The 115,343-nt window shown below is 60.1% G+C and carries 86 protein-coding genes and 1 pseudogene (2 of these 87 cut by a window edge); 41 read left to right on the top strand and 46 right to left on the bottom strand.

Translation table 11 applies throughout. The features are described from left to right. The 10 genes from KW837_RS05010 to KW837_RS04965 all read left to right on the top strand — a co-directional run. Positions 1-194: the end of a D-2-hydroxyacid dehydrogenase family protein gene (locus KW837_RS05010; RefSeq protein ID WP_218394736.1), read on the top strand. The gene continues 760 nt to the left of window position 1, outside the view; only the last 194 of its 954 coding nucleotides appear in the window; its start codon lies off the left edge, out of view; its stop codon occupies positions 192-194. 553 nt (positions 195-747) lie between these two features. Next, positions 748-2,334 carry a glycogen synthase GlgA gene (gene glgA, locus KW837_RS05005; RefSeq protein WP_192342903.1) on the top strand — a complete coding sequence of 529 codons (1,587 nt, stop codon included), beginning with the start codon at positions 748-750 and terminating at the stop codon, positions 2,332-2,334. A gap of 13 nt (positions 2,335-2,347) precedes the next feature. Beyond that, positions 2,348-4,144 (top strand): malto-oligosyltrehalose trehalohydrolase, encoded by a 1,797-nt coding sequence (gene treZ / locus KW837_RS05000; RefSeq protein ID WP_218394735.1) that lies wholly within the window; start codon positions 2,348-2,350, stop codon positions 4,142-4,144. Then, positions 4,141-6,219: a 4-alpha-glucanotransferase gene (malQ, locus tag KW837_RS04995; protein ID WP_218394734.1), complete on the top strand. Its 2,079-nt coding sequence runs from the start codon at positions 4,141-4,143 to the stop codon at positions 6,217-6,219. Before treZ ends, malQ begins: the two co-directional genes overlap by 4 nt. After that, complete coding sequence (locus tag KW837_RS04990; protein WP_218394733.1) at positions 6,216-9,014, top strand: malto-oligosyltrehalose synthase; 2,799 nt, start codon at positions 6,216-6,218, stop codon at positions 9,012-9,014. The genes malQ and KW837_RS04990 overlap by 4 nt, the downstream gene beginning before the upstream one ends. 21 nt (positions 9,015-9,035) lie before the next feature. Further along, positions 9,036-9,377, top strand: a complete 342-nt coding sequence (locus KW837_RS04985) for a DUF2934 domain-containing protein (RefSeq protein WP_192342899.1) — start codon at positions 9,036-9,038, stop codon at positions 9,375-9,377. 128 nt (positions 9,378-9,505) lie between these two features. Further along, on the top strand, positions 9,506-11,665 hold the full coding sequence (gene glgX, locus KW837_RS04980) for a glycogen debranching protein GlgX (RefSeq protein WP_218394732.1): 2,160 nt from the start codon (positions 9,506-9,508) through the stop codon (positions 11,663-11,665). 361 nt (positions 11,666-12,026) lie between these two features. After that, positions 12,027-12,785 (top strand): PIG-L deacetylase family protein, encoded by a 759-nt coding sequence (locus KW837_RS04975; protein WP_218394731.1) that lies wholly within the window; start codon positions 12,027-12,029, stop codon positions 12,783-12,785. Positions 12,786-12,988: 203 nt separating this feature from the next. Continuing rightward, positions 12,989-13,789, top strand: coding sequence for an endonuclease/exonuclease/phosphatase family protein (locus KW837_RS04970; protein ID WP_218394730.1), 801 nt, complete (start codon positions 12,989-12,991; stop codon positions 13,787-13,789). A 427-nt stretch (positions 13,790-14,216) separates the two neighbouring features. Then, complete coding sequence (locus tag KW837_RS04965; RefSeq protein WP_218394729.1) at positions 14,217-15,284, top strand: autotransporter outer membrane beta-barrel domain-containing protein; 1,068 nt, start codon at positions 14,217-14,219, stop codon at positions 15,282-15,284. A gap of 113 nt (positions 15,285-15,397) precedes the next feature. Here the strand turns inward: KW837_RS04965 and glgB are convergent, their stop codons facing one another. From glgB to KW837_RS04950, 3 genes are all read right to left on the bottom strand, one after another. After that, positions 15,398-17,629, bottom strand: coding sequence for a 1,4-alpha-glucan branching protein GlgB (gene glgB / locus KW837_RS04960; RefSeq protein WP_218394728.1), 2,232 nt, complete (start codon positions 17,627-17,629; stop codon positions 15,398-15,400). A gap of 2 nt (positions 17,630-17,631) precedes the next feature. Beyond that, complete coding sequence (treS, locus tag KW837_RS04955; RefSeq protein WP_218394727.1) at positions 17,632-20,973, bottom strand: maltose alpha-D-glucosyltransferase; 3,342 nt, start codon at positions 20,971-20,973, stop codon at positions 17,632-17,634. A gap of 178 nt (positions 20,974-21,151) precedes the next feature. Continuing rightward, entirely contained in the window at positions 21,152-23,149 is a 1,998-nt protein-coding gene (locus KW837_RS04950) for an alpha-1,4-glucan--maltose-1-phosphate maltosyltransferase (RefSeq protein ID WP_218394726.1), read from the bottom strand. 216 nt (positions 23,150-23,365) lie between these two features. Between KW837_RS04950 and KW837_RS04945 the strand changes: the two genes are divergently transcribed. Continuing rightward, complete coding sequence (locus KW837_RS04945) at positions 23,366-23,551, top strand: hypothetical protein (RefSeq protein ID WP_123496862.1); 186 nt, start codon at positions 23,366-23,368, stop codon at positions 23,549-23,551. Here the strand turns inward: KW837_RS04945 and KW837_RS04940 are convergent, their stop codons facing one another. Continuing rightward, positions 23,552-24,058 carry an MgtC/SapB family protein gene (locus tag KW837_RS04940; RefSeq protein ID WP_218394725.1) on the bottom strand — a complete coding sequence of 169 codons (507 nt, stop codon included), beginning with the start codon at positions 24,056-24,058 and terminating at the stop codon, positions 23,552-23,554. It lies immediately after the preceding gene. Between the two features lie 129 nt (positions 24,059-24,187). On the opposite strand from KW837_RS04940, the gene KW837_RS04935 reads away from it, so the two are divergent. From KW837_RS04935 to KW837_RS04920, 4 genes are all read left to right on the top strand, one after another. Continuing rightward, complete coding sequence (locus tag KW837_RS04935; protein ID WP_218394724.1) at positions 24,188-24,421, top strand: DUF3203 family protein; 234 nt, start codon at positions 24,188-24,190, stop codon at positions 24,419-24,421. Positions 24,422-24,616: 195 nt separating this feature from the next. Further along, on the top strand, positions 24,617-26,047 hold the full coding sequence (gene ccoG, locus KW837_RS04930; protein ID WP_218394723.1) for a cytochrome c oxidase accessory protein CcoG: 1,431 nt from the start codon (positions 24,617-24,619) through the stop codon (positions 26,045-26,047). Positions 26,048-26,186: 139 nt separating this feature from the next. Beyond that, positions 26,187-27,596 (top strand): GntR family transcriptional regulator MpaR, encoded by a 1,410-nt coding sequence (mapR, locus tag KW837_RS04925; RefSeq protein WP_218395154.1) that lies wholly within the window; start codon positions 26,187-26,189, stop codon positions 27,594-27,596. Between the two features lie 199 nt (positions 27,597-27,795). Continuing rightward, a complete protein-coding gene (locus KW837_RS04920; RefSeq protein WP_218394722.1) occupies positions 27,796-28,974 on the top strand; it encodes an integrase core domain-containing protein in 1,179 nt (392 codons plus the stop codon). A gap of 59 nt (positions 28,975-29,033) precedes the next feature. On the opposite strand, the gene KW837_RS04915 is transcribed toward KW837_RS04920, so the two are convergent. The 11 genes from KW837_RS04915 to KW837_RS04865 all read right to left on the bottom strand — a co-directional run bounded on the left by KW837_RS04915 (position 29,034) and on the right by KW837_RS04865 (position 47,223). After that, complete coding sequence (locus tag KW837_RS04915) at positions 29,034-29,780, bottom strand: SDR family oxidoreductase (protein WP_008069154.1); 747 nt, start codon at positions 29,778-29,780, stop codon at positions 29,034-29,036. 178 nt (positions 29,781-29,958) lie between these two features. After that, positions 29,959-32,040: a bifunctional diguanylate cyclase/phosphodiesterase gene (locus tag KW837_RS04910; protein WP_192342888.1), complete on the bottom strand. Its 2,082-nt coding sequence runs from the start codon at positions 32,038-32,040 to the stop codon at positions 29,959-29,961. Positions 32,041-32,302: 262 nt separating this feature from the next. Continuing rightward, on the bottom strand, positions 32,303-33,784 hold the full coding sequence (locus KW837_RS04905) for an efflux transporter outer membrane subunit (protein ID WP_218394721.1): 1,482 nt from the start codon (positions 33,782-33,784) through the stop codon (positions 32,303-32,305). Then, positions 33,781-36,888 carry an efflux RND transporter permease subunit gene (locus tag KW837_RS04900; RefSeq protein ID WP_218394720.1) on the bottom strand — a complete coding sequence of 1,036 codons (3,108 nt, stop codon included), beginning with the start codon at positions 36,886-36,888 and terminating at the stop codon, positions 33,781-33,783. The genes KW837_RS04905 and KW837_RS04900 overlap by 4 nt, the downstream gene beginning before the upstream one ends. Continuing rightward, complete coding sequence (locus KW837_RS04895; protein WP_218394719.1) at positions 36,885-39,989, bottom strand: MdtB/MuxB family multidrug efflux RND transporter permease subunit; 3,105 nt, start codon at positions 39,987-39,989, stop codon at positions 36,885-36,887. Before KW837_RS04895 ends, KW837_RS04900 begins: the two co-directional genes overlap by 4 nt. Next, entirely contained in the window at positions 39,986-41,302 is a 1,317-nt protein-coding gene (locus tag KW837_RS04890) for an MdtA/MuxA family multidrug efflux RND transporter periplasmic adaptor subunit (RefSeq protein WP_218394718.1), read from the bottom strand. Before KW837_RS04890 ends, KW837_RS04895 begins: the two co-directional genes overlap by 4 nt. Positions 41,303-41,479: 177 nt before the next feature. Then, a complete protein-coding gene (gene tpx, locus KW837_RS04885; protein ID WP_192342883.1) occupies positions 41,480-41,980 on the bottom strand; it encodes a thiol peroxidase in 501 nt (166 codons plus the stop codon). 229 nt (positions 41,981-42,209) lie between these two features. Beyond that, on the bottom strand, positions 42,210-42,653 hold the full coding sequence (locus KW837_RS04880; protein WP_218394717.1) for a polyketide cyclase: 444 nt from the start codon (positions 42,651-42,653) through the stop codon (positions 42,210-42,212). Positions 42,654-42,719: 66 nt separating this feature from the next. Next, a complete protein-coding gene (locus KW837_RS04875; RefSeq protein ID WP_218394716.1) occupies positions 42,720-44,288 on the bottom strand; it encodes a bacteriocin immunity protein in 1,569 nt (522 codons plus the stop codon). Between the two features lie 96 nt (positions 44,289-44,384). Then, a complete protein-coding gene (locus KW837_RS04870; RefSeq protein ID WP_218394715.1) occupies positions 44,385-44,660 on the bottom strand; it encodes a bacteriocin immunity protein in 276 nt (91 codons plus the stop codon). Then, positions 44,650-47,223: an S-type pyocin domain-containing protein gene (locus tag KW837_RS04865; RefSeq protein WP_218394714.1), complete on the bottom strand. Its 2,574-nt coding sequence runs from the start codon at positions 47,221-47,223 to the stop codon at positions 44,650-44,652. Before KW837_RS04865 ends, KW837_RS04870 begins: the two co-directional genes overlap by 11 nt. Positions 47,224-47,447: 224 nt before the next feature. Here KW837_RS04865 and KW837_RS04860 point away from each other — a divergent pair, with 224 nt between their 5' ends. Then, on the top strand, positions 47,448-47,873 hold the full coding sequence (locus tag KW837_RS04860; RefSeq protein ID WP_218394713.1) for a YciI family protein: 426 nt from the start codon (positions 47,448-47,450) through the stop codon (positions 47,871-47,873). Between the two features lie 313 nt (positions 47,874-48,186). Here the strand turns inward: KW837_RS04860 and KW837_RS04855 are convergent, their stop codons facing one another. The 4 genes from KW837_RS04855 to KW837_RS04840 all read right to left on the bottom strand — a co-directional run bounded on the left by KW837_RS04855 (position 48,187) and on the right by KW837_RS04840 (position 52,486). After that, complete coding sequence (locus KW837_RS04855) at positions 48,187-48,864, bottom strand: DUF3313 domain-containing protein (RefSeq protein ID WP_218394712.1); 678 nt, start codon at positions 48,862-48,864, stop codon at positions 48,187-48,189. 262 nt (positions 48,865-49,126) lie between these two features. Next, positions 49,127-50,095: a hypothetical protein gene (locus KW837_RS04850; RefSeq protein ID WP_218394711.1), complete on the bottom strand. Its 969-nt coding sequence runs from the start codon at positions 50,093-50,095 to the stop codon at positions 49,127-49,129. A 226-nt stretch (positions 50,096-50,321) separates the two neighbouring features. Further along, positions 50,322-50,816, bottom strand: coding sequence for a DUF934 domain-containing protein (locus tag KW837_RS04845; protein ID WP_123494355.1), 495 nt, complete (start codon positions 50,814-50,816; stop codon positions 50,322-50,324). Then, positions 50,813-52,486, bottom strand: a complete 1,674-nt coding sequence (locus KW837_RS04840; protein WP_218394710.1) for a nitrite/sulfite reductase — start codon at positions 52,484-52,486, stop codon at positions 50,813-50,815. Before KW837_RS04840 ends, KW837_RS04845 begins: the two co-directional genes overlap by 4 nt. Positions 52,487-52,917: 431 nt before the next feature. On the opposite strand from KW837_RS04840, the gene ccoN reads away from it, so the two are divergent. Together ccoN and KW837_RS04830 are read left to right on the top strand one after the other, a co-directional pair. Beyond that, on the top strand, positions 52,918-54,345 hold the full coding sequence (gene ccoN, locus KW837_RS04835) for a cytochrome-c oxidase, cbb3-type subunit I (protein WP_218394709.1): 1,428 nt from the start codon (positions 52,918-52,920) through the stop codon (positions 54,343-54,345). A 15-nt stretch (positions 54,346-54,360) separates the two neighbouring features. Then, the gene (locus tag KW837_RS04830) at positions 54,361-54,582 is read left to right on the top strand and encodes a cbb3-type cytochrome c oxidase subunit 3 (RefSeq protein WP_218394708.1); all 222 of its coding nucleotides are present in this window, start codon (positions 54,361-54,363) and stop codon (positions 54,580-54,582) included. A gap of 131 nt (positions 54,583-54,713) precedes the next feature. On the opposite strand, the gene KW837_RS04825 is transcribed toward KW837_RS04830, so the two are convergent. Continuing rightward, positions 54,714-55,208: a hypothetical protein gene (locus tag KW837_RS04825; RefSeq protein ID WP_218394707.1), complete on the bottom strand. Its 495-nt coding sequence runs from the start codon at positions 55,206-55,208 to the stop codon at positions 54,714-54,716. Positions 55,209-55,460: 252 nt separating this feature from the next. Between KW837_RS04825 and KW837_RS04820 the strand changes: the two genes are divergently transcribed. The 4 genes from KW837_RS04820 to KW837_RS04805 all read left to right on the top strand — a co-directional run bounded on the left by KW837_RS04820 (position 55,461) and on the right by KW837_RS04805 (position 58,528). After that, complete coding sequence (locus KW837_RS04820; RefSeq protein WP_218394706.1) at positions 55,461-56,969, top strand: hypothetical protein; 1,509 nt, start codon at positions 55,461-55,463, stop codon at positions 56,967-56,969. Between the two features lie 79 nt (positions 56,970-57,048). Then, positions 57,049-57,252 carry a hypothetical protein gene (locus KW837_RS04815; protein ID WP_218394705.1) on the top strand — a complete coding sequence of 68 codons (204 nt, stop codon included), beginning with the start codon at positions 57,049-57,051 and terminating at the stop codon, positions 57,250-57,252. Continuing rightward, positions 57,249-57,719: a DUF2599 domain-containing protein gene (locus tag KW837_RS04810; RefSeq protein WP_218394704.1), complete on the top strand. Its 471-nt coding sequence runs from the start codon at positions 57,249-57,251 to the stop codon at positions 57,717-57,719. Before KW837_RS04815 ends, KW837_RS04810 begins: the two co-directional genes overlap by 4 nt. A gap of 116 nt (positions 57,720-57,835) precedes the next feature. Then, a complete protein-coding gene (locus tag KW837_RS04805) occupies positions 57,836-58,528 on the top strand; it encodes an aspartate/glutamate racemase family protein (RefSeq protein WP_218394703.1) in 693 nt (230 codons plus the stop codon). Positions 58,529-58,657: 129 nt separating this feature from the next. On the opposite strand, the gene KW837_RS04800 is transcribed toward KW837_RS04805, so the two are convergent. The 3 genes from KW837_RS04800 to KW837_RS04790 all read right to left on the bottom strand — a co-directional run bounded on the left by KW837_RS04800 (position 58,658) and on the right by KW837_RS04790 (position 61,540). Then, positions 58,658-59,167, bottom strand: coding sequence for a GNAT family N-acetyltransferase (locus KW837_RS04800; protein WP_218394702.1), 510 nt, complete (start codon positions 59,165-59,167; stop codon positions 58,658-58,660). 726 nt (positions 59,168-59,893) lie between these two features. Beyond that, the gene (locus KW837_RS04795; RefSeq protein WP_218394701.1) at positions 59,894-60,871 is read right to left on the bottom strand and encodes a LysR family transcriptional regulator; all 978 of its coding nucleotides are present in this window, start codon (positions 60,869-60,871) and stop codon (positions 59,894-59,896) included. A 228-nt stretch (positions 60,872-61,099) separates the two neighbouring features. Beyond that, positions 61,100-61,540 carry a carboxymuconolactone decarboxylase family protein gene (locus tag KW837_RS04790; RefSeq protein WP_218394700.1) on the bottom strand — a complete coding sequence of 147 codons (441 nt, stop codon included), beginning with the start codon at positions 61,538-61,540 and terminating at the stop codon, positions 61,100-61,102. A 205-nt stretch (positions 61,541-61,745) separates the two neighbouring features. On the opposite strand from KW837_RS04790, the gene KW837_RS04785 reads away from it, so the two are divergent. From KW837_RS04785 to KW837_RS28690, 3 genes and pseudogenes are all read left to right on the top strand, one after another. After that, the gene (locus KW837_RS04785; RefSeq protein ID WP_218394699.1) at positions 61,746-63,179 is read left to right on the top strand and encodes a PLP-dependent aminotransferase family protein; all 1,434 of its coding nucleotides are present in this window, start codon (positions 61,746-61,748) and stop codon (positions 63,177-63,179) included. Between the two features lie 123 nt (positions 63,180-63,302). Next, positions 63,303-63,596, top strand: a complete 294-nt coding sequence (locus KW837_RS04780) for a putative quinol monooxygenase (protein WP_063343499.1) — start codon at positions 63,303-63,305, stop codon at positions 63,594-63,596. Positions 63,597-63,753: 157 nt separating this feature from the next. Continuing rightward, positions 63,754-63,831, top strand: a pseudogene (locus KW837_RS28690) (cupin domain-containing protein); the annotation flags it as partial. A 200-nt stretch (positions 63,832-64,031) separates the two neighbouring features. Here the strand turns inward: KW837_RS28690 and KW837_RS04775 are convergent. Next, positions 64,032-68,939: an NAD-glutamate dehydrogenase gene (locus tag KW837_RS04775; protein ID WP_218394698.1), complete on the bottom strand. Its 4,908-nt coding sequence runs from the start codon at positions 68,937-68,939 to the stop codon at positions 64,032-64,034. Positions 68,940-69,441: 502 nt separating this feature from the next. On the opposite strand from KW837_RS04775, the gene KW837_RS04770 reads away from it, so the two are divergent. The 10 genes from KW837_RS04770 to KW837_RS04725 all read left to right on the top strand — a co-directional run bounded on the left by KW837_RS04770 (position 69,442) and on the right by KW837_RS04725 (position 82,692). Further along, positions 69,442-69,795, top strand: a complete 354-nt coding sequence (locus KW837_RS04770; protein ID WP_218394697.1) for a hypothetical protein — start codon at positions 69,442-69,444, stop codon at positions 69,793-69,795. A 288-nt stretch (positions 69,796-70,083) separates the two neighbouring features. Then, positions 70,084-71,043 (top strand): MoxR family ATPase, encoded by a 960-nt coding sequence (locus tag KW837_RS04765; protein ID WP_008067939.1) that lies wholly within the window; start codon positions 70,084-70,086, stop codon positions 71,041-71,043. Positions 71,044-71,048: 5 nt separating this feature from the next. Further along, entirely contained in the window at positions 71,049-71,993 is a 945-nt protein-coding gene (locus tag KW837_RS04760) for a DUF58 domain-containing protein (RefSeq protein WP_218394696.1), read from the top strand. Continuing rightward, a complete protein-coding gene (locus KW837_RS04755) occupies positions 71,990-72,484 on the top strand; it encodes a DUF4381 domain-containing protein (RefSeq protein WP_123494331.1) in 495 nt (164 codons plus the stop codon). The genes KW837_RS04760 and KW837_RS04755 overlap by 4 nt, the downstream gene beginning before the upstream one ends. Beyond that, complete coding sequence (locus tag KW837_RS04750; RefSeq protein ID WP_123494329.1) at positions 72,477-73,571, top strand: VWA domain-containing protein; 1,095 nt, start codon at positions 72,477-72,479, stop codon at positions 73,569-73,571. The genes KW837_RS04755 and KW837_RS04750 overlap by 8 nt, the downstream gene beginning before the upstream one ends. Beyond that, entirely contained in the window at positions 73,568-75,304 is a 1,737-nt protein-coding gene (locus tag KW837_RS04745) for a tetratricopeptide repeat protein (protein ID WP_218394695.1), read from the top strand. The genes KW837_RS04750 and KW837_RS04745 overlap by 4 nt, the downstream gene beginning before the upstream one ends. Further along, positions 75,301-76,950: a BatD family protein gene (locus KW837_RS04740; protein ID WP_218394694.1), complete on the top strand. Its 1,650-nt coding sequence runs from the start codon at positions 75,301-75,303 to the stop codon at positions 76,948-76,950. The genes KW837_RS04745 and KW837_RS04740 overlap by 4 nt, the downstream gene beginning before the upstream one ends. A 266-nt stretch (positions 76,951-77,216) precedes the next feature. Then, complete coding sequence (locus tag KW837_RS04735; RefSeq protein ID WP_218394693.1) at positions 77,217-78,461, top strand: exonuclease SbcCD subunit D C-terminal domain-containing protein; 1,245 nt, start codon at positions 77,217-77,219, stop codon at positions 78,459-78,461. Further along, a complete protein-coding gene (locus KW837_RS04730; RefSeq protein ID WP_218394692.1) occupies positions 78,458-82,099 on the top strand; it encodes an AAA family ATPase in 3,642 nt (1,213 codons plus the stop codon). Before KW837_RS04735 ends, KW837_RS04730 begins: the two co-directional genes overlap by 4 nt. Continuing rightward, on the top strand, positions 82,096-82,692 hold the full coding sequence (locus KW837_RS04725; RefSeq protein ID WP_218394691.1) for a glutathione S-transferase: 597 nt from the start codon (positions 82,096-82,098) through the stop codon (positions 82,690-82,692). The genes KW837_RS04730 and KW837_RS04725 overlap by 4 nt, the downstream gene beginning before the upstream one ends. A gap of 118 nt (positions 82,693-82,810) precedes the next feature. On the opposite strand, the gene KW837_RS04720 is transcribed toward KW837_RS04725, so the two are convergent. From KW837_RS04720 to KW837_RS04685, 9 genes are all read right to left on the bottom strand, one after another. Beyond that, entirely contained in the window at positions 82,811-83,068 is a 258-nt protein-coding gene (locus KW837_RS04720) for a hypothetical protein (RefSeq protein ID WP_218394690.1), read from the bottom strand. Next, positions 83,065-83,277 carry a hypothetical protein gene (locus tag KW837_RS04715; RefSeq protein WP_192342855.1) on the bottom strand — a complete coding sequence of 71 codons (213 nt, stop codon included), beginning with the start codon at positions 83,275-83,277 and terminating at the stop codon, positions 83,065-83,067. Before KW837_RS04715 ends, KW837_RS04720 begins: the two co-directional genes overlap by 4 nt. A gap of 115 nt (positions 83,278-83,392) precedes the next feature. After that, complete coding sequence (locus tag KW837_RS28685) at positions 83,393-83,518, bottom strand: hypothetical protein (RefSeq protein WP_256348531.1); 126 nt, start codon at positions 83,516-83,518, stop codon at positions 83,393-83,395. A 206-nt stretch (positions 83,519-83,724) separates the two neighbouring features. Further along, complete coding sequence (locus KW837_RS04710; protein ID WP_218394689.1) at positions 83,725-83,904, bottom strand: hypothetical protein; 180 nt, start codon at positions 83,902-83,904, stop codon at positions 83,725-83,727. Positions 83,905-84,059: 155 nt separating this feature from the next. Continuing rightward, positions 84,060-85,235: a lactonase family protein gene (locus KW837_RS04705; protein WP_218394688.1), complete on the bottom strand. Its 1,176-nt coding sequence runs from the start codon at positions 85,233-85,235 to the stop codon at positions 84,060-84,062. Beyond that, positions 85,222-85,518: a DUF5629 family protein gene (locus KW837_RS04700; RefSeq protein ID WP_008011324.1), complete on the bottom strand. Its 297-nt coding sequence runs from the start codon at positions 85,516-85,518 to the stop codon at positions 85,222-85,224. Before KW837_RS04700 ends, KW837_RS04705 begins: the two co-directional genes overlap by 14 nt. Before the next feature lie 201 nt (positions 85,519-85,719). Then, positions 85,720-87,300, bottom strand: coding sequence for an aldehyde dehydrogenase (NADP(+)) (locus tag KW837_RS04695; protein ID WP_218394687.1), 1,581 nt, complete (start codon positions 87,298-87,300; stop codon positions 85,720-85,722). A 10-nt stretch (positions 87,301-87,310) separates the two neighbouring features. Next, entirely contained in the window at positions 87,311-88,303 is a 993-nt protein-coding gene (gene araD1, locus KW837_RS04690) for an AraD1 family protein (protein WP_218394686.1), read from the bottom strand. Between the two features lie 152 nt (positions 88,304-88,455). Next, positions 88,456-89,778, bottom strand: a complete 1,323-nt coding sequence (locus KW837_RS04685; protein ID WP_192342849.1) for an MFS transporter — start codon at positions 89,776-89,778, stop codon at positions 88,456-88,458. Positions 89,779-89,971: 193 nt separating this feature from the next. Between KW837_RS04685 and KW837_RS04680 the strand changes: the two genes are divergently transcribed. From KW837_RS04680 to KW837_RS04670, 3 genes are all read left to right on the top strand, one after another. Continuing rightward, positions 89,972-91,708, top strand: a complete 1,737-nt coding sequence (locus KW837_RS04680) for an IlvD/Edd family dehydratase (protein WP_007901147.1) — start codon at positions 89,972-89,974, stop codon at positions 91,706-91,708. Between the two features lie 207 nt (positions 91,709-91,915). After that, positions 91,916-92,632, top strand: coding sequence for a FadR/GntR family transcriptional regulator (locus tag KW837_RS04675; protein WP_032830095.1), 717 nt, complete (start codon positions 91,916-91,918; stop codon positions 92,630-92,632). Positions 92,633-92,758: 126 nt separating this feature from the next. Beyond that, complete coding sequence (locus tag KW837_RS04670; RefSeq protein ID WP_218394685.1) at positions 92,759-97,570, top strand: dermonecrotic toxin domain-containing protein; 4,812 nt, start codon at positions 92,759-92,761, stop codon at positions 97,568-97,570. Between the two features lie 79 nt (positions 97,571-97,649). Here the strand turns inward: KW837_RS04670 and KW837_RS04665 are convergent, their stop codons facing one another. The 9 genes from KW837_RS04665 to norR all read right to left on the bottom strand — a co-directional run bounded on the left by KW837_RS04665 (position 97,650) and on the right by norR (position 108,318). Further along, positions 97,650-100,034, bottom strand: a complete 2,385-nt coding sequence (locus KW837_RS04665) for an RND family transporter (protein ID WP_007901145.1) — start codon at positions 100,032-100,034, stop codon at positions 97,650-97,652. 28 nt (positions 100,035-100,062) lie between these two features. Further along, positions 100,063-101,130, bottom strand: coding sequence for a YCF48-related protein (locus KW837_RS04660; RefSeq protein ID WP_218394684.1), 1,068 nt, complete (start codon positions 101,128-101,130; stop codon positions 100,063-100,065). A gap of 324 nt (positions 101,131-101,454) precedes the next feature. Continuing rightward, positions 101,455-101,925 carry an SCP2 sterol-binding domain-containing protein gene (locus KW837_RS04655; protein WP_218394683.1) on the bottom strand — a complete coding sequence of 157 codons (471 nt, stop codon included), beginning with the start codon at positions 101,923-101,925 and terminating at the stop codon, positions 101,455-101,457. Further along, positions 101,919-102,809, bottom strand: coding sequence for a U32 family peptidase (locus KW837_RS04650; protein ID WP_218394682.1), 891 nt, complete (start codon positions 102,807-102,809; stop codon positions 101,919-101,921). The genes KW837_RS04655 and KW837_RS04650 overlap by 7 nt, the downstream gene beginning before the upstream one ends. A 10-nt stretch (positions 102,810-102,819) precedes the next feature. Continuing rightward, on the bottom strand, positions 102,820-103,815 hold the full coding sequence (locus KW837_RS04645) for a peptidase U32 family protein (RefSeq protein ID WP_218394681.1): 996 nt from the start codon (positions 103,813-103,815) through the stop codon (positions 102,820-102,822). 214 nt (positions 103,816-104,029) lie between these two features. After that, positions 104,030-105,265, bottom strand: coding sequence for a gephyrin-like molybdotransferase Glp (gene glp, locus KW837_RS04640; RefSeq protein WP_218394680.1), 1,236 nt, complete (start codon positions 105,263-105,265; stop codon positions 104,030-104,032). Continuing rightward, positions 105,262-105,816, bottom strand: coding sequence for a molybdenum cofactor biosynthesis protein B (moaB, locus tag KW837_RS04635; protein WP_218394679.1), 555 nt, complete (start codon positions 105,814-105,816; stop codon positions 105,262-105,264). Before moaB ends, glp begins: the two co-directional genes overlap by 4 nt. A gap of 246 nt (positions 105,817-106,062) precedes the next feature. Further along, positions 106,063-106,710, bottom strand: a complete 648-nt coding sequence (pdxH, locus tag KW837_RS04630; protein ID WP_218394678.1) for a pyridoxamine 5'-phosphate oxidase — start codon at positions 106,708-106,710, stop codon at positions 106,063-106,065. Positions 106,711-106,788: 78 nt separating this feature from the next. Next, positions 106,789-108,318, bottom strand: coding sequence for a nitric oxide reductase transcriptional regulator NorR (gene norR, locus KW837_RS04625; RefSeq protein WP_218394677.1), 1,530 nt, complete (start codon positions 108,316-108,318; stop codon positions 106,789-106,791). 154 nt (positions 108,319-108,472) lie between these two features. Between norR and ytfE the strand changes: the two genes are divergently transcribed. Then, complete coding sequence (gene ytfE, locus KW837_RS04620; RefSeq protein WP_008075057.1) at positions 108,473-109,147, top strand: iron-sulfur cluster repair protein YtfE; 675 nt, start codon at positions 108,473-108,475, stop codon at positions 109,145-109,147. Positions 109,148-109,222: 75 nt separating this feature from the next. Here the strand turns inward: ytfE and KW837_RS04615 are convergent, their stop codons facing one another. Then, positions 109,223-109,660, bottom strand: a complete 438-nt coding sequence (locus KW837_RS04615) for a hypothetical protein (RefSeq protein ID WP_218394676.1) — start codon at positions 109,658-109,660, stop codon at positions 109,223-109,225. Positions 109,661-109,688: 28 nt separating this feature from the next. Beyond that, on the bottom strand, positions 109,689-110,879 hold the full coding sequence (locus KW837_RS04610; protein WP_218394675.1) for an NnrS family protein: 1,191 nt from the start codon (positions 110,877-110,879) through the stop codon (positions 109,689-109,691). A gap of 591 nt (positions 110,880-111,470) precedes the next feature. Here KW837_RS04610 and KW837_RS04605 point away from each other — a divergent pair. Together KW837_RS04605 and KW837_RS04600 are read left to right on the top strand one after the other, a co-directional pair. Beyond that, the gene (locus tag KW837_RS04605) at positions 111,471-112,154 is read left to right on the top strand and encodes a Crp/Fnr family transcriptional regulator (protein WP_008075049.1); all 684 of its coding nucleotides are present in this window, start codon (positions 111,471-111,473) and stop codon (positions 112,152-112,154) included. Next, positions 112,151-112,345, top strand: a complete 195-nt coding sequence (locus tag KW837_RS04600) for a protein DnrP (RefSeq protein ID WP_218394674.1) — start codon at positions 112,151-112,153, stop codon at positions 112,343-112,345. Before KW837_RS04605 ends, KW837_RS04600 begins: the two co-directional genes overlap by 4 nt. Before the next feature lie 171 nt (positions 112,346-112,516). On the opposite strand, the gene KW837_RS04595 is transcribed toward KW837_RS04600, so the two are convergent. Next, positions 112,517-114,358: a nitric oxide reductase activation protein NorD gene (locus KW837_RS04595; RefSeq protein ID WP_218394673.1), complete on the bottom strand. Its 1,842-nt coding sequence runs from the start codon at positions 114,356-114,358 to the stop codon at positions 112,517-112,519. A gap of 78 nt (positions 114,359-114,436) precedes the next feature. Continuing rightward, positions 114,437-115,343 carry the 3' portion of a cbb3-type cytochrome c oxidase subunit I gene (locus KW837_RS04590; protein ID WP_063340224.1) on the bottom strand. Its footprint extends 521 nt past the window's final position, so only the last 907 of its 1,428 coding nucleotides appear in the window; its start codon lies beyond the right edge, outside the window; the stop codon is at positions 114,437-114,439.

Below are 115,343 nucleotides of genomic sequence, written 5' to 3'. Positions count from 1 at the left end.
TGGCGGGTGCTGCGCTGGATGTGTTCGAGCATGAGCCGTTGCCCCGTCATCATCCCTTCAGAACGCTGGACAATGTACTGGCCACGCCGCATGTCGGGTATGTCAGCCGGCAGAATTACCAACTGTTTTTTTCGCAAATGATCGAGGACATACAGGCTTGGGCGGCAGGGGAGCCGGTTCGGATTCTGAGCTAAGACCGCGTTATCGTTCTTCGCGAGCAAGCCCGCTCCCACATTTGAAATGCGTTCCCCTGTGGGAGCGGGCTTGCTCGCGAAGAGGCCCCCTAAACCCTACGCACCGCAATGGTGCAACCCACATCCCATCACGCCCGATTATCGTGACTTCCCGGTCCCGATTTGACCCACGCCAGAAAATAAACCTGCCCTTCGTCGGTGCGTCTCCCCGCAAAGCTCTATGCCTGTACCCTCTTTTGACCGATTGTCGAACAATTTCACCCGTTGGCCGCCCCCGCTCTAAGTTCTGGCCTAGACTCATTTTCGCGGGGTAAAACCGGTCGGTCATTCGGTGAAAATAATCGAAACTTTTGGTACTGGCCGCGAGTCAGGTTAAGAGTAGGGCCACAGCGACTGGTGCATTCCTTGCAACAGCCACTTCACCCATTCTGCTTCAGCGCATGGGCAGCACTTGCTCACCGATGCGTAGCGCGTTTGCGCCCGGCCACAGGATTTGGCCACGAACACCGTTTGTGCCAGGCCTAGAATTAGATCAACAACACGGGAGATTCATATGATCAGTGCGGCTTTAGATATCCAGGGAGAACGTGCTCATCAGCAGGTCGGGGAAACGAGCACCGTCGGTATCCTCAATGCCAAATCGGTCAACATGCCGACCCCCAAGACACTGGCACCGGTAGTCAGTCAGAATCCCAACAAGAAAAGAGTCCTGTTTGTCACCTCGGAGATTGCCGACCTGGTAAAGACCGGAGGTCTTGGCGACGTTTCCGCCGCACTGCCCCGGGCCATGGCGCATCTGCACGATGTGCGTGTGCTGATCCCCGGTTATCCGCAAGTGATGAATAGCGAAAACCCGATTCATATCATCGGTGAACTGGGCGGGCACGCAGCGTTGCCGCCCTGCAAGATCGGGCGCATGGACATGCCCGATGGCCTGGTCATTTACGTGTTGATCTGCCCTGAATTGTACGAGCGCGAAGGTTCACCTTACGGCGCCAACAACGGCCGCGACTGGCCGGACAACCACATTCGTTTCGCCCGACTGGGCCTCGCAGCAGCCGATATCGCCGCCAACCTCGCCCAGATTCACTGGTGCCCGGACCTGGTGCACGCCCACGACTGGCCCGCAGGCCTGGCGCCGGCCTATATGCACTGGCGTGGCCAACGCACCCCGACCCTTTTCACCATTCACAACCTGGCGTACCAAGGTGTCACCAGCCTCGGTTCGTGCCCGGAACTCGGTATCCCCATGCATGCCTTGCAACAGGAAGGCATGGAGTTTTACGGCAAGATGTCGTTCCTCAAGGCCGGCATGGCCTACTCAAGCCACATCACCACCGTCAGCGCGACCTATGCCCAGGAAATCACCACGCCAGCCTTTGGCTGCGGTCTCGACGGTTTTCTCGCCGCCAAGACCCAGCAAGGCTTGCTCAGCGGGATTCCCAATGGCATCGATGAAAGCTGGGATGCAGCGACCGATCCGCACCTGTTCCACCCGTTCGGCATCGGCGACTGGGACGGCAAAGCAGTCAACGCCGCGCACGTTCGCCGGCTGTTTGACCTCGAAGACTCCGAAGGTCCGTTGTTCGCCGTGGTCTCGCGGCTGGTCTACCAGAAAGGCCTGGACCTGACCGAAGCGGTGGCTGAATACATTGTCGCCAACGGCGGGCAGATCGCGATCATCGGCCGTGGCGAACCGGAAGAAGAACAAGCCATGCGTGAACTGGCGTTGCGCTTCCCCGGGCAAGTCGGCGTGCACATCGGCTTCAATGAAACCGACGCCCGCCGGATGTTTGCCGGCAGCGATTTCCTGCTGATGCCTTCGCGTTACGAACCCTGCGGCCTGAGCCAGATGTACGCCCAGCGCTTCGGTTCATTGCCGGTGGCCCGCAATACCGGTGGCTTGGCCGACACCATTGAAAACGGCGTGACCGGTTTCCTCTTCGACGAATCCACGGTGGAAAGTTATCGCGAAGCCCTGAGCCGCGCGTTCAAGGTGTTCGCCTTCCCCGGCCTGCTCAACGCGATGCGGTGCCGAGCCATGGCGGCGCCGTTCAACTGGTGCAAGGCAGTCGAACCCTACGCCGAACTCTACGAAAAACTGGTGGCTAAAGCGCTGGGAAAATCGGGCAAACAGTAAGAGGCTTTCAACGATGCCGTTACGGACCCTTGAGACCTGGCCCCACGGCGCAATCATGCTGGACGCAGAACACACGCGTTTTGCCTTGTGGGCGCCAGATGCGTTTTTCGTCAGTCTCGAACTGGAAGATGGACAATCCCTGCCACTGCTGCCTCAGGCCGATGGCTGGTTTGTGATCAAGACCCGCTGCCCCGCGGGTACCCGCTACCGCTACAACATCGATGGCGAGCTTAGGGTGCCGGACCCGGCCTCCCGCGCCCAAGCGGGCGATATCGACAGCCACAGCGTGGTGGTCGATCCCCTCGCCTATCGGTGGCAACACAGCGCCTGGCAAGGTCGACCGTGGAATGAGGCGGTGATCTACGAACTGCACGTCGGTGCACTCGGCGGCTTCAGCGAGGTTGAGCAACACCTGGCGCACCTGGTTGAGCTGGGTATTACCGCCATCGAACTGATGCCGCTGGCGCAGTTCCCCGGCGAACGTAATTGGGGCTATGACGGGGTTTTGCTTTATGCGCCTCAAGCCTCCTACGGCTCGCCCGAACAACTCAAACACCTGATCGACACGGCCCACGGCCATGGCCTGGCAGTGATTCTCGACGTGGTCTACAACCACTTCGGCCCCGACGGCAATTACCTTCATCGCTACGCCAAAGGCTTTTTCCGCGAAGACAAACACACCCCGTGGGGTGCGGCGATCGACTTCCGGCGGCGCGAGGTGCGCGACTTCTTTATCGACAACGCGCTGATGTGGTTGCTGGAGTACCGCTTCGACGGCCTGCGCCTGGACGCGGTGCATGCCATCGAAGACCCGGACTTTCTTCAGGAGCTGGTGCAACGGGTGCGGCGGCAAACCGATCCGGCGCGACACGTGTGGCTCATGGCGGAAAACGAACACAACCAGGCCAGCCTGCTGGAACAAGGTTTCGACGCGCAATGGAACGACGACGGCCATAACGCCCTGCACGTTCTGCTCACGGGTGAAACCGATGCCTATTACGCCGACTATGCCCGGCAGCCCACCGAACAGCTCGCCCGTTGCCTGAGCCAGGGCTTCGTGTTTCAGGGCCACATCACCCGCCACGGTACGGCACGCGGTGAGCCGAGCGGTCACTTGCCGCCCACGGCCTTCGTGCTGTTCCTGCAGAACCACGACCAGATCGGCAATCGCGCCTTTGGCGAGCGCCTGCATCAGTTGGCCCATCCTGATGCCCTTTACGCCGCCACCGCGTTGCTGCTGTTGTCGCCGATGATCCCGCTGATGTTCATGGGCGACGAATTCGCCGTCGAGCAACCGTTTCTATTCTTCACCAGCCACCATGGTGAATTGGCGGAGTTGGTGCGCGAAGGACGACGCAATGAGTTCGCAGCGTTCAGCGCCTTTGCCGATCCGCACAAACGCGAGCAGATTCCCGACCCGAACGCGACGCAGACCTTCGAAGCTTCACGGCCGAAACTGAGCGCCAGCCGCCAATCGCCGGTTTATGAGCTGTATCGCCAACTGTTGAAGATCCGCCATCAACACATCATCCCGCACCTGCCCGGCGCCCAGGCGCTGGGGGCGCAGGTACTGGCCGCGGGCGCGGTGACGGCGCGCTGGCGGTTGGGCGATGGCAGTCAGTTGCGCATTGACCTGAACCTCAGCGATGCACCCGTGGTCCACACCCCACAGGCCGACGCGACGTTGCTGTTCGAACACCCGCCACAATCGGCCGGTCTGTTGAATCAGGGCACACTTGCCCCGTATTGCGCGCTAGTCAGCCTCACGGCCGCAGCCCCTTTGCTACCCCCGGATGGAGAGCGCCCATGAGCAATGCGCAACTGGAAATACTGGCCAGCCGAGCAGGCCTGGCCGTCGACTGGATCGATGCCAATGGCCGTCCACAGAAAGTGACCCCGGCGGTGTTGCGCTCGGTGCTCAGCGGGCTTGGCCATCCCGCCAATACTGCCCAGGAGATCGACGCCAGCCTGCTGCAATTGCAGGAAGTGCAACAAACCCGGCACCTGCCACCGCTGTTGACCTGCGATGTGGGCGTCGGCCTGGACCTGGCCCATTACTTCGAACCGCAAACCCCATGTGAAATCCATCTCGAAGACGGCTCACGGATCAACTTGAAGCTCGATGACAACGCTGTGTTGCCCGGGCTGGTGCCGGTGGGTTATCAGCACGTCAGCATCGATGATCAATCCTTCACCCTGGCGGTGGCACCCCAGCGCTGCTACAGCGTCGGCGACGCGGTTGATAGTAAAAACCCGCGCGCCTGGGGCCTGAGCGTGCAGTTGTACTCGTTGCGCCGTCCCGGCGATGGCGGTTTCGGCGATACCCAGGCCCTCGAAGATCTGGCCCGGGTGGCCGGGGAACGAGGCGCCGAAGCGTTGGCGATCAGCCCGCTGCATGCGATGTTCAGCGGCGACACCCAGCGTTACAGCCCTTACTCGCCCTCCAGCCGTTTGTTCCTCAATAGCCTGTACGCGGCGCCCGGTGCGATTCTCGGTGAGCGTGCCCTGCGCGCCGCGATCGACGCCACCGGCCTTGCCGCTGAGCTCAAGCACCTTGAAGCACTGCCGCTGATCGACTGGCCCACCGCCGCCGAAGCCAAGCACCGCTTGCTTGAAGCCTTGTACGAAGGCTTCACCCACGGCGAACACCCCTTGCACCCGGATTTCAGCAGCTTCCGCCATGCCGGTGGCGAAGCGCTGGAAAATCATTGCCGCTTCGAAGCCATCCAGGAAGTCCGTGCGCGGGACGGTGAAAGCCTCGACTGGCGCGAGTGGCCCGAACAATGGCGTGACCCGCGCAGCACCGCCCTGGCGCATTTTGCCGAAGAAAACTCGACCCGCATCGGCTACTACGCGTTCTGCCAATGGCTGATTGCGCGCAGCCTGGAACGCGCCCAAGCCGCCGCCCGCGGTGCCGGCATGGGCATTGGCCTGATCGCGGATCTGGCCGTTGGCGCCGACGGCGGCGGCAGCCAGGCCTGGAGTCGTCAGGACGAATTGCTCACCTCGCTGACCGTGGGTGCGCCACCGGACATCCTCAATCGTTCCGGCCAGGGCTGGGGCATTTCCGCGTTCTCCCCCGAAGGTCTGGTGCGTAACGGCTTTCGCGCGTTCATCGAAATGCTGAGGGCCAACTTCGCCCATGCCGGCGGCCTGCGTATCGATCACGTCATGGGGCTGCAACGACTGTGGGTGATCCCCAACGACGCACACCCCAGCGACGGTGCCTACCTCTATTACCCGGTGGACGACCTGCTGCGCTTGCTGACCCTCGAATCCCATCGACATCAGGCCATCGTCCTCGGCGAAGACCTCGGCACCGTGCCCGAGGGTCTGCGCGAGAAACTCATCGCGCGCTCGATTCTCGGCATGCGCGTGCTGCTGTTCGAACAGGACAATACTCACTTCAAGCCGATTCTCGACTGGCCGGACAACGCCTTGGCAACCACCAGCACCCATGACCTGCCGACGCTCAATGGCTGGTGGCATGGCCGCGATATCGACTGGAGCGCGCGCTTGAATCTGGTCGACGCCCCGGGTGAAATCGAATGGCGCCAACACCGTGAGCGCGAGCGCGAAGGTTTGCGTCGGGTGCTGAGCGAGGATCCGCAGAATTTCCGCGAGGAGTCCCACGAAACCGATCAGGTGCTCGACGCCGCGATCCGCTTCCTCGGCCATACCCGCGCGCCGCTGGTATTGCTGCCAATGGAAGATGCCTTGGGTATCGAACAGCAGGCCAACCTGCCCGGCACCACCGACACCCATCCCAACTGGTCCCGCAGGCTGCCCGGCGACAGCGAAGCCCTGCTCGATGATCCGGACGCCGCCCGGCGCCTGGAACTGCTCGCCTGCGCGCGACTTCAGGCGGCCGAGCGTGACCAATGAATCAACCGTTCAACCAACCGCTGCGGGCGACTCTGCGGCTGCAATTTCATAAAGGTTTCACCCTGGATCAGGCGGTGCCGCTAGTGCCGTACTTCGCCAGCCTGGGCATCAGCCACGTCTATGCCTCGCCGCTGCTCGCCGCCCGCGCGGGGTCCATGCATGGCTACGACGTGGTGGACCCGACCACGGTCAACCCTGAGCTGGGTGGCGAAGCTGCGTTGCGCCGTTTAGTCGCTGCATTGCGCGAACAGCACATGGGGCTGATCCTCGACATTGTCTCCAATCACATGGCCGTCGGCGGTGGCGACAACCCTTGGTGGCTCGACTTGCTCGAATGGGGGCGACTGAGCCCTTACGGCGAGTTCTTCGACATTCAATGGCATTCGCCCGACCCGTTGATGGAGGGCCAATTGCTGCTGCCTTTTTTGGGCAGCGATTACGGCATCGCCTTGCAGGACGGCACCCTTCCCTTGCGTTTCGATGCCCGGCGCGGCGCTTTTTATGTCGAGCACTACGAACATCACTTCCCGATTTGCCCCACCAACTACGGCGAATTGCTCAAGGCCGATGATCAATTGAATGCCGGGCAGGTCGAGCAGCTCAAATCCCTGGCAGACCGCTTCAGTACCTTGAGTTACCAGACTGACGCGCACAGCTTGGCGATCCCACTGAAAACGGAACTGGCTGAACTGGCCAGCGATCCGGCCATTCTTCAGGCCATCCAGCACACGCTCGGCACCTACGACTCGCTCACCGCCGAGGGTTTCCAGCGCCTGCATAACCTGCTCGAACGCCAGAGTTATCGCCTGGCCAGCTGGCGCACTGCGGCGGACGACATCAACTGGCGGCGCTTTTTCGACATCAATGAACTGGGCGGCCTGCGCGTTGAACGCCCGGCGGTGTTCGAGGCGACTCATGCAAAAATCTTCGAGCTGGTGGCCGAAGGTCTTGTCGACGGGCTGCGCATCGATCACATCGATGGCCTCGCCGACCCGCGTGGTTACTGCCGCAAACTGCGGCGCCGAGTCGATCGCCTGGCGCCGGATCGGCACCTGCCGATCTACGTCGAAAAGATCCTCGGCGAAGGCGAAACCCTGCGCCGCGACTGGTCCGTCGATGGCAGCACCGGTTACGAATTCATGAATCAGTTGTCGTTGCTGCAACACGACCCCGAAGGCGCCCAGACCTTGGGCGAACTCTGGAGCCGGCACAGCGAACGGCCCGCCGATTTTCGTCAGGAAGCGCAACTGGCGCGCCAGCAGATTCTCAACGGCTCCCTCGCCGGGGATTTCGAAAGTGTCGCCCACGCCCTGTTGCAAGTGGCCCGGGACAATCTGATGACCCGGGACCTGACCCTCGGCGCAATCCGTCGGGCCTTGCAGGAACTGATCGTGCACTTCCCGGTGTATCGCGCTTACATCAGCCCGCTGGGCCGAAACTGCGCCCAGGACGAGGTGTTTTTCCAGCAGGCCATGGACGGTGCAAGGCAAACCCTCGGCGAGGCCGACTGGCCGGTGCTCGATTGCCTGTCCGGCTGGCTCGGCGGTCAACCCTGGCGCAAACACCCGGTGGGCCGCCCACGCAAACTGCTCAAGCATGCCTGCGTGCGCTTCCAGCAACTGACCTCACCGGCGGCGGCCAAGGCAGTGGAAGACACCGCGCTTTATCGCTCGGCGGTGCTGCTGTCGCGCAACGACGTCGGCTACAACACCGAGCAATTCAGCGCTCCGGTGGCTGACTTCCATGCTGCCTGCATCAATCGCCTCGCCGAGTTCCCCGACAACCTGCTGGCCACCGCGACCCACGACCACAAACGCGGCGAAGACACCCGCGCGCGGCTGGCGGTGTTGAGCGAGCGCAGCGCCTGGTATGCCGACCAGGTCGAACACTGGCGAACCCTGGCCGACAAATTGCGCATTGAACCCGGCGCGCCTTCGGCGGGTGACGAGCTGATTCTTTATCAAGCGATCCTCGGCAGTTGGCCGCTGGAGCTGCACAGCAACGATCAAGTGGCGCTCGAGGACTACGCCAAACGCCTCTGGCAGTGGCAACAGAAAGCCCTGCGCGAAGCCAAGTTGCAAAGCAGCTGGAGTGCGCCAAACGAGGGGTATGAACAGGCGACCCATGGGTTTCTCGAACGCTTGCTGCTCAGCCCCGAAGGCCAGCCACTGCGCACGGCCATCGGTGCGGCGGCGCAGAGCATCGCCGCCCCGGGAGCATTGAATGGCTTGGCGCAAACCTTGCTGCGAATGACTGTGCCGGGGGTACCGGACCTCTATCAGGGCAACGAGTTCTGGGACTTCACGCTGGTCGATCCGGACAACCGTCGGCCGGTGGATTACGCCAGTCGTCAGCAGGCCATGCACCTACGGTTGGACCTGCCCGATCTGTTGGCGAACTGGCGTGACGGGGGCATCAAGCAAACCCTGATCGCCCGGACGTTACATCAACGTGCCGAGCATGCCGGACTGTTTCAAAAAGGGACGTATCAAGCCCTGGAAGTCCTCGGTAGCCAGGCTCACCGGGTACTGGCGTTTGCTCGTGAATGGCAGGGAAAACGGGCTATCGTGATAGTACCGATACGCTGTGCCGAACTGCTGGAAAACAGTGCCGAACCACAGATTGATGCGCCGCTCTGGGGTGATACACGGGTCAAGTTGCCGTTCGCCGTCCCTGAAGAAAATCTGAAGGGACTTTTTGCAAGCGTCATAGTCACAAAACACAGGGAACTGTTGGTCAGCACCGCGCTGGGGAATTTCCCGGTCAATCTCTTTATCCAAACTACCCAAGCTTGAGTTCAGTTCAGGAGCATTGCGATGAGTACCGACGATAAACGCATCCGCGAATTTGCCTATCAAATCTGGGAATCCGAAGGAAAACCCACGGGCCAGGAAAAACGCCATTGGGAGATGGCCTGCAAACTGGCCGACGCTGAAGCCCAAGCCAAAGCGCTGGCGCCCGGCAAGTCATCGAAAGCTGCCAGTAAAAGCATCGGTGCCAAGTCCGCGGTGGGCAAGCCCGACGGCAAGCTCAATGCCAAAGGCGTCGAACCCAAAACCAAGGCCAAAGCCAAACCCTCTGCTTCGACAGTGACCCCGCTTGGCGAAAAAAACGTCGAGAAAAAGCCACGCGCTGCGCGCAAGCCGCCAACGACCTGACGCGTTTATCGCCTTGCCTCGCTTGACTTGTGGCGTGTCTCTCGCCACCGAGGGCGCGCTCGCCCTCGAAAAAAACCAGAGCCACGGTTCATCGCAGTCGAGTACCGTCACCCCATGCAGGAGCAACTATGAGCAGTCCAAAGAAAACCGCGCCCGAACCTCGTGCCGAGGCTTCGCGAATCCGTGAAGGCTTGCCCTTCCCGCTAGGCGCGACCTGGGATGGCCTGGGGGTCAATTTCGCGCTGTTTTCGGCTAACGCGACCAAGGTCGAACTGTGCATCTTCGACGATTCCGGCGAGGTGGAACTGGAGCGTATCGAGTTACCGGAATACACCGACGAGATCTACCACGGCTACTTGCCTGACGCCCACCCGGGGTTGATCTACGGCTATCGCGTGTACGGTCCTTACGACCCGGCCAATGGTCATCGTTTCAACCCCAACAAGCTGCTGATCGATCCCTACGCCAAGCAATTGGTCGGTCGATTGAAATGGTCCGAAGCGTTGTTCGGCTACACCATCGGCCACCCTGACGCCGACCTCAGTTTCGATGAGCGGGACAGCGCGCCCTTCGTGCCCAAATGCAAAGTGATCGACCCGGCTCACACCTGGGGTCATGACCATCGCGTCAGCGTGCCGTGGGACAAAACGATCATTTATGAAACACACGTACGCGGTTTCAGCATGCGTCACCCCTCCGTCCCCGAGAACCTGCGTGGCACCTTCGCCGGGTTGATGGTCGATGACGTGCTCGAACACATCCGCAAGCTCGGCGTGTCGACCGTGGAATTGCTGCCGATTCATGCCTTCGTCAATGACCAGCATCTGCTGCACAAAGGCATGACCAACTACTGGGGTTACAACAGCATCGCATTCTTTGCCCCGGACCCGCGCTACCTGGCCAGCGGCAAGATCGCCGAGTTCAAGGAGATGGTCGCACACCTGCACGAGGCCAATCTGGAAGTGATCCTCGACGTGGTCTACAACCATACCGCCGAGGGCAACGAACAAGGCCCGACCCTGTCGATGCGCGGCATCGACAACGCCTCTTACTACCGCTTGATGCCTGACGACAAGCGCTACTACATCAACGATTCGGGGACCGGCAACACCCTGGACCTGAGTCACCCGTGCGTACTGCAAATGGTCACCGACTCCCTGCGTTACTGGGCCACGGAAATGCATGTGGACGGTTTCCGTTTCGACCTGGCGACCATCCTCGGCCGTTACCACGACGGTTTCGACGAGCGTCACAGCTTTCTCGTGGCCTGCCGCCAGGACCCGGTGCTGCGCCAGGTGAAGATGATTGCAGAAGCCTGGGATTGCGGCCCCGGGGGCTATCAAGTCGGGAACTTTCCGCCGGGTTGGGTTGAGTGGAATGACAAATTCCGCGACACCGTGCGCGCGTTCTGGAAAGGCGACGACGGCCAACTGGCGGACTTCGCCAGTCGCATGACCGCCTCCGGCGAGATGTTCAATCAGCGTGGCCGGCGGCCGTATGCCTCGGTGAACTTCGTCACCGCCCACGACGGTTTCACCCTCAACGACCTGGTGTCGTACAACGACAAACACAACGAAGCCAACGACGAGAACAATCAGGACGGCACCAACAACAACCTGTCCTGGAACCACGGTGTTGAAGGCCCCACCGACGATCCCGAGATCAATGAGCTGCGCCAGCGGCAAATGCGCAACTTCTTCGCCACGTTGCTGCTGTCCCAAGGCACCCCAATGCTGGTGGCTGGCGACGAATTCGCCCGCACCCAGGAAGGCAACAACAATGCTTACTGTCAGGACAGTGAGATCGGTTGGGTCAATTGGGACCTGAGCGAAGACGGCAAGGCCCTGCTCAAGTTCGTCAAACGCCTGATCAAATTGCGCCTGGCCTATCCGATTCTGCGTCGCGGGCGCTTCCTGGTGGGCAACTACAACGAAGACATCGGCGTCAAGGACGTGACCTGGCTGGCCCCGGACGGCAGCGAAATGTCCATCGAACAATGGGAAGAAGGCCACGGTCGTTGCCTGGGCATGCTGCTCGATGGTCGCGCCCAGGAAACCGGCATTCGCCGCAAGGGCGGCGACGCGACCCTGCTGCTGGTGGTTAACGCCCACCATGACATCGTCAACTTCCTGCTCCCGGAAGTGCCTGACGGCGGTTTCTGGACCTGCATGATCGACACCAATCAACCCTCGATTCGTGGCCAGGAACGCTTCGAGTTCGGTCACGAATATTCAGTCACCGGCCGCTCGCTGCTGCTGTTCGAATTGCAGCGCGAAGAAGAAGAGTAATCCCCCCTGTGGGAGCGAGGCTTGCCCGCGAAGGCGGTGTATCAAGCAACAATGATGTCGACTGACACACCGTGTTCGCGAGCAAGCTTCGCTCCTACAGGCAATACCCGCGCCCGAATGGATGGCCGGTACAGTTTCTCCGAGTATTTGCGACATCTGACACAGCCCGGATTAAAAAAACCGTATCCGACCAAAGACTGAGGCGACGAATAGCGATCCATGAGCAATACTCTGCCCGCGGCAATCCAGGGTTCGGAGCGCTGCAATTGCTATTTACCCCGCCTTCACGGGTCTGCCAGGCTTGCGCCCTCGCAAGCATTGCGCACGACTGAGGGCCAGACAGAACAAGGACGTAGCGCCTATGAAAACGGTTTCCATCAGCGAAAGTGGTCTGCCCGTGCAGATCTGGAACAACGCCCAGCAACTGGACAACATCCCTGTCATCAATACCGAAACCCTGGTCCCGGCCGGCGCTCGCGCAGTGGTGATCGCGCCGCATCCTGGCGATGAAGTGGTGACCTGCGGCGGCCTCCTGCAACAGCTGTGCGCCCTTGGCCATCCTCTGCAATTGATCTCGATCACCGACGGTAGCTACAGTCATTTTGGTTCGCGACAGTGGTCACAGAAACGCCTGAGCGTATTCCGCCCCCAGGAAAGCGTCGAAGCCTTGCGCCGGCTCGGAGTGCCGATGCACAGCCTGAAGTGGATTCGCGCCGGCTTCACCGACAGCGGGCTGGCCGAACGGGAGTCTGAACTGACCCAATTCATCGTCCGCTACCTGCGCCCCGGCGATGTGGTGTTCACCACTTGGCGCGAAGACGGCAACCTCGACCACAACGCCGTCGGCCGCGCCAGCGCCAGGGCCGCAGCGCTGGTCGGTGCGACGCTCAACGAAATACCGGTTTGGGCCTGGCACTGGCCGACACGTGACCATGGGCTGATCCCCTGGCATCGCGCGCGCAAGGTACGCCTCGACACCTGGACCGTCGCGCGTAAAAGCCATGCCACCTACGCCTACGCCAGCCAACTCGACGGTGAGCCGATGATCGGCGCCTCCCCGTCAGTGCCCCAGGTGCTTCTGGAGCGCATGCGTTTGCCGTATGAAATTGTGTTTGTCTGAAACCCGACTCTCAATCAAGTCACCATTCAATGTGGGAGCGGGCTTGCTCGCGAAAGCGGTTTGCCAGCCGCCGAAGATGTATCGGATGTACCGGCCCCTTCGCGAGCAAGCCCGCTCCCACATTGGATTGGCGTCGCTCAAACTGAACTGCTTGCCCATGCACCAGTCGCATGCATACATCAGCCTGATTCAGAGGAGTGAACGTGACCAGCGATGCCGAACGACAGGCCGTCGAATCTATGCCACCGAACACGCCTGCGGCGGTTCATCGACTCAGAGTGCTGACGGTCAACACCCATAAAGGCTTCACTGCCCTCAACCGGCGTTTTATCCTCCCGGAGTTGCGTGAAGCGGTACGCAGCACGTCGGCAGACCTGGTGTTTCTGCAGGAAGTGGTCGGTGAGCACGACCGGCATTCTTTCCGTTACAACGATTGGCCACAGACCTCGCAATACGAGTTCCTGGCCGACAGCATGTGGAGCGATTTCGCTTACGGTCGCAACGCGGTCTACCCCGACGGCCACCACGGCAATGCCCTGCTGTCGAAATACCCGATCCGCGAATTTCGCAACCTCGACGTCTCGATCACCGGCCCCGAGCGGCGCGGGTTGTTGCATTGCGTACTGGATGTGCCGGGGCATGCCGAAGTGCATGCCATTTGCGTGCACCTGAGCCTGTTGGAAAGCCATCGACAACTGCAGCTGCAGTTGCTCTGCCTGTTGCTCGAATCGTTGCCCGATGACGCCCCGGTGATTATTGCCGGCGACTTCAACGACTGGCAGTTGCAAGGCAATGCCGCCCTCGCCCGGCGCGACTACCTGCATGAAGCCTTCGAACGCCATCATGGCCGACCGGCGAAAACTTACCCGGCACGTTTTCCCCTCCTGCGCCTGGACCGGATCTACCTGCGTAATGCCAGCAGTCATGAACCGCGAATACTTGGCCACAAACCCTGGACGCATCTGTCGGACCATTTGCCGCTGGCGGTGGAAGTGCGCCTGTAACACCGTCAAATGACAGTCGCCAAGGATGCCACCCCTGACAGAAAAAATGACAGCAATGGCGCGCCGACGCCGTTTGTTTATCCTGCCCTGGATCAGCCGCCGAACAACCGATAGCCCCCTACCAAACGCGTCTGGCCCGCGCCTTTCTGGATGATTTTTCGCACAAACAACAACTTATATACGCGCCAAAAATCAGTCACTTACAACACCTAAAATAGCCATACCGCTTATCGGCCACTTTCTTGACGCAGCGTCAGCAGTCTTCTTAGCTAGTGCTTACTACCCCCGGAAATCCATCAGGGGCAAGCCACCAGACTCCTGTAAAAAAAGGGGGGTCTGACCCTGCCCCAATCCATTCGGTCGCCCCTCATTCGGGGTAGGAGAGACGCCAAAGCGAGATACGCATGCCATTGCAAGGTAGACCTCCATGAAAACTTCATTCACCCCACAAGAGATCAAAATCACTTTTTGCACCGTCACGAGTTCACTCCTGCTGTGCTCATCCATGGAGGTGCACGCCTCGTCTGCCGAGGATGAACCAACGCTTTGGTATAACCAGGCACTGCCGACCCTTACCTTGCCCACCGGCTCCGCCACGTATCCCGGTCGTTCACGCTTCAATCCAGACTTGCAAAGCTCACGCCTTACGGTCGAAGACGCCGCGCCTTCGGCCTGGGACCACGTCTATGGAAAGACCTCACGGCAGGCCCAAACCGACTATCTGGCCCAGGGCTCCTCCATCCCCGGCGCCAGCGAATTCAAAGGCCCGGCGCTGCTGACCGTCCAAAGCAACAGCGGCCATACCCAGCGGGTCGGACTGATCGGCGGCACCACCCAATTCCAGGGCAATGACAACGGTCTGCTGACCAGTCGCGCCCTCGCCGACCCCGGCCATGACACGCTCAACCTTCAAGGCCAGAGTCTCGGCGCCTACTGGAGCCTGACCGGCCCACAAGGCTGGCACGTAGACTTGAGCGCCAGCGGCGGCCGGGTCAACGGCTACAGCCGCAATGACCAGGGCGCGCGACAAGCCGCCGAAGGCAGCGCGGTGACGCTGTCGGTGGAAGGTGGTTTCCCGATTGGCCTGGGTAATAACTGGGTGATCGAACCCCAGGCGCAGTTGATCAATCAACGCATTACGCTGGATACGCCCTATGCCGGCTCCGGCAACGGCTCCTCCAGCGACATGTCGTCCTGGAGCGGTCGGGTCGGTGCACGTTTGAAAGGCAGTTACGATATCAACGGCCTGCCCGTCGAACCCTATGTGCGGACCAACGTGTGGCACACGGTATATACCGGTAATACCGTGAGCCTGGATCAGGTCGACAAAATCAGCAGCAGCCGCAAATCCTCGACGGTGGATGTGGGTTTGGGGCTGGTCGCCAGAGTGACGCCTTTGGTCAGCCTGTACGTCAGCGCCGATTACAGCAGCGATGTGGATGACAATGATCTGAACGGGTTGATTGGCAGTTTGGGGGTGCGGATGCGGTGGTGAGTGGAAGTTTCAAGATGTGTGTTGTCTGGTGTGACGCCTTCGCGGGCAAGCCTCGCTCCTACGGTATCAGGTGATCTGTAGGAGCGAGGCTTGCCCGCGAAGGCGGTTTTGGATCAACCCTCCGGACGCAGGATCAACACCCCCAACGGCGGCAAATTCAACTCCAGTGAGAGAGCCTGGCCATGGCTCGGTTCTTCGTCGGTGAACACCCCGCCGCCATTGCCGTAATTGGACCCGGCATAGGTGTCGGCATCGCTGTTGATCAACTCGACCCAGCGCCCGGCAAACGGAACGCCGACACGGTAGGACTGACGCGGCACCGGGGTAAAGTTGGCCACCACCAATACCGGCCTGCCCTCCTTGCTCCAGCGCAGCCAGGCGTAAACGCTGTTGACCGCATCGTCGCCGATCAACCACTGGAAGCCTTGCGGGGCATCGTCCTGATCGTGCAGCGCCGGTTCTTCGCGATACAACCGATTCAGGTCACCGACCAGTTTGCGCACCCCCTGGTGTTCCGGGTACTGCAGTAAATACCAGTCCAGTTGCTGATCGTGATTCCACTCACGCCATTGGCCGAATTCGCAGCCCATGAACAACAATTTCTTGCCCGGATGCGTCCACATGAAACTCAGATAAGCCCGCAAATTGGCAAACTTCTGCCAGCGATCCCCCGGCATCTTGTCAATCAGCGAATGCTTGCCATGCACCACTTCATCGTGAGAAATCGGCAGGATGAAGCGTTCGGACCAGGCATACACCAGGCCGAAACTCAGCTCATTGTGATGATGGGCGCGGTACACCGGATCCTGCTGAATGTAATGCAGCGAGTCATGCATCCAGCCCATGTTCCACTTGTAGGCAAAACCCAGCCCACCCTGTTGCGTGCTCTGGCTGACACCCGGCCACGCCGTGGACTCTTCGGCAATCACCAGCGCCCCCGGTGCTTCCAGGGCCACCACATCGTTGAGATGGCGGACGAAATCAATGGCCTCCAGATTCTCCCGACCGCCGTGACGGTTGGGCACCCACTCGCCGGCCTTGCGCGAGTAATCGCGATACAGCATCGATGCCACCGCATCCACGCGCAGGCCATCGACGTGGAAATGCTTGAGCCAGTGCAGCGCCGAGGCCAGCATGTAGCCATGCACCTCGGTGCGGCCCAGGTTGTAGATCAGCGTGTCCCAGTCCTGGTGAAAACCTTCCTGCGGGTTGCCGTACTCATACAGCGCGGTGCCATCGAACTGCGCCAGGCCGTGGGTATCGGTGGGGAAATGCGCCGGCACCCAATCGAGGATCACGCCAATCTCGGCCTGGTGACAGGCATTGACGAACGCGGCGAAGTCATCCGGCGTGCCGTAACGGGCGCTCGGGGCGAATTGCGACAGCAGTTGATAACCCCAGGAACCACCGAACGGATGCTCCATGATCGGCATCAGTTCGATGTGGGTGAAACCCAGCTCCTTTACATAAGGAATCAGCCGCTCGGCCAACTCGGGCCAGGTGTACTGACGGGCGACCTCGCCCAGGTCATCCAGCTCGCATTGCCAGGAACCGGCGTGCAACTCGTAGATCGACAACGGTGCGCTGGTTCGCTGACGCTCGCCCCGCGACTGCATCCAGTCGTGGTCCTGCCAGTCGATTTTCAGCGGCGAGGCGACTTTTGATGCGGTGTCCGGTGGCAAAGCGGTGGCCAGGGCCATCGGGTCGGCCTTGAGCGGCAGAATGCCGTGGGCGCCGAGAATTTCGTATTTGTAGGCTTCCCCCGCTTGCAGGCGCGGAATGAACAACTCCCAGACACCGGAAGGATGGCGCAGACGCATCGGATGACGACGACCGTCCCAGACGTTGAAATCGCCAACCACCGAAACCCTTCTGGCATTCGGCGCCCACACGGCGAAGCGCACACCCTCCACGCCATCGACCGTCTTCAGCTGCGCGCCGAGGCAACTGCTCAAGTCCCGGTGATTGCCCTCGGCGAACAGGTACAAATCCATCTCGCCGAGTAACGGGCCAAAGCTGTAAGGGTCCTCGGCGAGTTGCTCGCCACCGGCCCAACGGGTTCGCAACAGATAGGGTCGGGCCCGCTCGAAGTGCCCGACGAACAGCCCCGGGGTTTGGGTGGTCTCAAGGCTGCCGAGCTCTTCCCTGGATTCCTTGTCCACCACCTGCACGCTCAAGGCGTCCGGTAGATAGGCGCGAATGAATTGCCCGCCAGCGCCATCGCCGTGCGGGCCGAGAATTGCGAAGGGATCCCGATGCTCAGCGCGTACCAACGCATCGATATCCCGTGCCCTGGGCAGCAGCGCCTGTTCCACGTGCCCCTGTTCCTTGTTCGAGATACTCATGACTACTCTCCACCAAGATCGGAAAAGGGTTTGAGCCCACTCAATAACCCGTACAGACCGTGCAACGGCACGGGCAGCCAGGTGGGGCGATTTTCAGCCTCATAGGCCACTTCATAAGCCGCCTTCTCCAGACCGAACAACGCCAGCGCGGCGTCCTCGCCTTCAGGATCTTGCCATGCATGAGCAAGACTAGCTGCCGCCAGCCGATAAGCGTCGACAAATGCTTGCCGCGCCTCTTTCAGATAACGATCGGCGACCCGTTGACGCGCCGCTTGGGCGTCGGCAGTGTTATCGACGTTGTGCACGTTGATCGTCATCGCCGCCGCATAATCGAAGGAGCGCAACACGCCGCTGACATCTTTATAGGGACTGTGTTTGCCTCGGCGCTCATGCAGCGGTCGCGCCGGTTCGCCCTCGAAATCGATCAGGTAGGCATCGCCCTTGATCACCAGCACCTGCCCCAGGTGCAAGTCGCCATGGACGCGAATGCGCAGGCCACCAGCAGCCTTTTTACCCAGTTCCTGGACATGGCTGAGGATGGCTTTTTTGTTGTCCAGCAAGCGACTGACCAATGCCTGGTCCGCCGCGCTCAGTTCAGTTTGATGCTGCTTGAGCAGCTTCAGGGCATGTTCCAGTTGCGCCGTCACGTCCTTGGCCGAGGCCAGGGCATCTTTCTGGGTAGTGATTTGTGGCGCGAAGTCCGGGTTGGTGCTCGGGGCCGCCAACACCTGATGCATTTCCCCCAGGCGCTGGCCGAGCATGCCGGCAAAATCCTTCAACTCGCCGAGGGCGTTGTAGTGCTGCTCCTGTTCGGACATTGCATCAGCGAGTTCGTCGCGAAGTGCCCGTTCGAGGTTGTTCTGGGTCCACTCCCACGCGTCGCCCTGATTGCTCAAGTAGCCTTGGGCGATCATCAACAACGTGTCCTCGCCCGCCGCATCGCGACGAATCACCGCGCCCAGCAGCGGCGAAATATTCTGGAAACCGGCATGGGTCAGGTACGCACTCATTTCCAGCTCCGGGTGCACGCCTGACGCGACCTTGCGGATCAATTTCAGCACCAGGCTGCTGCCGATCACCACCGAACTGTTGGACTGCTCGGCGGACAGGTACCGCACCTCCGACTCGGCCGTCAGGCCAAGCCTGGTCAGTTCGTCGGTCGGCTCGAAACGGATCTCGCCACCGTCTGACGGCAACACCATGCCGGCCTGCATGCTCTGCAACACGGCATGAACAAAGCTGTCGAGGCTGAAGGCATCGGTGATCAAACCGACCTGACGCCCGCGCCGGACCCGGGCCAGTGCCAATTGCTGCGGCAACGCCGCGCCGACCTGTTCCTCGGAGATAAAACCGAATGGCAACTGGTAACGGCTGGTCTGACCGCCGCTGGTGACGTCGATCTCACCCAGCAGCACGGGATGCTGCGGGTCGCCGAAACGCACGCCGTAAGCGAGGTTGACGTTGTCGATGATGCCGTCCTTGCCGGCGTACCAGCGGCGGTTCTGCAACCAGCTCGGCAGAATGCCCTGCTCCAGGGTGTGGCGGGATGGCGCTTCGAGCAGCTCTTCCATGCGTTTCTTCAGCACCAGGGTGGTGAAGTCCGGCAGGCTTTGCGCCGGCTCCACGTGCCAGCTCGGCATTTGGTTTTCCGCCGCCAGCCCGAACCAATAGAAGCCATAAGGCGCCAGCGTCAGCAGGAAATTCAACTGGCCGATGGGCGGGAACGCATTGCCGCCGAGCATCTCCACCGGAACCATGCCGACATAAGCCGACAGATCCAGCTCCGCCGCCTGCGCGCTGCGGGACACGTTGGCCACACACAGAATAATCTCGTGCTTGCCGTCAGGGCCGGTGAATTCGCGGGTATACGCCAGGATCCGTCGATTGCTCGGTGAGAGCATCTTCAGCGTCCCACGACCGAAGGCCTTGGACTGCTTGCGCACCGCGAGCAGGCGTCGGTTCCAGTTCAATAACGAATGAGGGTCACCGGCCTGGGTTTCGACGTTGACCGACAGGTAGCCATAGAGCGGATCCATGATCGGCGGCAGCACCAGGCTGGCCGGGTCGGCGCGGGAGAAACCGCCATTACGGTCGATCGACCATTGCATCGGCGTGCGCACACCGTCGCGGTCGCCGAGGTAGATGTTATCGCCCATGCCGATTTCATCGCCGTAATACAGGGTCGGCGTGCCAGGCATCGACAGCAGCAAACTGTTGAGCAATTCCACGCGGCGACGATCACGTTCCATCAACGGCGCCAGACGCCGGCGAATCCCCAGATTGATCCGCGCCCGACGGTCGGCGGCGTAGTAATTCCACAGGTAATCGCGCTCCCGGTCGGTGACCATTTCCAGGGTCAGCTCATCGTGGTTGCGCAGGAAAATCGCCCACTGGCAATTGGCGGGAATTTCCGGGGTCTGGCGCAGAATGTCGGTGATCGGGAAACGATCTTCCTGGGCCAGCGCCATGTACATGCGCGGCATCAACGGGAAGTGAAAGGCCATGTGGCATTCGTCGCCGTTCTGGCCGTCGGCAGAGGTGTTGCCAAAGTACAGCTGAGTGTCTTCCGGCCACTGATTGGCCTCGGCCAGCAGCATGCGATCGGGGTAATTGGCGTCGATTTCGGCGCGGATCTGCTTGAGGACATCGTGGGTCTCGGGCAGGTTTTCGTTGTTGGTGCCGTCGCGCTCGATCAGGTACGGGATCGCGTCCAGCCGCAGGCCGTCGATGCCCATGTCGAGCCAGTAACGCATCACCGACAGCACCGCTTTCATCACTTGCGGGTTGTCGAAGTTCAGGTCTGGCTGGTGGGAATAGAAACGGTGCCAGAAGTACTGACCGGCCACCGGGTCCCAGGTCCAGTTGGACTTTTCGGTGTCGAGAAAGATGATGCGGGTGCCATCGTATTTCTGATCGTTATCGGACCAGACATAGAAGTCGCGGGCCGCCGAACCGGGCTTGGCCTTGCGCGCGCGCTGGAACCACGCGTGCTGGTCCGAGGTGTGGTTGATGACCAGTTCGGTAATCACCCGCAGGCCGCGTTTATGGGCCTCGGCAATGAAGCGCTTGGCATCGGCCATGGTGCCGTAGTCAGGATGCACACCACGGTATTCAGCGATGTCATAGCCATCGTCACGTCGTGGCGAGGGGTAGAACGGCAACAGCCAGATGGTGTTGACGCCCAGATCGGCAATGTAATCGAGTTTGGCGATAAGGCCGGGAAAGTCGCCGATCCCGTCGTTGTTGGAGTCGAAAAAAGACTTAACGTGAACCTGGTAGATCACCGCATCCTTGTACCAGAGCGGGTCCTTGATAAAGGTGGCTGACCTGGGTTTCTTCGCCATTTGTAACTCCTGAAAAATTCTGGGAAAACAGTATCTGCCTGAAGAAATGCGGTCAGTGTGGGAGCGGGCTTGCTCGCGAAGGGGCCATAACAGTCAGCGTTGATGTCGCCTGACACACCGCTTTCGCGAGCAAGTCGAATCGTCGCACCGCCGCTCCCACATTTGATCTTCGCCAGGCTCAGGAACGAGTAATCCTCCAAATCCCGAACGGCAGATGCCACGGTTCGATCCGCATGAACTGGTACTTGCCGTGCCAGGTCCAGCGGTGGCCGTTCATCAAGTCTTCGCCCTGAGTGACGGCATCATCGGGCAGGCCCATTTCCCACAGCGGCAATTCGAAGTTTGCCTCCTGGGCGTGATGCGGATCGAGGCTGACCGCCACCAGAATGAAATTGCTGCCGTCGACGCTGCGTTTGCCGAAGTACAAAATATTGTCGTTCCAGGCGTTGTAGACCTTCAGGCCCAAGTGCGTGTGCAACGCCGGGTTCTGCCGGCGGATGCGGTTGAGCTGGGCGATTTCGGCAATGATGTTGCCCGGCGCATTGAAGTCTCGTGGGCGGATTTCGTACTTCTCGGAATTGAGGTATTCCTCCCGGCCCGGTACCGGTGCCGCTTCACATAGCTCAAACCCCGAATACATGCCCCACAGCCCGGAACCCATGGTCGCCAGCGCGGCACGGATGAGAAAACCGGCGCGCCCGGATTCATGCAGGAACGCCGGGTTGATGTCCGGCGTGTTGACGAAAAAATTCGGCCGGTAGCATTCACGCCACGGCGACTCATTGAGTTCGGTGAGATAGGTCGCCAGCTCGGTCTTGGTGTTGCGCCAGGTGAAATAGGTATAGCTCTGGGAGTAACCGACCTTGCCCAAACGCGCCATCATCGCCGGGGTGGTAAAGGCTTCGGCCAGGAAGATCACCTCGGGGTACAGCGCCCGCACATCGGCGATCATCCACTGCCAGAATGGCAACGGTTTGGTGTGAGGATTATCGACGCGAAACAGCTTCACGCCCTCCTCGACCCAACCCACCACAATGTCACGCAGCTCGATCCACAGGCCGGGAATCGCGTCCACGGCATAGAAATCGACGTTGACGATGTCCTGGTATTTCTTCGGCGGGTTCTCGGCGTATTTGATCGTGCCGTCCGGCCGCCAGTTGAACCAGCCCGGATGCTGTTTGAGCCACGGGTGGTCCTGGGAACACTGAATCGCAAAGTCGAGGGCGACTTCCAGCCCGTGCTCGGCGGCGGCCGCGACGAGCCGGCGAAAATCTTCGCGAGTACCCAGTTCCGAGTGAATCGCCTCATGCCCACCCTCTTCGCTGCCAATAGCGTAGGGGCTACCCGGGTCGTCCGGGCCGGCGATCAACGAATTGTTCGGGCCTTTGCGGTAGCTGCGGCCGATCGGGTGGATCGGCGTGAAATACAGCACGTCGAAGCCCATGTCCTGGATCATCGCCAGCCGCGAATGCACGTCGTTGAAAGTGCCATGACGGGCCGGATCATCGGTGATCGAGCGCGGAAACAATTCATACCAGCTGGCGAACTGTGCCAGCTCTCGCTCCACGTCCACCGGGTATTCAGGGCTCAGGCTCAGGAAGGGACGATGGTCAGCCTGGGCCATCAAGTCCGCGCTGCGTTGGTGCAGAAACAAGGCGACCTGCTCGGTTTCGAGCAGACCGGACAGCTTATGGTGTAACGCCGCCAGTTGTTCACTGAGCGGGCCTTCAGAGCGTTCGGCGGCCTGCTGGACGTGGGTGCGCCCTTCCTGCAACTCCAGGCTGACCGAGACGCCGGCGTCGTGCTTTTTTTTCAGCTCATAACAAAAGCTGGCGAACTGATCGATCCAGGCTTCGAGGCAGAACACATAACGCCCCTGCTTGCTGACACGAAACTGGCCCTGCCAGCCGTTATTGCCCAGCTCGGCCATCACCTCGCTCTGCCAGTCTTCGTCGCCCTCGGCACGCCAGCGGATGCGCACGGCCAGTTTGTCGTGACCGTCGGCAAACACTTTGCTGGTCACCACCACGTCCTGATCAATCACGGCTTTAACGGCGAATTGCCCGCCATCGAGGGTCGGCATGGTGTTTTCGATCACGATCCGCGGTAGCAGTAACGCTTGCGACAGCGGTATATGCGGGTTGTAGCTCAACTCTGTGGGTTTCTCAGCGGTCATCGAGCATCTCTCCTTAACGCCCCAAGGACGCTCTTGTGCCTGGTCGTCGTTCACACGAAGCGATCTGCCCCGGCATGAACTCACTTAAGTTCCGAACAGCAGGCGTCGGTAAAAGTTCAGAGGGATTTGCCAAGTCTTTCGGGGAATCAAATTCCCTGTGTACGGGTCAACCAACTTAAGCACGACTCACGCCATCTGCCACTGGAGACTGTATCGATGAGTATTCCAATCCCGGCCGAGACACCCGATCCGAACATTGATGAGCCGACGGTACCGCCGATACAGCCAACACCGCCGACCGAACCCGCCCCCGTCCCTGAACAGGAACCGCCAGGCACTCACCCGCCACCGCGCGAAGAGCCGCCGACTGTGCAGCCACCGGAAATCGTCACCCCTGAGTGATCAGTCGCGCGGGGGGCGTTCCTTTTCCAGCTGGCGCACCACGACCGGCATCACACCGAGAATCACCAACGCCAGCAACGTACTGAGCACCGCCGTCGCCTCGCGGCCCATTCCGGCCGAAACACCAATGGCCGCCGTCATCCACAAACCGGCGGCGGTGGTCAGGCCTTTGACATGGCCCTCATCGCCATCAGTGTTTTTCAGGATAGTCCCGGCGCCCAGAAACCCGATGCCGGCGATTACGCCCTGCACCACCCGACTCATGGCGTCGGCCTGGGATCCTGACATCTGAGGCACCAGCACAAACAATGCCGCGCCGAGCGCCACCAGCATGTGGGTGCGGACCCCGGCAGCCTTGCCCTTCTGTTCACGTTCGAAACCGAGAATGCCGCCCAGCAAGGCCGCCATCAGCAATCGCACGGTAATGCGCGTCAGTTGTGAAGCTTCGCCAATGTCGGCGAACTCCGCTTGCAGCGTCACCCAAACCTCGTGCCACCAGGCGTCCATGACGCAGTCCTTGTGATGATTTAATGACTCGATAGAGGATGGACCGCACCCACCATTAATCGGTTGCACAGAACGATGACCGGCCGATGCGCCCTAACGATCTAGAACCTGCAAAAAAAGGGCACCCCCATGACCGTGCGCATCGAAAACCAGACCTGCTTCTTCATCACCCAAAACGGCGAAGAAATCCGTCTTTGCCCCGACGTGACCATCATCACCGACGGGGAAAAATCCATGTCGGCGGTCGACCTCGACGGCCAGCGCATCTACATCACCGAAGCAGAAGCCGATGCATTGACCGTAGCAGGCGCAACGGACTGTCGCCGTCATTTGAAGGCCACGGACAGTGATTCGGTGATTTGACTGACCCGCATCAACACACACCACAAACAACTGGCATAGGCGTTTGTGGCCAACCATTGCGGGTGCATCAAGTTGTCGCAGGCGGGTGCGGACAACCCATCTGATCCGCTTTTTATTGCTTTAGCTGAGTCTGTTATGCAAACAGATCGCTGGTCATAGTGCTCAGGCCTGATGGAGGCTGATGAGCGAAAGACCATGAGCGATAGAATCCCCGTCCGAACCGTTGAAAATGCCTCATTTTTAAAAAGCAATGAGCCTTTGCATCCAAAGATAAAGGCCAAATCCAGCGACAACCTGATCCATACCCGCAGCTTCACGGGTGTATTCCGCACCCTGCGCATGAGTGGCGCGGGGGTTCTGTTTCTGCTGTTCTTCGGTACGGTGTGGCTGAACTGGGGCGGTCGTCAGGCAGTGCTCTGGGACCTTTCCGAAAGCAAATTCCACATCTTCGGCGCGACCTTCTGGCCACAGGATTTCATTCTGCTTTCGGCGCTGCTGATCATTGCTGCGTTCGGCCTGTTTGCGATCACCGTGTTCGCCGGCAGGGTCTGGTGCGGTTACACCTGCCCGCAGAGTTCCTGGACCTGGATCTTCATGTGGTGCGAGAAAATCACCGAAGGCGAGCGCAACCAACGGATCAAGCTGCAAGCCGCCCCCTGGGGCCTGAACAAACTGATCCGCCGCTCGGCCAAACACACCCTGTGGCTGGCGATCAGCCTGCTCACCGGCCTGACCTTTGTCGGCTACTTCACGCCGATCCGTCCGCTGGCCGAAGAACTGCTGACCTTGCAAATCGGCGGTGTCAGCCTGTTTTGGGTGCTGTTCTTTACCGGGGCTACTTACATCAATGCCGGTTGGTTGCGCGAAGCAGTGTGCATGCACATGTGCCCGTATGCGCGGTTCCAGAGCGTGATGTTCGACAAGGACACCCTGACCATTTCCTATGACGTGGCCCGCGGCGAAAACCGTGGCCCGCGCAAACGTGACGTCAAACCCACCGAGGTCGGACTGGGTGATTGCATCGACTGCCAATTGTGCGTGCAGGTCTGCCCGACCGGCATCGACATTCGCGACGGTTTGCAGATGGAATGCATCGGTTGCGCCGCGTGCATCGACGCCTGCGATTCGATCATGGACAAAATGGGCTACGCCCGTGGGCTGATCAGCTACACCTCGGAGCATGAACTGCAGGGCGGCAAAACCCACCTTCTGAGGCCGCGACTGATCGGTTATACCGCCGTGCTACTGGTAATGATCGGCGCCCTCGCCCTGGCGCTGGTGGAACGGCCGATGGTGTCGCTGGACGTGAGCAAGGACCGTGGCCTGTTCCGCGAGAACAGTGAAGGCCAGATCGAAAACATCTACAGCTTGAAGGTCATCAACAAGACCCAGCAACGTCAGGATTATCGATTGACGCTGGTCGATGGCGATGGCTTCCAGCTGCAAGGCAAGACCGAACTGAGCCTGGCACCGGGCGAGATTGTGGATGTGCCGGTGTCGGTGGCGATGACCACGGAACGGCCGAGCAGCAGTTCGCAGACGATCAGTTTCAAGATTGTCGACAGTGATGAGCCGGACATCTACAGCGTGGCCAAGAGCCGGTTTGTTGCGCCGATGAACCGTTGAGCCTTTAAGATGGCGAGCGCTTCGCGCTCATTCGCGGGCAAGCCTCGCTCCTACAGTGCGGTGGTGTGTGTAGGAGCGAGGCTTGCCCGCGAAGCAGCCACCCCGATTCTCCAGAATGACTCTCCAACCCGGGCACTCGATGAAACGCTACGAAAAATTCGCCGACGATATCGCTGAACTGATCCGCTCCGGCATCCTCGGTCCCGGCCAGCGGGTGCCGTCGGTGCGCTACGCCAGCCAGACTTACGGGGTCAGCCCGTCCACGGTGTTCCAGGCCTATTACCTGCTTGAGCGCCGTGGCCTGATCCGCGCCCGGCCGCGTTCCGGCTACTTCGTCAATACCCATGCACCGAGCCCGTTTTCGGAGCCGGTGATCAGCAGCCAGGTCAACGAGTCCACCGAAGTCGACGTCAGCGAACTGGTGTTCTCGGTGCTGGACTCGATCAAGGATCCGAACACCGTGCCCTTCGGCTCGGCCTTCCCCAGCCCCACGCTGTTCCCGCTGCCGCGGTTGTCCCGCTCACTGGCCAGCGCCGCCCGGGAGATGGACCCGCGCATGGTGGTCACCGACATGTCGCCGGGTAACCCGCAACTGCGTCGGCAAATCGCCCTGCGCTACATGGTCGGCGGGCTGATGCTGCCCATGGAAGAACTGCTGATCACCAACGGCGCCCTCGAAGCCCTGAACCTGTGCCTGCAAGCAGTCACCGAACCCGGCGATCTGGTGGCCATCGAAGCCCCGGCGTTCTACGCCAGCCTGCAAGTGCTGGAACGACTGAAGCTCAAAGCGGTGGAAATTCCCGTGCACCCGCGCGATGGCATTGACCTTGGTGTGCTCGCCCAGACGCTGGAACGACATCCGATCAAAGCCTGTTGGTGCATGACCAGTTTCCAGAACCCCATGGGCGCGACCATGCCCGAGGCGAAGAAGCAGGAGCTGGTGGAGTTGTTGCGCAGTCACCAGGTTCCGCTGATCGAGGACGACGTCTACGCCGAGCTCTACTATGGGCAACAGGCGCCAAAACCGGCCAAGGCTTTCGATACTGAGGGTCTGGTGATGCACTGCGGTTCGTTCGCCAAGAGCCTGGCCCCCGGTTATCGAATCGGCTGGGTCGCGGCCGGGCAATATGCGCAAAGGATCGAGCGCCTGAAACTGATGACCTCACTCTGCGCCTCGATGCCCGCCCAAGCCGCCATCGCCGATTACCTGCAACACGGCGGCTACGACCGGCATCTGCGCAAACTGCGCTACGCCCTGGAAGAACAGCAAAGCGCCATGCTCGCCGCCATCGCCCGCTACTTCCCGGCCCAGACGCGCGTCAGTCAGCCGGCGGGAGGGTACTTTTTGTGGCTGGAACTGCCGGCGCAGATGGATTCGTTGAAGTTGTTTCAGATGGCGCTGGCGCAAGGGATCAGCATCGCCCCGGGGCCGATCTTTTCACCGACCCAGCGGTTCAGGAATTGTATTCGGTTGAATTACGGGAGCCCGTGGACTGAGGATTCAGAGAAGGCGATGGAGACGTTGGGGCGGATTGTGCGGTCGTTCTGAGGGTTTGATGTTGTCTGGGCTATCGCCTTCGCGAGCAAGCCCGCTCCCACAGGGGTTCGGTGGTGTTCACAAATTTGGTGTGTAGACACCGTCCCCCTGTGGGAGCGGGCTTGCTCGGGTAGAAACCGGAGACATCCTTTACGTTTTAAACCGGAGACATCGTTTACAGGTATGAAATACGGTCAGGAGGTGCCTGACCATGCCCTGGAATCGAGAGTCCCCAATGGATCAGAGAGTGAAACTCGTAGGCGACTGGATGTCCGGCGCCTATTCCAAATGTGAGCTGGCACGGCATTACGGTGTCAGCCGGCCCACTTTGGACAAGTGGTTGGCGCGCTATGCTGAACGTGGCATCGACGGGCTCAAAGAGCTGTCCAGACGTCCGCACCACAGCCCCCATCAAATCAGTGAGCATGTCCTTGAGTTGCTGATCGCTTATAAGCGCGAGCATCCGAGTTGGGGGCCTGAGAAGTTGGTTCACAACCTTAAAAATACGCACGCGGAGCTGTCTTGGCCCGCGTTGAGCACCGCTGGCGAATGGCTCAAGCGTGCAGGTTTGGTGCAAAAACGACGTTTCCTTAATCGCCCACCGACGGGGCCTATTCCGTTACGCGAAGCCACAGAGCCCAATCAAACATGGGCGGCGGATTTCAAAGGCGACTTCGCCCTGCAATCAGGTCAGCGCTGCTTTCCTTTGACGATCTCCGATCATGTCAGTCGATTCCTCTTACTTTGTCGGGCGCAAAGCAGTGTGGCTGGGGCGCGCGAAGGATTTGACTGGGCTTTTCGAGAGTATGGGTTGCCCAATGTCATTCGCACGGATAACGGTTCACCTTTTGCCTCGACCGGCGTGTCGCGCATCTCCAGCCTAGCGGCCTGGTTCATACGCTTGGGTATCTATCCCGAGCGTATCCAGCCCGGACGCCCTGACCAGAATGGCCGCCATGAACGAATGCACCGAACCCTCAAGGCTGCGCTGCTTCAGACACCTGAGCATAATTTGGTACAGCAGCAGCTGGCGTTTGAACGGTTTCGCCACGAATACAACTACGAACGCCCTCACAAGGCCCTGGCAATGAAGGTTCCGGCGGATGTTTATGTGCCATCCAGCCGCCTCTACGACGGACGTGTGCCGGAGGTGAATTACCCTTCACAAATGCTGGTCAGAAAAGTCCGGCAAAACGGTTCAATGAAGTGGAAAGGCGGAATGGTATTTGTCAGCGAATCGCTGGTGGGTGAGGCACTAGGGCTGAAGGAGGTGGAAGATGAGGTCTGGGAAGTGTATTTGTGCAATTACCTTTTAGGTAGTTTGAAAAGCGGTGAAAACCGCCTTTCAAACCCACAAAAACGTAAAGGATGTCCCCGGTCTCGATTGTAAAGGATGTATCCGTTTCTACATCGCGAAGAGGGCAGAACAGACAAAGCAAATCCTGAGGATTAACGCCCACCACCCAGATCGACGAACGTCCCGGTCGCATAAGAAGCCTTATCCGACAACAACCACACAATCGCCTCCGCCACTTCATCCGGCCGCCCACCCCGGGCCATCGGGATTGCCGACTCCAGCTTGCTGACCCGGTCCGGATCGCCGCTCAGTGCATGGAAATCGGTGTAGATGTAACCCGGCCGCACGGCGTTGACGCGAATCCCCTCGCCCGCCACTTCCTTGGACAGACCGATGGTGAAGGTGTCCAGCGCGCCTTTGGACGCTGCGTAGTCGACATATTCGCTGGGGGCGCCCAAGCGGGCAGCGACCGACGACACGTTGACGATGCTGCCGCCCTGCCCGCCATGTTTGGGTGACATGCGCAGGATCGCGTGTTTGGCGCAGAGGATCGGCGCCAGGACGTTGGTCTTGAGAATTTTCAGAATACGGAATTCGGACATTTCGTCGATCCGCGACTTTTGTCCGACAGTGCCGGCGTTGTTCACCAGCGCCGTGACCCGACCGAGTTCGGTGTCTACGCGGTGGAAAAGGCCGATCACCTCGTCTTCGATGCTGACATCGGCGCGCACTGCAATGGCTTGGGCGCCGAGTGCGCGGACTTGTTCCAGCACACTGTGCGCCGCCTGTTCGTCGGACTGATAGTTGATACAGATCCGATAGCCCTGCTCTGCGGCCAACAGGGCCGTGGCGGCGCCAATTCCGCGGCTGCCGCCGGTGATGACGATGACTTTGTCCATGCTGGCATTCCCCCGTTTCAAGCGTAAGCAGTCGGGGCCAAGAATAACCGCCATTGCGCGGTTTTGCATGGGTTGTGTGGCGGCTGTTCAGACGCCTTCGCGGGCAAGCCTCGCTCCTACGGATTGATGGTGATCTGTAGGAGCGAGGCTTGCCCGCGAAGAACGATAACGCGGTCCCTCAGCCAGCCGCCAATTGCTCCCCTCGGTGAATATCGGCCATGAAGCGATCGGCCGGCAGCGGATGCCCCAGCAGGTAACCCTGCAGCGAGTCGCAGCCCAACTGGGTCAGGAAGTCTTGCTGGACACCGGTTTCAACCCCTTCGGCGACAATCCGCAAGCCCAGGGCCTGGCCGAGGGCGACGATGGCCGAGACGATGGCCGCGTCGTCGCTGTCATGTTCCAGATCGCGGACGAAACCCCGGTCGATCTTCAATTCATTGGCCGGCAGGCGCTTGAGGTACATCAAGCTCGAATAGCCGGTACCAAAGTCATCGATAGACAGGTCGACGCCCATCTCCGAGAGTTCCTGCAGCACCGTCATGCTCGCGTCGGCATCGCTCATGGCGGTGGTTTCGGTGATTTCCAGGGTCAGGCTGTTGGCCGGAAGATGATGAGTGGCCAGGGCCTTGGCGACGCTCTGGACCAACCCGGCATGGCAGAACTGCAAGGCCGAGAGGTTCACCGCGATGCGCCAGTCGGTGTAACCGAGCACGTACCACTCGCGCATCTGACGGCAGGCTTCATTGAGCACCCACTCGCCGATCGGAATGATCAGCCCGGTCTTCTCCGCAAGATCGATGAAGCTGTCCGGCTGAAGCATGCCTTGGGTCGGGTGTTCCCAGCGCAGCAACGCCTCGGCACCCACCGGTCGGCCATGGCCGGCGTCGAACTTGGGCTGGTAATAGAGGCTGAATTGCTGCTGATCCAGGGCGTTGCGCAAGTCCTGAAGCAATTGCAGCTGTTTGCGCGCGTTGCTGTTCATCGAGGCGTCGAAGAAGCTGTGGCCGTTTTTCCCGGCGCCCTTGGCGTGGTACATCGCCGCGTCGGCGTTCATCAGCAACTCCTCGGCGGTCTGACCGTTGCCCGGATAGAGCGCGATGCCGACGCTGGCGGAAATCTGCAAGTCATGTTCCGCGACCCGGAACGAGCGCGCGATCAGCCCCACCTGTCGCGCCGCCAGGTTCAGCGCGTCATTGGGCTCGGCGAGTTGCACCAGCAACACAAACTCATCGCCGCCGATCCGCGCCAGGGTGTCCTGGCTACGCAAATCTTCACGCAAGCGCAGGCCGACCTCACGCAGCAACTGGTCGCCCATGTGGTGCCCAAAAGCATCGTTGACCGGTTTGAAACCATCCAGATCAATGAACATCAACGCAAAACAGCCACCCTGCTCCTGCACCCTCGACATCGCCTGATCGATACGGTCGGCCAGCAACACACGGTTTGGCAGCCCGGTCAGGGTGTCGTGCAGCGCCAATTGGGTGAGTTCGCGATTGGCCTCGGTCAGCGAGTGAGCCAGATCCGCGGTGCGAGCCTCCAGGCGTGCATCGAGGATCGAGGTCAGCAAGGCAATGCTCAATACGGCAAGGGTGGTGATCAGAACAAGATTGTCCAGGCCCTCGCCGTTCAGGCCATCGGCCGCCGCGCCACAGAAACTGCCGTCGGCAAAGCGTGCCGCGGCCATGCCGGTGTAGTGCATGCCGACGATGGCGATGCCCATGATCACCGCAGCACCGCCGCGGATCAGGCGAACATAAGGCGCGTGCCGACGCAGGCGGAAAGCGATCCACAATGCCGCGCCCGACGCGACGACGGCGATCAGCAATGAGGCGCTAAACAGTGCAGGGTCGTAATCGATACCCGGCTGCATGCGCATGGCGGCCATGCCGGTGTAATGCATCGCACTGATGCCAGCGCCCATCACCAGCGCACCGAACGCCAGTTGCCAGGCCGGCAGTTGTGGCTGGCTGACCAGCCACAGAGCAAAACCGCAGGACAGGACCGCAATCAATAGGGACAGCGCGGTAAGGGAAACGTCATAGCCCAGGTCGATCGGCAATGTGAATGCGAGCATGCCGATGAAATGCATCGACCACACGCCAACCCCCATTGCAAAAGCGCCGCCCGCCGTCCACAGATGCACCGCCCGGCCTGTGGCCGTGGCGATGCGGCCGGTGAGGTCGAGCGCGGTATAAGAGGCAAGTATCGCCACACAAAGCGATATGAAAACCAGCGTAAGGGAATAACTACCAATGAGCATGGGACTTCTCGCGACCGCCCCCGCCGTGGTGCATTCATTCTCGGGGAGCAAAGTCGGCGATTGTACTGATTCCGCGGACGAACGCACTCACAAAGTCATCAAAAGGCCATCAAGGTGACGGTAACTCAAGGCACGTGACCTGTAGGAGCGAGGCTTGCCCGCGAAGAACGATGACGCGTAATACCTGAAAAACCGCGGCGCATTCTTCGCGGGCAAGCCTCGCTCCTACAGGATCTTCTTCGCTCGGTTTTATTGACTTGTGTTATTGCTTGTCGCTCACCTGAAGCTGCCCGTCCCACCCGCCGCCCAGTGCGGCGATCAATTGCACGCTGGCGATCAAGCGGCTCTGCAGCAAGCTCAGCACGTTGCGCTCATTGCTCAATGCCGTGGCCTGAACCACCACCACATCCAGATAGGCAATCAGCCCGGCCCGGTATTGATTGCGGGTCAAACGCAAGGACTCGCGCGCCGCCTCCAGGGCTTCCTGACGCACCTTGGCTTCGTCTTCCAGCACCTTGAGCTGCACCAGATAGTTTTCCACTTCACGGAAGCCGTCGAGCACGGTCTGACGGTATTTAGCGACGGTTTCGTCATAGGCCGCTTCGCTGCGATCGACTTCCGCCGAGCGCTGCCCACCGTCGAACAGGGTCATGGCCAGTTGCGGGCCGACTGACCAGAAGCGGTTCGGCACGCTGATCCAGTTGTTAGAGGTGCTGCTGCTATAACCGCCGTTCAGGCTCAGGGTCAGGTCTGGGTAGTAGGCGGCTTTGGCCACGCCGATATTGGCGTTGGCGGCCATCACCGAGCGCTCGGCGGAGGCGATGTCCGGGCGGCGTTCCAGCAACTGCGAAGGCAGGCTCAACGGCACCTGCGGCAATGCCGGGATGTCTTTGGTTTCAGCCAGCCTGAACTCGGCCGGCGGCAGGCCAATCAGTACAGCGATGGCGTTCTCGAACTGCGCGCGCTGCCAGATCAGGTCGACCATCTCTGCCTGAGTGCTTTTGAGCTGTGTGGTGGCCTGGGCCACTGCGTCCTTGCCGGAGACACCGGCGCGGTACTGGTTTTCGGTCATGGTCAGCGAGCGCTGATAAGCCTCGACCGTCGCTTCCAGCAGGCGTTTCTGTTCGTCGATCACCCGTAGTTGCAGATAGTTCTGCACCAGCTCCGATTGTTGGCTCAGGCGCATCGCCGCCAGGTCGGCAAAACTCGCCTCGGCGTTGGCGGTGTCAGCTTCCAGGCCTCGGCGCAATTTGCCCCAGACGTCCGCTTCCCAGCTGACCCCGGCCTGCGCGGTGTAGGTGTCGCGAATACCGCTGGAAGAACTGCTCAGGCTCGAACTGCTGCTACCGGTGCCCTGGCTGGAACGGGTTTTCCCCACGGTCAGGTCCACCGTCGGGAAAAACGCCCCCCGGGCGCTGCGCACCAATGCCTGGGCCTGGCGGTACTGGGCTTCGGACTGAGCGACAGTCTGGTTGGCGCTGTTGAGTTTTTCGATCAGGCCGTTGAGCTGCTGATCGCCATACAGCTCCCACCAGGCACCACGGGCCAGAGAATCGCTGGGATTGGCCTGACGCCAGCCAGCCGCTTCCTTGTACTGTGCCGGCGCGGCGGCTTGCGGGCGCTGGTAATCCGGGCCGATGGCGCAGGCACTGAGCATCGCCACGCACAGCGACAGGCTCAGCAAACGCGAACCTCGGGCCGTGATCAGCGGTGCAGCCAGGTTGATAAGCGAACGGTCAGTCATAGCGGAGTTTCCAGAGCAGCATCGGTACGCACCCCACGCCAGCGGTTAAACCGATGGCGCAGATTGTCGAGATAGAGGTAAACCACCGGGGTGGTGTAAAGCGTCAGCACCTGGCTGAAGACCAGCCCGCCGATGATGGTCAGGCCCAGCGGCTGACGCATTTCAGCCCCTTCGGCACGGCTCAGCAACAACGGCAAGGCGCCAAGAATTGCCGCCAGGGTGGTCATCAGAATCGGTCGCAGCCGTTGCAGACAAGCGCTGCGGATCGATTCCAGCGGCTCCAGGCCCTGGTGCCGTTCCAGTTGCAGTGCCAGATCGATCATCAGAATCGCGTTCTTCTTCACCACGCCAATCAGCAGGAACAGCCCGAGCAAGGAGATCAGGCTGAACTCGCCGCCCAGCACATAGATCGACAGCAACGCTCCGACCCCGGCCGACGGCAAGGTCGAGAGAATGGTCAGCGGGTGGATGTAGCTTTCATACAGCACGCCCAACACCAGATATACCGCCACCAGCGCGCCGAGAATCATCCACGGCTGGCTCTTCTGGGTCGCGGCGAACGCATCGGCGGTGCCGGCCATTTTCGCGATGACGTCTTCCGGCAAACCAACCTTGGCAATCGCCCGCTCAATCGCCGCCGAGCCCTGCTCCACCGTCACGCCTTCGGCCATGTCGAACGCGATACTTTCCGAAGCGAACTGGCCTTCGTGGCTGACCCGGTCGTCTTCCAGGCTGTTTTCATAGTGCGCGATGGTGGACAACGGAATCCGCGCACCATCGGCTGTGATCACCTGCACCTGCTTGAGCGTGATCGGGTCCTGGGCGTATTTCGGGTTGACCTCCATCACCACCTGATACTGGTTGAGGCTGTCGTAGATCGTCGAAATCTGCCGCTGGCTGTAGGCGTTGTTCAACACCGAAGTGACCATGTCCATGTCCACGCCCAGACGCTTGGCCTGATCGCGATCGACGATCAGGGTCACTTGCTGGGCGCCACGGCCTTCGCGTGCGTCGATCGCCGTCAGTTCCGGCAGCGTCTTGAGGGCGGTGACGACTTTCGGATACCACTCGCGCAACGCGCCGAGATCGCCGCTTTGCAGGATGTAGGAATATTGCGAGGAGGTTTGCTCGCGGCCGCCGCCAAATTGCAGGTCCTGATCTGCCATCAGCATCAATTGCGCACCCGGCACCTTGGGCATTTCCTTGCGCAGGCGTTCGATGACTTTTTGCGCGGACAGGTTGCGTTCCTTGATCGGCTTGAGCCGCACCAGCATGAAGGCGTTGTTGGTGCCGTTGCTGCCACCGATGAACCCGGCGACACTTTGCACCGCCTCGTCCTTGAGTACGGCGCGGCGGAAGATTTCCATCTTCGGCTGCATCACGCTGAACGACAGCCCGTCATCGCCACGCACGAAACCGATCAACTGACCGGTGTCTTGCTGAGGCAAGAAGGTTTTAGGAACAACGACATACAGCGCGATGTTCACGCCAATCGTCACGAACAGGCTGAGCAGTGTCAGCCTACGGTGACGCAATACCCAGTCAAGGCTGGTGGCGTATTTGCCGACCATCCACTCGTTGGTCCGCTGGCTCCAGCGCTGCAGGCGGTTTTCCTGCCCCGGCGTGTGCGGCTTGAGCCAGCGCGCGCAGAGCATCGGCGTCAGCGTCAGCGACACCAGCAACGACACCACAATGGCCGCCGCGAGGGTGATGGAAAACTCGCGGAACAGGCTTTCGATGATCCCGCCCATGAACAGGATCGACAGGAACACCGCCACCAGCGAGACGTTCATCGACAGCAGCGTGAAGCCGACTTCCTGGGCCCCGAGGTAGGCCGCCTTCATCGGCGGCACGCCCTTGTCGATGTGCCGGGAAATGTTCTCCAGCACCACGATGGCGTCGTCCACCACCAGCCCGGTGGCCAGGATCAGCGCCATCAACGACAGGTTGTTCAGGGAGAACCCGTAGAGGTACATCACCGCAAATGTGCCCACCAGCGACACCGGCACCGCCAGGGTCGGAATCAGCGAGGCACGCAAGTTACCGAGGAACAGGAACACCACCAGAATCACCAGCGCCACCGCAATCAGCAGGGTCATTTCCGCTTCATGCAGGGTGGCCTTGATCACCGGCGAACGGTCCATCGCCAGGTTCAGCTTGACGCTGGCTGGCAGCACAGCCTGCAGCGCCGGCAATTGCGCCTTGATCTCGCTGACCGTCTCGATGATGTTGGCGCCAGCCTGGCGGTTGATCACCAGCAACACCGCCGCGTCGTCGTTGAAGAACCCGCTGTTGTAGCGGTCCTCGACGCCGTCGCTGACCTTGGCCACATCCTTCAGGCGCAGGGCCGCGCCGTCCGCGTAGTGAATGATCAGCGACTCGTAATCCTTGGCCTTTTCCAGCTGATCGTTGGCCTGCACCTGCCACAGCCGCTGGCCGTCTTCGACCGAGCCCTTGGGCCGGCGCACGTTGGCATTGGCGATGGTGGTGCGCACATCGTCCAGGGCCACGCCGTACTGGTTGAGCGCCTGGGGTTCGAGTTCGATGCGCACCGCCGGCAACGAGCTGCCACCGATCTGCACTTCCCCCACGCCCTGCACCTGGGACAGGCTCTGGGACAGGATCGTCGAGGCGAGGTCGTAGAGTTGGCCTTTTTCCAGCACATCCGAGGTCAGCGACAGCACCATGATCGGCGCCTGGGACGGGTTGACCTTCTTGTAGGTCGGCATGCTGCGCATCCCGCTCGGCAGCAGGTTGCGCGAGGCGTTGATCGCCGCCTGCACTTCCCGCGCCGCGCCGTTGATGTCGCGGTCCAGGTCAAATTGCAGAATCACTCGCGTCGAACCCTGGCTGGAACGACTGCTCATGGTGTTGACCCCGGCGATGGCGCCGAATGAGCGTTCAAGCGGCGTGGCCACGGTCGAAGCCATGACCTCCGGGCTCGCACCGGGCAGGCTCGCCTGGACCACGATCACCGGGAAGTCCATCTGCGGCAGCGGCGATACCGGCAACAGGCCGAAGCTCACGCCGCCCAGCAGCATGATCGCCAGGCTCAACAACATCGTTGCGACCGGGCGCTTGATAAAAGGTCCGGACAGGTTCATGGCTGTTCTACCGGTTCCACAGACTCGGACTTACTTCCCCAGCGCCGCCCGAGGCGATCGAAGTACAAGTAGATGACAGGCGTGGTAAACAGCGTCAGCACCTGACTCACCAGCAAGCCACCGACCATCACCAGACCCAAAGGCTGGCGCAGTTCCGCGCCGGAACCGGTGGCCAGCATCAATGGCACCGCACCGAACAATGCTGCCAGGGTGGTCATCAGAATCGGCCGGAAGCGCAGAAGCGCGGCCTGATAGATCGCCGTTTCCGGGTCCATGCCCTGATTGCGTTCCGCCTCGAGGGCGAAGTCGATCATCATGATCGCGTTCTTTTTCACGATACCGATCAGCAGGATGATGCCGATGATCGCGATCATCCCCAGGTCATTGCCGCTCAACAGCAACGCCAGCAAGGCGCCGACCGCCGCCGAGGGCAAGGTCGAGAGAATGGTGATCGGGTGAATGTAGCTCTCGTAGAGCACGCCAAGCACGATGTACATGGTCACCACCGCCGCCAGAATCAGCAGCAAGGTACTCGACAGCGACGCCTGGAACGCTTCGGCCGCGCCCTGGAACTGGGTCTGCACGCCAATCGGCATGCCAATGTCTTTCTGCACCTGATCGATGATCTCCACCGCATGCCCCAGTGCCACGCCGGGCGCCAGGTTGAAGGACATCATCACCGCCGGAAACTGGCCGATGTGAGTGATCGCCAGTTGCGCCTGACGTTCCTCGACATGCGCCAGGCTGGACAGGCGCACCTGCCCGCCATCAGTGGTCTTGACGTGAATCTGGTTCAGCGCATCCGGGCCGATTTTCTCGCCGGACTGCGACTGCAATACCACGCGGTATTGGCTGGCCTGGGTGTAAATGGTGGAAATCTGCCGCTGACCGAAAGCGTCGTACAGCGCGTCGGTGATGTTCGACACCGATACGCCGAGCCGCGATGCCGCATCACGGTCGATCACCAGATACACCTGCAAGCCCTTGTCCTGCAAGTCGCTGGCAACATCAGTCAGCTCCGGCCGTTGGGCCAGGGCTTCCACCAGACGCCCGCTCCACAGGCTGAGCAACTCGGAATCCGGCGACGACATGCTGAACTGGTACTGCGTGCGGCTGACCCGATCTTCGATGGTCAGGTCCTGCACCGGCTGCATGAACAGGCGAATGCCGATCAGCTTGTCCAGTTCCGGTTGCAGACGCGCAATCACTTCGGTGGCACTCAGGTCGCGATGGCTGTGGGATTTGAGGTTGATCAGCAGCCGGCCACTGTTCAGCGTCGAGTTGTCGCCATCGACCCCGATGTAGGACGACAGGCTCTCGACCGCCGGATCGGCGAGGATCACCTTGGCCAGTTCCTGCTGACGCTCGCTCATCGCCGCGAAGGAAATCGACTGCGGCGCCTCGGAAATACCCTGGATCACCCCGGTGTCCTGCACCGGGAAGAAGCCCTTAGGCACCACCATGTACAGGAACACGGTCAACGCCAGCGTGCCGATGGCCACCATCAGTGTCAGCGGCTGGTGCTTGAGAACCCACTTTAACTTGCGCCCGTAAGCCGCGATCATCCAATCAATTGCGGCGCCACTGGAGCGGTAGAACCGGCCCTGTTCTGCTTCCTTGGGCTCACGCTTGAGCAGCCGCGCGCACATCATTGGCGTCAGGGTCAGGGACACCACGAGTGAAATCAGAATCGCCACTGCCAACGTGATCGCGAACTCGCGGAACAAGCGCCCCACCACGTCGGCCATGAACAGCAGCGGAATCAGTACCGCAATCAGCGACAGGGTCAGGGAAATCAGGGTGAAGCCAATCTGCTTGGCGCCCTTGAGGGCCGCTTGCAGCGGGCTGTCGCCCTCCTCGATGAAGCGGGAAATGTTCTCCAGCATCACGATCGCATCGTCCACCACGAAACCGGTGGCGATGGTCAGCGCCATCAGAGTCAGGTTATTGACCGAAAAGCCGGCGAGGTACATCACGCCGAAGGTGCCGATCAACGACAGCGGCACGGCCACCGATGGAATGATCGTGGCGCTGGCCCGCCGCAGGAACAGGAATGTGACCATCACCACCAGCGCGATGGCGATCAGCAGTTCATGTTGCACGTCGGTGACCGAGGCGCGGATGGTCTGGGTACGGTCGGTCAACACGGTGACTTCAAGGCCGGCCGGCAGGTTGTCGGTGATGCTCGGCAGCAAGGCCTTGATTCGGTCGACCACTTCGATCACGTTGGCGCCGGGCTGGCGCTGGATGTTCAGCAGCACGGCCTGGTTTTCATTGGCCCATGCCGCCAGACGCTCGTTCTCGGCTCCATCGACAATTTCTGCCACATCCTTGAGCCGCAACGGCGCGCCGTTGCTGTAGGCGAGGATCAGGTTGGCGTAGTCCTTGGGTGACGTCAGTTGGTCGTTGGCGTCGAGCATCGACACCCGGGTCGGGCCATCGAAGTTGCCCTTGGGCTGATTGACGTTGGAGGCGCCAATCAGGGTGCGCACATCCGACAGGTTCAGGCCGTTGGCCGCCAGAGCCTCCGGGTTGACCTTGATCCGCACCGCCTGACGCTGGCCACCGGCAATGCTGACCATGCCAACACCGCTGATCTGGGCAATTTTCTGCGCCATGCGGGTGTCGACCAGATCATTGAGTTTGGGCAACAGCATCGTTTTGGAGGTGATGGCCAGGGTCAGCACCGGGGTGTCCGCCGGGTTGACCTTGTTGTACACCGGCGGTGCCGGCAAATCCTTGGGCAGCAAGTTGGTCGCGGCGTTGATCGCGGCCTGCACCTGCTGCTCGGCGACGTCCATGTTGATGTCGAGGCTGAACCGCAGGGTCAGCACCGAGGCGCCGCCGGAACTGGTGGATGCCATTTGGGTCAGCCCGGGCATCTGCCCGAACTGACGCTCCAGCGGCGCCGTCACGGCGCTGGTCATGACATCCGGGCTGGCGCCGGGATAGAGCGTCATGACGCGAATGGTCGGGTAATCCACCTGGGGCAATGCCGACACCGGCAGCAGCCGATAAGCGATCACACCGGCCAGAATAATGGCCAGCATACTCAGGGTCGTGGCGACCGGGCGAAGGATGAACAGCCGCGAGATGTTCATGCGCCGCCCTTTTTCACCTTGTCGGTGGTCGCGGGTTCAGTCGCATCGGCCGCCGACTTGCCTTGCAGGTGCTCGGTCGGGGTGGTCGGCACATCCTTGCTGTCGTTGACGACCTCCACTTCGCTGCCTTCTTTCAGGCGGTCGGTGCCTTCCAGCACCACCCGATCACCAGCGGCCAGGCCCTCGGTAATCACCGTGTTGTCACCGTCACTGGCGCCGACTTTCAACGGGCGGATGGTGACCTTCTTGTCGCCATCCATGGCATAGACGAACGTGCCGTTGGTGCCGAACTGGATCGCCGCCGAAGGCGCAAGCACCACGCCTTTGAGGGTGTCGGCCAGCAAGTGGACGTTGACGAATTGATTAGGGAACAGCGCTTGATCGCGATTCTCGTAGCGGGCCTTGAATTTCAGGGTGCCGGTGGTGACGTCGATCTGGTTGTCCAGGCTCTGCAACACCCCAGTGGCCTGCAATTTGGTATCGCCACGGTCCCAGGCTTCGGCGGGCAGTTTGGCGCCGGTGCGATAGCGGGCCAGCACGACGTCGAGGCTGTTTTCCGGCAGAGTGAAGGCAACGCTGATCGGTTGAGTCTGGGTGATGATCGCCAGTGCCGTGGTGTCATTGGCCGCAACAAGGTTACCGACGTCCAGTTGACGCAAGCCCACACGCCCGGCGATCGGCGCGCGAATTTTAGTGAATTCCAGATTGAGCTTGGCGTCATTGACCGCCGCCTGATTGGTCTTGACCGTGCCCAGGTACTGGCCGACCAAGGCTTCGGCGGTGTCCAGGGTTTGCTTGGCGATGCTGTCTTCGCGGTACAGGCCGCGATAGCGCTCGACATCGACTTGGGCATTCTTCAGTTGTGCCTGATTCTGCAGCAAGGTGCCTTCAGCCTGGAGCAAGGCGTTCTGGTAAGGACGCGGATCGATCTCGGCCAGCAGGTCGCCCGCCTTGACCATTTGCCCTTCTTCGAACGAAATCTTGATCAGTTCGCCGCCCACCCGGCTGCGCACATTGATGGTGTTCAGCGCGGTCACGGTGCCCAGCGCCTTGTAATACAGCGGGAAATCGCCTTTGACCGCTGGCGCCACGCGCACCGGGACCGGACCGGACGCCCCGCCGAACCCCGGACGCATCCCTCCCGACCGGCCGGTGTGTCCGGCAACGGCTTTCTGCCCTGCGCCCTCCTTCGGGCTGCTGCCTGCGGGCCAGAACTTCCAGCACAGGCCAGCGATGACCAACAGGACAAGCAGGCCAAACAGCCAGCGACGGGGATTACGGGAAGAGGAAGATTGCATTGAGTGATCAACCATTGGGCGCGTGGGCTTTTTTACATGAGGCTGAACGATAAGCACTGGCGGGTCTGAAGCAAAGCGCCTTTACCGGCAATTTACCTTCGGCTTACGTAACAGAAGATTTATCTAAGACACTGAAGCACAAATGAAAACGGCCTGGACAGGGCCAGGCCGTTAACAATTGTAAAACTTCGCTTATTTCAGAACGGCGAGCGCTGCGTCGTAGTTCGGTTCTTGACCGATTTCGCTGACCAGTTCGCTGTGCAGAACCTTGTCATTTTCGTCCAGCACCACAACGGCACGGGCGGTCAGGCCTTTGAGTGGGCCATCGGCAATCGCCACGCCGTAGTTCTCGATGAACTCGGCACCGCGCAGGGTCGACAGGTTTTGCACGTTTTCCAGACCTTCGGCACCGCAGAAACGAGCCTGGGCGAACGGCAGGTCAGCGGAGATGCACAGCACGACGGTGTTGGCGACGTCGTTGGCCTGGGCGTTGAACTTGCGAACCGAAGTGGCGCAGGTCGGGGTGTCGATGCTTGGGAAGATGTTCAGCACTTTGCGCTTGCCGGCGAAATCCTTCAGGGAAACATCCGACAGATTGCCGGCAACCAGGGAAAAGGCTGGCGCCTGGGAGCCGGCTTGTGGCAATTGGCCGTTGACTTGAACCGGGTTGCCTTTAAGAGTGACTTGAGCCATGAACGGAGTCCTTCTGAACGTTGGTGTAGAGAATTTTGACGAGGCCGAAGTTAACCACGAAATGGTCTGGCGACCTATGCCCAATACAAAGCAAATTGTGTTGCCGAACCTCACAAACAACACAACCCTCTGTAGGAGCGAGGCTTGCCCGCGAAGAGGGACTGTCAGTTGCATCAATGTTGCCTGACACACCGCCTTCGCGGGCAAGCCTCGCTCCTACAGATAGATGTCAGCCCAGCAAACGCAACATATTGCGATGCCGCGCTTGAAAAATCCGCCGCATGTAGGCATTGACCACCAGCCACTCCAACGGCGCGCCACCAATGGCCGCATAGGTCACACGGTCGGTGTACAGCGTACCGCCCTCACCCGCCGCCACCCGATGTTCATGACGAAAGGCAGCCATTGGCCCCTCGAGCATTTCATCGATGAAATGGTGCTCTCCCACCTCGCGGATCACCACCGTCCAGCTCGACGGGATCAAGTTGAACATCCAGTGCCGAAAGCGAAACTGGCGACCGGCTTCGATGCGCAGGTTACTCAAATCGATCTCGCTCAACAGCGTGACTCGCTCTGGAAAGATCTTCGGGAAGTTCACGCCTTCCAGACAGAAGTCGAGGACTTGCTCGGGGGTACGATTGGGGATCAGGGTGGTGAGTTCCAGTACAGGCATAGACCGTAACATTTCCTTTGTTTGGCGGGATGGCTGATTGGGCAGCCGTGTTAACACGACACCGTGCTAGGGCTTTGCTTGAGCAACGGTCATTTCGGGGTATTCGTTTCGGTCTCTGAACATGATGTAAAGCGGGTCCAGGCCAGACGCTGGCGGGAAGACAACGACGTAGTCATCGAAACGAATCGCGGCCATGTCGTTGAAAGCCTCCAGCAAGGGCACAGGTGAAGACCGGAGGAATCCCAGCCGATACTCGGGGGCTGGCGCCAGGGTCGATGTGGCGTCAAGGGGCGCAGGCTCGCTCCAGCTCACAATTGCCGGGGCCGGCCCGTCAGCGGTAAAACAATAGGTCTTCATCTGCTCATTCCAGACAGCAGCTCGCACCCTCACCCTGGAGGACAATACGTTGCCATTAGTCGGCGTAATGGCCACCTGTAGCAACGTGTTTATTTCTCTCAGGCCTTGGGACATCGTCCTTGGTGGAACGGCGTACGTGCCGCTGCTCATCCTGAACGGAAGATCGACTTCGGCCCCCGTCGCGGCCAAGTCTTGCCAGTCCTGGCCCTCGATCGGCAGCAACTCGAGCAGCGGAACGCTGAGCCCATACCTTCCCACTTCGGCCCGGCTGGTGAATTCGAATTGCAGCACGGCTGCGTATTGACCTTGATGGTCCTGGGCTCCCGAGGTGATCTGCCAGGTAAACTCCGCCACCGCCGAGCGTATGGCTTTTTGCAGTGCTACCCGATGGGTCTCCAGGGGTTGCGAAAGGCCGCCATCGAGGAAAATACCCGGTCGCGCATTGGCAAAGGCAAGCGGCGCAAAAAGCAGCTCGCCCGCCTGGGTAGGCCCTGCTCCCTGTTGATAACGCTGATCAACGAGTTGTGTTTGCGCGACTGCCAGCAGCGCTTCAGCATCCACTTGAAAACGATGGAGACGTTGATTGATTTCATTCAACTTCGCCAGATAACGGTCGTGAGTGGCATTGATCTGCTGGGCGATACTTTGCCACTGCGCGAGTTCGGACCGGGCGTAGGATAGCTCGCGCCGGGCGCTGTCTCTTTTGAACCCGATGCTCATTTTCCAGAATTCGTATCGGCGGGCTGCCAGGCGCGCTTGAAATTCAGAAGTCTCCAGAGCACGGATGTCCGCCTCGCGCCCACGGATGTCCACTAGGGCGTTCTGGCGCTGACGCAGGTGTTTGATTCGTTGCTCGAATACACTGAGTGCCGCTTCTGCCGCCCGTTCTGAGTCCGCCAGATCTACAGCGACTTTCTGTACGTCAGCCAGGTTCCGGGCGATACGTTGCTGCGTCATCTGCGCCAGGGTCAACGGTGCTCCCGGTCTTGCAGCAACCGGACGAGGAACAGGAACACCCTCCCCTTTGAATGCGGCACGCCCCTGTTTGTGGTGCCAGTCTTTGACGTAGTACACGACCGAGCCCGATGAATAAGTGTTCGTATCGTCCTCTGGCGGATAAAACAGCAGGTCTGCCCCTTTGGGATCACCGACGATGCGGTCGAAATGATTGATCAGTCGGTCGTGGTCCTGTTTCGGCAGATCGACGGCCCAGATTCTGTTCACCAAGGCCTGGAATTCCGATTCGGTGTAATCCTTGAGTGTTGTTTTAAGTTCCATCTTTATTGCTTCCTTGTTTCCGGCACACAACGGCTGCCAGATAACAGCATCTGCTCATGTGTGAGGAGCAGATGCCTTTGAATTGGATGCGTGCAGTTACTCTGGCTTGAAGCCGGGTTTGTTATTGAGTGCGCGCCATTCTTTGACTTCTTTCAGAATTCCCTCTGGACTGTCCTCTTGGCCTTCCTTTGGGTAAAAAATTACGTCTGAGCGGCCTGGATGCTCCGTAATAAGTTCAAAATGCGTGAGAAGTCGATCCAGATATGCCTCCAACTCTCTATCTTCCAAACCACTAGGATAATGGTCGAACTCTCTCAAAAAAGACAAAAATTCTGCTTCCGTGTAATCCTCAAACTTCTCTTTAAAGATCATGATTTTTTCTTTCCTTATGTAGCTCAATATGTCGCCGCGGCGTCATTACAGAAATATTATCCATTCCATAAACTTCGCCCCCACTTGAAACTTCAACATCATGATGAAGTTCGAACGTTCTACGTCCGCCGCTTTGGTCAGCTAACGTAGGGTACGGAGAGAGCCCCTCGCGCATTCTGTTCAAATTGCGAGTACTGAACTGCTGACTCAATTCCACATCCGCCGCAACAGCCCTCCAAAACGCCCGCCTGAATCCATGGAAATTACGAAACTCCATCGACCGCAACTTATCCGCAATCTGCTCGGGAATCGGCGCCCCCTCCGCTCGTGCCGCATCCCCCAACCATATTCCTGAAACCGACTGCCCAAACCCCATCGCCACACCCGGATCATCACGCCGATCCAGAAACAGGACATCCGACGAAGGCAACTCCATATCCGCCGGATACCCAGGAATACTGGCACCGATCTGCCCTTCGTCAACAGCCGGAAACGTCTCGTTTTGCGGTAGGACCGGGATGATCGGTGTGCCGGGATAAACCGCTGGAATCGACGGTGTAATCGGTGAAGTTGTAGGACCCAGGTGTTCGATACCCGGCGGCACCAGAGGTGTCCAGGTTCCGACGCCGACCGGACGAATCGGCCAGGGCAGGACCGCAGGAGTGATCCCCAGCCGTCCCTGGATGCTTTGCGGCGTGGTGATGCTGATTTTGTCGAGGTTGAAAGGATTGGCGCCGAGCTCTGCCCGCTCCTGATAGCGCAGTTCGAACTCGCGTCGCTCACCGACCCAGGTACTTTTCGGCGCGTACGGCGCGAAGCCTTGTTCGATGCGCTTTTTGTTCACCTCATCGAATTGAGCGATGAGCGTCGGATGCTCGCCGAGCGTTCGCCACAGCGCTTCGTCGAAGGCGGCAAGCGAGTTGAATTCACGACCACGAAACTGGTCGCCTATCTGCAAGGGAATGGCAGCACCTTGTGCCTGGCTCGCGGTTTTCCACCAGTCATTCGCCGCCGGTTTACCGACCCCTGTGACGACGCCCGAGCCTATCGGTGGCAGATTGAAGGTGAAGTAAATCGGCGGCTGATCAGGCACGCACACAATGCAATCGCTGATACGCAGATCGACGCCCGCCGCGATGGCCTCGACCTGGGGTGTCAACACGCTCAGCCCGGGCTGACTGGCAGTGGCAACCTGAGTGGTGTCCGGGGTGAATTGCAGGTGCCTGGCTGGCGATCCGGGAATCTCGGCGCTATAGAGGCCGGTCAGCGGGTCAGGCACCGCATTGATAACCGGCACCTCAGCACCAATGGCATCGCCCGTAGCGACAGCGATGATCGCGGTGCCTTCCGGCACGGTTTCAGGTTTGAGTCGGTACGCGACCTCCACTGAACCGCCCGCATCGGCGATCGATTGCAACGCTTGGCGGTCAGTAAGGCCCAACGCTTGCGCCGGCACCCCGACAGCCTGAAACAAACGCCGACGTTGCTCAGCGCTCAACTCACCATTGCCAAGGGTTGGCGAGTACACCATCGCGGTGACGAACACCGGTCCCGTTTTTGCGGCAATCCGCCCGAAATCGATGAGGGTATTGACGGCAGACTGGACAGCCATTTCAAGCACTGCAGCGCCTTGCTGCGCAACGAATATGCCATCGCGCGTCAAAGCCATCCCGCCAGCGGTCAGCGAAGACACCGGGACTGTCAGCGTGTTGGCCTGCCTGACCCGCTCAACCCGTGCATCTTCATCGGCCTGCTGCTTGAAGCGAACTCGAGCTTCACGCTGCTTGGCGTACTGGCGTTGGGCCTCCCAGACCGCTTCCCTTTCGCGCCAGACAATCGTCTGCTCGGCATGACGCCTGGCCAGCGCGCTGGACTTGTCAGTGAGTGCGCTTATCTGTGTGGATAGCAGCCGCGCTTCGTGGGCAGCGTTGTAGGCGTTTTCCCAGATCTGGTGGCCGTCGTTGAGTGCCTCGCCGAACTGCCCCAGTCGCGTCAGGTAATCGTTCGATGTGCGGGTGAATGGGTCGTGCCCATCGAATGAGCGAGCGACCGCGTTCCTGATATTTAGCTCGGTGGTTTTGCGGGCGATGAGCCCATCGATTTCGTTTTTTTCTTTGGTGATCAGGTAAAGCTGCCAGCGTTCGCTCGAGTCGGTGGTGGGCGCCCGTCGTGCAGCCGAGATTTCTTGTTCAAGAGATGGCGCGAGTTGCCCGGCCCTGTCGGCAAAACGACGGTCCACCTCACCCCTGATAGCGTCATGACGCTGCGCCAGCCCCGCCAGAAACTGGTGAAGAGCCTGAGTTTGCGCTGCGGCTGCCTGTGCTTGAGCCGCCTCGGCTTGCGCTTTGGCCTCGGCCTGCGCACGCTCTTTTTCCTTCTTCTGACGATCAGCTTCTATAGCCCGCCTGCGGGCCTTTTGTCTTTTCTTGCTGGTTCTACCGAATCCGCCTGAAACCCCTGCGCCGCCACCAAAACCGCCGCCTGAGCCACCACTCGAAGCGGGTGGTCCGGACGTGATGACAACACTTCCTGACGTTCCATCGTAATGTGTTTGTTGTGCCATACAGTCTCTCCTTGTCTGTAGGCACAGCATGTCGATGCAACCGCAGTCAGGTGCGGTACATAGTTATCGGTGTGGATTTAAATCAAGGTGCCATTTGAGGGAATCAGTCACCACACAGGTAACAAATCCACTTCTTTTGCGGTCTTTCGTTAGAGGTAGTGTCGATTCGGGCGACCGCCATTCGACTAGACAGTGAGTCACTCACATCCAGCGGAGACAAAACCATGCGATTCATGATCATTGTGAAAGCCAGCCCGGATTCCGAGGCTGGTGTGATGCCCAGCGAAGAACTGATGGCCGCGATGGGCAATTTCAACGAGGAACTGGCCAAGGCCGGCATCCTCATCGATTGCGACGGCCTGCAGCCCAGCAGTAAAGGCGCCCGCGTACGTTTTTCGGGTGACGAGCGTACGGTGATCGACGGCCCGTTCGCCGAAACCAAGGAGCTGATCGCTGGCTACTGGTTGTGGCAGGTGAAGTCGAAAGAGGAAGCGATCGAGTGGGTCAAGCGCTGCCCCAACCCGATGCCGGGTACAGAGGCCGAGATCGAGATTCGCCAGGTGTACGAGGCCGAAGACTTCGGGGCCGAGTTCACACCGCAGTTGCGCGAGCAGGAAGAACGAGTACGTGCGCAGGCGAAGCAGCACTGAAGCAAAACTGATGCACCTGACATACCTGATGCACTTCTGATGCACCTGATGCCGCTTGATGCGTCGTAGGAGCTGCCGAAGGCTGCGATCTTTTGATCTTGTTTTAGCGGCCCTGGGAAAGAGCAAGATCAAAAGATCGCAGCCTTCGGCAGCTCGGTATCGGGATTGCGGGGGGAATTAGTGGTACCCGGAGACCGCTTTCGCGAGCAAGCCCGCTCCCACATTTGATCTCTGGTGTACACAAAATCTGTGATCGAAACAGAATCAATGTGGGAGCGGGCTTGCTCGCGAAGAGCCCCTCAGCCCCGCCGCATTACTTGGACTTGGACTTGAGTTTCAGATACGACTGATGCATATCCGATGCCCAGCCATCGATCACGTTTTTCACGTCACCGGCCTTCATCACCTGATCTGAGTTTTCCAGCGGTTTGCCAATGCCCTTGCGCACCACTTGGGCCACGACTTTGTTGTTGCCACCATCGAGAAATACCGCTTCGGTGGCCAGATTGGTTTCCTGGTCGCGAATGCCGCTGGCTGTACTGACTGCCGCCGCTACCAGGGCGATCGGGATCACTTCATAAGGCTGGAGGCTTTCGGTCTTGCTGGTAACAGAGGTGATCGCCGCACGCACCACCATCACGCCAGGGCCGGGACCGGTGGCCAATGGCAGGGATTTGCCTATTTCGCGTTTAAGTGCTTGATCGTAGTAGCTGGTGATGCCGTTCAGTGTGGTCTGAGGAATTTTCACCGTCGGTTGCGGTTTGGGGTAGAGCTGCGTCGGCTCGATGTAGACACTGGTGAATTTTTTGATATCAAGCTTGGGGTCCATCCAGCGCATCACCACGGCGCCCGATGGCGACTTGGCCTCCTTCAGCTGACTGTAGTCCTTGAGAAAGCCGGAATACTGGTCCGGCTCGACGACTTTGCTCGAGCAACCTACCACCCCGATCGAGGCGATGCACAGTGTGCTCATCAGTAACGCAAGCTTCATGCTGTAACTCCTGTCAGAAGGCCGGGCAACAATATTGAATACGGGAATTACAGGTATAGCCAATGCTCGGCACTTTGTTATCAAAAAGCACAATATTCATCTATTGCTGAAGTGATCGCGGCCATATTCAAAGGCCCCTTCGCGGGCAAGCCTCGCTCCTACAAGTCCGGGTTGTATGAACCAAAACCCTTGTAGGAGCGAGGCTTGCCCGCGAAGACATCAGCTCAAACAACACAAAACCTCATTGGAAAAACCTGGTCAATCACCACGAAGATCCGCTTTTCGCCGCCAATTCCCGCCGACTATTGGCGCGCATCGCCTTGATCAGCGACACCGTGCCCACCAGGATGATCACCGCCGCGAACAGGAAGTCGATGCTGTACAGCTGGAAGTCGTTCAACGGCCCCACCAGAAACACCCGGATCGCACCAATACTCACCAGCGTCGCGAGAAAATCGATGCCCGGCTCATCGCGATAAAACACGTGCAGCAGCGGCAGGCACATCACCAGCAACAATAGCAGCACAATCACCTTGAACGAGCCCTTGCGCTCGACACTGAACGCGCATTCGTTGGCGCCGTAGGGCTTGTAATCCTCCTCGCGAATCAACGAGTTTTTCTCGTTGATGTACTCGACACGGTTGTACTTCTGGATCGGCGTGAAGGTGTTCGACATCTCCATGCCAGTGGTGATGTGCCTGAATTTCAGGTCAATGCGCTCATTGCCCTTGAGGATGTACAGCACCGGTTTGTAGCCGTAGCGATAGGTGTCGAACGGAAAGTCCGTCGACCGCCCCAAGACCCCGATGGGTCTGGACTCAAGTTCCGCGTAGGCACTTTTATCAGTCGAAGACAGGTTGCGGCTCAGGGGCTTGATCCTGACCTGCTCCATGAGAGTCGGCGCAATGCCGTAGGACCACTGCATGGGCTCCATGCGCAGCCGCAGTTCGTTACGGCCCAGGTCATAGCGATCAAAGGTTCGCTCGGAGACGATCACCGCGCCCGAGAGCATGAACTCGCCATGAACGTTGTTGGTGATGTGCAGCGACAGTCGATCCCTGCCCGAGCCTGTGGCATCGCTGGCCGGTGGCGTGCCACACCAGGCGTAGCTGCTGAAGGTCTCCCCGAGCTGGCCGGTACGGTTCTCTTTGAACACATAAAAGTAACTGCCCCACAGGGCCGCCATCAGCAGCAACGCGAAAAGCCCTAAAATCTTCTTGCCCACGCTCAAACCAGACTCCTTTCTTTGCTGACTCCCTATGAGGCGCGGACTCTATCAAAATGCCATCATTGGCCCAAGCAAAAATCCCCGTACACAGAAGATCCTTGTGGGAGCGGGCTTGCTCGCGAAAGCGGTGTATCAGTCGACATCAATGTTGAATGTCAGTCAGCTTTCGCGAGCAAGCCCGCTCCCACAGGGGTTGCGCTAACTGACTGGGATTTGAGCCGGGAAAGCTTCAGCGCCGCCGAAACAACGGTCGCGGCTCAATCACCGAGCGTCCGTACAACACGCTCATCCCCGCCAATCCCTTCAGCGCATCTTCAGCGGATTTATCTTCACGCACGGCGAAACTGTCGAAACCGCATTGGCGCATGTGGCTGAGTTGATCGCGCAGCACATCACCAATCGCGCGCAATTCGCCTTGCCAACCGAAACGCGTACGCAGCAGATAGGCCTGGCTGTAGGCGCGGCCGTCGCGAAAACTCGGGAAGTCGAGGGCAATCAGCGGCAGGTCGGGAAACCACGGGGTCAGGTTTGTCACTTCCTCGTTAGGCCCCAGCCAGACGCCTTCGAGCGCTGATGTCCTGTCGGCATTAAGTGCCAGCCACTGGGGTAACGGCAGTATCAGCGGTCCGGCCGGCAACTCATCCGTTGCTTCACGAATCAACTGCCACGGATCATCGCGCACCCACTCGGCACCGCCCTCTTGCAAACGCAGCAGATTATTCATGCCGACACCTCCAGCATTTTCGGGTAAACCCGTTCCTTGAACGGCTCCAGACCGATGCGCGCCAAGGTATCGACGAACAGTTCCTCGCTCTCGCGGTAGCGGACAAATGTAGCGATGATCCGCTCGATCACCGCGGGCACTTCGGCGGCGCTGAAGGACGGGCCGATGACTTTGCCCAACGCGCTATTCTTGCCCTGGGCGCCGCCAAGGGTGATCTGGTACCACTCGCTGCCGTTCTTATCGACGCCAAGAATGCCGATGTTGCCGATGTGGTGGTGGCCGCAGGCGTTCATGCAACCGGAGATATTCAGACTGATGTCGCCCAGGTCATGCAGGTAATCCAGGTCCTCGAATCGCGCCTGTATCGCTTGTGCGACGGGAATGGATTTGGCGTTGGCCAACGCGCAGAAGTCGCCGCCGGGGCAGGCGATGATGTCGGTCAACAAGCCGATGTTGGCGCATCCCAGGCCTTGCTCGCAGGCCAGGCACCACAGAGCGTAAAGGTCGGCCTTGGGTACATCTGGCAGGACGATGTTCTGTTCATGGGCGATGCGAATTTCGCCGAAGCCGAACTGTTCGGACCACTGGGCCACCGCCTCCATTTGCTCGGCCGTGACATCCCCCGGTGGCGCGGCGATGCCCGGTTTGGTCGACAGCACCACGCTGGCGTATCCCGGCACCTTGTGCGGTTGAACGTTGCGCGTCACCCAACGGGCGAAGGCCGGGTTCTCGGCCAGGCGCGTGCCGAAATCCAGGTCGGTGCCGGCCAGTGAACGGTAATCGGGCGGCACGAAGGCACTGGCGACACGCTCATACTCGACATCGGTCAACTGCGCCGGACCGTCCTTGAGGTATTGCCACTCCTCCTCCACTTCCTTGGCGAACGCTTCGATACCCAAAGCCTTTACCAGAATCTTGATCCGCGCCTTGTATTTGTTATCGCGCCGCCCGTGGCGGTTATAGACCCGCAGCACCGCTTCGACGTAGGACAGCAGGTGCTGCCACGGCAAGCCTTCGCGGATCTGCAAACCGAGAATCGGCGTACGCCCCAAGCCGCCACCCACGATCACCCGCAAGAGCATTTGCCCGCTGTCATCGCGATAAAGATAGAGGCCGATGTCATGCATCATGATCGCCGCGCGGTCCTGCTTCGCCGAGCAGATGGCGATCTTGAACTTGCGCGGCAGGAACAGGAACTCCGGGTTGATGGTCGACCATTGCCGCAGGATCTCTGCCAGTGGGCGCGGGTCCATCAACTCGTCCGCCGCGACGCCGGCGAAGGCTTCGGTGGTGATGTTGCGCACGCAGTTGCCGGAGGTCTGGATCGCGTGCATTTCCACTTCGGCCAGACGTTCGAGAATGTCCGGCACCTGGGCCAGTTCGATCCAGTTGAACTGCATGTTCTGCCGGGTGGTGAAGTGGCCGTAGCCACGATCGTAGTCCCGCGCAATGCTCGCCAGAATGCGCATTTGCTTGGCGCTCAGCGTGCCGTAAGGAATTGCCACGCGCAGCATGTAGGCATGTTTTTGCATGTACAGGCCGTTCTGCAGGCGCAGGGGCAGGAACTCTTCTTCACTCAACTCCCCGGCCATGAAACGTTCGACCTGATCGCGAAACTGCGCAACACGCTCGAACACCAGGGCCCGGTCATAGTCATCGTATTGATACATGTGGCTGCCACCTCATCAGGATTATCGGGCTCTGCGGCTAATGCCAGTCAGTCAGGCGCAGAACCTGTGGGAGCGGACTTGCTCGCGAAGAGGCCGTCACATGCAACATCACCGGTGACTGACACTCCGTCTTCGCGAGCAAGCCCGCTCCCACAAGGATTGCGGTGTTCAATTCCTTAACTGGTCGGCATCAGGCTCTGCGGCTCGTTCTTGAGGTGGCAACTATGCACCTGCAGCGCAGCACGTTACAGATTCAGCTAAACACTAAAAAACCGTATCAGGGCGCGACCTATGGCCGCAGGCCCGCATCGCATCTGATCCGCATAAACCCGGTTTTTCTGAGTCTGTTTTGTTTGCGGCAGGGTTTCTACAGTTCATGCATGCCAGACCGGGTGGCCTGGCAAGACTTTGCAACCGTGGAAGAATTGACCATGAGCACAGCAACAATCGGACAGGCCTATAACTACAAGGTCGTTCGCCAATTCGTCGTGGCAACCATCGTCTGGGGCGTTGTCGGGATGGCGATGGGGGTGTGGATCGCCTCGCAACTGGTATGGCCCGAGATGAACCTCGACCTGCCGTGGACCACCTTCGGCCGCTTGCGTCCGCTGCACACCAGCCTGGTGATTTTCGGTTTTGCCGGCAGCGCGCAATTCGCCGCCAGTTACTATGCGGTGCAGCGTACCTGCCAAGTGCGGCTGTATTCCGACAAGCTCGCCGCCTTCACCTTCTGGGGCTGGCAATCGGTGATTGTGGTGATGCTGATCACCCTGCCGCTGGGCTACACCACCACCAAGGAATACGCCGAGATCGAATTCTCCGGCGCGGTGTGGATGACGGTGGTCTGGGTCGCTTACGCCATCGTGTTCTTCACCACTGTGGTGCAACGCAAGACCAAACACATCTACGTCGGCAACTGGTTTTTCGGCGCGTTCATTGTGGTGATCGCCATGCTGCACGTGGTCAATCACCTGTCGATTCCGGTGGACTGGTTCAAGTCGTATCCGGTGTATTCCGGGGCCACCGACGCCATGGTGCAATGGTGGTACGGGCACAACGCGGTGGGGTTCTTCCTGACTACCGGCTTCCTCGGAATGATGTATTACTTCGTGCCGAAACAGGTCAATCGGCCGGTGTATTCCTATCGGTTGTCGATCGTGCATTTCTGGGCACTGATCACCCTGTACATCTGGGCAGGTCCCCACCACTTGCACTACACCGCGCTGCCGGATTGGGCGCAGTCGCTGGGCATGGCGATGTCGCTGATCCTGTTGGCGCCGAGTTGGGGAGGCATGATCAACGGCATGATGACCCTGTCGGGCGCCTGGCATAAGTTGCGCACCGACCCGATCCTGCGCTTTCTGGTGCTGTCCCTGGCCTTCTACGGGATGTCGACGTTTGAAGGGCCGATGATGGCGATCAAGACGGTGAACGCCCTCTCCCACTACACCGACTGGACCATCGGCCACGTTCACGCCGGAGCCCTGGGCTGGGTGGCGATGATCACCTTCGGCGCCGTCTACCACATGGTCCCGAAAGTCTTTGGCCGCCCACAGATGCACAGCATCGGCCTGATCAACGCACACTTCTGGCTGGCGACCATCGGCACCGTGCTGTACATCGCCTCGATGTGGGTCAACGGCATCACCCAGGGTTTGATGTGGCGCGCGATCAACGACGACGGCACGCTGACCTACTCCTTCGTCGAAGCCTTGCAGGCCAGTCATCCGGGGTTTGTGGTGCGCTTCGTCGGCGGGGTGTTCTTCCTTAGCGGCATGTTGCTGATGGCCTACAACACCTGGCGCACGGTGCGGGTGGCGGACGTGAGGATGGCTGAACTTGAAGCGCAGATTGCCTGAGGCAAGGAGCCTGACATGATCGAGATGGGGTTGAATCTATTGGGTGTTCTGGGGCTTTGGCTGGCGGTCGAGTACTGCCTGAAACAGCAGACGGCCGAGAGCCTGGACGATGCCAGCCTGATTCCGTTCGCCGATGATCCCGAGGTGGCGCGGCGGGTGGAATTGGCGACGGGTAAGACTGTGAAAGCGGTGGCGCCGGAAGAGGTGAAGCCGGGTTGGGGCAACCTCGAAATTTGATACACACCCCATCCACTGTGGGAGCGGGCTTGCTCGCGAAGGCGGTGTGTCAGGCAACATTGATGCCGACTGACACTCCCTCTTCGCGAGCAAGCCCGCTCCCACAGTGGTTATGTGCTGGTCACGAAAATTCAGCCGCGCTCGCGGGGAATCAGGCTCTGCAGTTGCTGCGCCAGGAAGTTCGCATCGAAGGCAAAGGTGTCCGGATCTTTCAAGCCATTGGTCTTGCGCCATTGCCAATTGCTGGAGGGCGGCAGGCACACCAGCGAAATGCTGCCATAACGCGCGGCGGTCAAGCCCATCACTGCCAGGGAAATCTGCCCACCCGCGCCCATCACGTCCGGCACGAACTCCACCGGTTTCCCGGCAATCACAATAGACAGTTTCTCGGTCTTGAACGGCGACGTATCGAGCGGCACGCTCGGCCCGGACGCGACATACGCCTCGCGACTCACTTCCAGCAGATTCGGCGTCAGGACCGGAGCCAGCCACTGCTGGATCTGATCGAACAACTCACCAATGCGCGTCGCCCACACGGCCGATTGCGACTCAAACAGTTGCTTCTTGTGCGCTTCGCTATCTGCATAGTGGCGAAGCATCTCGCCCAGTTGCTGTACATCGTCCATTGCGGTGTTCCTTTTGGTTGAAGCGATGTTGCGAATGTCGATCATGGCAGATGCCGACAGCTCGCGTACGGCAAAGGTGCGAACGGCTACAGAGCCTGGGCAGATGAACGCGACGAATGGTCGTGTTTTACCTGCTTTTCAGGGGAGCACCTGTCAGATCTGACAGTAGCCAATATCCATATCCGGGGTGTTTGATAACACTGCCCAACGCGGGAGCAAAACATTCAATCCGTACAGTCAGGAGCGCACATCATGAACAGTGGGAACGATCGCAACAAATGCCGGGTAACCAATTATGTGACCATCAAAAAAATGATCGTTTACGGATTGACTCCTCCGTTTACCCAGCCTGCGAATCCGATAGGCGGAATGAACAGTGCGAGCGTTGATAACAGTCTTTTCGCAATCGACAAAGTGATCATCCCCGGCTGGAAACAACCGGTTATCCATCCCGAAAACCCTGAAGGCGGCATCGGACTAGCGCTCATCGTAAATGGACTGATGCCCGTCTGGATCGACCCTTGGTTTAATTTTTCGGAAGGTGACAGGGCGGATTTACTGCTGAATGAATCAGAGACGGCGATAGACGGCAAAACCATTCAGCCGGATGAAGATGATGATCCGCAACGATTCATTCTGAACGTACCCGGCGGACTTCTGCGCAATGGCATTAACCGTCTGCGCCTGAGGGTGAAGCGGATCAGCCAGCCAGAAGAAACCTCTCTGCCACGCGTCGCACTCTTCAATACCCCGCGTCCTGGCGGCGAGGTGACAGGCTCGGGAGACAACCCCTATCTGCTGATGACGCTTCCGGCAGATGTCATCGCCAATGGAGTGGATGCCGCTCGCGCCGCGCTAGGGGTAGATGTCACGTTGACCTATAGCTACATGCGCGAACATGATGTCATCACCCTCGATTGTGACGGCCACGAAATCCTGCACACCGTCACGGCTGCCCAGGCCGGAGCCGACACCATCGTTCTGAAGCTGTTCGCCGATGCGTTTCAGAAAGGTGACAACCCCCGATTTGCCATGCGCTTTCGAGTGAGAGACCAGATCGGCAACAACTCAGGCCCACTCGCAATCTGGTCAAAAACCACTTATATCGATGTGCACATCCAAAAACCCGTTCTGGATCTAAAAGCGCCCGAAGTGTTGGAAGCCTTGGAACTCGACGGCACTCGATTGAACTTTGAACGGGATTTTTATGAGACCAAGTTCGCCACGGTCAAGGTCGCCTATACCGGCTCCGCCCCCGGGCAAACTGTCAAAGTCTATTGGCTCGGGCGCAATTCGACTTATGGCAGCGAGATTCGAACCGTTGCCTATGCCGGAGAGGAACTGAGATTTCTGGTGCCCAGGCAGGAAGTGGTTGATTGCATCAGTAGCGGTGCGCAGATCAGTTACACCGTGAGGCTACCAGGTACCACCGAGAATCTACCCTCCGAAAACCTGCGCATCACGGTCACCGCGCAAAAACATCATCTACCGGAACCGACGCTTAATGCGGACAAAACCAATCTCAGGGCTTACTACCCAACGCTGGAAGCTACTTACACTGTGCGTATGGCCCTGTTCGGTATCACCACTCGCTATGGCGATGAAGTCACTATCACACAACCCGGCTTCACCAATCTGCCTGTGCCGCCGGCATGGATAACAGAAAATCGGGGTAGATCCGTCATGTTCAATTACACCCTGCATAGAACAGACACTACCGAAAAACTGATTTTTTCATGGTTCCTGAGACTGACCCTGTAGCGGGCTCACCTTTGGCGACACCACTGCGTAACCCGATCACCCAAAACTGTTTGGCGTTTATATAGACGAGGGATTTGTCATGCACAAAATAATCGGTGTTCTGTTAATCGCGCTAATGGTGGGTTGCACTCAGGTCGATATAAAACCATCGAGTGAAGTAGGGACGATCAATAATGTCCAGCCCCTGAATGGCCCCGCCGTCGCCACTCAACTGAACACGCTTTACAACCGAAAATCAGCCACTTTCACCTATGTCGTCGCAGATCAGGGGGTGGCTCAATGAACACCCTACTGTGGCGCACGCTCGGCAATGCTCCGCGCATTCTCTTTCATTCGCTAACGGGGGTCGGTTTGATGCTGAGTATCAACTCGCCCCTTTATGCGCAAACAGCAACAGAAACCCCTGACAGCTACATCCTTACCGTGGAACGTTGTGTGAAATATGTCGAAAGTGTGCAATGGGTGTATCGGGACTATCAGTGGTCGTTTTCCATCACGCCCACACCCTGTGCGCGGCGGACACAACCGGAAGGGACACCCTTCCTTTGGGACGAACTTTCCCGTGACTATTCCAATAGCAGCTACTGGCAAAATACCCATGGCCTGCGCCACCAACTGATTTGTCATCTGGCGATTGCGAGGGACAAACCGCAGTGGAACCTGGAACCGTGGCGGCCAGATGTGGGGTATGCACAAACGTTGGCTGCCGGCTGCAATCATGTCGTCCCCTTGCCTCAAAAAGCACCATGACACTTCAATGAAAGATGAGCATTACAGTTGATTTATCGCTGGTGTCCGCTATCGAACGAATAGAAACTCCCTTCAGGCCTGGCCTATCGACGCAGGCCATAGCCTGAGGAAATCCAATGCGCACCATCGGCCTTATCGGCGGCATGAGCTGGGAGTCCAGCGCCGAGTATTACCGTCTTATCAACCAGCAGGTACGTGATCGCCTCGGGCCGTTGCGCTCGGCGAAACTGTTGATGTACAGCGTCGACTTCGGCCCGGTCGAACAGGCCCAGCATGCAGGGCGGTGGGACGATGCGGCGGTGATTCTGGTGGATGCGGCCCAGCGTCTGGAAGCAGGTGGCGCCGAGTGCGTGGTGCTGTGTACCAACACCATGCACAAAGTGGCCGGGCAGATTCAGGCAGCGATTGATATTCCGTTCCTGCACATTGCCGATCCGGCGGGTCAAGCGGCATTGGACGCCGGTGCGCTGCGCGTGGGTTTGCTGGGGACTGCGTTCACCATGGAGCAAGACTTTATCAAGGCACGTCTGACGGCCAAGGGCCTGACGGTGTTGGTACCGGAGGCAGAGGAGCGCCAGGCCGTTCACCGGATCATCTATGACGAGTTGTGCGTCGGGGTGATCAGCGACGCGTCACGCCAGGTCTATCAACGGGTGATCGAATCGCTGACCGAACGCGGCGCCCAGGCGATCATCCTCGGCTGTACCGAAATCGGCCTGTTGATCAAACCCGAGCACAGCGCCCTGCCCTTGCTCGACACCACCGAACTGCATGCGCAGGCGGCGGTGGCGTTCGCGTTGGGCGACTGACTCGCGCAGAACCTGTAGGAGCGAGGCTTGCCCGCGAAGAACGATGACGCGTAACACCTGAAAAAAAGCGGAGCATTCTTCGCGGGCAAGCCTCGCTCCTACAGGATTTTCGTCGCTCAATTTTTTTGCTTACCGGCGACGCAGGCGCGCCATGCTCAGGGTATCGACCAGCCGACCGTCACGCACGGCGTAATCGCGGAACAGGCCTTCGGTCTCGAAACCGAATTTCTGGTACAGGCCGATGGCCGCTTCGTTGTCGGCGTACACCGAAAGTTCTACCCGTTGCAGGTTCATCCAGTTGTCGGCGACGTCCAGCGCTGCTGCCAGCAATTTCGAACCGACACCCTTGCCCTGCCACGCCACGGCGACACCCATGCCAAAGCTACCGGCGTGGCTGCGGCGGATCCGCGAAAACTGTTCCAGGCCAATGTTGCCGATGACCGATCCCTGGTGCAGCGCCACCAGTTTCACCGCCCGCTCGTTGTCCGCCATCAGGCGTTGGCGCCAGACCTCGGTGGACTGAAAAGGCATTTGCAGCACCTGCCGGGCCACGGCGGGGTCGTTGTAGAGCGCGGTGATGCCCTCGATGTGGGATTCGCTGAAGCGTTCGAGGTGAATGGCGGGGTCGTGGTCGGGCATGGCGGTGTTCGTCCTTGATCGGTGTGTGACCGGTCACTCTAAACCGCGATCCCCATGAGTGGCGAGATCAAAATGTGGGAGCGGCAGATTCGGGCGCGGGCCTGACGAAAGCAAAGTCAAAAAGATCGCAGCCTTCGGCAGCTCCTACATTGATCGTGTGTACCCGTCATTCAGCGGGTGTACCCAATCTCTGTAGGAGCTGCCGAAGGCTGCGATCTTTTGCTCTTGATGGCAGGCTGTGGCGGTGTTTTGTGTCCCTTGCCGGTTGCCGAGATGCGTGCTGCATGCAGAGCGGCATGGCTAGACCGTTGACGCGACAACCACCTGCTAGAGTAAAAAGCATACCCATCGACTATCCAGCACCGGAGTTGTGCACCGCCACCTGGACGTTCGACTAGAGAAACGACGTTATTCGCCGGACTGAATGTCACCTTCGGAAATGAGGGAATTTTTATGAAAGGTTTGCTTCGCGCCGCAGGACTCAGCCTGATGGCGTTTTTCGCAAGTTGTGGTGTTGGTGCTCAGACAGTGCACAGTCATGCTGCGCCGCCTGCCTTCACCGCCACACCGGCCGATATCCAAGCGGATAGCCAAAGAAATTGATCGTTCCCATGTTCCACGGAGGCATGGGGACGGGCTTGCTCGCGAAGGCGGTGTGTCAGTCGACATCAATGTTGCCTGACACACCGCCTTCGCGAGCAAGCCCGCTCCCACATTAGTTAGTCGTCAACTTTCGAACCACTCCCGCCGCTCGCTGAAGGTGTTGTGGATCAGTTCGACGATCCCCTGCACCTCGGTCTCATTCCGGGAATCGGCATTGACCGCCATCCACACCTGGCGCTGCATCGGTTGCTTGAAGAGCCCGGGCAACGCCACCAGCCCCCGGTCGAATTGGCTCATGTAGTGCGGCAATAAACCGATGCAGGCACTGCAGCGGATCATCTCCAGCATCAGCTCATAGGCATGCAGTTGCACCACCCCCGCCAGGCGCTGCTCCACCAGACTGTTCCACGGCCCAAAAGCGCTGACGTGGCGGTCGTGCTGCCATTGCACCAGCATGAAATCGGCCAGGTCACCCAGGCTGTCCGGCCGCGCCGCGACCCTTGAATACCGTTTGGCGATGTGCGGCAGATAGTCCAGCCGTGCCAGACGCCGGGGTTCGCTGATGGCGAAACTGGGGCCTGGCAACGGCGAATCGGTGCCCGCTAGCCATACCACCACATCGGCGCTGATCGCTCGCAGCGACAGTTCGCTGTCCACGGAAATGATGTCCAGACGCACACTGGCGTTGCGCCGCAGCAGCGAGACCAGATCACGACCGAGGATGTCGTGCAGGATCGACTCGGCGACGGCCAGGCGAATCAAGGGCTGCTCGATCACGGGCAAGTCGCGTTCACGGGCCAGGGCAATCAACTGCGCCTGAAGCTGCCAGCCGTCACGACTGAGGGCAAAGCCATTGCCCGAATGGCTGAACAGCGAACGCCGCAGTTGCGCTTCAAGTTGTGCCAGTTGTTTACGCAATTGGGTCGATTTGATGTTGAGGCTGCGGGCCGCTTGCATGAAACAACCGCAACGGGCGCAGACCCGGAAAGACTGCACCAGCACCGGATCGATTCCGGCCAGTGAGTGCAAGGATTGGTTTTGTTCTACGGGCCAACGGTACTCGGTCACACCCTGACGATCAGTGGGTTCCATGAATGACATCGATGACTCCCTGTCGATCTGTCCTTGAGCGTTTTATCCTGCTGACTGTTTATGAACTTGATGTGACGGCCGGGCAAAAACCGGATCAAATCGCCTGATGTCGGCCAGTCACGGTACGGAACCTGTGGGAGCGGGCTTGCTCGCGAAAGCGGTGTGTCAGGCGACATTAATGTGGACTGTGCCGCCGTCTTCGCGAGCAAGCCCGCTCCCACAGGGTTTGCGCTTGAATTAACCGCTAGGCGTTTGCCGGAAGCTCACCGCCAGGCGGTTCCAGCTGTTGATGGTGCTGACAGCCATGGTCAGCTCGACCAGTTCACCTTCGCTGAACTGCTCCCGGGCCTGAGCGTAAACGTCGTCCGGCACGTGGCTTTGCGAAAGCAGGGTCACCGCTTCGGTCCAGGCCAGGGCAGCTCGCTCCCGAGGATTGAAGAAATTGCTGTCGCGCCAGACCACGATCGCGTAAAGCCGACGATCGCTCTCACCGAAGCGGCGCGCGTCCACCGAGTGCATGTCGGTGCAGAAGGCGCAGCCATTGAGCTGCGAGGCGCGGATTTTGATCAGGTTCAGCAAGGCCGGTTCGATGCTCAGATCGCGGGTCAAGGCCTCCATGGCGATCATGGCTTTCATCGCTTTGGGCGATGCGCTGTAGTAATCCAGACGGGAGTTCATGGGGCGACCTCGTGGATCGGATAGGTGACTCCAAGGTAGAGGCTGATCCGCGGGCGTCACAGGTCCAATTCGTCGAAAAAACCATGGACCGCCCGGCAGCAGGCCAATCGCAGGTTTTTCGCCCACGCAACTTCTGCGCAGCCGTTCATGCGGGTAATCTGGCGCGACGCACAGTCGCTTCAACCGCCCCAGGAGCCCCGCCGGTATGGAACTTCATGTTGTCATCAACGGCCGCAAGGACCTGGCAGGCCAGTTGTACCGGCAACTGCGCGACGCCATTGAATCCGGTCGCCTGACAGCCGGGACGCAACTGCCGCCCAGCCGGTTGCTGGCCGAACAACTGGGGATCTCGCGCAAGACCATTTCCGACACGTATGCGCAACTGACCTATGAGAACTTCCTCACCGGGGTGATCGGCAAAGGCACTTACGTCAATGCCCGGGCCGCGAAAATCGTCCACAAGCAAAGCCACTCGGAGCTGGCGAGCTTTGATGTCATCGAACGCTGGCGCAACCTGCCGACGTTCTTGCGCCACCCGACGCTGGAAGGCTCGCTGCGTTACGAGTTCATCGGCGGCGCCACCAGCAAGGGCCAGTTTCCGCAGGACGATTGGCGCCGCTGCACTTCCCATGCCTTGCGCCAGATGGCCGGTTCCAAAGGTTTCTATAGCCTGCCCGAAGGCCTGCCGGCGCTGCGCAATGCCATCGCACGGCACATTGCGTTTTCACGTGGGGTCAATTGTCAGGACGAAGACGTGGTGGTGTGCAACGGCGCGCAACAGGCGCTGGACCTGATTTCCCGGGTCCTGACCCAACCGGGCAGCCTCGTCGCCATGGAAGACCCCGGCTACCCGCCAGCGCGTCTGTTGTTCGCAAGCCATGGCGCAACGGTGATCGGCGTGCCGGTGGATGCGCAAGGCATTCAGGTCGAGCACATTCCCGATGGCACCCGGCTGATTTACGTCACCCCGTCCCACCAGTTCCCTTTGGGCATGCCCATGAGCCAGGCCCGGCGCGAAGCCCTGCTCGCAAGGGCCTATGAGCTGGGGGCGATCATTATCGAAGACGATTACGACAGCGAATTCCGCTACGAAGGCCGGCCCACCGACTCGCTGCAAAGCCTGGATGAGCGCGGCATCGTCGCCTACGTCGGCACTTTTTCGAAGACCTTGCTGCCGGAGCTGCGGCTCGGGTACGCGATATTGCCGCCGGCGATTCTCGAAGCGGTGATCCGCGCCAAGCAGCTCACCGACCTGCATACCTCCACCCTGCCCCAATGGGCGCTCGCCAAATTCATCGCCGAGGGCTGTCTGCTCAAGCACATCAGGCGCTGCCATACGATTTACGCCGGGCGTCGTGAACGGATCCTGGCACGCATGGCCGGCGACCTTTCACCGTGGTTCGAAGCGGTGCCAACCACGGCCGGGTTCCACATGGCGGTGCTGTGCAAGGTGCCTGTCGATATGCCATTGGTGATCGAACTGGCAAAAAAAGTCGAAGTGGGGCTCTATGCCCTGGACAGCTTTTTTTACCAGCAAGCGCCGCGGGCCGGGCTTTTCCTGGGGTTCGGCGCGATCGAAACCCTGGACATCGACATCGCCCTGGACCGGTTAAGGGACATTTTGCAGCAACTCGGCTGAGGGATTGGTCTGCGGCTTTATCCGGTGATTGGCTATTGGCGGTCTGGGGGTGCAGGCCTATCCTGATTGGGCGTTATCCCTCAATGAGCAGGATTCGTCCGGCCTGATTCAGGAGTGTGAGCAATGTCCAACGAAGTGATTACCACCGTAAAGGTGCAGGCGGCCGCCGGCCGCTCGGACGAACTGGGTAAGCAACTGCAAAAGATTGTCGACACCCTACGCGAACTTCCGGGCTGTGACTCCTATATGGTCGACCGCTGCCCCGAGGACGACACCCGCTGGACAGTCAGCGCCCGCTGGCAATCGGAAGCGGCCATGCAATCGCATTTCAACTGCCCCGAAGTGCAAGGCTTTATCGGCCTGATCGACAGCCGACTGGCCAATGCCGTCGACTTCAACAGCTTTCCAATCGTTTAAAAGCAAGATCAAAAGATCGCGGCGTTTCCGCAGCTCCTACAGAAATAGTGTCCTCCCGATGTTTCAAGGGTGTACGCGATTCCAATGTGAGCTGCCGAAGGCTGCGATCTTTTGATCTTAACGTTCTTGATTGCCCCTCTCCCTCCCGAAAATTGGCGCCACCCAACCCGCCAAGCTGTTGGTGTTAATGGTGTTGGCCCCGGATGAGAAAGTGTTGATTCCTTTGGAGAACTGATCGCCGAGGCGATGCTGATGGCCTCTTCGCGGGCAAGCCTCGCTCCTACAGGGATTGCGGGTGCCCACAAAACCGGCGTTCAACACAAAACCTGTAGGAGCGAGGCTTGCCCGCGAAGAGGCCCGACCAGACACAACAAAACCTTCAGACAAAAAAAAGCCCCATCTCTTTCGAGACAGGGCTTTTTCATTCAACGCTTATCAGGCAGCCGGTTCCAGCTCGGTGCTGACAGCGACAGCCGCAGTGGCAGGCACCACCGCTTGACCGCTCAACGCCAGGTCCAGCAGTTCGCGGTTGGCCACCGCGTACATGGCGTAGTCGGTGCCGCTGGCGGCACGGATTTCCACCAGCATGGCGCGCCAGCGTTCGATCATGCCTTCGTGCTCTTCCATCCACAGCGCCAGGCGTGTTTCCACGTCCTGGGTGCCGTCGCCCTGTTGCAGGACAGAGATGGTGATCGCACGTTGCTGCCAGTCGACGTCATCACGGAACGCTTCACGGGCCAGGGCCTGCCAGTTGTTTTCAACCGGCAGAGCACTGATCTGTTGCAGGTACCAGGTGATGTCCAGCGCACTGCCCACGGCGAAGTAGGCCTTGGCCACGTCAGCTGCGTTCTGGCCGGTCACATCCGAAGCTTCGATGATCGGCAGCAAGGTGTACAGGTGAGTGGTGCCTGCAACCATGCGCGCCAGCAACTCAGGCACGCCAGCAGCGACGTAAGCCTGGTAGCGGGTTTGCCAGCCTTCGCGGGTCGGGCCTTCCAGCAGTTCGTCGAGCTTGAGGCCCAACGCCGCCAGGTGCGGACCGAAGTGCGCGACGTCACGGGCAGCGTTCTGCTCGTTGCGACGGCTGCGCAGGAACCAGCGCGTAGCGCGGCGACCCAGGCGCATCAGCTCGTCCATCAGCTCCAGTTGTACGTCGGCCGACACCTGATAATCCAGGGCTTCTATCTGCCGGAACCAGTGCGGGAGGTGGAAGATATCCCGAACTATTACATAGGCCCCCGCAACATTCGCCGGGCTCATGCCGGTCGACTCTTTGAGTCGTTGAACGAAGGTGATGCCCATGTGGTTCACCAGATCGTTGGCGATCTGGGTGCTGACGATTTCACGCTTCAGACGGTGACGGCGCATGGCCGCGGAGAACTTGCTCACCAGCGTCGGTGGGAAAGCGGTTTCCATGTCGCGGGTCAGGTAGTCGTCGTCCGGCACCAGGGAGTTGAGCAGCGCTTCCTTGAGGTCGATCTTGCTGTAGGAGATCAGCACCGACAGCTCGGCACGGGTCAGGCCATGGCCTTCCGCGAGGCGTTCGTTGATCGCTTCTTCACCCGGCAGGAACTCGATGGCGCGATCCAGCTTGCCGCGGCCTTCCAGATCGTTCATCAGACGTTTGTATTCGGCAATCCGCACGAAGGCACGACGTGCCGCCAGGGACAGGGCCTGAGTCTGCTTGTAGTTGTTACCAAGCACCAGGTTGCCGACTTCGTCGGTCATGCTCGCCAGCAACTGGTTACGTTGCTTGTCGGTCATGTCACCGGCGTGCACGACTTCGTTCAGCAGGATCTTGATGTTTACTTCGTGGTCGGAGCAGTCCACACCACCGGCGTTGTCGATGAAGTCGGTGTTGGAACCGCCGCCATTGAGGCCGAATTCGACACGACCCAGCTGAGTCATACCGAGGTTACCGCCCTCGCCCACGACTTTGCAGCGCAGTTCGTTGCCGTTCACGCGCAGTGCATCGTTGGCCTTGTCGCCGACATCGGCGTGGCTTTCGGTGCTGGCTTTCACGTAGGTGCCGATACCGCCGTTCCACAACAGGTCTACCGGTGCCTTGAGCAAGGCATTGAGCAGTTCGGTCGGGGTCAGCTTGTCAGCCTGAATGTCGAAACGCTCTTTCATCTGCGGGGAAATCGCGATGCTTTTTGCGCTACGCGAGAAGATCCCGCCGCCTTCGGACATGATGCTGGTGTCGTAGTCCGACCACGCCGAACGCGGCAAGTCGAACAGACGCTGACGCTCGGCGAAGCTGTTGGCAGGCTCCGGGTTCGGGTCAATGAAGATGTGCAAGTGGTTGAACGCAGCGACCAGTTGCAGCTTGTCGGACATCAGCAAGCCGTTACCGAACACGTCACCGGCCATGTCGCCGACGCCCACCACAGTGATGCTGTCTTCCTGAACATTGATGCCGCGCTCACGGAAGTGGCGTTGTACGCCGACCCACGCGCCCTTGGCGGTAATGCCCATTTTCTTGTGGTCGTAACCAGCCGAGCCACCGGACGCAAAGGCGTCGCCGAGCCAGAAGCCGTAGTCGATGGCGATGCCGTTGGCGATGTCGGAGAAGGTCGCAGTGCCCTTGTCTGCCGCCACTACCAGGTACGGGTCATCGTCGTCATGACGCACGACGTTGGCCGGCGGTACCAGCGCGCCGTCTTTCAGGTTGTCGGTGATGTCCAACAGGCCCGAGATGAAGATGCGGTAGCAGGCGATGCCCTCGGCCGCGATCTCGTCACGGCTGCCGCCCAGTGGCAGGCGACGCGGCAGGAAGCCGCCCTTCGCACCCACCGGCACGATGACCGAGTTCTTCACTTGCTGGGCTTTTACCAGGCCCAGGACTTCGGTGCGGAAGTCTTCTTCACGGTCGGACCAGCGCAGACCACCGCGAGCAACGTTGCCGAAGCGCAGGTGCACACCTTCGACGCGAGGCGAGTAAACGAAGATTTCGAACTTCGGAACCGGCTTGGGCAGCTCTGGAATCTGGTGCGGGTTGAACTTGAAGCTGAAGTAGGACTTGTTCTGACCGTGGGCATCGGTCTGGTAGAAGTTGGTCCGCAGGGTCGCTTTGATCAGGTCCAGGTAACGACGCAGGATGCGGTCTTCGTTCAGCACCTGAACATCGTCCAGTGCTACCAGAATCGCGTGTTCCAGGCGTTGCTGCTTGTCTTCCAGATCGTCGCTGGCAAGCTTGCGCGCCAGGTAGAAACGGGTCTTGAACAACCGGGTCAACTCGCGAGCGATGTCGGTGTGGTTGTTCAGGGTGCTGGCGATGTAACCCAGGTCGAAGCCCAGACGGATCTGCTTCATGTAACGAGCGTAGGCACGCAGCAGCGCCACATCGCGCCATGGCAGGCCGGCGGTCAGCACCAGGCGGTTGAAGGCATCGTTCTCGGCATCGCCACGCACGATGTGGACGAAAGCGTCCTGCAAGGTGTCGTTGAGTTGCTGGATGTCGAGTTCCAGGCCTTCGGCGGCGGTGAACGCGAAGTCGTGAATCCAGAATTCGCGGCCGCTGTTGTGGCGCAGGCGATACGGGAACTCACCCAGCACGCGCAGGCCGAGGTTTTCCAGGATCGGCAACACGTCGGACAACGCCAGCGGGGTGTCGGCGTGATACAGCTTGCAGTGCAGCATGCGCTGACCGGAGACCTGGGCCAGCGGCTGATAGAAGCTCATGACCAGCGGATTTTTTTCGCTCAGGCTCAGCAGGTGCTGCATGTCGACCACAGCCGAGTGGGCGGCGAAACGCTCGCGGTAACCGGCCGGGAAGCCTTTCGGGAAGTCGGCCAGCACGTTGGTGCCCTGGGCTTCGCCGAAGCTCTCGACCACCAGGCTCGCGTAGTCGTCCTGCCAGCTGCGGCAGGCCTGTACCACTTCTTTTTCCAGCAGAACCGGGTCGATGTCCAGACGGTTCTTCGGATCGACCCGCAGAATCAGTTGCACACGGGCCAGCACAGACTCGGAGAAGAAGGTCCAGAACTCGCAGTCCGAGGCTTTCAGGCGATCCATCAGCACTTGCTGGATCTTCTGGCGCACTTCGGTGGAGTAGATGTCGCGCGGCACGTAGGCCAGGCAGTAGCAGAAACGGCCGTACGGGTCTTTGCGCAGGAACACACGGATCTTGTTGCGTTCCTGGATCTGTACGATCGACATCACGGTGGTGAACAGCTCGTCCACCGGGGTCTGGAACAAGTCATCGCGGGGCAGTACTTCGAGTACCTGGGCCAGTTCCTTGCCCAAGTGAGCCTTGGCCTGGAAGCCCGAACGCTGTTCGATGATCTCGACCTTACGACGGATGTAAGGAATGACCCGCACGCTTTCGCCATACACCGACGAGGTGTACAGGCCCATGAAGCGGCATTCCTTGATGACCTTGCCATCGGCATCGATCTGGCGGATCGACACGTAATCCGGGTAAGCCGGACGGTGGACACGGCTTGGGTGTGCAGCCTTGGCGAACGACAGCGGTGTCGGTTCGCGCAGGTAGTTCACGGCGTAGTCTTCGATGCGCAGATCGTCGACGGTCAGGCCGGCACGCAGCAGTTTGGTCAGGCCGAGGAACGAGTTCTGGTCATATTCGATGTGACCGCCGTTCTGATCCTCGCCCACCACGAATTCTTCGTAGCCCAGGAAAGTGAAGTGGTTGCCCACCAGCCATTCCAGGAAGCTCTTGATTTCGGACTTTTCGTCGGCGTCGATGATGAATTGGCTGTTGTCGATGCCTTCGATCAGCTCCTGGACCTTGGCTTTCATCGGTTCGAAATCGGCGACCGCGACGCGGACTTCACCGAGAACCTGCTCCAGCTCTTTGGTCAGGACGTTCAGTTCGGCCGTGTTGGCGCAACGGTCGATTTCCAGGTACATCAGCGATTCTTGCAGAATGCCTTCGCCCTGGGTGCCTTTGGGCAGGATTTCCAGCAGCTCGCCCTTGCTGCCGCGACGCACGCTCAGCACAGTGGTTTGCAGGGTATGAATGCTGTAGCCGCGACGGTTCAGCTCGGTGCGCACCGAGTCCACCAGGAATGGCAGGTCGTGGTGCAGCACTTCGACCGCGGTGTGGGTCGACTGCCAGCCGTGGCGTTCGTAATCGGGGTTGTAGACGCGCACTTGCGGATGCGCGTGATCGAAGCGCTCAAGCAGGCGCCACGCAGAAAGGGTGCAGCCGGCGAGGTCGGACAACCGACGCTGGGTCAGCTCGTCCAGGGAAATGATGCCGAAGAATTGTTCAGCGAACAGCGCCACTTGTGGCAGTGCCTGTTCACTGATGTGCTGCGCCAGTGCCGCTTGCAGTTGGTGCTGGAAGTCGGCTTTGCTGGCTGCGGTGAAGAACGCCATCTGTGGTACTCCGCTTGGGCTTGTTATTGATGGAAGCGTCGCGTGCAAACCCCTTTCGGGGCAATCCGTCACCCTGTTCCTGATTCTCGGGCAGAGGAAACAGGATGACAGGTGGATGAAGCTGGACGAGACACTCAGGTCACATTCACCTTCCAAGAATGGGCATCTGCAAAAACGACTGCCAAGGCAACAGGCAATGCCTTTACGGGTGCTCATCCGTTGCGCAGCTTAACGACTGCGGCAAGGGCCATGCTTGCAGCGCTGCGACATATTCGGTCAACGGTACGCAGCGTGCGGCAGGTGCCTCGAACAACATTAGCAGCCGTGTAGCAAAACGGGCACTTTATGCCCGGTTTTACGGCACCTGCGTGCCAAAAATGACCAGCAACACCCCGAATGTTCACGACACATCTTCTGACACTCAGCCGAGCAGAAATTCCCCAGGGCTGGCAGAATTGCTTTTTGTAACGTTCACCACGCTCGCCGAGCCAGGATTTTCCCCATGCAAATGACAACTGACCTCTTGATCGTCAACCCGTGCGACGAAGAAGAAGACAACTTGGCCATGCTCTGCTGCACCAGCGCCGAGGGCGAAATGTTCCTGATGAGCCGCTTTCCGGACGAGGATGAGCTAGAGATCATCTTCCACGACAAGCCTTCGGCCCTCAACGGAGTGAAAGTCACCCTCAGCCCTGACCGCCTGCTGATCGAAATCGCCGCCGCGGACGCCGATGTGCTCGATGGCGAAGATTCGCTGGAAATCCTGCACAGCACCGATGCGCAGGACCTGGCTGAGGTGGAAGAAACCTTGCAGAACATCCTCAAGGGGGCTGGTACTTACATCAGTGAGCTCTGATGGTGTTTGAGCAGGTGCCTTCGCGGGCAAGCCTCGCTCCTACAGGTTTTGCGTAAGACACAATATCGCGGCGCCTCGGTTCCTGTAGGAGCGAGGCTTGCCCGCGAAGGCGTCCAAAAGAACACCGCAATACCCACCCCCTACAAAATTCCAACAATTTTGCCCATCAATTCCCGCACTTTGCACAAAATGCCGTTAGTCGCCGCCCCCCGCGATGGATTAAAGTAACGCCCCCAGCCCTGGCGTTATTCGAACGTCTTCGGTCACCCTTTCCAGGAACAGTCATCGATGGAACATCGTGAAGCGCTGCTCGCGCTGCGAACCTTTCTTTCAACGCAGATTCTCGGCCAGGAAAAACTCATCGAGCGCTTGCTCATCGCCTTGCTCGCCGACGGCCACATGCTGGTCGAGGGCGCCCCGGGGCTGGCCAAGACCAAAGCCATCAAAGAGCTCGCCGAAGGCATCGAAGCACAGTTCCATCGCATCCAGTTCACCCCCGACCTGCTGCCGGCCGACATCACCGGCACGGAAATCTATCGCCCGGAAACCGGCAGTTTCGTATTCCAGCAAGGCCCGATCTTCCACAATCTGGTGTTGGCGGACGAAATCAACCGTGCCCCGGCCAAGGTTCAGTCGGCCCTGCTTGAAGCCATGGGCGAACGCCAGGTCAGCGTCGGGCGCAGCACCTACGACCTGTCGCCGCTGTTTCTGGTCATGGCCACGCAAAACCCCATCGAGCAGGAAGGCACCTACCCGCTGCCCGAAGCCCAGCTCGACCGTTTCCTGATGCACGTGAAAATCGGCTTCCCTGATGCCACCGTCGAACGGCGGATTCTGCAACAGGCCCGCGGTGAAGCGCTGCACGGCGAAACCAAGCCCGAGCGCCGGGTCAGCCAGCAGGCGATTTTCGCCGCGCGCAAAGAAATCCTCGGGTTGTACATGGCCGACGCCGTGGAGGAATACCTGGTGCAACTGGTCATGGCCACGCGCATCCCCGCCAAGTTCGACCCGGAAATGGCCGAATGGATCGCCTATGGCGCCAGTCCGCGCGGCTCCATCGCCCTGGACCGTTGCGCCCGGGCCCACGCCTGGCTGGCCGGTCGCGATTTCGTCAGCCCGGAAGACATTCAGGCGGTGCTGTTCGATGTGTTGCGCCACCGCATCATTCTTTCCTTTGAAGCCGAAGCCGCTGGCATCGACCAGGACCGGGTGGTCCAGCGGATTCTCGACGTCGTAGCCGTCGCTTGACCCCGATGAACGCCCTCCTGCCGCCCGAGCCGGGCATCCGTGTCAGCCTTTCCGAGCTGATCCAGATGCGTCATCGCGTGCGCGAAGTGCAGTTGTTTTCCACGCCGAGCCAGCGCAGCCCGCTGATCGGCCTGCACCATTCCAAACTGCGCGGGCGCGGAGTGGACTTCGATCAGGTGCGGGTGTATCAGGCCGGCGATGACGTGCGAAGCATCGACTGGCGCGTCACCGCCCGGACCCAGGAGCCCCACACCAAGCTGTTCCATGAAGAACGCGAGCGACCGATTTTCATCATGGTCGAACAGAGCCGCCGGCTGTTTTTCGGCTCCGGACTGATGTTCAAATCAGTGCTGGCCGCCCAGGCGGCGAGCCTGATTGGCTGGGCCGCGCTGGGCCATAACGACCGGGTCGGCGGGCTGGTGTTCGGCGACGACGAGCACTACGAGATCAAACCGCGACGCAGCAAGCAAAGCCTGCTGCAATTGCTCAACCGACTGGTGCGGGTCAATCAGTCGCTGCACACTGAACGCGAGCCGGACCGCGACGCCTTCGGCATTGCCCTGCGTCGCGCCCGGGAAGTACTGCGCCCCGGCAGCCTGGTGATCGTGATCTGCGACGAACGCGCCTTGTCCGACGGTGCCGAGCAACAGTTGAGCCTGTTGTCACGCCATTGCGACCTGTTGCTGCTGCCCGTGTCCGATCCGCTGGATCACGCCCTGCCCGCTGCCGGGCTTTTACGCTTTGCGGAACGGGGCGCACAGCTGGAACTCGACACGTTGAATTTCGACTTGCGCCAGGCTTATCGCTCACAGGCTGAAGCGCGCATCGCCCGCTGGGAGCTGCTGGCGCAGAAACTGCGGGTATTGCTGATGCCTTTGAGCACCCAGAGCGAAATGGTCGAGCAACTGCGCGAATACCTGAACCCGCAGCGTCCGGGAAAAAGTCGATGAGCAGCCTCGACCAACTGCAACCGCTGATTTCCCCGCCTCCGATCGGCTTCTGGCCACCGGCACCCGGCTGGTGGCTGCTGCTGTTATTGCTGCCATTGATCGGTTTCGGCCTGTGGCAGTTGCGCCGTTTCATTGTGAACAAACGTCCTGTCGTGCGCGCCGAACAACCGCTGGACCCGGTGCGTCTCGCGGCCTTGGCCGAACTTGCCCTGATGCCCAAACCTTACGACGGAGCCCCGGCTGGCGCCTGGCTGCAGCAACTCAATGGCTTGCTCAAACGCCTGTGTCGCAACCATTACCCCTACAGCCAGAGCCACACCCTTAACGGGCGCAAGTGGCTGGCGTTCCTTGATAACCGCTGCCCGGCCGCCGGCCTTACACGCTGGATGGTGCTGGTGGAAGGCGCCTACAAACCCGAATGCAAACTCGACGACAAGGCCATCGCTGGCCTGACTCAAGCGGTCGACACCTGGATTCGCAAACATGTTTGAGTTCGCCTGGCCGTGGATCTTCGCCCTGCTGCCACTGCCCTGGCTGATGCGGGTGCTGCTGCCGGTGGCCGACAGTGGCGAACCGGCGCTCAAGGTCAGCTTCCTCAACGAACTGGAAGGCCTCGCTCGCCGCCGCGCCCGGGCGAATCTGCCGGCGTGGCGCCAGCAAGCCCCATTCATTCTGCTATGGCTGTTATTGCTGATCGCTGCCGCACGCCCGCAATGGCTCGGCGAGCCCCTGCCGATTGCCGCCAGCGGCCGCGACTTGCTGGTGGCGGTGGACGTGTCCGGCTCCATGGATTTCCCCGACATGCAGTGGCAGAACGAAGACGTCAGCCGACTGACACTCGTGCAACATCTGCTCGGTGATTTTCTTGAAAGCCGCGACGGCGACCGGGTCGGATTGATCCTGTTCGGCAGTCAGGCCTACCTTCAAGCGCCATTGACTTTCGACCGGCACACCGTGCGCGTGTGGCTCGACGAAGCGCGGATCGGTATCGCCGGCAAGAACACCGCCATCGGCGATGCCATCGGCCTGGCCCTCAAACGCCTGCGGCAACGCCCGGCACAAAGCCGTGTGCTGATTCTGGTCACCGACGGCGCCAACAATGGCGGCGAGATCGACCCGCTGACCGCCGCCCGACTGGCGGCCAACGAAGGGGTGAAAATCTACCCGATCGGTATCGGCGCCGACCCGGAACAAAGTGGCACCCTGGGATTCCTGGGCATCAACCCGAGCCTGGACCTCGACGAACCGGCCTTGAAAGCCATCGCCCAAGCCACCGGCGGCCAGTACTTCCGCGCCCACGACGGCGAGGAATTGCAGGCGATCAAGCGCACCCTCGACAAACTGGAACCGGTGACCCAGCAACCCACTCAGGCCCGCCCGGCCCAAGCGTTGTATCACTGGCCTTTGGCGATGGCGCTGCTGTTGAGCATGCTGCTGGTGATCCGCGAGCGCTGGCCGGACAATCCGTTGCAGCGGCTGCTTACCAAGAAGCTGTTTAACAAAGAGCGGTTTCTGCAAACCCAACTGCCCGACTGGCGTCAGCGGCTTAAACGCCTGCGTCTGCGGAGGCGCCGATGATTGCGCTCTGGCCGCACTGGTTCCGCCCCTGGTGGCTGCTGTTGCTGCCGTTGCTGGGCTGGTTGCTCTGGCAACTCTGGCACCGGCAAAAACGCGCCGGGCGCTGGCAAATGATTCTGCCGCCGGCCTTCCATGCCGCGTTGCTCAGCGGTGGCAGCGGTCGCGAAAGCAGACTGCCATGGGTCGCCCTGGGTCTGGCCTGGGTGCTGACCGTGCTGGCCCTGCTGGGGCCGAGCTGGCAGCGCGTCGAACAAACCAGCCAGAAACCCGCCGACCCGCTGGTGGTGTTGCTTGAGCTGACCCCGGAAATGCTCGCCACCGACAGTGCGCCGAACAGGCTGGAACATGCCCGGCGCAAACTGTTCGACCTGCTGCAAAACCGCAGCGACGCGCAGACAGCAATCATCGTCTACGCCGGCAGCGCCCACACCTTGGTACCGCTGTCGGATGATCTGTCGACCAGCCGCAACCTGGTGGATGCACTCAAGCCGTCGCTGATGCCCCTGGCCGGTCATCGTGCCGATCTGGCGGTGGCCAAGGCCCTTGCGCTGCTGGATCAGGGCGCCCTCGGCCAGGGTCGGATCCTGCTGATCGGTTCGTCGCTGACGGAACAGGAGCGCCAAGGGATTCGTCAGACGCTGGACGACAGGTCCACGCAATTTCTGATGCTCGGTATCGGCACCGCCGAAGGGGCGCCGGTCGCGCAGGATGACGGCAGTTTCCTCAAGGATGACCTGGGCGCCATTCTGGTGCCCCGCCTGGACGGCCCCAGCCTCAAAGCCTTTGCCAACGGCCTGGGCGGACGTTATCGCCAGGCGCGTCTGGACGATGCCGACCTGCGCGGCCTCGGCCTGCTTGATGGCCCACGAGATCTGCGCAACGACGGTCAGACATTGCGCCTCGACACTTGGGCCGATCAGGGCTATTGGCTGCTGCTGCCGCTGTTATTGCTGGCCGCCTGTGCCGGGCGCCGCGGTTGGCTGTTCTGCCTGCCGCTGCTGTTCCTGCTGCCGCAACCGAGCTACGCCTTCGATTTCGAAGACTTGTGGCTGCGTCCCGATCAGCAAGGCCTGCATTTGCTCAAACAAAAACGCCCGGCCGAGGCCGCGCAGCATTTCGAAGATCCGCAGTGGCAAGGCGTGGCGCTCTATGAGGCCGGCGACTACAGTGGCGCCGCCCAGCGGTTTACCCAAGGCACCGATGCCCACGCCCACTACAATCGGGGTAACGCCCTGGCCAAAAGTGGTGAGCTGGAAGCGGCACTGGATGCTTACGATCAAGCGCTGGAACGTCAACCGGACCTGCGCCCGGCCCTGACCAACAAGGCACTGGTGGAAAGCCTGCTCAAGCAGAAAACCTCAGCGCCGCCCGTCGAGCCGGACAAAACCGCCGATGGCAAAACCGAAACCATCACCCAGGAACCGCCGCCGGGCAGCTCCACCCAACCCAGCAATGGCGAGCCGAAAACCGACGCCGAGCAAACCACCCCGGACGCCGGGCAGCCGCCCACGACGCCACCGCAACCGGGCGCCAATGAAGTCCCGGGCAGCGAGTTGGGCGATGAGCAAAGCACCACGCCACCGCGACGCCCGGCCAGCGACATGATGGAAGGCGAACAGCGCCAGGCGCTGGAGCAATGGCTGCGCAATATCCCGGATGACCCCGGCGAACTGCTCAGACGCAAATTCTGGTACGAACAGCAACAACATCAGGATCAGGAAAAAACTCGATGACCCGCTTCACCGCCTTCTTGCTCGCATTGTTGCCCGCCCTGTTGCTCTGCACCGTTCAGGCCCAGGCTGCGGAGCTGGTCGCCAGCGTCGATCGCAGCCGCCTGAATTCCGGCGAGACGGTCGAACTGACCCTGGAGACCAGCGACGTGACCCAGTTCGGCAAACCCGACCTGTCCCCGCTGGAGCCGCTGTTCGAAGTGCGCGGCACCCGCCAGGTCAACCAACTGAACACCCTCAACGGCAACACTCAGGCGACCACCCGCTGGATCATCACCCTGCTGCCCCGGCAAAACGGCAGCGTGGTGATTCCGTCGCTGCAACTGGGCGACGTCCAGAGCCAGCCGATTACCGTGCAGGTGATCGAGAGCGAAACCCAGGACAGCAGCAACACACTGGCACCGGTGTTCATCGAGGCCAGCCTCGACCAGAACAGCGTCTATGTGCAGGCTCAGGCGATCCTGACTTTGCGCATCTACCATTCGGTGTCGCTGTACGACGACAGCAGCCTGACCCCGTTGCAGATTCCCGATGCACGCATCGAACAGCTGGGCGACTCGCGCACCTACGAAAAAGTCATCAACGGATTGCGCCATGGCGTGATCGAAATGCGTTACGCGATCTACCCGCAGCACAGCGGTGAATTGACCATTCCGGCGCAGATGTTCAGTGCCACGCCGGTCGATACCCGGCCATCCCAGGACGCAACACCTCAAGGGCCGAAACCGGGCAAGCAGATGCGCGTCAAATCCGCCGAGATCCCGCTGACGGTCAAGGCCAAACCCGACACGTATCCGGCCGATGTTCCCTGGCTGCCGGCCCGCAGCCTGAGCCTCGGCGAAAGCTGGAGCCCGGAACCGGATCATTTGCAGGTCGGCGACTCGCTGACCCGCAGCCTGACCCTGAACGCCGAAGGCCTCGCCAGTTCGCAACTGCCACCGTTGCCTGCCACCGAGATCAACGGCCTGCGGCGCTACCCGGATCAACCGGTGCTGGGCAACCAGAGCAGCGAGCGTGGCTTGATCGGCAGTCGTGAGGACCGTGAAGCCCTGGTGCCGACCCGCACCGGCAACATTGACTTGCCCAGCGTTGAAGTGGTCTGGTGGAACACCTTCGAGGATCATCTGGAACACAGCAGCCTGCCGGCCCGCACGCTGCAAGTGGCGAGCAATCCGAGCCTGATCGTCGATACTCCGGCGGGCAGCCCGCAGGTGATGTCCGGAGCCAACAACGAAGCCCTCTGGTGGAAACTCAGCACCGTGATCCTGGCCTGCACCACCCTGCTGGGCTTCGGCCTCTGGTGGCGCGCCCGCTGGCAACCGGCGATCCTGCGGGTGGCGCAGACCGGCCCGAGCCCACGCACCCTGCTCGACGACCTCAAGCGCGCCTGCCAGGCCAACGACTCCCACGCCACCCGCCAGGCCCTCGACGCCTGGGCACGACAACAACCGGAAACCCTGGCCGACATGGCGGCGCGTTTTGTGCCGCTGTCCGATGCACTGGACGGCCTGAACGGCGCGCTGTACAGCGAAACCGGCCAGTACTGGCAGGGCGAAGATCTCTGGCGCGCGATTCGTGCAATCCCGACGGCCGAAGGGGTTCAAGACCTGCTTGGCGATACCGGGTTGCCGCCGTTGTATCCGAAATAGATCAAAAGATCGCAGCCTCCTGCCGAGGCACACCAATCCCCTGTAGGAGCGAGGCTTGCCCGCGAAGAACGATGACTCGATGCATCTGTTAGACCGCGTCATCGTTCTTCGCGGGCAAGCCTCGCTCCTACAGGGACCGTGTTCCTCTGCAAAGCTTCGACATCCCCCAAACCCGTGTTCCTTTGCACATTTGCCAGTAAACTCTCCTCCCTTTAGTCGCTGTCATTTTCCTCGCGACCATTACCTTATTTCCTACGGAGTACGCCTTGCGTCTGTTTCACACCTCCGACTGGCACCTTGGGCAGAACCTGCACGGCCAGGAGCGCGATTTCGAGCATGCCTGCTTTCTCGACTGGCTGCTGCGTCAGCTGAAGCTGGACCAGCCCGATGTGCTGCTGATCGCCGGCGATATCTTTGACACGGTCAACCCGCCGGTAAAAGCCCAGGAACGCCTCTACGATTTCATCGTCAGCGCCCACGAACAGCAGCCGTTGCTGACCATCGTGATGATCGCCGGCAACCACGACTCCGGTTCGCGAATCGAACTGCCCGCGCCGTTGATGCGGCGTTTACGCACTCACGCCCTCGGTCGTGTGCTGTGGCTCGATGACGGCCAACTGGATGCCGAACGTCTGTTATTGCCGTTGCCGGATGCCAGCGGCGAAATTGCCGCCTGGTGCCTGGCGTTGCCGTTCTTGCGCCCCGCCGAAGTGACCGGCGCGCATTTGGGTGATAACTACTTGCGCGGCATCGGCCAGGTTCATGAATGGCTGATTGAAGCGGCCAACGCCAAGCGCAAGCCGGGCCAGGCGCTGATCGCCATCAGCCATGCGCACATGGCTGGCGGTTCGGTCTCGGAAGACTCCGAACGCAGTTTGATCATTGGCAACGCCGAAGCCCTGCCCGCCAGTCTGTTCGGGCCGAGCATCAGTTATGTCGCCCTCGGGCATTTGCACAAGCCGCAGAAGGTCAACGGTGAAGAGCGCATCCGCTACTGCGGCTCGCCGATTCCGTTGTCGTTCTCCGAGATCAATTACCAGCATCAGATCCTCGACATTCAGCTCGATGGCGAAACATTGGTCAGCGTCGAACCGCGCCTGATTCCGCGCTCTGTCCACTTGCAACGCCTCGGCACCGCGCCGTTGGCGGAAATCCTGTTGCAACTGGCCGACCTGCCCAACATCGACCTGCTCGCCGATATCCAGCGTCAACCGTGGCTGGAAGTGCGGGTCCGTCTCGACGAACCGCAACCGGACCTGCGCCATCAAGTGGAAACAGCGCTGCAAGGCAAGGCCGTGCGGCTGGTGCGGATCGCTGCCGAGTACGCCGGCAACGGCAGCCGCGACGGCGTCGATGACGGCGCAACCTTGATCGAACTGGATCAGCTTTCGCCCCAGGAACTGTTCAGCCGCGCGTGGCAGGACAACTACGGCAGCGAGGTCGACGAGCAAACGCTCAAGGACTTCGCCGAGCTGTTGCAAGACGTGCAGATGGAGAGCGAACAGCCATGAAAATTCTCGCGATCCGCCTGAAAAACCTCGCCTCCCTGGCTGGGCCGTTTGAAATCGACTTCACTGCGGAGCCCTTGGCCAGTGCCGGCCTGTTCGCGATTACCGGGCCGACCGGTGCGGGCAAAAGCACACTGCTCGACGCCCTGTGCCTGGCGCTGTTTGGCGCCGTGCCGCGCCTGAACAACACCGGTCGCGACGCCAAGGTCCCGGACGCCGATGGCGAAATCGGCACCGGCGACCCGCGCACCCTGCTGCGGCGTGGCACCGGCGAAGGGTATGCAGAAGTGGATTTCGTCGGCATCGACGGTCGCCGCTATCGCGCTCGTTGGGAGGCCAATCGCGCCCGGGAAAAGGCCGGCGGCAAGCTGCAAGCCAGTCGCCAGAGCCTGCGTGACATCGATCAGGATCAACTGCTGGCCAGCCAGAAAGGCGAATACAAAGCTCAGCTCGAAGCCGCGCTGGGCCTGAACTTCGAACAGTTCACCCGCGCCGTAATGCTGGCTCAGAGCGAGTTCAGCGCCTTCCTCAAGGCTGACGACAACGACCGCAGCGAGCTGCTGGAAAAGCTCACCGACACCGCGCTCTACACCCGTCTCGGTCGCCGCGCCTTCGACAAGACCAAAGAAGCCCGCGAAGCCCACAAGTTATTGCAGGATCAGGCCACCGGGGTCACGCCGCTGTCGCCAGAAGCCCGGGCCGAACTCGATGAGCGCTTCAACGACGCTCAGCAGCAACTCAAGACCCAGCAGGCGCAGCTCAAACAGTTGGAGTTGCAACACACCTGGCTCAAGGACCTGCGCCAGTTGCAAGACTCGCAACAGAGCGCCACCGAGCAACTGCAATCTGCCCGGCAACACTGGAACAGCCTGGCCGGCGAGCGCTTGAAGCTGACTCGTCTGGAGCAATTGGCCCCGCAACGGCATCAGTTCGCCCGCAAGACCGAACTTACCGCCCAGCTCACGCCGTTGGCGGCGCAGATTCAGCAACACACGCAACAGCAAAGCGAACTGACCGAGCGACAGACTCAACTTGAACAAAGCCTGAGCGCTGCGCAAACGGCGCTGACCCAAGCGCAAAGCCAACACACCTCCAGCGCACCGCTTCTGCGCCAGGCCTTCGAAGCGCAAAGCACCCTCGCCCGCCTGGTCAAGGACGCCAGCCTCAGTGCCGACCTCAAGCAGCAGGCGGAACTGGCCTGCACTCAGGGCCAGGGCGCGATTCAGGGTTTGCTCGAGCAACAGAAACAGGTCGCCGAACGGTTGCAGCGGATTGCCGGGGAGCTTGAGCAGAGCACCCATCTGGCGCCGTTAAGCGATGCCTGGAACGCCTACCGCGATCGCCTGCAACAACTGATGCTGATCGGTAATCGCCTGAACAAGGGCCAGGCCGAACTGGCCGCTCTCGAGCAAAGCGCCACTCGTGCCGCCGACGAACTGGCCACCCAGCGCCAGAGCCTTGAGGTGCTGTACAAAGAAGCCGGCGCCGAGCCTGAAGCGGTGGCCGAGCAGATTCAGATTCTCGGCAGTTTGCTGCAGGACAACCGCAAGCAACTGCGGGCCGTTGAAGAGCTGACCCGGCTGTGGGCCAGCCAGCAGGAACTGGGCAAACGCGGCGCCGAGCTTCAGCAGCGGCAACTCGCCGTTCAGCAAGACCGCGATCGTCTGACCCAGGACGGGGTGAAGACCAAGGCCGAGCTGACCGTCGCCGAACAGACCCTGACCGTTACCCGCGAACTGCTGGAACGTCAGCGTCTGGCGCGCAGTGCCAGTGTCGAAGAACTGCGCGCGCAGTTGCAGGACGATCAGCCGTGCCCGGTTTGTGGCAGCCCGGATCATCCTTATCATCAGCCTGAAGCCTTGCTGCAAAGCCTCGGCCGGCATGATGAAAGCGAACAGGCCAACGCTCAGAAAGCCGTCGACCTGCTCAAGGAAAAACTCACCGATCTGCGTGCCGAAGTCGGCGGTTTGATTGCCCAGCAAAAGGAATTGCTGCAACAGCAGGAACAACTCGCGAGTCAGCAACAAGGCCTGACCCCGAGCTTGGAGGCGCACCCACTGTCCGCGCAACTGTTGGCCCAGGACGCAAGTAAACGTGATGCCTGGCTAACGCAACAAAGCAGCCAGTTAAACCAGAGCATCACGCAGGATGAACAACGGCAAACCGCCCTGCTCACCCTGCAACAGGATGCCGCGCGCCTTGCGCAACAACTGCGCAGTGCTGAAACGGCGAGTCAGCAAGCCACACAACACCTGATCAACCAACAACGTGAATTGAGCAGTGATCGCCATCGTCTGGATGAAGAACTGAAGGCGTTCAGCACCCTGCTCCCGGCTGACACGCTGGAGGCCTTGCGCAACGAACCCGCCGCGACCTTCATGCAGCTCGACCGGCAGATCGCCCAGCGCCTGCAACAACTCGACCAGCAGCGCGAAGAACTCGGCGAACAGCAACAGCGCCAGCAGACGCTGGAGAAAGAACAGTACCAACAGCAGACCCGCATCCAGCAACAGGAAGCTGCGCAGCAGCAGTTCACGGCGCTGACCGGGCAGCAACAGGCTTGCCAGGAAAAACTGACGCAACTGCTGGGCGAACATGCCAGCGCCGAACAGTGGCAGCAGCAACTGGATCAGGCCGTCGAGCAGGCGCGCACTGCCGAAGCGACGGCCAATCAGGAACTGCAAACCGTGCGCACGCGGCTTGTGCAACTGGCCGCTGAGCTGAAGGCTCAGCAAGAACGACTGCTAGCGCTGGAAACCGAAGACCGCGAGCTGAGCGCCAAGATCGCCGACTGGCGCGCACAACATCCAGAACTGGACGACGGCGGACTGGAAGATTTGCTCGGCATCGACGACCAACAGGTCAGCGAACTGCGTCAACGTTTGCAGCAGAGCGAAAAAGCCATCGAGCAAGCCAAGGTGCTTTTGCAGGAACGCGATCAGCGCTTGCTCGATCATCAGGCGCAGCACAACGGCAATCTCGATGCAGAACAACTGGCCACGACGCTGGCCGAGCTGCAAAACCTGTTCGCCGCCAGCGAGCACCGATGCGCCGAATTGCGCGCCGAACAGGCCGAGGATCAACGTCGACAGAATGCCAATCAGGCGCTGGCGCAGCAGATTGCCGACGCCTACGCCGAGTACCAGCGCTGGGCACGTTTGAGTGCGCTGATCGGTTCCGCCACCGGCGACACCTTCCGCAAGATCGCCCAGGCCTACAACCTCGATTTGCTGGTGCATCACGCCAACGTCCAGCTGCGGCAACTGGTGCGGCGCTATCGCTTGAAACGCGGCGGCAGCATGCTCGGGTTATTGGTGATGGACACCGAGATGGGCGACGAACTGCGCTCGGTGCATTCGCTGTCCGGCGGCGAGACGTTCCTGGTGTCACTCGCCCTGGCGCTTGGTTTGGCGTCGATGGCTTCGAGCACGCTGAAAATCGAATCGCTGTTCATCGACGAAGGCTTCGGCAGTCTCGATCCTGAATCCCTGCAACTGGCCATGGACGCTCTCGACGGTTTGCAGGCGCAAGGACGCAAGGTCGCGGTGATTTCCCACGTGCAGGAAATGCATGAACGGATCCCGGTGCAAATCCAGGTTCACCGTCAAGGCAACGGCCTGAGTACGCTGGAGGTGAAATGAATACGCTGTATTCGTTCCGCCGCTGCCCCTACGCCATGCGCGCACGCATGGCGCTGCGCTATTCGGGGGTTGCGGTGCAGATTGTCGAGGTCAGCCTCAAGGCCAAACCGGCCGAAATGCTCGCACTGTCGAGCAAAGGCACGGTGCCGGTGCTGAGTGTGGATGGGCGGGTGATCGATGAGAGCCTGGACATCATGCGCTGGGCGCTGGCGCAAAACGATCCGCAGGACTGGTTACTCAAGGATGATCCGCAAGCACAGCAACACAGCGCCGCGTTGATCGAAGAGAACGATCAAGTGTTCAAGGTGCATCTGAATCACTACAAGTACGCCGAGCGTTATCCCGAGCAGCCGATGGCTGTTTATCGCGCCGAGGGCGAGGTGTTCTTGGGCAAGCTGGATGAATTGCTGGAGGGGCGTGACTACCTGCTGGCCGGGCATCCGAGCCTGGCGGATATCGCCCTGATGCCGTTCGTGCGGCAATTCGCCCACGTGGATCGCGAGTGGTTCGGGCAGACGCCTTATGTGCGGTTGCAGGCGTGGTTGCAGCGCTTCATCGAGTCAGACCTGTTCACATCAATAATGAAGAAATAACCAAGCCCCCTGTAGGAGCGAGGCTTGCCCGCGAAAGCGCTGTGTCAGTCAATATCTATGCTGACTGTTATGACCCTTTCGCGGGCAAGCCTCGCTCCTACAGGGGTGGGGTGAGCATTCACGCGAACACCGCGCACATCCCCAACACCGAGCAATCCACCTGGAATGGCCCGAAGAATTCGCCATTGGATTTGATCGGCGGATTGCCCACCAACAGCTCCAGAGCCTTGGCGGTCTGAATGTTGTGGGCGATGTTGTGGTTGCATTCGATAGCCCGCGCCACCGACCCCGCCGAACCCTGCCCGATCCCAAGTAAAGAAGCGCCATTGGTCATGAACGCCAGGAAGGCGATGACCCAGAGCTTGCGTCCTTTCATGCCCCCACCACTCCCGCCACGTCGGCATGATCGAGCAATACGTTTGGCGCGCGGTGTTCGAATTGAATGGCGGGATAAGCGACCTGGATCGGTGCTTGAACGGTTTGTTGCGATTGAGCCGAAAGGCTGACGGCCAACACCATGGCCACGTAAAGACCGATGGCCAGGTAGGCGCCGTATTTGGCAGAAGTAATGATTGCGCTGGCCATGGTGTTCTCCGTGGGCATGTTTCAGTGCCCACAGAATCGATCAAAAAACAGAAGATAACTAGCGAGCTTTATGCATAGTAGCTATCAGTTTTATTGATCATGACCCCAGCGTATTTTAGTTCTCGATAGAACTCATCAAGCGCTCGCGGGCCGCATCCGGCTCGTTGGGAACGGGCTGGGCAGCCGACAGAATCGGGGTGGAATAGAGAAACAGGAGAACCACTGCCAGACGCATCGCCATGCTGTCGATCCTTTTAGGGAAGGAGTCAAAAAATCAGCGTCAAATTTAAACTCATGGCGATGTGATATCAAGCAATACATTGATAGCAATATGATGCTGTCGTAAATGCGTTATGCAGGAGCGACATCACTTCGATGCTTTTCGACGCCTTGCAGGTCGATCGGCAAGTGACTTCGCTCCTGCATAAAAGGTGCAGGGTTTACATTTCAGTGTTGGGATTTGTGATCCAGCGCGGCGTAGAAGTTGGCGCTCTGTTGCAGGTATTTCTGGGTGTAGCTTTGGGTGTGGGATTTTCTGTCGCTGATTTCAACGTTGGCGCTGGCTGGCAGTGCAACAGTGGCAGAGATAGCGGAAGCGGCGATGACGGAGAAGAGATTGAAGTTCATGGCGGTAGTCCTCGATTCAGTTGGCTTGCTTGCCCGGTGGGGCCGTGAAGCAAACTTAACTCCCGAGGGTCGGCGCCTTGAAATGCTTTGTAGCATTAGCCGATATCAGCCTCATTAATAGAAGGTTGCAGGCCCCATCAACCGGGGCCTGCGGTCTATTGACGCACCAGGAACTTGAGATCGCTGGGGGCATCCATCGGCAGTTTCTGCACGGTTTTACCCAACAGCCCAGTCTTGGCATCGCGCTCGACGACGACAATCTGGTTGCTCTTCTGGTTGGCAATCAGCACGAACTTGCCACTCGGATCGAGGCTGAATTCGCGCGGGTGATCACCGTCCACGGAGCGACGCTGAAGCTCCTTGAGCTGTCCGGTCGCCGGGTCGATGGCGAACACCAACAACTGATTGGTGGTGCCACGGTTGCTGACGTAAAGGAACTTGCCGTCGGCCGAGGCGTGAAGCGCAGCCGCGGCCTTGCCCGACGTCGGCAGACCCGCCGCCAGATCGACCAACTGCGTTTGCTCAAGCTTGCCGTCGCGGTAATCGAACACTGCGACCTGCGCGCTCATTTCCATGGTCAGCCAGGCGTGCTTGCCATCGGCACTGAACAGCAAGTGTCGCGGCCCGCTGCCAGGTGGTAACTGGACGGACGCAGGTTTGGCGGCGGTCAACGGCCGTTCCGGATTGGCCTTGGGATCGAAGCGATAGACGAAAATCTTGTCCGCTCCCAAGTCGTTGGAAAACACGTACTGGCCATCCGGAGATGAAACCACCGAATGCACGTGCGCCGACTTTTGCCGCTCGGGGTTGACCCGGCTGGACGGATGACTGCTCATCTGCACCACGGGTTTTAGCTTGCCGTCGGTGCCCACCGGTAACACCGCCAAGGTGCCGCCCGGGTCTTCAGCCACCGAGTAGTTGCTGACAAACACGTGACTGGCATCGCCGCTGACGCTCGAGTGCGTCGGCTCGTTGCCCAGGGTTTGCACCTGACTGATCAGGTTCAACTCATTGGTCTTCGGGTCAATTGCATAACTGCTGATACGCCCTACCGGATCCGCCTGGCCCGGGCCGTTTTCGTTGACCGCGAACAGGCGCTGTTGATCCTTGGATACGGCGAGCCAGGACGGGTTGGCGCTCTTCACCACCTGCAGGGGTTTGCCGTCGATCTGCCCGGTGTGGCTGTCGAAACCCAGACGATAAATCCCCTGGCTCTGGCCGGCGGTGTAGGAGCCCACCAGCAATTCGTAACTGTCGACCGGGGCCGCTTGCACGCCCATTGCGCCGACGCTGCCAGCCATCAACAGTGGCCAGAAGTTACGCATCCTCATTCGTTTCGTCCTCATCGTCACCACCGCCGAACGCTTCCATAGGCACCAGCCGGTGCTCGCCGGAATCGCCGGTAATGATCCAACTCTTCAAGTCGGGATCGAACGTCGCGGCCGCGATCTGCGCCATGCTGAACTCCCAGCGCTTGAGCGCCCGACCGTCCATGCATTCGATGTGCAGGTTATCGTCTTCATCGAGGGAAAAGTCGAACGCGTGCAGCCCGTCGATTTCAAGCATGTCGCAGACTTCGAGGGCGCTGAGCAAGGTGTTGGTTACGGCAGTCATGGCAGTCAATCTTTGAATGGGAAAGGCGCAATGATAGCTCAAAGTGAAAGCGGGCCAGTGTCACTCACAACACTCACACACGACACCAAACAAAATGTGGGAGCGGGCTTGCTCGCGAAGGCGGCGGCACATCCAACATCGCAGTGACTGTCAAATTGCTTTCGCGAGCAAGCCCGCTCCCACAGGGACTGCGTACAACCGTTAGAGAGCTTCGCGCGATGGCTTGCCGTCGACCAGGCGCTGGATGCGCAGCGGATTACCATTTTTCAGCGCTTCCGGCAGCAGGCTGTCGGGGTAGTTCTGGAAGCACACCGGGCGCAGGAAACGGTCGATGGCCAGAGTGCCCACCGAGGTGCCGCGTGCATCGGAAGTCGCCGGATACGGCCCGCCATGAACCATCGAGTCGCAGACTTCCACGCCGGTCGGATAGCCGTTAAGCAGGATTCGTCCGACCTTCTGCTCCAACAATGGCGTCAGTTCGCCGAATTGTTCGAAGTCTGCCGGCTCACCGATGATCGTTGCCGTCAGCTGCCCATGCAGACCGTTCAACGCGGCATTGAGTTGCGCCTGATCCGCCACTTCGACGAACACCGTGGTCGGGCCGAATACTTCCTCTTGCAGCACTTCATCGCCATCGAGCAACAGGCTGACATCGGCCTTGAACAGTTGCGGTTGCGCCTGATTGCCTTGTTGCGGACTGCCCGCCAAATGCTCGATCTTCGGGTGCGCAAGAAGCTTCTGCAAGCCCTTGCCATAGCTGCTCAAGGTGCCGGCATTGAGCATGGTTTGCGCCGGTTGATCGCCAATCAGCCCCGCCACCTGCTGCACGAACGCGCTGAACTGCGGCGAACGAATACCGATCACCAACCCCGGATTGGTACAGAACTGCCCACAACCCTGCACCACCGACGCCGTGAGGTCTCGGGCGACGCTTTCAGCACGAGCTTCCAGCGCTTGAGGCAGCACGATCACCGGGTTGATGCTCGACATCTCGGCGAACACCGGAATCGGCTGCGCACGTGCCGCGGCCATGTCGCACAGCGCACGGCCACCTTTGAGCGAACCGGTAAAACCGACTGCCTGAATGGCCGGGTGCTTGACCAGCGCTTCACCCACCCCGCCGCCGTAGATCATGTTGAACACACCGGCCGGCATCGACGTGTTCTCGGCGGCGCGGATCACGGCATCGGCCACCCACTCAGCAGTGGCCATGTGACCGCTGTGGGCCTTGAACACCACCGGACAGCCAGCGGCCAATGCCGAAGCGGTGTCGCCGCCCGCCGTGGAAAACGCCAGCGGAAAGTTGCTCGCACCAAACACCGCGACCGGCCCGAGGCCGATGCGGTACTGACGCAAATCCGGACGCGGTAATGGTGTGCGCTCAGGCAGCGCCCGATCAATCCGTGCGCCATAGAAATCACCGCGCCGCAGCACCTTGGCGAACAGACGCATCTGGCCGCTGGTGCGACCACGCTCTCCTTGAATACGACCGGCCGGCAACGCAGTTTCGCTACAGACCACGGCGACAAAGTCATCACCCAACGCGTCCAGTTCATCGGCAATCGCATCGAGAAATTGCGCACGTCTTTCGGCACTCAGGCTGCGATAGGCCGGGTAAGCAGCGGCGGCAGCCTTCGCAGCGGCGTCGACTTCTTCAAGGGTGGCCTGATAGAAATTGTGAGGCAAAGCCTCGCCAGTGCTGGCGTCGACGCTCTGGAGTTTGACCTCGCCAGCAGCGCTGCGCTGACCGCCAATGTAGTTGTGACCAAGAATCCGGGTCATGGGTGTCTCCTTAAAGTGTGCCGACGGTGCCGGGTTCAAACGCCGCTTCAACGGGCTCAATGCCGTTGATCAAGGGTGCGCCGAACTCAGCCTGGCTGATCTCGAACACGTCACCCGGTTGGGTGTGAATGCCATCGGCGAAGGACAGGGTCGCGGTGCCGAAGAAGTGAATGTGCACGTCGCCGGGGCGCAGGAACTGGCTGTACTTGAAATGGTGGTACTCGAGGTTTTCCAGGCTGTGGCACATGTTCGCTTCACCACTGAGGAACTCGTTCTGCCATAACACTTCACCGTCACGCAGGATCCGACTGGTGCCGGCCAGATGCTGGGGCAATTCGCCGACCCGAAGCTCCGGGCCATAGCTGCAACTGCGCAATTTCGAATGGGCCAGATACAGGTAATTCTTGCGCTCCATCACGTGATCGGAGAACTCATTACCCACCGCGAAACCGAGGCGATACGGTTTGCCGTCGTGGCCGATCACATAGAGGCCGCTGAGCTCGGGTTCCTCCCCGGCATCTTCGGCAAACGGCGGCAGCGGAAATGGTTTGCCCGGTCGCACAACGATGCTGCCGTCGCCCTTGTAGAACCATTCCGGTTGCACGCCGGCCTGGCCGGTCGCGGGTTTACCGCCCTCCACGCCCCACTTGAAGATGCGCATGGTGTCGGTCATGGCGGTTTCGTCGCCAACCTGCTGATGCATTTTGTCCCGGGCCGAAGCGCTGCCCAGATGGGTCAGGCCAGTGCCGCTGACCAGCATGTGCGCCGGGTCCGGGTGATCCAGCGGCGGCAGGATTTGCAGATTGGCGAGCAGCGCTGAATAGTCATGGCTGATGCCCAGCCCCAGGGTTTGAACCTGTTGCTCAAGATTGCCCCCCGCCTCGATCGCCGCCAGCGCCAGATCCCGCACCGAGCGCGCATCCCGCACTTCGCGCACCAGGCCGTCCTCGACCACGCCGACGCGACGTTCGCCGTGACTCAATTCGAACTGAACTAAACGCATGATTTTTCTCCTGTTAAAGCAAAACTTCAAAACAACGCAGGACCCTGTGGGAGCGGGCTTGCTCGCGAAGAGGCCGCCACATTCAACATCACCGGTGACTGACACTCCGCCTTCGCGAGCAAGCCCGCTCCCACATTTGGATCGTGTTGACCTCAGGTACGGGTAGCGCCCCGGGCGCTGGCGGCGAACTGGTCGGCCGGCAGCACATGCTTACGCTCCAGCAACCGATAAACCACACCCGTCAGGACCAGGCCGAACACCATCACGCAGGACAGGAAATACAACCCCGATGCCAGATTGCCCGTGTATTCCTTCAACGCACCGATCACGAACGGACCGATGTAGCCGCCGAGGTTGCCCACCGAGTTGATCAACGCGATCCCCGCCGCCGCACTGGCGCCGGCGAAGAATCGGCCCGGCAAGGTCCAGAACACCGCCGTGCAGGAAAACAGCGCGAACGCCACCAGGCACAGCGCCGCCAATTGCAGCACCGGCACGGTCAGCCAGGCGCTGAGGAACAGGCCGATGGCGCCCAATACATACAGCACCGCCAGATGGCCGTAGCGATCATTCAAGCGATCGGAACTGCGCGGAATGATCAGCAAACCGATGATCCCGAAGATGTACGGCACCGACGACACGAACCCGGTCATCAGGTCAGTGCCACCGAACTGCTTGATCAACGTCGGCAGCCACAAACCGAGACCGTAGATGCTCAGCGTCACCGGCAGATAGAACAGCGCCAGCAGCAACACGCGCTTGTCCTTCAGTGCATGCAGCGGATTGCCGTGGCGGGTCTGGCCGTACACCTCCAGGTCCTTTTTCAGCTCACCGGTCAGCCAGTCTTTCTCAGACTGGTCCATCCATTTCACCTGTTGCGGACCGTCCGGCAGGTAACGCAGCACCGGCCAGGTCAGCAGGATCGCGGGTGTGCCGATGACGATGAACAGCCACTGCCAACCGTGCAGGCCAAGAATGCCGTCCATGCCCAGCAAGCCGCCGGACACCGGGCCGGTGATCATCATCGCGATGGGTTGGGAAAGGATGAACAACCCGAGAATCTTGCCGCGATGGCGAATCGGGAACCATTGGGTGATGTAGTACAGAACGCCCGGGAAGAAACCGGCTTCGGCCGCGCCGAGCAGAAAGCGCATCACATAGAAGCTGTTCGGTCCCTGGACGAACGCCATGCCGATGGTGATGGCACCCCAGGTGACCATGATCCTCGCAAACCAGCGTCTTGCGCCGAAGCGGTCGAGCATCAGGTTGCTGGGGATTTCCAGCAGGAAGTAGCCAATGAAGAACAGCCCGGCACCCAGGCCATAAGCCGCGTCCCCCAGACCGATGTCGGCGCCCATGTGCAGCTTGGCGAAACCTACCGCGGAGCGATCCACATAGGCGATCAGGTACAGCAGGATCAGGAAGGGAATCAGTTTCAGCGTGATGCGACGAATAAGCCGCAGTTCCTGGCTCATGAGTTCGGTCTCCGATTGTTGTTGTTATAGAACCTCGGGGGACGCCTCTCGCAGAAAACTGCCAGGGCCTTCCCTCCGTTGAAAATGACTATATAGTAATACTATTTAACCAACAACCCTTCCAAACAGGCGAAATTGCGCATATGTTACGCCAGAGCCTGAACAATATAGTCATACAATAAGAGAACCGATCATGTCTGATAAGAAACCCACCCTGCGCTCCGCCCAATGGTTTGGCACCGCCGACAAGAACGGCTTCATGTACCGCAGCTGGATGAAGAATCAGGGCATCGCCGACCACCAGTTCCACGGCAAGCCGATCATCGGCATCTGCAACACCTGGTCGGAACTGACCCCGTGCAACGCGCATTTCCGGCAAATCGCCGAGCACGTCAAACGCGGGGTGATCGAAGCCGGCGGCTTTCCAGTGGAATTCCCGGTGTTCTCCAACGGCGAATCGAACCTGCGCCCCACCGCCATGCTCACTCGCAACCTGGCGAGCATGGACGTCGAGGAAGCGATTCGCGGTAACCCGATCGATGGCGTGGTGCTGCTCACCGGCTGCGACAAAACCACCCCGGCGCTGCTGATGGGCGCGGCCAGTTGCGACGTGCCAGCAATCGTCGTCACCGGTGGGCCGATGCTCAACGGCAAGCACAAGGGCCAGGACATCGGCTCGGGCACGGTGGTCTGGCAGCTCAGCGAACAGGTCAAGGCGGGCACCATCACCCTTGACGATTTCCTCGCGGCCGAGGGCGGCATGTCACGCTCGGCCGGCACCTGCAACACCATGGGCACGGCCTCGACCATGGCCTGCATGGCCGAAGCACTCGGCACCTCCCTGCCCCACAACGCGGCGATTCCGGCGGTCGATGCGCGCCGTTATGTGTTGGCGCACATGTCCGGCATGCGCGCGGTGGAGATGGTCCGCGAAGATTTGAAACTGTCGAAAATCCTGACCAAGGAAGCCTTCGAAAACGCCATTCGGGTGAACGCCGCCATCGGCGGTTCGACCAACGCGGTGATCCACTTGAAAGCCATCGCCGGGCGCATCGGTGTCGAGCTGGACCTGGATGACTGGACCCGCATCGGTCGCGGCATGCCGACCATCGTCGACCTGCAACCGTCCGGGCGTTTCCTGATGGAAGAGTTCTACTACGCCGGCGGCTTGCCCGCAGTGCTGCGCCGCCTTGGCGAAGCAAACCTGATTCCGAACCCGAATGCCCTCACCGTCAACGGCAAAACCATCGGCGAGAACACCAAGGACGCGCCGATTTATGGCCAGGACGAAGTGATTCGCACCCTCGACAACCCGATCCGCGCCGACGGCGGCATCTGCGTGTTGCGCGGCAATCTGGCCCCGCTGGGTGCGGTGCTCAAGCCATCCGCCGCGAGCGCCGAATTGATGCAACATCGCGGGCGTGCGGTGGTGTTCGAGAACTTCGACATGTACAAGGCACGGATCAACGACCCGGAACTGGACGTGGATGCCAACTCGATTCTGGTGATGAAGAACTGCGGACCGAAGGGTTATCCGGGCATGGCCGAAGTCGGCAACATGGGGTTGCCGGCCAAGCTGCTGGCCCAGGGCGTGACCGACATGGTGCGGATTTCCGACGCACGCATGAGCGGCACCGCTTACGGCACCGTTGTTCTGCATGTGGCACCGGAAGCCGCAGCGGGTGGACCTTTGGCGACCGTGAAGGAAGGCGACTGGATCGAGCTTGATTGCGCTAACGGCCGTTTGCACCTGGACATTCCGGATGCGGAGCTGGCAGCGCGCATGGCGGATCTGCAACCACCGCAACAGTTGATCGTGGGCGGTTATCGTCAGCTGTACATCGACCATGTGCTGCAGGCGGATCAGGGTTGCGACTTTGACTTCCTCGTCGGTTGCCGCGGGGCCGAGGTGCCGCGTCATTCTCACTGACACCATTCATCTAATGTGGGAGCGGGCTTGCTCGCGAAGGCGGAGTGTCAGTCAGCATTGATGTTGAATGTGACGGCCCCTTCGCGAGCAAGCCCGCTCCCACATTTAATCCCCATCTGCTTCAGGACTGTGCTTGCTCTGGCGACCGTCCTCGCCGCGCCTGCTATCATGCGCGGCACCCCATCGCACAGGATCGCGCCGTTCCCCATGGATTACCGCAAACCCTCCGACCGCAAAAGCATGCACTCGCGCATCGTCCAGGAATTGGGCATGCAGATCGTCTCGGGACGGTTCAAGCCGGACGACAAACTGCCCGCCGAAGCCCTGCTGTGCGAGGAATACGCGGTCAGCCGACCGGTGCTGCGCGAAGCCACTCGCGTATTGGTGGCCAAGGGCCTGGTGTATTCCCGTCCGCGGGTCGGCACGGTGGTCAAGCCGCGCAAGGAATGGCACATGCTCGACCCGGACGTGCTGCACTGGCTGATGCAAAGCAGTCCGCAAAATGAATTCTTTGATCTGCTGACCAGCGTGCGCAGCATCATTGAGCCGGCCGCCGCCGCGTTGGCCGCGCAGTTCGCCACCGACGAAGACATCGCCTCCATCGGTGAAGCCTACCAACGCATGGAAGCGGCACCGACGCCTGAAGCCTTGCTGCAACCGGACCTGGATTTCCACAGCCGGATCGCCGACGCAACCCATAACGACTTGCTGGCGAACCTGTGCAACATGCTGTCGGTAGCGATTGCCGAAGCCTTGAAGCATTCCAACCAACGGCCGAATCTGCATGAACTGGCGCTGCCACGGCACAAGGCGATCCTGACCGCTATCGAAAACCGTGACGCCCTCGGTGCCCGGCATGCAACGCTGGTGCAACTGGATGATGCGCGCAGTGCGCTAAGCACGGTGCTCGGTCAAGTCTTGTAACCACACGCCATAACCCATTCCGCACAGGCGGTGACAGAATGAGATTTCCTGCTCAGGGCCGATGATCCGGCCCAGAGGGACGGACGCTATGACAGCGCCGACCTATAACACGAAAAGGATTTCGTCATGCTCACCCCTGTTGCCCCGGTATCTCCTCCATTCAGCCAACTGCCCGCCCGGGCGGTTCAGCAGCGATTCGCCAGTCGACCGACACTGCTTTCTGTGATTATCAATGCATTACACGACAGGTTGCTGGAGCATTACCCCACACTGGATTTCGATCCGATAAAGATCAAGCTGGCCAGCCCCGCTGTCGGTGGCCATTGGGATCTGAAGCCGTTGAGCCAAGTGGTTATCGACCATCTGGTCAACCCGCAGATGCTGGACTTCACCCCACAGGACTCAAGGGCGTTTTTCCTCACGCAAGTACCACCCAAACGCCTGGACACCGCAGCCTGGCCTCATGTGGACATGCAAATCATTGCCAGCATCATTGCCGAGCTGCCATCGACGCTTTACCTCGATTACCAGCAGGTATTGGCTGACTACTGGAGCCTGACCGACGACAGCGGCATCAGTCGCTGGCAATGGTTCAGCGAGTTCCTCCATGACCAGTTGAAAGCCGCAGCCTTATACGCCTCGAATCTAAGTGACGAACAGCGAGACATGGTGCGGCAGGTCACGGACTGGCCCGACAGAGTCGAGCGCTCGCCCAAGACCAGCAAAACCGTTTACGCCTATTTTCTGGAAACGACACTCGGCAAAGACGATAACGAAATACTTCTGCTCGGGCCTGAAATTCTGTTGATGTGTGAGAAACAAGTGTTGCTGTGCAGCGTTGACGGCCACGTCCAACCTTTCGATTCCCTGGATGACTTCGGCAGCGCCTGGGGGAAGAAGATGCAAAGCGAGTTTTTGATCGACCGTCTGACCTGGAAACGCTATGAGCCCAATGGCAACCTGTTCGAGCTCCAGGCGGGCCTGATCCTTAATCGGCAGCTCGAAAACCTGGCCGCATTGTCATTTTCCAGTTACCCGAGCGAGCAAGACCTGACGCAACGTCTGGACACCCTCACGGATCCGGCAACGCGGTTCATCCGGCAATCGACAGCGCCACCAACGATGCTGGCACAGCTGCACTCGCAACTTCCCGACTGGTTGAAACAGGCTTCGGCCACTGATCGCTTCGCCTATCGACAGCACCTGCTCGACCTCGCAAACGTCACCGCTCAAAGCCATGGACAGTCATTTAATGAAGGCATCGAGGATATCCGAAGCTTCAGCCGCGAGGCGCTGCGAGCGCAGATAAAGCAGGATCACGACGTCGACTACAACCCCGACGATCTGGTGCTGGACTTCGCCGTCGCTGCCGGCTATCCGGGAGGTGCCGGTTTTATCGAACATGTGCGCATGTCCCTGACTGATCTGGCCCTGAAGAATCTCGCCGGCAAGCCCCGGGGCCGCCTGCGGGTTTTGCGCAAGGACGGACAGACTCCCGAAGACTGGTTGAACGAGGACTATATACTCGGCAGCAAAGGCCTTATCCAGCGCGTCGACATCGGTACGGTCTATCCGCAAAGGATCAAGACGTTATTACTATCGGACACCGTGGATGCCCGGCGCCGAGAAGCCCTGTTTACCCGCGAACTGCGAGTCCAGTTACCGGTGCGCGCGCTGGAGTACAAGGTCAGAAAACAATGTGGCTTGACCGACAAGGGTTATCGCTACGTCAAGGCGCTGATGGGGCAGACACCTTCCGAGCGCAAAGTCGACGAACAGGACATCGTCATCCGCCCCCTGGCGTTTCACAGAAAGTCCGGTGCCAAACCCGATACGGTGGACAACATGTTCCTGATCGAACCCCTTGATCCGAACGTTGGCCCACATCTTCTTTATCGTCCGTTGTACGCCGAAGCCCTGCTGGAGTACCCGTCGCGCCAGGCCGTCCTCGATGCCATCGCCGAATCCGGCGCGTTGCAAACCAGCGTGCTTACATGGATGGCGGACAACGTACGAGGCATTTACGACAGTGACGGGTTCAAGGAACCGCACATTGTTCGCTTTCACTTGGGCGACGAATTCGAACGTCCACGAAAACCTGCCCCCACAACCTTGGCCAGCAATGAGGGTGCAGAAGTATTGCGCCAGTCGCTGCACGACGGTCGACTGCTCAACGACCTATTCACCAGCACCGCTCGCACCTTGGTCGATCTGGCCGAGCGTGAGTCGGTGTCCAACAGTGAAAGCCGTTGGGCCGTTCTCATGGAGGGTGCATGGTTACTCTTCAATACGCTGCTGCTACCGCTGACGCGAGGGCCGCTGATGCTTGCCGGATGGATGACGGTACTGATCACCAGCCTCAAACAGGACCTGCCCGCCCTCGACAGCGACGATCCGAAAGCCAAAGAGTTAGCGCTGATTGATCTGCTACTCAATACCGCGATGGTGCTGTTGCACCTGGGAGCCAGCTCGGAGAGCGCCCATCAGCAGCCATTGCCATCGAAACTCCCTGAACAAACCGCCCCGCGCCTGAAACCCTGGCGCAGACTGGCAAATCACGCAGAACCGATGCCTGCCGCCCTCGTTCATCAAGGTTCGCCGGGCATCCCACAGGAACCGGTAGGTGGCAGCCATACGGTGCTGGATTTCACCAGTTCCATTGCCACCTCTAAAGCGGCCGACAAGCTGCTCAATGCCTTGTTGGACTTTCACGTGCCATGGCCGCAGAAGTTGCCACCGGCCGAGAAAAACGGGTCTCTGAAGGGACTTTTCCGGATCGACGATACCTGGCACGTCAGCATTGGCGGACTTTTTTTCCAGGTCAGCGTCGTGCCGGGCTTCGCAGAGGTCTACCTGGTAGATCCGGCCCATTCCGATCGCCCCGGCTTCAAACTCGCCAGCGACGGCAAGGGGAACTGGCGACTGGATCGGGGATTGAAGCTTGAAGGCGGCATGAGGGGGCGACTCCAGGCGGTGCGCGATGAAAACCGGCTCCGGCTACATGAACTGACCACTCATAAGGATCGCCTGAAGCAGGCCCTCGCACCATTGGTACTCTCTCAATCAGAGGCGAGGAGATCATTGTTTTCCGCGAGGGAAATGCTCGACGCACAAAAGAAAAAGCTCAGGATCGTATGGGAGTTGCTCGGCAAGGCTACACCAGAGCAGAAGGTCCAGCTGACCTCGCGTCATAGCCAGGAAGTGCTCAAGACAGCAGAGGCCGCCGCTATACATGACAGAGAGCTCAATATTTACAAGGAGCGCATTGACACGTTGAACGCAGAGATGCCGAAGTTGACCGACGCGTACAACGCCTTGATCGAAGTCGACAGAACCAGGCCTTACGAGAGCGAACGTGATAATGGGCTTTTACTCATCTGGGACGCTCTGGATATCGTTCATGAGCAAATAAAGCTGTTGGGGCGCGATCTCCTTCAGACCAGGAACGGGGAATACCTCAATGAACTCGTCGCCCGTTTTCCTGAAGAACTGGGTCAGGAAATACCGACAGCCTATTTCGAATTTGTCGACAACCGGCGGGCAGAAATCGAGATAACCAACAGGCTCATCGAGTCCGCCAAAACACTTGAAACGACTCAGGAAAAGGCAGGTGAAAAACTGCGCAGTCGAAAAATAGTGAAGCACTTGTTCAATGCCGAAAACTACCTCCCCGCTTCAATCAAGCTACACCAATTGCTGTCGCTTAAAGAACTGGTTCTGGAACGCAGCTGCAGCTCCAGAGACCCGGCAGAGTATCCCTTTGTAATGCGACTCGTCGGCTCTTCAATGGACAGCACAGTGCTGTCCCACATGGAGATCTGCAGCAGCTCCGGCTACGCAACCACCGAGCAGATAGCCGTCCTTGAAAACATCCTCAAGCACTACGAGGAAATCGACAATGCCGTCCATTCGTTGAGTGAAATGGCATCTGGCTTCTTGCGCAAGGAGTATCAAACGCCCTTTCTGGAGCAACTCAACGAAGCGCGCGTCAGCGCCGAAGAACAACTGGCTGCACTGATTCGAGAAAACGAAGGGGTCGCGCCCCAGTCCGCACATATCAAACCGATCAGGGCCAAGCCGTCCACCAAAAGGGTATTCAAGTCCCGCAACAAAGGCACCCTGATCGGCGACATTCGACCATCTCGGGAAAACCATCAAGGTAGTTTCATCGATGTTCAAGATCCGATTACCGAACAGAAAATTGCGAGCTACATGGAACACCCCGAGGAAGGTGTCTGGGTTGAAGTCGTGCAGGGCACGCCCACTCAACCAACATTGCCGCCAGGGTCGCGACCTTTATCGGCAATAAAAAAGGAAATGCATGCGCTGATTGGCCAACGGGCAGGTATCGAAAACTCGATACGCTTCCAACAGAAAAAGCTGCAGGATCCTGGTCGGCTCGAAAGCCTCAACCCCTTGGACTGGAATGACATGCTGGTCCAGTACGCCGAAAAGCTCAACGCCTTGGCCCATGAAATTGATAACACCCATCCTGCTGCGCCGCAGGCCCCCCAACTGAGTGAAACCCTTCGTAACGAGGCACTCGAAGCAACTCGCCAGGCACGCCTGTATTGCAGCGAGGGCTACAAAAAACAGCTGCCCAAGGCAGAAAACATCCACTACTTATGGAAGAACGGTTTCGTTGACATCAATCTGGTGGGGCGTTTGATACAGACGGCTGCCGGAGACTATCTCACCGAATATGCAGTACGCGAAAAGAACACATTTAACGTTTTATGGTATGCGCACTTTCATTACGCCAGCCTTGATATGCCTCGACCGGACTACAGCATTGGCCATTTAAAATTACCGGAGCAGCGCTTTCTGACACGCAAGGATCTTATCCGGCAAGCCGCCGCCGACAACCGTGCCGTGGCAAATCTGGAGAAATCGCTGATCAAACCGCCATTGGATGAAACACTGTTCTTAAAACTCTGAATCAAGTTTCCAGCCCTGAACAACACGCTAAAAAAAAAGCCGCAACCCATGATTGCGGCTTTTCTGTTTCAGCCAGGGATCAGTGAGCAAACAGCGAGTTGCCCTTCTGCCCTGCCAGTTTCTCCGGTTTGATCAGGAACCGCGCCAGCGCTGGCAGCAGCCACAACGCGCCGAACATGTTCCAGAGCAACATGAAGGTCAGCATCAGGCCCATATCGGCCTGGAACTTGATCGCCGAGAAGATCCAGGTGCATACACCGATCGCCAGGCACAGGCCGGTGAACAGCACGGCTTTACCGGTGGACTTCAGCGTCTGGTAGTACGCCTCTTGCAACGGCAGGCCGGCACGCAGGAAGCTTTCCAGACGGCTGTAGATGTAGATCCCGTAGTCCACGCCAATCCCCACCCCGAGCGCCACTACCGGCAAGGTCGCCACTTTCACGCCGATGCCCATGAACGCCATCAATGCGTTGCCGAGGACCGAGGTCAGTACCAGCGGCAGCACAATGCACAAGGTCGCCGCCCAGGAACGGAAAGTGATCATGCACATGGTTGCGACGCAGATGTATACCAGGACCAGAATGGTCAATTCGGAGCGTTTGATCACCTCGTTGGTGGCCGCCTCGATCCCGGCGTTACCGGCGGCGAGGATGAATTCCAGGCCTTCCTTGTTGTTCTCTTTGGCGAAGTCCTGCACCGCATGCACGGCGCGGTCCAGGGTTTCGGCCTTGTGGTCATTGAGGAACACCAGCACCGGCGCCAGGGAGCAATTGTTGTTGTACAGGCCATCGGCGCGGGCGATGGAGTTGTTCAGCACGTCCGGGTTGCGCGACAGGGTTTCCCATTTCAGGTTGCCCTCGTTCATGCCCTTGATCATCTGCTTGGACACGGTCACCAGGGAAATGGCCGACTGCACACCCTCGGTGTTCTGCATCTTCCACATCAGCTCGTCGATCGGCGCCATGGCCTCGTAGCGCGAGCAACCTTCAGACTTGGTCTTGACCATCACCACCAACACGTCGGAACTGGTGGAGTAGTTATTGATGATGAAGCTGTTGTCCTTGTTGTAGCGCGAGTCCGGACGCAGTTCCGGCGCGCCCTGGTCGAGGTCACCGATTTTCAGGTTCTGGCTGTACCAGAGGCCACCACCGAAAGCGATCAGCGCCAGGGCAATAGAGATCGGGGCGACTTTGGGGCTGGCAAAATTCGACAGCAGGCGCCAGAAAGGATGCTCGCGGTGCGCGTCTTTCTTGCTGCGTTCGACGGCGCGCTTGCTGATACCGACGTAGGAAATCGCCACCGGCAGCAGGATCAGGTTGGTGAACACGATCACCGCCACGCCGATGGACGCGCCGATGGCCAGTTCACGAATCACCCCGATGTCGATGATCAACAGCGTGATGAAGCCCACCGCATCCGCAAGGATCGCGATCATACCCGGCAGAAACAGCTGACGGAATGTGCGCCGCGCTGCGGTCAGAGCGTTTTCCGCCTCGCTGGACTGCAAGGCGATACCGTTGATTTTCTGCACGCCGTGGGAAATCCCGATGGCGAAGATCAGGAACGGCACCAGCATCGAGTACGGATCAAGCCCGAAGCCGAAGAAGTGCATCAAGCCCAGCTGCCAGACCACCGCCACCAGCGTCGTGCTCAATACCGCAACGGTGCTGCGCATGCAGTTAGTGAACCAGTACAGCAGGATCAGGGTAATGACGAAGGCTACGCCGAAGAACATCACCACCATGACCAACCCATCGATCAAGTCGCCGACTTTCTTGGCGAACCCGACAATGTGGATCTTCACGTTAGGGTTTTGGGCTTCGAACTTGTTGCGGATCTTGTCTTCGAGTTCATGGGAGAACTTGCGGTAGTCCAGCGCCAGCAACTTGCCCTGATCCTGTGGGTCCGGATAGGACTCCAGCAGCGGGATGTCGACGATGCTCGACTTGAAGTCGTTGGCCACCAGGCGCCCGACTTGCCCGGACTTGAGCACGTTATTACGCAGCAGATCGAGGCTTTGCTGGGAGCCGTTATAGCTCTGGGGAATCACTTCACCACCGGCGAAGCCCTCCTCCGTCACCTCGGTCCAGCGCACGCTCGGGCTCCACAGCGACTTGAGGCCGGAACGGTCGACGCCGGAAATGTAGAACACCTCGTCGTTGATCTGACGCAGGGTCTCCATGTACTCCTTGGAGAAGATGTCGCCGTCGGTGGCTTCCACGGAAATCCGCACCGTGTTGCCCAGGTTCGCCAGATCGTTGCGGTGCTCCATCATTTTTTCAATGAACGGATGCTCGAGCGGGATCATTTTTTCGAAACTGGTGGACGGCCGGATCAACGTCGCCTGCCAGAACAGGAAAACACTGACCAGCAGGCAGATGACGATGACTGCCGGGCGGTTGTTGAAAATCAGGCGCTCAAGAAACGTCGCCTTATCCTGATGAGGAGTGCTTAAGGATGTCATAGACCCGCCTTCTTATTATTTGCCCGGCTCATTTGGACGACCCGTTTTTTCCATTCTCTGCGCCGGTGGGCGAAGTGACGCGAACGCCACCCTGTCCTGCCAGAATCAGATTGCCGTTGCCTGCCGCAGTCACCGCCGAGACGGAAATGCGATCCGGACGGTTGAACACGCTGAAGGTTTCGCCGTCGTCGGTGCTGCGAATCACGCTGCCGCCATTGCCGACGATCACGATGGAATCGTCATCGAGCAGCGTGGCGCCAGACAGGCCGAATTCCAGTGTGCCACGTGCAGCCTTGAGCTCGACCTGCTCCCAAGTGCTGCCGAAATCCGTGGAACGGTAGAGATTGCCGCGCAACCCATAGGCCAGCAGCGTGGCCGGTTGCGCGGTGCCAATCACACCGAACAGCGAGCCTTCGTAGGGGCCCTCAAGCTTTTCCCAGGTCTGCCCATCATCGGCGGAGCGGAACATGCTGCCCTGTTCACCGACGATGAAAATGCCGGAATCCTTGACCGCGGCAATCGCGTTGAGGTGGAACTGGTCTTCGTTGTCGAGGCGATCGCTGACGTTTTCCCAGTTTTTACCGCCATCGGTGGTTTCCAGCAAGGCACCGTAAGCGCCCACGGCAAAGCCGCTGTTAACGTCCTTGAACCAGACGTCGAGCAGCGGCGATTCGCGTGTCAGGTCTTCGAATTGTTTGGTCCAGGTGATGCCGCCGTCTTCGCTGGCGAGGATCTGCGCGTCATGGCCAACGGCCCAGCCGTGTTTGTCATCGACAAAAAACACCGCCGTCAGCAGTTGCCGGGTCGGCACCTTGGCCTGGGCCCAGGTTGCGCCCTGGTCATCGGAATACAGAATGTGCCCGCGATCGCCGACCGCCACCAGGCGTTTACCGGCGTGAACGACATCGAGCATCAGTCCTTTGCTGGCCTTGGCGGATTCAACGGAATAAACCACATCGGTGGCCGACGCGGCAGCAGCCAGCGCAGGCGCCGACAGCACGGTACAGCCCAACAGCGAGAGCGCTGTAGCCAGCAACGCGAACCGGCGTAACGCTGGCGGGCGGCAAATACTCACACCCATGACAGGCTCACTCATAGACCTTCCCCCACATTATTATTGTTAGGTCGTTCAACCCTTCAGGGCGCCGTAAGGGATGCGCATCGGGATTGACCTATTCAGGAGCATAGTCCTGAAACCCGCAATCCAGAGCCCCTTCGGAAGCTGGCTTATCCTATCGGGGTTTGGAAAGGTCTGACAATCGACGCCACGTTATGTTTTGTTAACTGGAGGGGATATGGGTTGTGGGTGAATGAGGAGCTATTCGGAGGGGTGATTGGGGTTTGGTGTACATCAAAAATCCCGGTCGGCTATCAGGCCGCCATCGCAGGCAAGCCAGCTCCCACAATTGAACGACGTCGATTACCCCGCCGCCAACCCCTTCCCCGCCCGCTCCAGATTGCGCCATAACCAAACAGGCAACACATCAGGATCCAGACTGTCGATCAGATTCTTCAACGCCAGCCCAAGTTCGGTATCACCCTCAATCACCAAACGCCGGCGAAAGAACAGCGTATCTGGATCCTCCTGACGGCTCGCCAACAGTAAAAACTCACGCCAGTTGCCACTGATCGTCACATGCGCCACGGCCTGCTCGGCAATCCGCAACCCTTTACCACTGAGCGTCAGATACCAGGACAACCCCAGATCCGGAATCCGCAAGCACAACCAACGCCCGCGTAAAACTTCAAACTCGCCATCACGCAACGGCCCGGCGAGGCAACGGTTCAGCGCCTGTTGCAACGCCAGGCGCTGCACGGCAAAAGGCACTCGGCGCATCAGCGGCAACACCCGGTCGGCACCTTTCAACAGCCACTTTTTTCGATTCAACACAGGCCGACCTCCTCGACGCGCAGCATGCCGGCCTGGCCATGCCAGTAACCATTACACCCTTCGACAAACAACGGCGGTGTCTCGCCCAGACGAACCCGTTGATAGGCGGCAATCACTTCGGCCATGCCCTGAGCGCGAGGGCTCAAGCGCAACAGATCAGCACCGCAGGCCACCAGCCCGGAATAATCGGCCAGCAGATTGGTCACCTCGGCCGACATTGTCTGAATACCGTTGATGGTGAACAGCGCCTGCCCTTCCTGGCTGGTCAGCGCCAGGCCGTCGGGGTAGTTGATGCAGCAAAACTGGCAGTCGTCCTTGGGCCGGTTCTCTGCCCGAGCCGTAAAGCAGCGGGCGGAATAGGCCAACGGCAAATGCCCATAGGCGAAGATTTCAACTTCCGGCACTGCACGGCCCAGTTCGCGTACCTGTTCGATCACATCACCAATCAGCGCCGCCGAACATTCCACGGGCGGCACCCAGCGGGTCATGCCGCTGTCGAGCAGTTGCGTCAACGCATGACCGTTGTACAGATTGAGGGCCGGGCCGCCCACGAACGGCAACTTGCGTTCGGCCAAAAACTGCACCGCGCCCATGTCGTTGGCTTCCACCAGCAATTGGCCGTTGTCGCACAGCCGGCGCAGGCTGGAGAGTTCAGACGCAGCTTCGATCAGCGTCAGGCTGGAAAGCACCAACTGCGCCTGACTGCATTCCTGCAACTCACGGCCCAACCCCAGCCATTGATCCAGCGAAAATGCCCGGCGTTTCGAGCACACGGTTTCCCCCAGGTAAATCACATCCAGGGGCAAGGCCGACATCTCGGCGTAAAAGTTGCTGAGTTGCTCTTTGTCCCAATAAAACAGGACCGGTCCCAGGCTGAGTTTCATGTCGAATCCCTCATTGCCATGATCGATGATAAGCACCCAGAGTGGTCTGGCTGCCTTCGGACAAACCGGCCAGCACCTGACGCCATTCCTCCTTGACCCGAAAACTGCCCGGTGCGCCACGATGGGCGTCCAGTGCTGCGCGCCAGACACGGGTGACTTGTTCGACATAGGCCGGGCTGCGTTGGCGGCCCTCGATCTTCACGGCTTCGACGCCGATGGCCGTCAGTTCCGGCAGCAAGTCCAGGGTGTCGAGGCTGGTGGGCTCCTCCAGCGCATGAAAGCGTTTGCCGCCGACCAGGAAGCGGCCCTTGCACAAGGTCGGGTAACCGGCCGATTCATCCGGGGTGTAGCGGTCGATCAGTACTTCGCTGAGGCGCGCGCTCAAGCCCTCGGCGTCCTCGCTCCAGCGCACCGCTTTGGCTGGCGAACAGACACCGCACAGGTTCGGCGACTCGCCGGTAATGTAGGAAGACAGGTGGCAACGCCCTTCGGCCATGATGCACAAGCTGCCGAAGCCAAAGACTTCGATGGGCACCGGGCTGCTGGCGGCGACCTGGCGTACTTGCGCCAACGACAACACCCGCGGCAGCACCGCGCGCCGAATGCCGTAGCGCTGCGCATAAAACTCCAGCGCGGCGGCATGGGTCGCCGAACCCTGGACCGACAGATGCAACGCCAGTTGCGGGTGACGCTGACTGGCGTAGTTGAGCACTCCGGGGTCGGCGGCGATCAGCGCATCCACGCCGAAATCAGCCGCACGATCCACCGCCCGCTGCCAGCGCTCCCAGCCCTTGGGTTGGGGGTACGTGTTGACCGCGACGTAGAGTTTGCGTTGATGCTGACGGATATGGGCGACCGCGGCGTCGAACTGTTTGTCGTCCATGTTCAGCCCCGCGAAATGCCGGGCATTGGTGTCATCGCGAAAGCCGACATAGACGGCATCGGCGCCTTGGCGCACCGCCGCTTTAAGCGCAGGAAGGTTCCCTGCCGGGCAGACCAGTTGCATGGGTAATCCTCATGAAAAAACGCAGTCCGAGGCCTAATCAGTCATGGTTGGAATGCGCTTGTGGCGAGCGAGCTTGCTCCGGGCGGCGTTCCGACGCTGGACTGCGCAGCAGGCCTAAATAACAGGGCCGCTTCGCGACTCAGCGGGAGCAAGCTCCCTCGCCACACAGTCTAGCGAGACCGGCAGGCACGGCCTTGACGGCAATCAATTGCCATCAATGCATCAGGTCGGCGAAGGACAGGAACATCACGTTGTCGTGCTTGAGCACTTGCTGCTCGCACTCGATCACCGCCAGCCCGTCGGCCCAGCACGCGGCGGTCAACATCGCCGAGCTTTGCTGAGGGTGCAGTTCCACACTCAACTGGCCATCGGCGCCGGGCGTCAATCGGGCCCGCAGGTACTGCCGACGCTTGTTACGCTGCAACCAGTCGAACCCGGCGGGCACGGCCAACGGCACCGGCAGTACGTCAGTCACGCCTTGGGCCCTGAGCAGGAACGGACGCACCACCACCAGCGCGGTGATCAGCGCCGCCGAAGGATTTCCCGGCATGCCGATCCAGGGTTTGCCGGCCACTTCACCAAAGGCCAGTGGCTTGCCCGGCTGAATGGCCAGCCGCCAGAAATCGACGTTGCCCAGTTCCTCGATCGCCTGTTTGAGGTGATCTTCCTCGCCCACCGACACGCCACCGGAACTCAACAGCAAGTCGCATTCCGAAGACGCCAGGCTCAAGGCATGCCGGCTGGCCGCCAACTCATCGACCATGACGCCATAGTCGTGCACCTCGACGCCCCAGCCGCGCAACAACGCGGCGAGGCAATACCGGTTGCTGTTGTAAATCTGCCCCGGCGCCAAGGGATCGCCCGGCTCACGCAGTTCATTACCGCTGCTGAGCAGGCATACCTGCAACGGCCGATAGACCTCGACCCGCGCGATACCAGCGCCAGCCAGCAACCCCAGTTCTTGTGCGCGCAGGCGTTTCCCGGCCTTGAGCAACAGATCCCCGCGACGAACTTCCTCACCCTCCTTGCGCACGTGATCGCCCACGGACACGGACGGGAACCAGACGCGCTCGCCCTCGACCCGGCAGCGCTCTTGCGGTACGACGGTATCGGCGCCCGGTGGCAATGGCGCGCCGGTAAAGATCTGCACCGCCTGCTGCGCGAGCAAGGGCGAGCACGCTTGATCCCCCGCCGCAATGCGCCCGCCAATCGATAAACAGCCACCCGCCTGGGGCAAGTCAGCCGCCCAGAGGGCATAGCCGTCCATGGCACTGTTGTCCCAGGCCGGCAGGCTCACCGGGGAATGAATGTCCGCCGCCAGCACCCGCCCCATGGCTTGATCCAGACGAACCATTTGCGCCAGGGGCGGCGGCGGTGCCTGATCCAGCAGACGGCTGATGGCCTCGTCCACGGGCATCAGGTTGCCGATGTCGCACACCCGGCCGGTCATGCGCGCGTCTCGCAGGCGTCGATGACCCGCTGCGCTTGCGGTTTCAAATGCGGGGCGAAATTGCACGGGCCGGTGCGACTGTCCAGTTGTTCGAGCAGGATCTTGTTCCAGGCCGTCCGGCAGGCACCCGGCGAGCCGGGAATGCAGCACACCAGCACGCCGTTACTCATGCCGGCCAGTGCCCGGGACTGCAGGCTGGACATGCCGATTTCCTCCAGAGACACCTGCCGGAACAATTCGCCGAAGCCTTCCACATGCTTGTCCAGCAATGGCAAGACTGCTTGCGGTGTGTTGTCGCGAGCGGTGAAACCGGTGCCGCCGGTCATCAACACCACTTGCACCTTGGGGTCGGCGATCCACCGGGAAACGGTGGCGCGGATCTGATAAATGTCGTCCTTGACCAGATCACGGTCGATCAACACATGCCCGGCTGTTTGCAGCAAATCGGTCAGGGTCTGCCCCGAAGTGTCGGTGTCAAAGGTGCGCGTATCGCTGATGGTCAGTACGGCGATGTTCAGGGGTTCAAACGTGCGTTGCGCCAGATGGGCCATATCCAGGTCTTCCCGTAGATGAGGGTATGGCCCGAAGCCTGAACCGGAATAGCGAGCGAGCCTATTCCTCCAAGGAGGTACCTCGTCCGGGACATAGAAAGAATGTGCCGGCACAAAACCTGTGGGAGCGGGCTTGCTCGCGAATGCGGTGTGTCAAACAACATAAATGTCGACTGACACACCGCATTCGCGAGCAAGCCCGCTCCCACACTGTCCTCCATCGCTACAGGTCCTGCGCAATGGGGCTCAAGGCGCCAAGCGATTTCGTTGCCATGCACCATCGCGCAACCGGTAATCGAGTCGATCATGCAAGCGGTCGGCCCGCCCCTGCCAGAACTCCAGACGTTCAGGGTGCAGGCAGTAGCCGCCCCAATGCTCGGGACGCGAGACGGTCTGGCCAACGAAGCGTTTGATGGTTTCAGCCAGCATGGATTCCAGCGCTGCGCGACTGGCCAGCGGACGGCTTTGCGGTGAAGCCCAGGCCCCCAGGCGACTGGCCACCGAGCGGGAATCGAAATACGCGTCGGAGAGTTGCGGATCGAGCCTGGACACCTGCCCTTCGATTCTCACCTGACGCTCCAGTCCCGGCCAGAAAAACGTCATCGCGGCATAGGGATTGGCGGCCAGTTGCTGACCCTTGTCGCTCTGGTAATTGCCGAAAAAAGTAAAACCTTCATCGCTCAACCCCTTGAGCAGCAGAACCCGACAGTGCGGCCGTCCTTCAGGGCCGACCGTCGCCAGCACCATGCTGTTGGCCTCGACAGGTGCGCACTCGGTGTCGCGGGCCTGTTGCAACCACTGCCGGAACATCGCCAGCGGATCATCCAGCGCAGCCTCATCTTGCAGGCCATTAAGGGTGTAGTTACGGCGCATCTGAGCCAGGGAAAGCGGCATGACGGTGATCTCCGGAAGGTTTTACGCAGTGTGCGAGGCACTGCGCAAAGCCACCTTGACCGCCATCAACACTGTCGCCTACTTGAGGCGCAGCCGCCGCGCCAGTTTGTGCAGGTTGCTGGGATCGACTTCGAGGATTCGCGCGGCGCTGGCCCAGTTTTCCCCGGACAGGCTCAGGGCCTGGAGGATTTTCTTGCGCTGGTAATCGTCGACGGCTTCGCCCAAGGGCTGGAACGGCAGATCAGCCGTAACGTCCGGGGATGGCTCGATCACCGCCCCCGATGCCGCCATCGCGCTGTCGAGATCGAGAATTTCAGGCTCCAGCGTCATGATCAACGCGCGACTCGTACCGCGACTGAGCTGCTTCAACGCAGCCCGACTGATCACGTGTTCCAGTTCGCGCACATTGCCCGGCCAGGTATAAAGCAACAGCGCGCGTTCGGCCGCCGGCGACAGGCGCAAACCACGCAGGCCGAGCCGCGCCCGATTGAGTTCAAGGAAATGCCCGGCCAGCATCAACACATCGTTACCGCGCTCGCGCAGGGGCGGAATCGGCACCGGGTACACCGAGAGCCGGTGATACAGATCGGCGCGAAACAAGCCGTCGCGGATGCTGTCCGGTAGATGCCGGTTGGTGGCGGCGATGATCCGCACATCCACGTGCAGCGGCTTGTCGGCGCCGAGGCGCTGGATCTCGCCGTTCTGCAAGGTGCGCAATAACTTCGCTTGCACGCTCAAGGGCAACTCCCCGACTTCATCGAGAAACAGCGTGCCACCGTTGGCGGCATCGAAGCGTCCGGCACGGTCACTGGTGGCGCCGGAAAAGGCGCCTTTGACATGCCCGAACAACTCACTCTCTGCCAGCGACTCCGGCAAAGCGGCGCAGTTAACGTGTATCAGCGGTTTGTGGTGGCGCCTTGAAAGACGATGCAAACGCCGAGCGAACAGCTCTTTGCCAACGCCAGTCTCACCCAACAGCAATACCGGCAGATCGGAATCGGCCAGCACATCCAGCTCATTGAGCAACTGATGCAACACCTCACTCTGCCCGAGGATCTCGCCCTCCTCGACCGGCATTCGCAAATCCTGGGGATCGCTGCGGGACAGACGCAAGCTGCGGTTTTCCTGTTCCAGACGGGTGACCCGCACGGCGGCTTCGATCTGCAAGGTGCAGCGCTTGAGCTCTTCCCGCGCCCGGCTGTCAAAGGTCCCGGCGTGCAGCGCATCGAGGGTGATCGCGCCCCAAATCCGCCCTTCGACATACAGGCTCACGCCCATGCAGTCATGCACCGGCAGCGGTTCGCCAACGTGGTTGTCGAGCAAGCCGTCATAGGGATCTGGCAGGCGACTGTCGGGTTCGAACCAGGTCGGCTCGCGCGACGCCATGATCGCCGCCAGCCGGGGATGCTGGGCGATGACGAACCGGCGCCCCAACGCTTCATGAACCAGCCCCACCGTCGCAACGGGCCTGAGACTGTCGTCATCCAGACGCAACAAGCCCACGGCGCCACTGTTGAAGTATTCGCGCAGGGTCTGGACCAATCGTTGCAACCGCACGGCATTAGGCAACTCGACGATCAGGTCGGCTGCCAGGCTTTCTCGCAGCATGGTAGTAATCACCCTCTATGGTTGGATTCACCCTAAAGTGTCAGGGTGTCTATCACCACAACTAAAAATAAATTCATGTTTTTCAATCGTTTAAATATGGCATGCCGGATGCAATGAGCCTGGGGAACCGTTGAAACCCAAACAAGGAACCCTGATGAGCCAGACCCTATTGGAACAAAGCCTCGGCCAACTGGCCTGCGACATTCCCGGTGCCACCCGGATCTTCCATACCTTCAAACTGGACTTCTGTTGCGGCGGGCATAAAAGCCTGCGTGAAGCGGCCCTGGGCAAAAACCTCGATCCGGTCCTCATTGCCGACGCCCTGAACATTCTGCAAGACGCCGGCGAAACCCAGCACGACTGGCGTAACGAACCTTTGGAACTGTTGATCGCCCACCTTCTGGCGCGCTACCACGCCCGCCACCGCGAGCAACTACCGGAACTGATCCGCCTGGCCCGCCGCGTCGAGCAGGTCCATGGTGCGCGCAGCAGCTGCCCCAACGGCCTGGCCGATCTTCTGACCGACATGCAGCAAGAACTCGAAGGCCACATGCTCAAGGAAGAACAGGTGCTGTTCCCGATGCTGCAACAAGGCATCGGTGCTCAAGCGGCTCCGCCGATCCAGGTGCTGCGTTTCGAACATGATCAACATGGTGAAGCACTGGAAAAAATGCTCGCCCTGACCAATCACATCATCCCGCCTGCCGATGCCTGTAATACCTGGCGCGCCCTCTATCGCGGGCTGCTGGAATTCAAAGACGACCTGATGCAACACATCCATCTGGAAAACAACGTGCTGTTCATCAATGCCCTGAACCCTCGTCATTGATCGATCGCCAGTCACACCCAACCCGCGTCAGCCCATCGGTTGGCGCGGGTTTTGTTTATCCTGGACTGCTTGTGATCAACCGTGCCAATAGAACATCGCCTTGGCCAGGATCACGATCAACACCATGTGCCCGAGGATGCTGCGGCGAATCCAGCTGGCGCGAGTCGCGGTCAGGCGCGCGTGGGTCAGCCAATAGGCCAGCAGCAAGTAATGGCCGATGATGCTCAGGGCCAACAGGATCTTGAGGCTCAGCAACAGACCAAAACTGCTGGCCAGCGGCTGACTCAATGCGCCCCGGTACTGCCACGCCAGGCCGATGCCGGCGCCATACAACAGCAACACCACGCCATGCAGCACCTTGCGCGAGCGCACGGCAATCGCCTGATCCGCCGTGGATTGCGTGGTATCCGCCAACTGCTGGCGTGCGCGATGCCAGATGACCACCTCGAAAAACAGCGTGCCGATGAAGGCAATCGCTGCCAGCAAATGCGTGACCAGCAAAAAGGGATACATCAGCGCCAGCCTCTGTCAGTTCGCGTGCTCATCCCGGATGACCGTCCACCCGGGCCCGCAGCAGCATCGGCCCATAGCGCCAGGCATACAGCGCAAACGCCAGCGCCCAGCACAGACCAGCCAACCACAATGCCGGCAAGGGAAAGAACTCGATCAACACGACCCGGCTCAGGCACGCCAGATTGAGCAAGATGAACGCCAGGGTCATCCCCGACGGCGGCTCCAGCGCACGGCCGGTATGCCCAAGGCTGACCCGCGCGATCATCGCCAGCACCAGGCCGCCCATGGCCCCGATGGTCAGGCAATGCACCGCCAGGCTCGGATTGATCGGTACACCGAAATGCCACAGCGCCATCCCGAGACAGGCCACCGCCAACCAGCCATAAGCCAGGTACAACGACCACAGCAACGGCACGTGCCAGAGGGCGCGATCATGCCAGCGAAACAGGCGCACCAGATGCCCTACGGCCAACACGGCGAACAACAGGCCCACCCAGAAATTGGGGGCAAGCGCAGGTCCGGCGGCATATAACAACGCCACGAGGGGCGAGCCAATCAGCAGCAGCCAATCCAGCCAGGGCCAAGGGGCAACGCCATCGACCTTGCCGAGGCCACGCTGGATGAAGAACGGAATCACCCGCCCGCCGATCAACCCCATCATCGCCGCCACCAGCCAGATACCCGTCAGCACGCCCTGGCGCTGCCAGCCTTCATGCCCCTCGACCAGGCCGTACAAGGACAACCCGTCGGCCACGGCCAACAACAGCAAGACCACCACAATCGGGTAGTTACGTTTCTGCCGCACCTTCCACAGGGTGAAGCCCATGAGCACTGCCACCGCCAACGGGAACGCCAGTTCCAGCACCGCGAGCAACGGCCATGGCACGTTGGCCAGCCAGGCCACTCGCGCCAATAACCACAGCAACGCCAGAGCGGCCAACGGTTTGCCGCTGAGGCCGGGGCGACCGGTCCAGGTCTGCACGGCCGTCAGCAAAAAGCCCGCGATAATCGCCAAGCCGAACCCGAACAACAATTCATGCCGATGCCAGCCCAGCCAACCGCCTGCGGGCTGCCAGTCGGACATCGAACCACTAAAAGCCGCCAGCCACAGCGCAATGGCCAGCACCGCCAACAGGCAGCCAGCGAGGAAAAACGGCCGAAAGGCCAGCCGTAACAGCGGCGCGATGGCCATCGCTTTACGGCGGTCAAGCACTTGCATAAAGCCACTCCTCTACCTGTTTGCTGACCTGGCGCCAACCCGCACGCGCCGAGGTAAATCCAGGGCCAATCATCGGGTATTACCGATTCATTGCCTTTGTCGCAGATCAAGTGTGCAAGGGACGTGCCCCGATGCCGAGCGCGCGTCCTTTGTGGCGAGGGAGCTCGCTCCCGCTCGGGTGCGCAGCAGCCGTAAACCGGCTGATGCGTTGTATCTGAAGAATTGCGATGGCCGGTGTTGGGAGTGCTTCGCACTCCAGCGGGAGCAAGCTCCCTCGCCACAAGGTGCTCCCGATCAGGGTACAAATGACCCTTTGATGGTCATTTAAACCCTAAAGATCACGGTATTTTTTACCCTGATCGTTGACACCCCCAATAAACAAGGCCCTCCAAGCCTGGCCCGCGTCTTGCTCAGCATGGGCAACCCTTTAGAAATCCTGGATCCCTTTCGATTACCCGGAGTCGTCATGAAAAAAGTCATCCAGCCACTGGCCTGGTTTGTTGTGTTGACCTCAATCCTGGCCTTGGCCAGCGGCGTTTCTCTAGGTCTCGTCTGACCTGATCCCCCTCTCAATCTTCAGGATGAATTCTCATGGTGCTTCATCGCGTCCATCACCAGATTCTGCGCAGTCATCACTTGTTCGAGCCGTTGAACGAAGAACAGCTGGATGAACTGATGAGTACCAGCCACTTGCTGAGCATCGACAAAGGCGAGCCGTTGTTCCGTCAAGGTGAGCCGGCCGATTCGTTCTATTTCATCATTGCCGGCGCGGTGAAAATCTACCGGCTGACACCCGATGGGCAGGAGAAAGTGTTTGAGGTCATCAGTGATCGGCAAACTTTCGCCGAGGCGATGATGCTGATGGACACCCCGAACTACGTGGCCTCGGCCGAAGCGATCTGCCCCACCCAGCTCTACCGGTTATCCAACAGCACCTACATGCGCCTGCTGCAGAGCAACAGTCGGCTGACCTTTGCGCTGCTGGGCAAGCTCTGCGTTCGCTTGCATCAACGGGTCAACGAAATCGAAACCCTGTCCCTGAAAAACGCCACCCACCGGGTCGTGCGTTATCTGCTGACGCAACTGGTGCGCCAGCAAACCGTTGACAGCCAATTCGAGCTGCCGATGGCCAAGCAACTGATTGCCGGGCATCTGTCGATCCAGCCGGAAACCTTTTCGCGGATCATTCGTCGCTTGATCGATGAAAACATCATCACCCAGGACGGACGCCAGATCGCCATTCTTGATCGTCTGCGCTTGGAACAGTTCGAGTGAGCGCCATGCCCGTCTGCCTGTATTGCCAACACGTAAACCCCGCACAAGAAACCGAGTGCCGCCAATGCGGCATGTCCCTGCCGGCATTGGCTGCACAGGTGGGGGAACGCCGGCAGCGCCGATTCATGTGGTTCTGCGTTGGCCTGACGATCTTCTGCGTGACGATGTTTTTCTGGCTGCCGCGCAGCTGAAGACCGCATATATCCCCTGTAGCAGCTGCCGAAGGCTGCGTTCGGCTGCGAAGCAGTCGTAATCCTGAGCCCACGGTACTACTGAAACACCGCAGTGAATGGTTTTACGACTGCTTCGCAGCCGAACGCAGCCTTCGGCAGCTGCTACAAGGACGCAGGTGGTCAAGGACATTACGGTTGAGTCAACTGCCGATACAACTGCGGCAAGCGCAGCGGTAACTGCCCAGGCTGGCGGATCAAGGTGTAGCCATTGGCGCCGAACATGTATGGCAGGTAATCCCCGGCCTCGCGATCGATCGTGATACAGAACGGCGTCAATCCCTGACGCCGCGCCTGCAGCACCGCTTCGCGGGTGTCTTCAACACCGTAGCGCCCTTCATACAGATCCAGATCATTCGGTTTGCCATCCGTGAGCAGCAGCAACAGTTTGCTGCGCCGCTTGCTCGTGCCCAATAGTTGCGTGGCCTGGCGAATGGCGGCGCCCATGCGCGTGTAATACCCCGGCTTGAGACCTTGAATGCGACCTCGGGTGGTGTCGTCATAACGCTGGGTGAACGCCTTGAGTTCCTGCATGCGCACTTGCTGACGGCGCAGCGAGGAAAACCCGTACAGGGCGAAATCATCACCCAGCACCGACAAGGTTTCGCCGAACAGCAGCAGGCTGTCGCGGATGACGTCGATGACGCGGTGCTCATCGTTAAGGTGGGCGTCGGTGGACATCGACACGTCGGCCAGCAACAGGCACGCCAGGTCGCGGCGGGTCTGCCGCTGCTCCATGAACAGACCGCGTTCGGCACACTGGCCATGCTCGCGCTCAACGTGAAAATCCAGCCAGGCCTGCATGTCCAGCTCAGAGCCTTGGGGTTGCTGGCGTAACCATTGGCGGTCATTACGCAGGTGCTCGAACTGACGCCGCAAGCGGTGCGCCGAGGCCTTCAGCCGTAATGGCAACGGCTGTGCCTCACAGTCCCGGGGCACCATCATTTGCAGATTGACGAAGCTGTCCTGCATTTGTTGTTTGCGGTAGTCCCACTCCGGCAACTTGATGCCCTCGCCCAGGGGAATATCGTCGACATCGGCCGGTGGCAAATCCAGGTGCAGCTTCAGACCGCCGCCCTTGCGCAGACGGGTGCGAGATAGCGTCAGTTCATCCAGGTCATCGGCAACTCGGGCGGCGTCCGGGTCTTCGCTGTCGTCCGACCAGCGATCCAGGTCGACGTGCTCGGTCCAGCTGAACAGGTTCTCCAGACGCACCACCAACAGCCCGCCTTCACGGGTGCTTTCATCGATCCGCGTCGCGCGTTTACGCCCGCTTTTCTGTTCGCCGGGCGGCGTGGTCAAAGACTCTTCGGATTCATCGCCCAGATCCGCAGCCTGCGGGCTGGCGAGGTTTTGTGGCGGGTACAACCACAGCGGCAGCGGCCAGGCGGCCCGTTCGCTGCGGGGGAAATGCTCGACACTGCCGGGTTCGCGCAGCGCCTGGCATAGCGCCCGTTCCAGTGCCGCTTCGCTGGTATTCAACGAGGCCGGATCGGGGCGCAATTGCAGATGGGCATCGACCAGTCGTTTGTAACGAGCACGCAGCGCGGGATAGCGTCGCAGCAGTTGTTGCGTCCAGCGTTGATTGTCCCGGCCCCAGTGACGCATCTGCCCGGCCTGGGCCGCCAGTAACGCGAGCCAACGATAGAGTTCCTCGTTCAGTGCGACTTCAGGGAAGACCGCCAGGCTCGATGGCAGCCGCAAATTACTCGCGTCACACCACGCCAACGGCACTTGTTTGCAGGTGCCGGCGATTTGCTGCAACACGTTTCGGCGCAGCAGCAGATCGCGGTCGCTGGCGGCTTCCACACCGATGCCATTGGCACCGCCCATGGCGCGAAACAACAGCGCCAGCGGGCGTTGCTGGCTGGCCAGTTCAACCCGTGCTTCAGGGAAGTCCGGGCTGGCACGCCGGGTGATGAAACGATGCCAGACACTGCCTACCCACTCTTCCAGTTCGACGGTAAACGCCATGATGCTTGCCCTTCCCGGAAACCAAAAAAACGGCCCGCTGTATCAGCCGGGCCGACCTTTTCTAGCCATTGCACTCGTTCATGAAGGTACAACCGCAGCCGGGGCGCGCAAGGCGGCGCGGCTGCGTTGCTTGAAGCTGAGCAGGTAACAGAGCAAGCCTGCGAAGAAGCCGAGACCGGCGCCCAGACGCGCCCAGAACAGCACCTGCAGATGTTCGACCGTGGCCATGAATGGCAACGCGATCCCGTCGGCCTGCCAGCGTTGCAGGTAAACCTGGACGACACCGGCAGCGGTGAGGAACAGCGTGATCATCACCATCGACAGGGTCATCAACCAGAAGCCCCAGATTTCCAAGGTCTGCGAACGCTCGTCAGCGGCTTCACCCAGCCCGCGCAAACGCGGCATGGCGTAGCTGATCAAGGTCATCACGATCATCGCGTAAGCACCGTAGAAGGCCAGGTGACCGTGAGCCGCCGTCAGTTGCGAACCGTGGGTGTAGAAGTTGACCGGTGCCAGGGTGTGCAGAAAACCCCAGACGCCCGCACCGAAGAACGCGGTGACCGTAGTGCCCTTGGCCCACAGTGTGGCGGCGCGGTTCGGGTGTTGCCGGCGACGGTTCTTCACCATGCTGAAGGCGAAGATCACCATGGCCAGGAACGGTAGCGGTTCGAGTGCCGAGAAGATCGAGCCGACCCACAACCAGACCTCAGGCGCACCGATCCAGAAGAAGTGGTGACCGGTGCCGATGATCCCGGTAATCAGCGCCATGGCGATGATCACATACAGCCATTTCTCCACGACTTCCCGGTCGACACCGGTGATCTTGATCAGGACAAAAGCGAGCATCGAACCCATGATCAGTTCCCACACGCCTTCCACCCAAAGATGCACCACCCACCACCAGTAGAACTTGTCGCGGGCCAGGTTGCCGGGGTTATAGAAGGAGAACAGGAAGAACACCGCAAGGCCGATCAGCCCGGTCATC

The sequence above is a fragment of the Pseudomonas sp. PDM24 genome (genome assembly GCF_019218905.1).
Classification (GTDB): domain Bacteria; phylum Pseudomonadota; class Gammaproteobacteria; order Pseudomonadales; family Pseudomonadaceae; genus Aquipseudomonas.
This window is presented reverse-complemented; position numbering and strand designations above follow the sequence as displayed.

What these genes read in the sequence shown, in the direction of transcription:
- glgA (WP_192342903.1), top strand. Translation starts at nt 748, where the DNA reads ATGATCAGTGCGGCTTTAGATATCCAGGGAGAACGTGCTCATCAGCAG.
- treZ (WP_218394735.1), top strand. Translation starts at nt 2,348, where the DNA reads ATGCCGTTACGGACCCTTGAGACCTGGCCCCACGGCGCAATCATGCTG.
- malQ (WP_218394734.1), top strand. Translation starts at nt 4,141, where the DNA reads ATGAGCAATGCGCAACTGGAAATACTGGCCAGCCGAGCAGGCCTGGCC.
- KW837_RS04990 (WP_218394733.1), top strand. Translation starts at nt 6,216, where the DNA reads ATGAATCAACCGTTCAACCAACCGCTGCGGGCGACTCTGCGGCTGCAA.
- KW837_RS04985 (WP_192342899.1), top strand. Translation starts at nt 9,036, where the DNA reads ATGAGTACCGACGATAAACGCATCCGCGAATTTGCCTATCAAATCTGG.
- glgX (WP_218394732.1), top strand. Translation starts at nt 9,506, where the DNA reads ATGAGCAGTCCAAAGAAAACCGCGCCCGAACCTCGTGCCGAGGCTTCG.
- KW837_RS04975 (WP_218394731.1), top strand. Translation starts at nt 12,027, where the DNA reads ATGAAAACGGTTTCCATCAGCGAAAGTGGTCTGCCCGTGCAGATCTGG.
- KW837_RS04965 (WP_218394729.1), top strand. Translation starts at nt 14,217, where the DNA reads ATGAAAACTTCATTCACCCCACAAGAGATCAAAATCACTTTTTGCACC.
- glgB (WP_218394728.1), bottom strand. Translation starts at nt 17,629, where the DNA reads ATGAGTATCTCGAACAAGGAACAGGGGCACGTGGAACAGGCGCTGCTG.
- treS (WP_218394727.1), bottom strand. Translation starts at nt 20,973, where the DNA reads ATGGCGAAGAAACCCAGGTCAGCCACCTTTATCAAGGACCCGCTCTGG.
- KW837_RS04950 (WP_218394726.1), bottom strand. Translation starts at nt 23,149, where the DNA reads ATGACCGCTGAGAAACCCACAGAGTTGAGCTACAACCCGCATATACCG.
- KW837_RS04945 (WP_123496862.1), top strand. Translation starts at nt 23,366, where the DNA reads ATGAGTATTCCAATCCCGGCCGAGACACCCGATCCGAACATTGATGAG.
- KW837_RS04940 (WP_218394725.1), bottom strand. Translation starts at nt 24,058, where the DNA reads ATGGACGCCTGGTGGCACGAGGTTTGGGTGACGCTGCAAGCGGAGTTC.
- KW837_RS04935 (WP_218394724.1), top strand. Translation starts at nt 24,188, where the DNA reads ATGACCGTGCGCATCGAAAACCAGACCTGCTTCTTCATCACCCAAAAC.
- ccoG (WP_218394723.1), top strand. Translation starts at nt 24,617, where the DNA reads ATGAGCGATAGAATCCCCGTCCGAACCGTTGAAAATGCCTCATTTTTA.
- mapR (WP_218395154.1), top strand. Translation starts at nt 26,187, where the DNA reads ATGAAACGCTACGAAAAATTCGCCGACGATATCGCTGAACTGATCCGC.
- KW837_RS04920 (WP_218394722.1), top strand. Translation starts at nt 27,796, where the DNA reads ATGCCCTGGAATCGAGAGTCCCCAATGGATCAGAGAGTGAAACTCGTA.
- KW837_RS04915 (WP_008069154.1), bottom strand. Translation starts at nt 29,780, where the DNA reads ATGGACAAAGTCATCGTCATCACCGGCGGCAGCCGCGGAATTGGCGCC.
- KW837_RS04910 (WP_192342888.1), bottom strand. Translation starts at nt 32,040, where the DNA reads ATGCTCATTGGTAGTTATTCCCTTACGCTGGTTTTCATATCGCTTTGT.
- KW837_RS04905 (WP_218394721.1), bottom strand. Translation starts at nt 33,784, where the DNA reads ATGACTGACCGTTCGCTTATCAACCTGGCTGCACCGCTGATCACGGCC.
- KW837_RS04900 (WP_218394720.1), bottom strand. Translation starts at nt 36,888, where the DNA reads ATGAACCTGTCCGGACCTTTTATCAAGCGCCCGGTCGCAACGATGTTG.
- KW837_RS04895 (WP_218394719.1), bottom strand. Translation starts at nt 39,989, where the DNA reads ATGAACATCTCGCGGCTGTTCATCCTTCGCCCGGTCGCCACGACCCTG.
- KW837_RS04890 (WP_218394718.1), bottom strand. Translation starts at nt 41,302, where the DNA reads ATGGTTGATCACTCAATGCAATCTTCCTCTTCCCGTAATCCCCGTCGC.
- tpx (WP_192342883.1), bottom strand. Translation starts at nt 41,980, where the DNA reads ATGGCTCAAGTCACTCTTAAAGGCAACCCGGTTCAAGTCAACGGCCAA.
- KW837_RS04880 (WP_218394717.1), bottom strand. Translation starts at nt 42,653, where the DNA reads ATGCCTGTACTGGAACTCACCACCCTGATCCCCAATCGTACCCCCGAG.
- KW837_RS04875 (WP_218394716.1), bottom strand. Translation starts at nt 44,288, where the DNA reads ATGGAACTTAAAACAACACTCAAGGATTACACCGAATCGGAATTCCAG.
- KW837_RS04870 (WP_218394715.1), bottom strand. Translation starts at nt 44,660, where the DNA reads ATGATCTTTAAAGAGAAGTTTGAGGATTACACGGAAGCAGAATTTTTG.
- KW837_RS04865 (WP_218394714.1), bottom strand. Translation starts at nt 47,223, where the DNA reads ATGGCACAACAAACACATTACGATGGAACGTCAGGAAGTGTTGTCATC.
- KW837_RS04860 (WP_218394713.1), top strand. Translation starts at nt 47,448, where the DNA reads ATGCGATTCATGATCATTGTGAAAGCCAGCCCGGATTCCGAGGCTGGT.
- KW837_RS04855 (WP_218394712.1), bottom strand. Translation starts at nt 48,864, where the DNA reads ATGAAGCTTGCGTTACTGATGAGCACACTGTGCATCGCCTCGATCGGG.
- KW837_RS04845 (WP_123494355.1), bottom strand. Translation starts at nt 50,816, where the DNA reads ATGAATAATCTGCTGCGTTTGCAAGAGGGCGGTGCCGAGTGGGTGCGC.
- KW837_RS04840 (WP_218394710.1), bottom strand. Translation starts at nt 52,486, where the DNA reads ATGTATCAATACGATGACTATGACCGGGCCCTGGTGTTCGAGCGTGTT.
- ccoN (WP_218394709.1), top strand. Translation starts at nt 52,918, where the DNA reads ATGAGCACAGCAACAATCGGACAGGCCTATAACTACAAGGTCGTTCGC.
- KW837_RS04830 (WP_218394708.1), top strand. Translation starts at nt 54,361, where the DNA reads ATGATCGAGATGGGGTTGAATCTATTGGGTGTTCTGGGGCTTTGGCTG.
- KW837_RS04825 (WP_218394707.1), bottom strand. Translation starts at nt 55,208, where the DNA reads ATGGACGATGTACAGCAACTGGGCGAGATGCTTCGCCACTATGCAGAT.
- KW837_RS04820 (WP_218394706.1), top strand. Translation starts at nt 55,461, where the DNA reads ATGAACAGTGGGAACGATCGCAACAAATGCCGGGTAACCAATTATGTG.
- KW837_RS04815 (WP_218394705.1), top strand. Translation starts at nt 57,049, where the DNA reads ATGCACAAAATAATCGGTGTTCTGTTAATCGCGCTAATGGTGGGTTGC.
- KW837_RS04810 (WP_218394704.1), top strand. Translation starts at nt 57,249, where the DNA reads ATGAACACCCTACTGTGGCGCACGCTCGGCAATGCTCCGCGCATTCTC.
- KW837_RS04805 (WP_218394703.1), top strand. Translation starts at nt 57,836, where the DNA reads ATGCGCACCATCGGCCTTATCGGCGGCATGAGCTGGGAGTCCAGCGCC.
- KW837_RS04800 (WP_218394702.1), bottom strand. Translation starts at nt 59,167, where the DNA reads ATGCCCGACCACGACCCCGCCATTCACCTCGAACGCTTCAGCGAATCC.
- KW837_RS04795 (WP_218394701.1), bottom strand. Translation starts at nt 60,871, where the DNA reads ATGTCATTCATGGAACCCACTGATCGTCAGGGTGTGACCGAGTACCGT.
- KW837_RS04790 (WP_218394700.1), bottom strand. Translation starts at nt 61,540, where the DNA reads ATGAACTCCCGTCTGGATTACTACAGCGCATCGCCCAAAGCGATGAAA.
- KW837_RS04785 (WP_218394699.1), top strand. Translation starts at nt 61,746, where the DNA reads ATGGAACTTCATGTTGTCATCAACGGCCGCAAGGACCTGGCAGGCCAG.
- KW837_RS04780 (WP_063343499.1), top strand. Translation starts at nt 63,303, where the DNA reads ATGTCCAACGAAGTGATTACCACCGTAAAGGTGCAGGCGGCCGCCGGC.
- KW837_RS04775 (WP_218394698.1), bottom strand. Translation starts at nt 68,939, where the DNA reads ATGGCGTTCTTCACCGCAGCCAGCAAAGCCGACTTCCAGCACCAACTG.
- KW837_RS04770 (WP_218394697.1), top strand. Translation starts at nt 69,442, where the DNA reads ATGCAAATGACAACTGACCTCTTGATCGTCAACCCGTGCGACGAAGAA.
- KW837_RS04765 (WP_008067939.1), top strand. Translation starts at nt 70,084, where the DNA reads ATGGAACATCGTGAAGCGCTGCTCGCGCTGCGAACCTTTCTTTCAACG.
- KW837_RS04760 (WP_218394696.1), top strand. Translation starts at nt 71,049, where the DNA reads ATGAACGCCCTCCTGCCGCCCGAGCCGGGCATCCGTGTCAGCCTTTCC.
- KW837_RS04755 (WP_123494331.1), top strand. Translation starts at nt 71,990, where the DNA reads ATGAGCAGCCTCGACCAACTGCAACCGCTGATTTCCCCGCCTCCGATC.
- KW837_RS04750 (WP_123494329.1), top strand. Translation starts at nt 72,477, where the DNA reads ATGTTTGAGTTCGCCTGGCCGTGGATCTTCGCCCTGCTGCCACTGCCC.
- KW837_RS04745 (WP_218394695.1), top strand. Translation starts at nt 73,568, where the DNA reads ATGATTGCGCTCTGGCCGCACTGGTTCCGCCCCTGGTGGCTGCTGTTG.
- KW837_RS04740 (WP_218394694.1), top strand. Translation starts at nt 75,301, where the DNA reads ATGACCCGCTTCACCGCCTTCTTGCTCGCATTGTTGCCCGCCCTGTTG.
- KW837_RS04730 (WP_218394692.1), top strand. Translation starts at nt 78,458, where the DNA reads ATGAAAATTCTCGCGATCCGCCTGAAAAACCTCGCCTCCCTGGCTGGG.
- KW837_RS04725 (WP_218394691.1), top strand. Translation starts at nt 82,096, where the DNA reads ATGAATACGCTGTATTCGTTCCGCCGCTGCCCCTACGCCATGCGCGCA.
- KW837_RS04720 (WP_218394690.1), bottom strand. Translation starts at nt 83,068, where the DNA reads ATGAAAGGACGCAAGCTCTGGGTCATCGCCTTCCTGGCGTTCATGACC.
- KW837_RS04715 (WP_192342855.1), bottom strand. Translation starts at nt 83,277, where the DNA reads ATGGCCAGCGCAATCATTACTTCTGCCAAATACGGCGCCTACCTGGCC.
- KW837_RS28685 (WP_256348531.1), bottom strand. Translation starts at nt 83,518, where the DNA reads ATGGCGATGCGTCTGGCAGTGGTTCTCCTGTTTCTCTATTCCACCCCG.
- KW837_RS04710 (WP_218394689.1), bottom strand. Translation starts at nt 83,904, where the DNA reads ATGAACTTCAATCTCTTCTCCGTCATCGCCGCTTCCGCTATCTCTGCC.
- KW837_RS04705 (WP_218394688.1), bottom strand. Translation starts at nt 85,235, where the DNA reads ATGAGGATGCGTAACTTCTGGCCACTGTTGATGGCTGGCAGCGTCGGC.
- KW837_RS04700 (WP_008011324.1), bottom strand. Translation starts at nt 85,518, where the DNA reads ATGACTGCCGTAACCAACACCTTGCTCAGCGCCCTCGAAGTCTGCGAC.
- KW837_RS04695 (WP_218394687.1), bottom strand. Translation starts at nt 87,300, where the DNA reads ATGACCCGGATTCTTGGTCACAACTACATTGGCGGTCAGCGCAGCGCT.
- araD1 (WP_218394686.1), bottom strand. Translation starts at nt 88,303, where the DNA reads ATGCGTTTAGTTCAGTTCGAATTGAGTCACGGCGAACGTCGCGTCGGC.
- KW837_RS04685 (WP_192342849.1), bottom strand. Translation starts at nt 89,778, where the DNA reads ATGAGCCAGGAACTGCGGCTTATTCGTCGCATCACGCTGAAACTGATT.
- KW837_RS04680 (WP_007901147.1), top strand. Translation starts at nt 89,972, where the DNA reads ATGTCTGATAAGAAACCCACCCTGCGCTCCGCCCAATGGTTTGGCACC.
- KW837_RS04675 (WP_032830095.1), top strand. Translation starts at nt 91,916, where the DNA reads ATGGATTACCGCAAACCCTCCGACCGCAAAAGCATGCACTCGCGCATC.
- KW837_RS04670 (WP_218394685.1), top strand. Translation starts at nt 92,759, where the DNA reads ATGCTCACCCCTGTTGCCCCGGTATCTCCTCCATTCAGCCAACTGCCC.
- KW837_RS04665 (WP_007901145.1), bottom strand. Translation starts at nt 100,034, where the DNA reads ATGACATCCTTAAGCACTCCTCATCAGGATAAGGCGACGTTTCTTGAG.
- KW837_RS04660 (WP_218394684.1), bottom strand. Translation starts at nt 101,130, where the DNA reads ATGAGTGAGCCTGTCATGGGTGTGAGTATTTGCCGCCCGCCAGCGTTA.
- KW837_RS04650 (WP_218394682.1), bottom strand. Translation starts at nt 102,809, where the DNA reads ATGAAACTCAGCCTGGGACCGGTCCTGTTTTATTGGGACAAAGAGCAA.
- KW837_RS04645 (WP_218394681.1), bottom strand. Translation starts at nt 103,815, where the DNA reads ATGCAACTGGTCTGCCCGGCAGGGAACCTTCCTGCGCTTAAAGCGGCG.
- glp (WP_218394680.1), bottom strand. Translation starts at nt 105,265, where the DNA reads ATGACCGGCCGGGTGTGCGACATCGGCAACCTGATGCCCGTGGACGAG.
- moaB (WP_218394679.1), bottom strand. Translation starts at nt 105,816, where the DNA reads ATGGCCCATCTGGCGCAACGCACGTTTGAACCCCTGAACATCGCCGTA.
- pdxH (WP_218394678.1), bottom strand. Translation starts at nt 106,710, where the DNA reads ATGCCGCTTTCCCTGGCTCAGATGCGCCGTAACTACACCCTTAATGGC.
- norR (WP_218394677.1), bottom strand. Translation starts at nt 108,318, where the DNA reads ATGCTGCGAGAAAGCCTGGCAGCCGACCTGATCGTCGAGTTGCCTAAT.
- ytfE (WP_008075057.1), top strand. Translation starts at nt 108,473, where the DNA reads ATGAGCCAGACCCTATTGGAACAAAGCCTCGGCCAACTGGCCTGCGAC.
- KW837_RS04615 (WP_218394676.1), bottom strand. Translation starts at nt 109,660, where the DNA reads ATGTATCCCTTTTTGCTGGTCACGCATTTGCTGGCAGCGATTGCCTTC.
- KW837_RS04610 (WP_218394675.1), bottom strand. Translation starts at nt 110,879, where the DNA reads ATGCAAGTGCTTGACCGCCGTAAAGCGATGGCCATCGCGCCGCTGTTA.
- KW837_RS04605 (WP_008075049.1), top strand. Translation starts at nt 111,471, where the DNA reads ATGGTGCTTCATCGCGTCCATCACCAGATTCTGCGCAGTCATCACTTG.
- KW837_RS04595 (WP_218394673.1), bottom strand. Translation starts at nt 114,358, where the DNA reads ATGGCGTTTACCGTCGAACTGGAAGAGTGGGTAGGCAGTGTCTGGCAT.